Annotated in this window: 116 protein-coding genes, 5 tRNA genes, 1 other RNA gene and 1 pseudogene (2 of these 123 only partly in view); 65 read left to right on the top strand and 58 right to left on the bottom strand. The window is 63.7% G+C overall.

Annotation, left to right across the window (positions count from 1 at the left end; translation table 11 throughout):
- On the top strand, positions 1–763 hold the 3' portion of the coding sequence (gene alr, locus ACOGXA_RS14690; protein ID WP_419924602.1) for an alanine racemase. It extends 347 nt beyond the left edge of the window; only the last 763 of its 1110 coding nucleotides appear in the window; its start codon lies beyond the left edge, outside the window; its stop codon occupies positions 761–763.
- A gap of 9 nt (positions 764–772) precedes the next feature.
- Here alr and ACOGXA_RS14685 read toward each other — a convergent pair whose 3' ends face one another.
- Together ACOGXA_RS14685 and ACOGXA_RS14680 are read right to left on the bottom strand one after the other, a co-directional pair.
- On the bottom strand, positions 773–1636 hold the full coding sequence (locus ACOGXA_RS14685) for an SDR family NAD(P)-dependent oxidoreductase (RefSeq protein WP_419924601.1): 864 nt from the start codon (positions 1634–1636) through the stop codon (positions 773–775).
- A gap of 1 nt (position 1637) precedes the next feature.
- The gene (locus ACOGXA_RS14680; protein WP_419924600.1) at positions 1638–2552 is read right to left on the bottom strand and encodes a P1 family peptidase; all 915 of its coding nucleotides are present in this window, start codon (positions 2550–2552) and stop codon (positions 1638–1640) included.
- Positions 2553–2652: 100 nt separating this feature from the next.
- Here ACOGXA_RS14680 and ACOGXA_RS14675 point away from each other — a divergent pair, with 100 nt between their 5' ends.
- The 10 genes from ACOGXA_RS14675 to guaA all read left to right on the top strand — a co-directional run bounded on the left by ACOGXA_RS14675 (position 2653) and on the right by guaA (position 12529).
- A complete protein-coding gene (locus ACOGXA_RS14675) occupies positions 2653–3225 on the top strand; it encodes a uracil-DNA glycosylase (RefSeq protein ID WP_419924599.1) in 573 nt (190 codons plus the stop codon).
- 43 nt (positions 3226–3268) lie between these two features.
- On the top strand, positions 3269–3772 hold the full coding sequence (tsaE, locus tag ACOGXA_RS14670; protein WP_419924598.1) for a tRNA (adenosine(37)-N6)-threonylcarbamoyltransferase complex ATPase subunit type 1 TsaE: 504 nt from the start codon (positions 3269–3271) through the stop codon (positions 3770–3772).
- Positions 3766–4455 (top strand): tRNA (adenosine(37)-N6)-threonylcarbamoyltransferase complex dimerization subunit type 1 TsaB, encoded by a 690-nt coding sequence (tsaB, locus tag ACOGXA_RS14665; RefSeq protein WP_419926993.1) that lies wholly within the window; start codon positions 3766–3768, stop codon positions 4453–4455. Before tsaE ends, tsaB begins: the two co-directional genes overlap by 7 nt.
- Before the next feature lie 8 nt (positions 4456–4463).
- Positions 4464–4946, top strand: coding sequence for a ribosomal protein S18-alanine N-acetyltransferase (gene rimI, locus ACOGXA_RS14660; RefSeq protein WP_419924597.1), 483 nt, complete (start codon positions 4464–4466; stop codon positions 4944–4946).
- Positions 4943–5992 (top strand): tRNA (adenosine(37)-N6)-threonylcarbamoyltransferase complex transferase subunit TsaD, encoded by a 1050-nt coding sequence (gene tsaD / locus ACOGXA_RS14655; protein WP_419924596.1) that lies wholly within the window; start codon positions 4943–4945, stop codon positions 5990–5992. Before rimI ends, tsaD begins: the two co-directional genes overlap by 4 nt.
- 87 nt (positions 5993–6079) lie before the next feature.
- Complete coding sequence (gene groES / locus ACOGXA_RS14650; RefSeq protein WP_419924595.1) at positions 6080–6370, top strand: co-chaperone GroES; 291 nt, start codon at positions 6080–6082, stop codon at positions 6368–6370.
- Between the two features lie 5 nt (positions 6371–6375).
- A complete protein-coding gene (gene groL, locus ACOGXA_RS14645) occupies positions 6376–8031 on the top strand; it encodes a chaperonin GroEL (RefSeq protein ID WP_419924594.1) in 1656 nt (551 codons plus the stop codon).
- A gap of 112 nt (positions 8032–8143) precedes the next feature.
- Positions 8144–9556: a pyridoxal phosphate-dependent decarboxylase family protein gene (locus ACOGXA_RS14640; protein ID WP_419924593.1), complete on the top strand. Its 1413-nt coding sequence runs from the start codon at positions 8144–8146 to the stop codon at positions 9554–9556.
- 91 nt (positions 9557–9647) lie between these two features.
- Positions 9648–10811, top strand: a complete 1164-nt coding sequence (locus ACOGXA_RS14635) for a GuaB3 family IMP dehydrogenase-related protein (protein WP_419924592.1) — start codon at positions 9648–9650, stop codon at positions 10809–10811.
- Between the two features lie 161 nt (positions 10812–10972).
- Entirely contained in the window at positions 10973–12529 is a 1557-nt protein-coding gene (guaA, locus tag ACOGXA_RS14630; protein ID WP_419926992.1) for a glutamine-hydrolyzing GMP synthase, read from the top strand.
- Positions 12530–12549: 20 nt separating this feature from the next.
- On the opposite strand, the gene ACOGXA_RS14625 is transcribed toward guaA, so the two are convergent.
- Positions 12550–13914, bottom strand: coding sequence for a KamA family radical SAM protein (locus ACOGXA_RS14625; RefSeq protein ID WP_419924591.1), 1365 nt, complete (start codon positions 13912–13914; stop codon positions 12550–12552).
- 106 nt (positions 13915–14020) lie between these two features.
- Between ACOGXA_RS14625 and ACOGXA_RS14620 the strand changes: the two genes are divergently transcribed.
- Positions 14021–15151 carry a hypothetical protein gene (locus ACOGXA_RS14620; RefSeq protein WP_419924590.1) on the top strand — a complete coding sequence of 377 codons (1131 nt, stop codon included), beginning with the start codon at positions 14021–14023 and terminating at the stop codon, positions 15149–15151.
- Here ACOGXA_RS14620 and ACOGXA_RS14615 read toward each other — a convergent pair.
- A complete protein-coding gene (locus ACOGXA_RS14615; protein WP_419924589.1) occupies positions 15148–15903 on the bottom strand; it encodes an SDR family NAD(P)-dependent oxidoreductase in 756 nt (251 codons plus the stop codon). The genes ACOGXA_RS14620 and ACOGXA_RS14615 overlap by 4 nt on opposite strands.
- 54 nt (positions 15904–15957) lie before the next feature.
- Positions 15958–16048: transfer RNA gene (locus ACOGXA_RS14610), tRNA-Ser, on the bottom strand.
- 40 nt (positions 16049–16088) lie between these two features.
- Here ACOGXA_RS14610 and ACOGXA_RS14605 point away from each other — a divergent pair.
- A complete protein-coding gene (locus tag ACOGXA_RS14605) occupies positions 16089–16346 on the top strand; it encodes a type II toxin-antitoxin system VapC family toxin (protein ID WP_419924588.1) in 258 nt (85 codons plus the stop codon).
- Between the two features lie 67 nt (positions 16347–16413).
- Here ACOGXA_RS14605 and ACOGXA_RS14600 read toward each other — a convergent pair whose 3' ends face one another.
- Entirely contained in the window at positions 16414–17724 is a 1311-nt protein-coding gene (locus tag ACOGXA_RS14600; RefSeq protein ID WP_419924587.1) for an ATP-binding protein, read from the bottom strand.
- Positions 17725–17987: 263 nt separating this feature from the next.
- Here ACOGXA_RS14600 and ACOGXA_RS14595 point away from each other — a divergent pair, with 263 nt between their 5' ends.
- The 4 genes from ACOGXA_RS14595 (at position 17988) to ACOGXA_RS14580 (ending at position 22403) form a co-directional block, all read left to right on the top strand.
- Entirely contained in the window at positions 17988–18632 is a 645-nt protein-coding gene (locus ACOGXA_RS14595; RefSeq protein ID WP_419924586.1) for a nitroreductase family protein, read from the top strand.
- Positions 18633–18675: 43 nt separating this feature from the next.
- A tRNA-Ser gene (locus ACOGXA_RS14590) sits at positions 18676–18762 on the top strand.
- A gap of 201 nt (positions 18763–18963) precedes the next feature.
- Positions 18964–20079, top strand: coding sequence for an AAA family ATPase (locus ACOGXA_RS14585; RefSeq protein ID WP_419924585.1), 1116 nt, complete (start codon positions 18964–18966; stop codon positions 20077–20079).
- Positions 20076–22403 carry a S8 family peptidase gene (locus ACOGXA_RS14580; RefSeq protein WP_419924584.1) on the top strand — a complete coding sequence of 776 codons (2328 nt, stop codon included), beginning with the start codon at positions 20076–20078 and terminating at the stop codon, positions 22401–22403. The genes ACOGXA_RS14585 and ACOGXA_RS14580 overlap by 4 nt, the downstream gene beginning before the upstream one ends.
- Before the next feature lie 33 nt (positions 22404–22436).
- Here the strand turns inward: ACOGXA_RS14580 and ACOGXA_RS14575 are convergent, their stop codons facing one another.
- The 3 genes from ACOGXA_RS14575 to ACOGXA_RS14565 form a co-directional block, all read right to left on the bottom strand.
- Positions 22437–22940, bottom strand: a complete 504-nt coding sequence (locus ACOGXA_RS14575) for a transposase (protein ID WP_419924583.1) — start codon at positions 22938–22940, stop codon at positions 22437–22439.
- A gap of 269 nt (positions 22941–23209) precedes the next feature.
- On the bottom strand, positions 23210–24148 hold the full coding sequence (locus ACOGXA_RS14570) for a hypothetical protein (protein ID WP_419924582.1): 939 nt from the start codon (positions 24146–24148) through the stop codon (positions 23210–23212).
- Positions 24145–24444: a hypothetical protein gene (locus ACOGXA_RS14565; RefSeq protein ID WP_419924581.1), complete on the bottom strand. Its 300-nt coding sequence runs from the start codon at positions 24442–24444 to the stop codon at positions 24145–24147. Before ACOGXA_RS14565 ends, ACOGXA_RS14570 begins: the two co-directional genes overlap by 4 nt.
- A 653-nt stretch (positions 24445–25097) precedes the next feature.
- On the opposite strand from ACOGXA_RS14565, the gene ACOGXA_RS14560 reads away from it, so the two are divergent.
- Both ACOGXA_RS14560 and ACOGXA_RS14555 read left to right on the top strand, forming a co-directional pair.
- Complete coding sequence (locus ACOGXA_RS14560) at positions 25098–26831, top strand: ABC transporter ATP-binding protein (RefSeq protein ID WP_419924580.1); 1734 nt, start codon at positions 25098–25100, stop codon at positions 26829–26831.
- A complete protein-coding gene (locus ACOGXA_RS14555; RefSeq protein ID WP_419924579.1) occupies positions 26828–28729 on the top strand; it encodes an ABC transporter ATP-binding protein in 1902 nt (633 codons plus the stop codon). The genes ACOGXA_RS14560 and ACOGXA_RS14555 overlap by 4 nt, the downstream gene beginning before the upstream one ends.
- Before the next feature lie 28 nt (positions 28730–28757).
- Here ACOGXA_RS14555 and ACOGXA_RS14550 read toward each other — a convergent pair.
- Positions 28758–28845, bottom strand: a tRNA-Ser gene (locus tag ACOGXA_RS14550).
- A gap of 96 nt (positions 28846–28941) precedes the next feature.
- Between ACOGXA_RS14550 and ffs the strand changes: the two genes are divergently transcribed.
- From ffs to recR, 3 genes are all read left to right on the top strand, one after another.
- An RNA gene (gene ffs, locus ACOGXA_RS14545) (signal recognition particle sRNA small type) lies at positions 28942–29040 on the top strand.
- A 58-nt stretch (positions 29041–29098) separates the two neighbouring features.
- Complete coding sequence (dnaX, locus tag ACOGXA_RS14540; RefSeq protein ID WP_419924578.1) at positions 29099–31051, top strand: DNA polymerase III subunit gamma/tau; 1953 nt, start codon at positions 29099–29101, stop codon at positions 31049–31051.
- Between the two features lie 11 nt (positions 31052–31062).
- The gene (gene recR / locus ACOGXA_RS14535) at positions 31063–31674 is read left to right on the top strand and encodes a recombination mediator RecR (RefSeq protein ID WP_419924577.1); all 612 of its coding nucleotides are present in this window, start codon (positions 31063–31065) and stop codon (positions 31672–31674) included.
- 148 nt (positions 31675–31822) lie between these two features.
- Here recR and ACOGXA_RS14530 read toward each other — a convergent pair whose 3' ends face one another.
- Complete coding sequence (locus ACOGXA_RS14530) at positions 31823–33001, bottom strand: acetyl-CoA C-acetyltransferase (protein ID WP_419924576.1); 1179 nt, start codon at positions 32999–33001, stop codon at positions 31823–31825.
- Between the two features lie 111 nt (positions 33002–33112).
- Between ACOGXA_RS14530 and ACOGXA_RS14525 the strand changes: the two genes are divergently transcribed.
- Together ACOGXA_RS14525 and ACOGXA_RS14520 are read left to right on the top strand one after the other, a co-directional pair.
- The gene (locus ACOGXA_RS14525) at positions 33113–33988 is read left to right on the top strand and encodes a 5'-3' exonuclease (RefSeq protein ID WP_419924575.1); all 876 of its coding nucleotides are present in this window, start codon (positions 33113–33115) and stop codon (positions 33986–33988) included.
- 15 nt (positions 33989–34003) lie between these two features.
- Positions 34004–35140: a nitronate monooxygenase gene (locus ACOGXA_RS14520; RefSeq protein ID WP_419924574.1), complete on the top strand. Its 1137-nt coding sequence runs from the start codon at positions 34004–34006 to the stop codon at positions 35138–35140.
- Here the strand turns inward: ACOGXA_RS14520 and ACOGXA_RS14515 are convergent.
- Positions 35122–35703, bottom strand: a complete 582-nt coding sequence (locus tag ACOGXA_RS14515; RefSeq protein WP_419924573.1) for a TIGR00730 family Rossman fold protein — start codon at positions 35701–35703, stop codon at positions 35122–35124. The two genes, ACOGXA_RS14520 and ACOGXA_RS14515, sit on opposite strands and share 19 nt — an antisense overlap.
- 106 nt (positions 35704–35809) lie before the next feature.
- Between ACOGXA_RS14515 and ACOGXA_RS14510 the strand changes: the two genes are divergently transcribed.
- From ACOGXA_RS14510 to ACOGXA_RS14500, 3 genes are read left to right on the top strand one after another with little or no spacing between them, the layout of a single operon-like run.
- Complete coding sequence (locus tag ACOGXA_RS14510) at positions 35810–37351, top strand: acyl-CoA carboxylase subunit beta (protein WP_419926991.1); 1542 nt, start codon at positions 35810–35812, stop codon at positions 37349–37351.
- 58 nt (positions 37352–37409) lie between these two features.
- The gene (locus tag ACOGXA_RS14505; RefSeq protein WP_419924572.1) at positions 37410–37604 is read left to right on the top strand and encodes a hypothetical protein; all 195 of its coding nucleotides are present in this window, start codon (positions 37410–37412) and stop codon (positions 37602–37604) included.
- Complete coding sequence (locus ACOGXA_RS14500) at positions 37601–38176, top strand: MOSC domain-containing protein (RefSeq protein WP_419924571.1); 576 nt, start codon at positions 37601–37603, stop codon at positions 38174–38176. The genes ACOGXA_RS14505 and ACOGXA_RS14500 overlap by 4 nt, the downstream gene beginning before the upstream one ends.
- Before the next feature lie 7 nt (positions 38177–38183).
- On the opposite strand, the gene aat is transcribed toward ACOGXA_RS14500, so the two are convergent.
- A complete protein-coding gene (gene aat / locus ACOGXA_RS14495) occupies positions 38184–38852 on the bottom strand; it encodes a leucyl/phenylalanyl-tRNA--protein transferase (RefSeq protein ID WP_419924570.1) in 669 nt (222 codons plus the stop codon).
- A 41-nt stretch (positions 38853–38893) separates the two neighbouring features.
- A complete protein-coding gene (locus ACOGXA_RS14490; RefSeq protein WP_419924569.1) occupies positions 38894–40339 on the bottom strand; it encodes a peptidylprolyl isomerase in 1446 nt (481 codons plus the stop codon).
- 78 nt (positions 40340–40417) lie between these two features.
- Between ACOGXA_RS14490 and ACOGXA_RS14485 the strand changes: the two genes are divergently transcribed.
- Together ACOGXA_RS14485 and ACOGXA_RS14480 are read left to right on the top strand one after the other, a co-directional pair.
- A complete protein-coding gene (locus tag ACOGXA_RS14485) occupies positions 40418–41632 on the top strand; it encodes an aspartate kinase (protein ID WP_419924568.1) in 1215 nt (404 codons plus the stop codon).
- Between the two features lie 41 nt (positions 41633–41673).
- Positions 41674–42702, top strand: a complete 1029-nt coding sequence (locus ACOGXA_RS14480; protein ID WP_419924567.1) for an aspartate-semialdehyde dehydrogenase — start codon at positions 41674–41676, stop codon at positions 42700–42702.
- A 42-nt stretch (positions 42703–42744) separates the two neighbouring features.
- Here ACOGXA_RS14480 and ACOGXA_RS14475 read toward each other — a convergent pair whose 3' ends face one another.
- From ACOGXA_RS14475 to ACOGXA_RS14465, 3 genes are read right to left on the bottom strand one after another with little or no spacing between them, the layout of a single operon-like run.
- The gene (locus ACOGXA_RS14475) at positions 42745–42999 is read right to left on the bottom strand and encodes a MazG nucleotide pyrophosphohydrolase domain-containing protein (RefSeq protein ID WP_419924566.1); all 255 of its coding nucleotides are present in this window, start codon (positions 42997–42999) and stop codon (positions 42745–42747) included.
- Between the two features lie 55 nt (positions 43000–43054).
- Positions 43055–43843, bottom strand: a complete 789-nt coding sequence (locus ACOGXA_RS14470; protein ID WP_419924565.1) for an SDR family NAD(P)-dependent oxidoreductase — start codon at positions 43841–43843, stop codon at positions 43055–43057.
- 11 nt (positions 43844–43854) lie between these two features.
- Positions 43855–44244 carry a nuclear transport factor 2 family protein gene (locus tag ACOGXA_RS14465; RefSeq protein ID WP_419924564.1) on the bottom strand — a complete coding sequence of 130 codons (390 nt, stop codon included), beginning with the start codon at positions 44242–44244 and terminating at the stop codon, positions 43855–43857.
- A 22-nt stretch (positions 44245–44266) separates the two neighbouring features.
- Between ACOGXA_RS14465 and ACOGXA_RS14460 the strand changes: the two genes are divergently transcribed.
- The 5 genes and pseudogenes from ACOGXA_RS14460 to ACOGXA_RS14440 all read left to right on the top strand — a co-directional run bounded on the left by ACOGXA_RS14460 (position 44267) and on the right by ACOGXA_RS14440 (position 50779).
- Positions 44267–45955, top strand: a complete 1689-nt coding sequence (locus tag ACOGXA_RS14460; RefSeq protein WP_419924563.1) for an N-acyl-D-amino-acid deacylase family protein — start codon at positions 44267–44269, stop codon at positions 45953–45955.
- 101 nt (positions 45956–46056) lie between these two features.
- Positions 46057–47621 (top strand): annotated as a pseudogene (locus tag ACOGXA_RS14455) (acyl-CoA mutase large subunit family protein).
- A 4-nt stretch (positions 47622–47625) separates the two neighbouring features.
- Positions 47626–48078, top strand: a complete 453-nt coding sequence (locus tag ACOGXA_RS14450) for a cobalamin B12-binding domain-containing protein (protein WP_419924562.1) — start codon at positions 47626–47628, stop codon at positions 48076–48078.
- Positions 48075–49055, top strand: a complete 981-nt coding sequence (meaB, locus tag ACOGXA_RS14445; RefSeq protein WP_419924561.1) for a methylmalonyl Co-A mutase-associated GTPase MeaB — start codon at positions 48075–48077, stop codon at positions 49053–49055. The genes ACOGXA_RS14450 and meaB overlap by 4 nt, the downstream gene beginning before the upstream one ends.
- 8 nt (positions 49056–49063) lie before the next feature.
- Positions 49064–50779: an acyl-CoA dehydrogenase gene (locus ACOGXA_RS14440; RefSeq protein ID WP_419924560.1), complete on the top strand. Its 1716-nt coding sequence runs from the start codon at positions 49064–49066 to the stop codon at positions 50777–50779.
- Between the two features lie 47 nt (positions 50780–50826).
- Here ACOGXA_RS14440 and ACOGXA_RS14435 read toward each other — a convergent pair whose 3' ends face one another.
- Positions 50827–51219: a hypothetical protein gene (locus ACOGXA_RS14435; RefSeq protein ID WP_419924559.1), complete on the bottom strand. Its 393-nt coding sequence runs from the start codon at positions 51217–51219 to the stop codon at positions 50827–50829.
- 217 nt (positions 51220–51436) lie between these two features.
- On the opposite strand from ACOGXA_RS14435, the gene ACOGXA_RS14430 reads away from it, so the two are divergent.
- Positions 51437–52732: a peptidoglycan DD-metalloendopeptidase family protein gene (locus ACOGXA_RS14430; RefSeq protein WP_419924558.1), complete on the top strand. Its 1296-nt coding sequence runs from the start codon at positions 51437–51439 to the stop codon at positions 52730–52732.
- A 24-nt stretch (positions 52733–52756) separates the two neighbouring features.
- Positions 52757–53923, top strand: coding sequence for a zinc-dependent alcohol dehydrogenase (locus ACOGXA_RS14425; RefSeq protein ID WP_419924557.1), 1167 nt, complete (start codon positions 52757–52759; stop codon positions 53921–53923).
- On the opposite strand, the gene ACOGXA_RS14420 is transcribed toward ACOGXA_RS14425, so the two are convergent.
- Together ACOGXA_RS14420 and ACOGXA_RS14415 are read right to left on the bottom strand one after the other, a co-directional pair.
- Positions 53924–54997: an Ldh family oxidoreductase gene (locus ACOGXA_RS14420; RefSeq protein WP_419924556.1), complete on the bottom strand. Its 1074-nt coding sequence runs from the start codon at positions 54995–54997 to the stop codon at positions 53924–53926.
- Positions 54998–55510, bottom strand: a complete 513-nt coding sequence (locus ACOGXA_RS14415; protein ID WP_419924555.1) for a DoxX family protein — start codon at positions 55508–55510, stop codon at positions 54998–55000.
- A 34-nt stretch (positions 55511–55544) separates the two neighbouring features.
- On the opposite strand from ACOGXA_RS14415, the gene ACOGXA_RS14410 reads away from it, so the two are divergent.
- Positions 55545–55802 (top strand): hypothetical protein, encoded by a 258-nt coding sequence (locus ACOGXA_RS14410; RefSeq protein ID WP_419924554.1) that lies wholly within the window; start codon positions 55545–55547, stop codon positions 55800–55802.
- 73 nt (positions 55803–55875) lie between these two features.
- Here ACOGXA_RS14410 and ACOGXA_RS14405 read toward each other — a convergent pair whose 3' ends face one another.
- Positions 55876–56151: a cell division protein CrgA gene (locus ACOGXA_RS14405; protein WP_419924553.1), complete on the bottom strand. Its 276-nt coding sequence runs from the start codon at positions 56149–56151 to the stop codon at positions 55876–55878.
- Positions 56152–56206: 55 nt separating this feature from the next.
- Between ACOGXA_RS14405 and ACOGXA_RS14400 the strand changes: the two genes are divergently transcribed.
- Positions 56207–56788 (top strand): anthranilate synthase component II, encoded by a 582-nt coding sequence (locus ACOGXA_RS14400; protein ID WP_419924552.1) that lies wholly within the window; start codon positions 56207–56209, stop codon positions 56786–56788.
- A 21-nt stretch (positions 56789–56809) separates the two neighbouring features.
- Here the strand turns inward: ACOGXA_RS14400 and pknB are convergent, their stop codons facing one another.
- Together pknB and ACOGXA_RS14390 are read right to left on the bottom strand one after the other, a co-directional pair.
- The gene (pknB, locus tag ACOGXA_RS14395; RefSeq protein ID WP_419924551.1) at positions 56810–59125 is read right to left on the bottom strand and encodes a Stk1 family PASTA domain-containing Ser/Thr kinase; all 2316 of its coding nucleotides are present in this window, start codon (positions 59123–59125) and stop codon (positions 56810–56812) included.
- Between the two features lie 33 nt (positions 59126–59158).
- The gene (locus tag ACOGXA_RS14390) at positions 59159–59950 is read right to left on the bottom strand and encodes a PP2C family protein-serine/threonine phosphatase (protein WP_419924550.1); all 792 of its coding nucleotides are present in this window, start codon (positions 59948–59950) and stop codon (positions 59159–59161) included.
- A 144-nt stretch (positions 59951–60094) separates the two neighbouring features.
- Here ACOGXA_RS14390 and ACOGXA_RS14385 point away from each other — a divergent pair.
- Positions 60095–60178: transfer RNA gene (locus tag ACOGXA_RS14385), tRNA-Leu, on the top strand.
- 9 nt (positions 60179–60187) lie between these two features.
- Here ACOGXA_RS14385 and ACOGXA_RS14380 read toward each other — a convergent pair.
- The 6 genes from ACOGXA_RS14380 to larB are packed head-to-tail and all read right to left on the bottom strand — an operon-like array spanning position 60188 to position 63754.
- Positions 60188–60469: a hypothetical protein gene (locus ACOGXA_RS14380; protein ID WP_419924549.1), complete on the bottom strand. Its 282-nt coding sequence runs from the start codon at positions 60467–60469 to the stop codon at positions 60188–60190.
- Positions 60470–60517: 48 nt separating this feature from the next.
- A complete protein-coding gene (locus tag ACOGXA_RS14375) occupies positions 60518–60691 on the bottom strand; it encodes a hypothetical protein (protein ID WP_419924548.1) in 174 nt (57 codons plus the stop codon).
- Positions 60688–61065, bottom strand: a complete 378-nt coding sequence (locus tag ACOGXA_RS14370; RefSeq protein ID WP_419924547.1) for a hypothetical protein — start codon at positions 61063–61065, stop codon at positions 60688–60690. The genes ACOGXA_RS14375 and ACOGXA_RS14370 overlap by 4 nt, the downstream gene beginning before the upstream one ends.
- Positions 61062–61808: an MBL fold metallo-hydrolase gene (locus ACOGXA_RS14365; protein WP_419924546.1), complete on the bottom strand. Its 747-nt coding sequence runs from the start codon at positions 61806–61808 to the stop codon at positions 61062–61064. The genes ACOGXA_RS14370 and ACOGXA_RS14365 overlap by 4 nt, the downstream gene beginning before the upstream one ends.
- Positions 61789–62976: a nickel pincer cofactor biosynthesis protein LarC gene (gene larC, locus ACOGXA_RS14360; protein ID WP_419924545.1), complete on the bottom strand. Its 1188-nt coding sequence runs from the start codon at positions 62974–62976 to the stop codon at positions 61789–61791. Before larC ends, ACOGXA_RS14365 begins: the two co-directional genes overlap by 20 nt.
- Positions 62969–63754 (bottom strand): nickel pincer cofactor biosynthesis protein LarB, encoded by a 786-nt coding sequence (gene larB, locus ACOGXA_RS14355; RefSeq protein ID WP_419924544.1) that lies wholly within the window; start codon positions 63752–63754, stop codon positions 62969–62971. The genes larC and larB overlap by 8 nt, the downstream gene beginning before the upstream one ends.
- 20 nt (positions 63755–63774) lie before the next feature.
- Here larB and pheA point away from each other — a divergent pair, with 20 nt between their 5' ends.
- From pheA to ACOGXA_RS14325, 6 genes are all read left to right on the top strand, one after another.
- Positions 63775–64722 carry a prephenate dehydratase gene (pheA, locus tag ACOGXA_RS14350; protein ID WP_419924543.1) on the top strand — a complete coding sequence of 316 codons (948 nt, stop codon included), beginning with the start codon at positions 63775–63777 and terminating at the stop codon, positions 64720–64722.
- Between the two features lie 64 nt (positions 64723–64786).
- Positions 64787–66007, top strand: a complete 1221-nt coding sequence (locus ACOGXA_RS14345) for an LLM class flavin-dependent oxidoreductase (protein ID WP_419924542.1) — start codon at positions 64787–64789, stop codon at positions 66005–66007.
- A gap of 26 nt (positions 66008–66033) precedes the next feature.
- On the top strand, positions 66034–66666 hold the full coding sequence (locus ACOGXA_RS14340) for a TetR/AcrR family transcriptional regulator (RefSeq protein ID WP_419924541.1): 633 nt from the start codon (positions 66034–66036) through the stop codon (positions 66664–66666).
- An 84-nt stretch (positions 66667–66750) separates the two neighbouring features.
- Positions 66751–67464: an SDR family NAD(P)-dependent oxidoreductase gene (locus tag ACOGXA_RS14335; protein WP_419924540.1), complete on the top strand. Its 714-nt coding sequence runs from the start codon at positions 66751–66753 to the stop codon at positions 67462–67464.
- Positions 67461–68693, top strand: coding sequence for a CaiB/BaiF CoA transferase family protein (locus ACOGXA_RS14330; RefSeq protein ID WP_419924539.1), 1233 nt, complete (start codon positions 67461–67463; stop codon positions 68691–68693). Before ACOGXA_RS14335 ends, ACOGXA_RS14330 begins: the two co-directional genes overlap by 4 nt.
- Positions 68690–69472, top strand: a complete 783-nt coding sequence (locus ACOGXA_RS14325) for an inositol monophosphatase family protein (protein ID WP_419924538.1) — start codon at positions 68690–68692, stop codon at positions 69470–69472. The genes ACOGXA_RS14330 and ACOGXA_RS14325 overlap by 4 nt, the downstream gene beginning before the upstream one ends.
- Here the strand turns inward: ACOGXA_RS14325 and ACOGXA_RS14320 are convergent.
- The 10 genes from ACOGXA_RS14320 to dnaA form a co-directional block, all read right to left on the bottom strand.
- Complete coding sequence (locus ACOGXA_RS14320) at positions 69469–70443, bottom strand: hypothetical protein (protein ID WP_419924537.1); 975 nt, start codon at positions 70441–70443, stop codon at positions 69469–69471. The genes ACOGXA_RS14325 and ACOGXA_RS14320 overlap by 4 nt on opposite strands.
- A 257-nt stretch (positions 70444–70700) precedes the next feature.
- Positions 70701–70774, bottom strand: a tRNA-Ile gene (locus ACOGXA_RS14315).
- Between the two features lie 17 nt (positions 70775–70791).
- Complete coding sequence (locus ACOGXA_RS14310) at positions 70792–71325, bottom strand: DUF3566 domain-containing protein (RefSeq protein WP_419924536.1); 534 nt, start codon at positions 71323–71325, stop codon at positions 70792–70794.
- Positions 71301–71669: a hypothetical protein gene (locus ACOGXA_RS14305; protein WP_419924535.1), complete on the bottom strand. Its 369-nt coding sequence runs from the start codon at positions 71667–71669 to the stop codon at positions 71301–71303. Before ACOGXA_RS14305 ends, ACOGXA_RS14310 begins: the two co-directional genes overlap by 25 nt.
- A 48-nt stretch (positions 71670–71717) precedes the next feature.
- A complete protein-coding gene (gene gyrA, locus ACOGXA_RS14300; protein ID WP_419924534.1) occupies positions 71718–74186 on the bottom strand; it encodes a DNA gyrase subunit A in 2469 nt (822 codons plus the stop codon).
- 15 nt (positions 74187–74201) lie between these two features.
- Positions 74202–76187, bottom strand: a complete 1986-nt coding sequence (locus ACOGXA_RS14295; protein WP_419924533.1) for a DNA gyrase/topoisomerase IV subunit B — start codon at positions 76185–76187, stop codon at positions 74202–74204.
- A gap of 178 nt (positions 76188–76365) precedes the next feature.
- Positions 76366–76671 (bottom strand): DciA family protein, encoded by a 306-nt coding sequence (locus ACOGXA_RS14290; protein WP_419924532.1) that lies wholly within the window; start codon positions 76669–76671, stop codon positions 76366–76368.
- Between the two features lie 53 nt (positions 76672–76724).
- The gene (recF, locus tag ACOGXA_RS14285; protein WP_419924531.1) at positions 76725–77810 is read right to left on the bottom strand and encodes a DNA replication/repair protein RecF; all 1086 of its coding nucleotides are present in this window, start codon (positions 77808–77810) and stop codon (positions 76725–76727) included.
- A 2-nt stretch (positions 77811–77812) separates the two neighbouring features.
- Positions 77813–78907 (bottom strand): DNA polymerase III subunit beta, encoded by a 1095-nt coding sequence (gene dnaN, locus ACOGXA_RS14280; protein WP_419924530.1) that lies wholly within the window; start codon positions 78905–78907, stop codon positions 77813–77815.
- 240 nt (positions 78908–79147) lie between these two features.
- Positions 79148–80527, bottom strand: coding sequence for a chromosomal replication initiator protein DnaA (dnaA, locus tag ACOGXA_RS14275; RefSeq protein ID WP_419926990.1), 1380 nt, complete (start codon positions 80525–80527; stop codon positions 79148–79150).
- Between the two features lie 337 nt (positions 80528–80864).
- Here dnaA and rpmH point away from each other — a divergent pair, with 337 nt between their 5' ends.
- From rpmH to ACOGXA_RS14235, 8 genes are all read left to right on the top strand, one after another.
- Positions 80865–81011, top strand: coding sequence for a 50S ribosomal protein L34 (rpmH, locus tag ACOGXA_RS14270; RefSeq protein WP_419924529.1), 147 nt, complete (start codon positions 80865–80867; stop codon positions 81009–81011).
- Complete coding sequence (locus ACOGXA_RS14265; RefSeq protein WP_419926989.1) at positions 81008–81352, top strand: ribonuclease P protein component; 345 nt, start codon at positions 81008–81010, stop codon at positions 81350–81352. The genes rpmH and ACOGXA_RS14265 overlap by 4 nt, the downstream gene beginning before the upstream one ends.
- Positions 81353–81384: 32 nt before the next feature.
- Positions 81385–81657, top strand: a complete 273-nt coding sequence (gene yidD / locus ACOGXA_RS14260; protein WP_419924528.1) for a membrane protein insertion efficiency factor YidD — start codon at positions 81385–81387, stop codon at positions 81655–81657.
- Positions 81650–82858 carry a membrane protein insertase YidC gene (yidC, locus tag ACOGXA_RS14255; RefSeq protein ID WP_419924527.1) on the top strand — a complete coding sequence of 403 codons (1209 nt, stop codon included), beginning with the start codon at positions 81650–81652 and terminating at the stop codon, positions 82856–82858. Before yidD ends, yidC begins: the two co-directional genes overlap by 8 nt.
- A gap of 2 nt (positions 82859–82860) precedes the next feature.
- Entirely contained in the window at positions 82861–83787 is a 927-nt protein-coding gene (jag, locus tag ACOGXA_RS14250; protein ID WP_419924526.1) for an RNA-binding cell elongation regulator Jag/EloR, read from the top strand.
- Positions 83763–84362 (top strand): RsmG family class I SAM-dependent methyltransferase, encoded by a 600-nt coding sequence (locus ACOGXA_RS14245; RefSeq protein WP_419924525.1) that lies wholly within the window; start codon positions 83763–83765, stop codon positions 84360–84362. Before jag ends, ACOGXA_RS14245 begins: the two co-directional genes overlap by 25 nt.
- A 72-nt stretch (positions 84363–84434) precedes the next feature.
- On the top strand, positions 84435–85241 hold the full coding sequence (locus ACOGXA_RS14240) for a ParA family protein (protein ID WP_419924524.1): 807 nt from the start codon (positions 84435–84437) through the stop codon (positions 85239–85241).
- Entirely contained in the window at positions 85216–86097 is an 882-nt protein-coding gene (locus ACOGXA_RS14235; protein WP_419924523.1) for a ParB/RepB/Spo0J family partition protein, read from the top strand. The genes ACOGXA_RS14240 and ACOGXA_RS14235 overlap by 26 nt, the downstream gene beginning before the upstream one ends.
- On the opposite strand, the gene ACOGXA_RS14230 is transcribed toward ACOGXA_RS14235, so the two are convergent.
- The 10 genes from ACOGXA_RS14230 to ACOGXA_RS14185 form a co-directional block, all read right to left on the bottom strand.
- On the bottom strand, positions 86094–87074 hold the full coding sequence (locus ACOGXA_RS14230; RefSeq protein WP_419924522.1) for a peptidoglycan-binding protein: 981 nt from the start codon (positions 87072–87074) through the stop codon (positions 86094–86096). The two genes, ACOGXA_RS14235 and ACOGXA_RS14230, sit on opposite strands and share 4 nt — an antisense overlap.
- A 65-nt stretch (positions 87075–87139) precedes the next feature.
- Entirely contained in the window at positions 87140–87469 is a 330-nt protein-coding gene (gene trxA / locus ACOGXA_RS14225; protein ID WP_419924521.1) for a thioredoxin, read from the bottom strand.
- A 64-nt stretch (positions 87470–87533) separates the two neighbouring features.
- On the bottom strand, positions 87534–88505 hold the full coding sequence (gene trxB / locus ACOGXA_RS14220) for a thioredoxin-disulfide reductase (RefSeq protein ID WP_419924520.1): 972 nt from the start codon (positions 88503–88505) through the stop codon (positions 87534–87536).
- Positions 88502–88831 carry a hypothetical protein gene (locus tag ACOGXA_RS14215; protein WP_419924519.1) on the bottom strand — a complete coding sequence of 110 codons (330 nt, stop codon included), beginning with the start codon at positions 88829–88831 and terminating at the stop codon, positions 88502–88504. The genes trxB and ACOGXA_RS14215 overlap by 4 nt, the downstream gene beginning before the upstream one ends.
- Positions 88832–88962: 131 nt before the next feature.
- Positions 88963–90135, bottom strand: a complete 1173-nt coding sequence (locus ACOGXA_RS14210; protein ID WP_419924518.1) for an anti-sigma factor family protein — start codon at positions 90133–90135, stop codon at positions 88963–88965.
- On the bottom strand, positions 90132–90728 hold the full coding sequence (locus ACOGXA_RS14205; RefSeq protein WP_419924517.1) for an RNA polymerase sigma factor: 597 nt from the start codon (positions 90726–90728) through the stop codon (positions 90132–90134). Before ACOGXA_RS14205 ends, ACOGXA_RS14210 begins: the two co-directional genes overlap by 4 nt.
- Positions 90729–90866: 138 nt before the next feature.
- A complete protein-coding gene (locus ACOGXA_RS14200) occupies positions 90867–93845 on the bottom strand; it encodes a LysM peptidoglycan-binding domain-containing protein (protein ID WP_419924516.1) in 2979 nt (992 codons plus the stop codon).
- The gene (locus ACOGXA_RS14195) at positions 93842–94636 is read right to left on the bottom strand and encodes a hypothetical protein (protein ID WP_419924515.1); all 795 of its coding nucleotides are present in this window, start codon (positions 94634–94636) and stop codon (positions 93842–93844) included. Before ACOGXA_RS14195 ends, ACOGXA_RS14200 begins: the two co-directional genes overlap by 4 nt.
- 289 nt (positions 94637–94925) lie before the next feature.
- Positions 94926–95228 carry a hypothetical protein gene (locus tag ACOGXA_RS14190; RefSeq protein WP_419924514.1) on the bottom strand — a complete coding sequence of 101 codons (303 nt, stop codon included), beginning with the start codon at positions 95226–95228 and terminating at the stop codon, positions 94926–94928.
- Complete coding sequence (locus ACOGXA_RS14185) at positions 95225–95554, bottom strand: hypothetical protein (RefSeq protein ID WP_419924513.1); 330 nt, start codon at positions 95552–95554, stop codon at positions 95225–95227. The genes ACOGXA_RS14190 and ACOGXA_RS14185 overlap by 4 nt, the downstream gene beginning before the upstream one ends.
- 227 nt (positions 95555–95781) lie before the next feature.
- Between ACOGXA_RS14185 and ACOGXA_RS14180 the strand changes: the two genes are divergently transcribed.
- The 8 genes from ACOGXA_RS14180 (at position 95782) to ACOGXA_RS14145 (ending at position 101510) form a co-directional block, all read left to right on the top strand.
- Positions 95782–96891, top strand: a complete 1110-nt coding sequence (locus tag ACOGXA_RS14180) for an IS630 family transposase (protein WP_419924512.1) — start codon at positions 95782–95784, stop codon at positions 96889–96891.
- A 370-nt stretch (positions 96892–97261) separates the two neighbouring features.
- Positions 97262–97585: a hypothetical protein gene (locus ACOGXA_RS14175; RefSeq protein WP_419924511.1), complete on the top strand. Its 324-nt coding sequence runs from the start codon at positions 97262–97264 to the stop codon at positions 97583–97585.
- A 284-nt stretch (positions 97586–97869) separates the two neighbouring features.
- Positions 97870–98169, top strand: coding sequence for a hypothetical protein (locus tag ACOGXA_RS14170; RefSeq protein ID WP_419924510.1), 300 nt, complete (start codon positions 97870–97872; stop codon positions 98167–98169).
- 130 nt (positions 98170–98299) lie between these two features.
- Positions 98300–98626 carry an ATP-binding protein gene (locus ACOGXA_RS14165; RefSeq protein ID WP_419924509.1) on the top strand — a complete coding sequence of 109 codons (327 nt, stop codon included), beginning with the start codon at positions 98300–98302 and terminating at the stop codon, positions 98624–98626.
- Positions 98575–100260, top strand: coding sequence for a toprim domain-containing protein (locus ACOGXA_RS14160; RefSeq protein WP_419924508.1), 1686 nt, complete (start codon positions 98575–98577; stop codon positions 100258–100260). Before ACOGXA_RS14165 ends, ACOGXA_RS14160 begins: the two co-directional genes overlap by 52 nt.
- Before the next feature lie 58 nt (positions 100261–100318).
- Positions 100319–100705: a hypothetical protein gene (locus ACOGXA_RS14155; RefSeq protein WP_419924507.1), complete on the top strand. Its 387-nt coding sequence runs from the start codon at positions 100319–100321 to the stop codon at positions 100703–100705.
- A 19-nt stretch (positions 100706–100724) separates the two neighbouring features.
- Positions 100725–101081 (top strand): hypothetical protein, encoded by a 357-nt coding sequence (locus ACOGXA_RS14150; RefSeq protein ID WP_419924506.1) that lies wholly within the window; start codon positions 100725–100727, stop codon positions 101079–101081.
- 87 nt (positions 101082–101168) lie between these two features.
- Positions 101169–101510, top strand: a complete 342-nt coding sequence (locus ACOGXA_RS14145) for a hypothetical protein (RefSeq protein WP_419924505.1) — start codon at positions 101169–101171, stop codon at positions 101508–101510.
- A gap of 142 nt (positions 101511–101652) precedes the next feature.
- On the opposite strand, the gene ACOGXA_RS14140 is transcribed toward ACOGXA_RS14145, so the two are convergent.
- The 9 genes from ACOGXA_RS14140 to ACOGXA_RS14100 all read right to left on the bottom strand — a co-directional run bounded on the left by ACOGXA_RS14140 (position 101653) and on the right by ACOGXA_RS14100 (position 108944).
- A complete protein-coding gene (locus ACOGXA_RS14140; protein WP_419924504.1) occupies positions 101653–102468 on the bottom strand; it encodes a nucleotidyl transferase AbiEii/AbiGii toxin family protein in 816 nt (271 codons plus the stop codon).
- Positions 102469–102842: 374 nt separating this feature from the next.
- On the bottom strand, positions 102843–103895 hold the full coding sequence (locus ACOGXA_RS14135; RefSeq protein WP_419924503.1) for a transposase: 1053 nt from the start codon (positions 103893–103895) through the stop codon (positions 102843–102845).
- A 55-nt stretch (positions 103896–103950) separates the two neighbouring features.
- On the bottom strand, positions 103951–104514 hold the full coding sequence (hpt, locus tag ACOGXA_RS14130) for a hypoxanthine phosphoribosyltransferase (RefSeq protein ID WP_419924502.1): 564 nt from the start codon (positions 104512–104514) through the stop codon (positions 103951–103953).
- Between the two features lie 19 nt (positions 104515–104533).
- On the bottom strand, positions 104534–105403 hold the full coding sequence (gene tilS, locus ACOGXA_RS14125) for a tRNA lysidine(34) synthetase TilS (RefSeq protein ID WP_419924501.1): 870 nt from the start codon (positions 105401–105403) through the stop codon (positions 104534–104536).
- Positions 105400–106482: a zinc-dependent metalloprotease gene (locus ACOGXA_RS14120; protein WP_419924500.1), complete on the bottom strand. Its 1083-nt coding sequence runs from the start codon at positions 106480–106482 to the stop codon at positions 105400–105402. Before ACOGXA_RS14120 ends, tilS begins: the two co-directional genes overlap by 4 nt.
- 6 nt (positions 106483–106488) lie before the next feature.
- Positions 106489–106677 (bottom strand): hypothetical protein, encoded by a 189-nt coding sequence (locus ACOGXA_RS14115; protein ID WP_419924499.1) that lies wholly within the window; start codon positions 106675–106677, stop codon positions 106489–106491.
- 60 nt (positions 106678–106737) lie between these two features.
- Positions 106738–107022 carry a hypothetical protein gene (locus tag ACOGXA_RS14110; RefSeq protein WP_419924498.1) on the bottom strand — a complete coding sequence of 95 codons (285 nt, stop codon included), beginning with the start codon at positions 107020–107022 and terminating at the stop codon, positions 106738–106740.
- A gap of 17 nt (positions 107023–107039) precedes the next feature.
- On the bottom strand, positions 107040–107639 hold the full coding sequence (locus ACOGXA_RS14105; RefSeq protein ID WP_419924497.1) for a sigma-70 family RNA polymerase sigma factor: 600 nt from the start codon (positions 107637–107639) through the stop codon (positions 107040–107042).
- Positions 107640–107702: 63 nt separating this feature from the next.
- Entirely contained in the window at positions 107703–108944 is a 1242-nt protein-coding gene (locus ACOGXA_RS14100) for an acyl-CoA dehydrogenase family protein (protein WP_419924496.1), read from the bottom strand.
- Between the two features lie 114 nt (positions 108945–109058).
- Here ACOGXA_RS14100 and ACOGXA_RS14095 point away from each other — a divergent pair, with 114 nt between their 5' ends.
- The 4 genes from ACOGXA_RS14095 to ACOGXA_RS14080 all read left to right on the top strand — a co-directional run.
- Positions 109059–109838, top strand: a complete 780-nt coding sequence (locus ACOGXA_RS14095) for a class I SAM-dependent methyltransferase (protein WP_419924495.1) — start codon at positions 109059–109061, stop codon at positions 109836–109838.
- A 15-nt stretch (positions 109839–109853) separates the two neighbouring features.
- On the top strand, positions 109854–111074 hold the full coding sequence (locus ACOGXA_RS14090; protein ID WP_419924494.1) for a cytochrome P450: 1221 nt from the start codon (positions 109854–109856) through the stop codon (positions 111072–111074).
- A gap of 76 nt (positions 111075–111150) precedes the next feature.
- The gene (locus ACOGXA_RS14085) at positions 111151–112239 is read left to right on the top strand and encodes an extracellular solute-binding protein (RefSeq protein ID WP_419924493.1); all 1089 of its coding nucleotides are present in this window, start codon (positions 111151–111153) and stop codon (positions 112237–112239) included.
- Between the two features lie 22 nt (positions 112240–112261).
- Positions 112262–112554, top strand: partial view of a cytochrome P450 gene (locus tag ACOGXA_RS14080; protein WP_419924492.1) — the 5' end (the start) only. 961 nt of this gene lie beyond the right edge of the window; only the first 293 of its 1254 coding nucleotides appear in the window; its start codon is at positions 112262–112264; its stop codon lies off the right edge, out of view.

Genomic DNA, 112554 nt, shown 5'->3' with positions numbered 1-112554 from the left:
CGGGGTGTGCCTGCCTGTCCAGGTCAAAGTCGATACCGGCATGACCCGGGTGGGGGCCCCGCCGGCTGAGGTGTTGATGCTGGCCGATGCCATCGCTGAGCGCGACACCCTGGAGTTGGCCGGGGTGTGGACTCATTGCGCGGTGGCCGACGAGCCCGACAATCCGTTTACCGCCTATCAGATCGAGCAGTTCAACCACCTGCTGTCCCGGTTGCGGGTGGCCGGCCACCACGATTTTCGCCGCCACCTGGCCAACTCGGCCGTGGCCATGGCCCACCCCGCGGGCCGGTTCGACATGGTGCGCTGCGGCATCGCCATCTACGGCATCCCTCCGTCACCGGCATTGGCCGGCTGCCTGTCGCTTCAGCCGGCCATGACTCTGCGCACCGAAGTATCCATGGTAAAGACCATCGCCGCCGGCACCCCGGTGTCCTACGGCCACCATTACACCGCCCCGGCCGAGACCCAGCTGGCCACCATCCCCATCGGCTACGCCGACGGCTGGACGCGGCACCTGGGCGTGAGCGGAGGCGAGGTGCTGATCGGCGGCCGCCGTCGCCCCATCGCCGGGGTGGTGACCATGGACCAGACCATGGTGGACTGCGGCCTCGAACGCCCCGTATCCCCCGGCGACGAGGTGATCCTGCTGGGCCGACAGGGCGACGATGAGATCACCGCCACCGAGATCGCCGAGCGTCTCGGCACCGTTGCCTACGAAGTCGTCTGCAACCTCGGTCGCCGGGTTACCCTTCGCTACCAGTAGGGGGAGGCTCTACCGCGATGGCGGTATTGCCTCCGGCAAACCCACGGTGTATTCGGGATTGGCCTCATTCATGATCGACTCGGTGCGAGCTGCGATCCTCTCCTTGAAATCAGGGTGGGGGAAGATCCAGAACTTGTCGCTGCGCACCGCGTCGAACACCAACTCGGGGATCTCGGTTGGATCGGTGCCCGCGTCGATCGCGTTTATCAGCGCCTTGTGGAACGCGGCGGCCTCGGCGTCGGCCGACATGGGGCCGCAGGTGTCGTCATAGGTATCGGGTCGGTTGCGCTCGGCCCGGAAGATGCCGGTGGCCACCGGGCCGGGACACAGGCACGACACCCCGATCGGCGCGCCGATGATGTCCAGTTCTCGATGGAGCGACTCAGCGATGGCCACTGCGCCGTACTTCGAGGTGGTGTAGGGGCCGAGCAGCCCGCCGGCGGTGAGGCCGCCGACCGAGGCGGTGATCACCACATGGCCGGGCTCGCCCCGCTCCAGCATCCGGGGCACGAAGCTGCGCACTCCGTGGATCACCCCCCACAGGTTCACGTCCAGCACCCACCGCCAGTCGTCCACGGTGTTCTCCCACATGAACCCGCCAGTGAGCACCCCCGCGTTGAGGTGGACCAGGTGGATCCCGCCGAACCGCTCCAGGGCCGCGTCGGCCAGGGCCTCGTTGGCTTCGGGGCTGGTCACATCGGTCAGCATGAGCTGGGCGTTCTCCAATCCCCCCACCGTCTCGGCCAGCCCGGCCTCATCAATGTCGCCCGCCAACACGTGCATGCCCTCCGAAGCGGCCTTGCGGACCATGGCCCGGCCCATGCCGCTGCCCGCCCCGGTGATCACCGCCACCTTGCCGGCTAATTCGTCCATGTCAACCCCCTTGCGGTTGTGTTCGACCACCGCCATCATGGCCCACTGAGCGGATGGCTGTCTCGACGGCGGCCGCGGCCATCAGCCGAACCAGCCCGAAATCGGCCTCGACCTGGCCAGTTGCACCCACAACCAGCGCGTCTCCATCGCCAGGAGTATGCACCGGCAACAGCGCCCGAGCCATTCCGTTGTGGCCGCCGCGGGCCACTAGAAAACAGCCCAGCTTGTCGAGCGCCGCGTTGGTCGCCACCACCCCGATGGTCGTATTGGTGGAAACTTGGGCGCCATCCCCCCCGGCAAACGGATCAGCCGGGCGGTGCTGGTAGGCACCAGACGCCAGGGAGTCGACCACGGAGCCGTCGTTTATGGCCCCCGAGGCATTGACCGCCACCAGGGCGCCCACCAAGACGTCGTCCACTCGAACAAGCGCGCCGCCCAGCCCGCCCGGCTCGCTGCGCTCCGCCCCCTGCCACTTGTTCAGCGTCGCCCCCGTGCCGGCCCCCACCCGCCCCAGCGGTGAATGCCCCTCATGGGCTGCCCGGGCGGCGGCGTAGCCGGCATCGGGGCCGGGCCGCACTGAGCCGTCGCCCTCGGCCAGGTCGTAAAGCGACAAGCCCACCACGATGGGAACCCGCCCGCCCCGAGTCTCGAACCCTCTGTCCTGTTCCTCGCACCACCTCATCACCCCGTCGGCCGCGGCCAGCCCGAACGCCGAGCCCCCCGAGAGCACCACCGCATCCACACAACCCACCGTCTGCTCCGGGGCCAGCAGGGCAAAATCTCGGGTTGCCGGCGCTCCGCCCCGAATCTCCCCTGAGGCTGCTGTCCCTTCGGGAAACACCACCACCGTGCACCCCGTGAGGGCCACCTCGTCGGTCCAGTGCCCTACCAGCACGCCCCCGCCAACTCCGAGCATCACCGGTGACGGTACTCCACCAGCCCCCCGCTGTCCCATGACCGCTGAAGTGTTGAATCGGGGGCGACCCGCCGCCCCCCAAGGGGCGTATTCTTGTTGTGTGTCGTTGACGCTGGCAGAGGTATCCGCTGAGGCTGCTGAGTGTACCAAGTGCGAGTTGGCCCGCGGCCGGACACAAGTGGTGTTCGGCATGGGCGACCCCAGTGCCGACCTCATGTTCGTCGGCGAGGGGCCAGGGGCCGAAGAGGACAGGCAAGGGCTCCCCTTCGTGGGCCGGTCAGGCAAACTGCTCGACCGGCTGATGGCCGAGGAGATCGGGCTCTCCCGCGACCAGTGCTACATCGCCAACGTCGTCAAATGCCGCCCTCCCGACAACCGGGATCCGAAGCCGGAAGAGGTGGCCGCCTGCCGCCCTTGGCTGGAGCGTCAAATCCAGCTCATCGCTCCGACGGTTGTGGTCACCCTCGGCAATTTCTCCTCCAAGCTGCTGCTCGACACCAAAACCGGCATCACCAAGCTGCGGGGCCAAAACTACCCGCTGAATAGCCCGGTCAGCGCCGACACGGTGGTCATTCCCACCTACCACCCCGCAGCGATTTTGCGCGGCGGCGGCCTCCAAGAGGCCCAGATGCGCTCCGACCTGGTTCGAGTGCGCATGGCGATTTCCCGATGAGCCGAGCCCCCATCAGCTGGTCCCCCAACATTGGGATGCGCCGATGATCCGAGCCCACACCAGCTCTCCCGAAGAAACGAAGCGCCTGGCCGCCGCCTTGGCCGAGTTGGCCCGACCGGGCGACCTGGTCCTGCTCGTGGGCGATTTGGGCGCCGGCAAGACAACCTTCGCCCAGGGGTTCGCCGCCGGCTTGGGCATCAACGGGCCGGTGACCAGTCCCACCTTCACCCTGGCCCGCGAATACCGCGGGCGGCTGCTCCTCCACCACTTGGACGTCTTCCGGCTCGACCAGATCTCCGAGGTGCTCGACCTGGGCCTGCCCGAACTGCTCGACAGCGATGGGGTGACCCTCATCGAGTGGGGTGATGCCATCCGCCAAACCCTTCCCAGCGACTATCTCGAAGTGGCGCTGACTTTTGTCGAGGGCGCCAACAGCTCCCCCGATGAGCGGACGGTGACGCTGGCCCTGACGGGATCCCGCTGGCAGGCCCGGTCCAGCGCGCTGGCCACTGCGATCAGACAGTGGACTGGGGAACCCCCGTGTTGATCTTGGGCATAGAATCTGCCACCCAGCAGGTGGGATGCGCCCTAGGCGGACACGAGGGGGTGCTGGCTTCGGCCCACAGTGCCCGAGGCCGCCGCCACGCGGAGAACATCACCCCCCAGATCCAGTTCGTGGCCCGCCAGGCCCGCATCAACCTGCGCGATGTGGGCTGTGTGGCCGTGGACCTCGGCCCCGGCTTGTACACCGGCCTGCGAGTGGGCATCTCCAGCGCCATGGCCATGGCCTACGCCTTGGGCGTCCCGATGATCGGGGTGTCCAGCCTCGACCTGCTGGCTTTCGCGGTGCGCCACGCCAACCGCTTGATCGTGGCGGCCATCGACGCCAGGCGCAACGAGCTATTCCACGCCTTCTACCGCCAAGTGCCCGGCGGAGTCCAGAGGGTGTCAGAGCCCCAGGTGGGAACCCCCGACGATCTGGCCTCCGAACTGCTGGCCGCCGGCGAAGAGGTACTGCTCGTGGGCGACGGCGCCCGCCGCTACAGCGAGGTGTTCGCCGGACTCCAAAAAACCGACATCGCCGAACAGGGCCTGGCCCATCCCTCGGCCGCTTCGCTGGTGCAGCTGGCCCACGCCCGGGCGTTGCGAGAGGAGTTCGTCAAGCCGTGGGATCTGCGACCGATCTATCTTCGGAATCCCGACGCCGATATGAACTGGAAGACCCGATGATCGTTCCCATGACCACCGAACACCTGCCAGAGGTCATGGCCATAGACGCCCAGTGCTACCCGGTTCCCTGGTCCCGGGATGTCTACGAGTCGGAACTGGCCCGCACCGATGACCGGCTCTACCTGATTGCCCGCCGCAATCGAGTCGCCGGCCACGGCGGTGTGGCCTTCGAAAAGGGCGAGGCCCACATCACTACGGTGACGGTGGCCGCCGATTGGCGAGGGCGGGGCATCGGCGCCCGCCTCTTTCTGGCCCTCGCTCTGGCCGCTCGCCGTCGTAGAACCAGCCTGGTCTTGGAGGTGGCCGCCGACAATCCCGCCGCCCAAGCCCTGTACCGGCGCTTCGGGCTCGCCCCGGTGGGCGTCCACCGGGGCTACTACACCGACACGGGCCTCTCCCCCGATGCCATCGTGATGCGAGCCGACGGCATCCACCAAACCGACTACGCCAACCGCCTCATCAACATCGCGGTAGAACTGGATTGCGCATGACCACCCGGCAAACTCCTATTGATTCCCCCGCCATCGTGTTGGGCATCGAGACCTCGTGCGACGAGACCGCGGCGGCCGTGGTGTCGGGCCCCTCCGACATCCTGTCGTCGGTGGTCAGCAGCCAAGTGGATCTGCACGCCCGCTACGGCGGGGTGGTGCCGGAAATCGCCAGCCGAGCCCATGTGGAGTTGCTCACTCCGGTGGTCGCCCAGGCAGTGATCGAAGCCGGTTTGGGCAATCGCGATGTGGAGGCGGTCGCCGCCACCGCCGGGCCCGGGCTCATCGGCGCACTGCTGGTGGGGGTCAGCGCGGCCAAGTCTCTGGCCCTGGTCTGGGATGTGCCGTTCGTGGCGGTGAACCATCTGGAAGCCCACCTGTATTCCTCGTTCCTGGAGGAGCCCGACTTGGAGCTGCCGGTGGTGGTGCTGCTGGTCTCCGGGGGTCACACCTTGTTGGTCCTCATGGAGGCGTTCGGCCGCTACCGCCTCATCGGCCAGACTCTGGACGACGCCGCCGGAGAGGCGTTCGACAAGGTGGCCCGCTTCATGGACCTGGGCTATCCCGGCGGACCGGTCATCGACCGCCTGGCCATAACCGGCAATTCCGAGGCGGTGGCCTTCCCCCGCCCCATGCGCGACAACGGCTACGACTTCTCCTTCAGCGGCCTCAAGACCGCGGTGGTCAACCACGTCCGAACCCACCCTGAACACGATGTGGCCGACATCGCGGCCTCCTTCCAAGAGGCGGTGGTGGATGTGCTGGTCCACAAGGCCCGCAAGGCCGCCGCAGAGTTCGGGGCCAAGGGGCTCTGCTTGGCCGGCGGGGTGGCGGCCAACTCCTCGTTGCGGGAGCGCATGCTCGATGCCTGTGTGGCCGCAGGCATCAGCGGCTTCTTGCCCAGCCGCTCCATGTGTACCGACAACGCGGCCATGGTGGCTGCGGCCGGCTGGCAGCGGCTTCAGCTCGACGGCCCCTCGTCTCTGGAAGCCGGCGCCGATCCCAACCTCCCCCTCCCTTTCATCTTGCCCGGTGAACCGACACCCTGAGTTGGCCTCCAAGCCGTCCACGGCCTACTCTTAGCACTCGCCCATCGAGAGTGCTAACGCTCAAATATCAACCCCTTGGAGGCCAAAATGGCTCTAAAGCCCCTTGATGACCGAATCGTTGTCCGCCCCGGCGAGTCAGAAGAGATGACCGCCAGCGGCCTGGTTATCCCCGACACCGCCAAAGAGAAGCCCCAGCAGGGCGAGGTTCTCGCCGTCGGCCCGGGCAAGCGGTCGGAGAACACCGGTGATCTGATCCCGGTGGACGTCTCCGTCGGCGACACCGTGGTCTACAGCAAATTCGGCGGCACCGAGATAACCGTCGACGGCGAGGATCTGCTGATCCTGTCGGCCCGCGACGTGCTCGCCCTCGTCAAGTAGCCCCGATGACGAAGATACTCAAATTCCGAGAAGAGGCTCGCCGCGGCCTCGAATCCGGCGTCAACCAACTGGCCGACACGGTCAAGGTGACCCTTGGGCCCAAGGGCCGCAATGTGGTCCTCGACAAGAAGTTCGGCGCCCCTACCATCACCAACGACGGCGTGTCCATCGCCCGCGAGGTGGAACTCGAAGACAAGTTCGAGAACATGGGCGCCCAGCTCATCAAAGAGGTGGCCACCAAGACCAACGACATCGCCGGTGACGGCACCACCACGGCCACCGTGCTGGCGCAGGCCATGGTCCGCCACGGTCTGCGCAACGTGGCCGCCGGCGCCAATCCGATGAGCCTCAAGCGGGGCATCGAAAAGGCAGTGGCCGCGGCGGTCGACTCGCTGGCCGACCAGGCCCAGGACATCTCCCAAAAAGAGGAGATCTCCCAGGTGGCCTCCATCTCGGCCGCCGATCAGGCCATCGGCAACGTCATCGCGGAGGCCATCGACAAGGTGGGCAAGGACGGCGTGGTCACCGTGGAGGAGTCCAACACCTTCGGCATGGAACTCGACTTCGTGGAGGGCATGCAGTTCGACAAGGGCTTCTTGTCCCCCTACTTCGTAACCGATGCCGAGCGCCAAGAGGCCGTCCTCGACGAGCCCTACATCCTGTTCAACCAGGGCAAGATCAGCTCGGTGCAGGATTTGCTGCCCGTGCTGGAGAAGGTCATGCAAACCGGCAAGCCGCTCTTGATCATCGCCGAGGATGTGGAGGGCGAAGCCCTGGCCACCCTGGTGGTCAACAAGATCCGGGGCACGTTCAACTCGGTGGGCGTCAAAGCCCCCGGTTTCGGCGAGCGCCGCAAGGCCATGCTCCAAGACATGGCCATCCTCACCGGCGGCCAAGTGGTGGCCGAGGAGGTAGGTCTCAACTTGGACGGCGTCACCCTCGATCTGTTGGGCACCGCCCGCAAGGTGATCGTGACCAAAGACGACACCACCATCGTGGAGGGCGCAGGCGCCAAGGCCGATGTAGAGGGCCGGGTAGCCCAGATCCGCCAGGAGATCGACAACACCGACTCCGACTGGGATCGGGAGAAGCTCCAAGAGCGTTTGGCCAAGCTGGCCGGCGGTGTGGCCGTGGTGCAGGTGGGCGCCGCCACCGAAGTGGAGCTCAAAGAGAAGAAGCACCGGATCGAAGACGCCTTGTCGGCCACTCGAGCCGCCATCGAGGAAGGCGTGGTCGCCGGGGGCGGAACCGCCCTGCTGCGGGCCCGGCCTTCGGTGTCAGATGCGGTCGACGCCTTGAGCGGCGATGAGGCCACCGGCGCCAAGATCGTACTTGAAGCCCTGTCTGTGCCGTGCTCTCTCATCGCTTCAAACGCGGGCTACGAGGGCTCGGTGGTGGTGCGCGACATCGCGGCCACCGATGGCACAATCGGGTTCAACGCCGCCACTGGCACCACCGAGGATTTGGTGGCCGCCGGTGTCATTGATCCCGCCAAAGTGACCCGGGCCGGCTTGCAGAACGCGGCCTCCATCGCCGCCATGCTGCTCACCACCGAGGCCCTGGTGGCCGACAAGCCCGAGCCCCCCGGCCCCCCGATGCCCCCTGGTGGCGACCCCATGGGCGGCATGGGAGGAATGGGGGGAATGGGCGGCATGATGTAGCCGACCGGCGCACATCAACCACCCAAAGAACAGACTCTGGGGGCCACCATCGCTGCGAAGCGGGGTGGCCCCCAGTTCATTCCCCACAGGCCCATCGGCCACAATGACAACCATGGCTGAGCGACCAAAACACATGAGCCCGGAGGAGTTTCGCCAAGCGGGCTACCAGGCGGTGGACTGGGTGGCCGATTACATGGCCCGCCTCGGTGATCTGCCGGTGATGGCTGATATCGAACCGGGCCACGTTCGGGGCAATTTGCCGGCTGAGCCGCCGACCCACGGCGAGGACTTCGCTGATGTGCTGGCCGATCTCGACCGGGTGATCCTGCCCGGCACGACCCACTGGCAGGCACCGGGCATGTACGGCTATTTCCCGGCCAACACCAGCGGTCCATCTGCGCTGGGCGAGTTGATATCGGCCAGCCTGGGAGCTCATGGGGCCATGTGGACCACAGGGCCTTCGGTCACCGAGTTGGAGCAGCACATGTTGGACTGGCTGGTCACTGCCCTTGGCCTGCCCGAGGCGTTTCGGGGCAATGGCGTGATCACCGACGGTGCCTCTTCCAGCACCCTGTGCGCCATCCTCGCTGCTCGGACGAAAGCCGGAGGCAACGACAAGCTCGACCAGATGGTGGCCTATACCTCCGACCAAGCCCACTATTCCATCGCCAAGGGGCTGCGGGTGGCGGGCATTGCCGACAGCCGCATTCGGCCAATCGCCACCACCCCCGACTACGCCATGCGGGCCGACCACCTGGCCTATGAGATTGTCAAAGACCGAAGCGACGGACTGATCCCCTTTTTCGTGGGCGCCACTGTCGGCACCACCTCCACCACCGCCATCGATCCCATACCCGAATTGGCCTGGGTGGCATCCAATTTCGACGCCTGGATCCATGTCGACGCCGCCTTTGCCGGGACCGCCGCGCTGTGCCCGGAAATGCGATTCCTCAACGCCGGTTTGGAAGACGTCGACAGCTACCTGTTCAACCCCCACAAGTGGATGCTCACCAACTTGGACTGCTCGGTGTTCTATGTGGCCGACCGAGCCGACCTCCTGAACGCCATGGCCGTAGAAGCCGAGTATCTGAGCGATGGCACCGCGGCGGCAGCCACCGCCGACTCCGAGCATGAGGCAGTGGACTACCGAGACTGGACAGTGGCGCTCGGTCGACGCTTTCGGGCACTAAAGCTCTGGTTTGTGATCCGCCATTACGGCACCGAAGGGCTCCAGGCCCATGTTCGCCGCCACATCGCCTGGGCATCCGACTTGGCTGACTGGGTCGAGGCTGACGACCGATTCGAACTGGCCGCCCCCCAGGTGCTCAGCCTGGTGTGCTTCCGCCACACCGACGGCGACGAGGCCAGTCGCCGCATCATGGACACCGTGAACAAGTCCGGTCGAGCCTTCATGAGCCACACCACCCTCGACGGCCGCTTCACCCTCAGGGCGGCCATCGGCAGCCCCCAAACCGAGCGCCAACATGTCGAGGAACTCTGGAATCTGATCCAATCGGCCGCCTGATTTCGCCTACCTTCTGGTGAGGGAGTAAATCCCTCTATAACAAGCCAGAAGGCTTTAGAATTCTTGGTTTCCAGGCAAAAGGGGCGTCGCGATGGCCGAGATTGAGATCGGGCTGGGCAAGACCGCACGGAGGGCCTACGGGTTCGACGACATCGCCATCGTCCCCACCCGCCGCACCCGCGACCCCGAGGATGTGAGCATCGCCTGGGAGATCGACGCCTACCGCTTCGATTTGCCGCTCATGGCCTCGGCCATGGACGGTGTGGTCAGCCCCGAAACCGCCATCGCCATCGGACGTCTCGGAGGCGTAGGGGTGCTCAATCTGGAGGGACTCTGGACCCGTTATGACGATCCCGAGCCGATCCTCGACGAGATCGCCGCCCAAACCCCGGAGAAGGCCACCCTGCGGATGCAGGAGCTGTACGCCGAGCCGATCAAGCCCGAGTTGATCGTCGAGCGCATCCGCCAGATCAACGACGCCGGGGTGGTCTCCTGCGCCTCGGTCACCCCCCAGCGCACCGAGCAACTGGCCCCCCACATGCTGGCCGCCGAGCTCGATCTCATGGTCATCCAGGGCACGGTGGTCACCGCCGAGCACAAGTCCAAGAACCACGAGCCGCTGAACCTCAAGCAGTTCGTCCGCCGCCTGGAGATCCCGGTGATCGTGGGCGGCTGCGCCAGCTACGACGCCGCCCTTCACCTCATGCGCACCGGCGCCGCCGGCATCCTGGTGGGCGTGGGGCCGGGTCAGGCCTGCACCACCCGAGGCGTATTGGGCATCGGCGTGCCCCAGGCCACCGCCATCGCCGACGCCCGGGCCGCTCGGATGCGCCATCTCGACGAGACCGGGGTGTATGTCCACATCATCGCCGATGGGGGCATGGCCACCGGGGGCGACATCGCCAAGGCCATCGTGTGCGGGGCCGACGCGGTGATGATCGGCTCCCCGCTGGCCGCCGCCCACGAGGCCCCCGGCCGGGGCCATCACTGGGGCATGGCCACCTTCCATCCCACCCTTCCCCGCGGCGCCAGAGTGCAGACCACCCCCCGGGGAACCCTGGAGGAGGTCCTGGTGGGACCGGCCCGGGAGAACGACGGCCGCCTCAACCTGTTCGGTGGTTTGCGCGCCTCCATGGCCACCTGCGGTTACGGCACGCTCAAGGAGTTCCAGAAGGCCGACATCATGATTGCCCCCTCCCTGCAAACCGAGGGCAAATCCCTCCAGCGCTCCCAGGGCATCGGAATGGGCCGTTGAACCCTTCTGCCATGTCCACAGCCGACGGATTATCGGCGGCCATGAGCACAGCCGACGGATTATCGGCGGCCATGTCCACAGCCGACGGATTATCGGCGGCCATGAGCACAGCCGACGGATTATCGGCGGCCATGAGCACAGCCGACGGATTATCGGCGGCCATGAGCACAGCCGACGGCGCCAGCCGAGACCATCTGGTCTTGGTGGTGGATTTCGGCGCCCAGTACGCCCAGCTCATCGCCCGCCGAGTGCGCGAAGCCCACATCTACAGCGAGATCGTCCCCCACTCCATCAGCGCCGACGAGATCGCCGCCCGCCAGCCCGGCGCGGTGATCTTCTCCGGCGGCCCCAAGTCGGTCCACGTTGAGGGATCGCCCCGCATCGACCCCGGCATCTACGGCCTGGGCATACCCATGCTGGGCATCTGCTACGGCGCCCAACTCATCGCGGCCCAACTCGGCGGCGAGGTGTCCCGCACCGGGGTCGGCGAATATGGCCGCACCCCCATGAGCGTGAGCAGCCCCGGCATCCTGTTCGGCCCCGAGGACGACACCGAGCGCTCGGTGTGGATGAGCCACTTCGACTCCATCTCCACCCCGCCAGACGGCTTTGCGGTCACCGCCTCCACCCCCCAGGCCCCGGTGGCCGCCCTCGAGCACCCCGCCCAGCGCATCTTCGGGGTCCAGTTCCATCCCGAGGTGGCCCACACGCCGGGGGGGCAGGCGGTGCTGGAGCGGTTCTTGTACCGGGGCGCCGGGCTGGTCCCATCATGGACCACCGAGTCGTTCATCGACGAGGCGGTGGCCGCCATCCAGGCCCAGATCGGCAAGGGCCGAGCGGTGTGCGGCCTGTCCGGCGGGGTGGACTCCGCGGTAGCCGCCGCTCTGGTCCACCGGGCGGTGGGCCACCAGCTGACCTGTGTGTTCGTCGACACCGGCCTCATGCGCCAGAACGAGGGCCAGCAGGTGATCGACGCCTTCCGCCGCTCCCAGGGCATCGAGCTCATCGCGGTGGAAGCCGCCGAGCGGTTCTTCGATGCCCTGATGGGGGTGATCGACCCCGAGGAGAAGCGCAAGATCATCGGCGAGCTGTTCATCCGCATCTTCGAGGAGGCCGCCAACCAGGTCGACGGGGCCGCCTATCTGGTGCAGGGCACGCTGTATCCCGACGTGATCGAGTCGGGCTCCGACTCAGCGGCCAAGATCAAGAGCCACCACAACGTGGGCGGCATCCCCGAGGAGATGGACTTCGAGTTGGTGGAGCCGCTGCGCGACCTGTTCAAAGACGAGGTGCGGGACGTGGGCCGCGAACTGGGCCTGCCCGACGAGATCGTCTGGCGCCATCCCTTCCCCGGGCCTGGGCTCGGAGTGCGGGTGATCGGCGAAGTCACCCCGGCCAAGGTGTCGCTTTTGTCCCGAGCCGACGCCATCGTCCGAGCCGAGATCACCTCCGCCGGGATGGAGCGGGAGATCTGGCAGGCGTTCGCCGTGCTGCCCGACATCCGCACCGTGGGGGTGATGGGCGACGAGCGCACCTACGGGCAGGTGGCGGTGATACGGGCAGTGACCAGCGAAGACGCCATGACCGCCGACTGGGCCCGGCTTCCCTATGAGCTGTTGGAGAAGATGTCGAGCCGGATCATCAACGAGGTAGACGGCATCAACCGAGTGGCCTACGACATCACCTCCAAGCCCCCCGGCACCATCGAGTGGGAGTGAGCCCCGCAGCTAGCTAGCAGCTAGGCAGCCCGAGTGGTGATGAGCTGCACCCGCTGAGGCGTGTCGGTCTTCATGTTGTTCAGCTCGTCGGTCCAGAAGAACTTCTCCTCGCCGAACGCCGGGCGTAGCTCGTCCAACCACGACGCCTTCTCGTCATAAGCGGCGAAGAACAGTCGATTCACCCAATCCGGGTCGCGGGCCTGGACGAACTTCAACGCGATCACCTTCTCGCCGCCGATCTCGGTAACCGCGTCCACCAGTACCTTGCCCGGAGTGGCCGACATCGACGGGCCCCGCCAGGTGCGGGCCAGGCCCGACACCTGCTTATAGGCATCGGTGTAGATCTGGTAGGCCTCCACCAGCGGCACCTCGAAATACCGCTTGGCCCCGGTGTCGCGCTCCACGAACATGTAGTAGGGCACTGCTCCCAGGGCTACTTCGGTGGAGATCATGTCGGCCCAGGCCCGGGCGCTGTCGTTCACATGGCGAATCAGCGGGGCCTGGCACCGCACCACCGCACCGGTCTCGATGATGCGCCGCAGAGCCTCGCGGGAAGCGTCGGTGGCCAGCTCCACCGGGTGCGAATAATGGGCCATGATGGCCAAGTGGCGGCCGGAGGCCACGATCTCCTCGAAAAGCCGCAGCAGGTCGTCGGCTTCATCTCCCTCGGTGAACTTGTAGGGCCAATAGGCCGGGGCCTTGGTCCCGAACCGGATGGTGTTGATCTCCAGGTCTTCAGCCATCAGCGGCTCGACATAGCGGCGGATCAGCTCAGTGCGCATGATCATCGGGTCGCCCCCGGTGAACAGCACATCGGACACCGTGGGGTTGAGCTTGAGGTAGGCCACCAGCCGGTCGATCTCCTTGCTGGCGAATTTCAGGTCGTCTAGTTGCACGAACTGCGGCCACCGGAAGCAGTAGGTGCAGTAGGCGTGGCAGGTCTGGCCCTGGGTGGGGAAGAACAGCACCGTCTCCCGGTACTTGTGCTGCACGCCCTGCACCACCTCCTCCTCCAGGTAACCGGCGTTCATCTCCACCTGGCCGGCAGGATGGGGGTTCAGGCCCAGCTGAATCTCCCGAGCAGCCGCCTTCAACTCTGCGGCGGGCACTTCGGCTCTGATCAGGTCGGCTATTTGGGTGAAGTGCCGGGGATCGAGCATCCCCTCCTGGGGGAAGGTGAGCTGGAACATGGGATCGTCGGGGACTTTGTCCCAGTTGATGAGCTGCTCGCACACGTAGTTGTTGGTCTTGAACGGGAGCACCGAGCCCACTACGCGGGTCACCATTTTCTGGTGGTCGCTCAGCCGGTCGAACCCGGGGGTGTCTTCGAGGTTGCGGAGTTGGAAGGTGCGAAAGGTGTGCTGCTCGCCGTTGCCGGTGCTCATGGTGAGTGCCTCCCTATGAGGATGCCGTCGATTTGTCAGAGTTACTGTTGATGGTACCAGCCCCTCCGACATTTGTTGAGGGATGCCGGTCTGCCACCATAGGCGGGTGCTGACCAAATTCGACGATTTCCCCATCCACCAGACCCCCGACCCCATCTCCACCCCGGTTACCGGGGAGAAGGACTTCTACGAGCGCTACTGGTTCAACGGCTACTCCAAAGTCGGCGACATGTATCTCGGGGTGGGCACCGCCCGCTATCCCCACCTCGACATCCAGGACTGCGGCATCAGCATCGTCCACAACGGCGTGCAACACGCCTTCCACGCCTCGGCCCGGGCCAATCCTGAGCCCACTGACCTGAGCGTCGGCCCCTTCAACCTGGAGATCACCGAGCCCATGAGGGCCTGCCGGGTGGTGCTGGCGCCCAACGACACCGACTTCGCCGCCGATCTCACCTTCGAGGCCCGTACCGCGGCCATCGAGGAGCCCCGCCACCACTGGGCCGACGGCACTCGCCGCATCATGGACACCACCCGGTTCACCCAGTTCGGCCGCTGGCACGGCTGGATCGAATACGACGGCCAGCGCATGGAGATCGACCGCACCGAGACCTACGGCACCAAAGACCGCTCCTGGGGCGTCCGACCGGTGGCCGGCGGCGACAACCGGGGCGCGCCCCAAGCACCGCGGGCCATGGGGCTGTTCTTCCTGTGGGCCCCCCTGCACTGGGATGACATGTGCAGCCATTACCAGCTTTTTGAGGACACCCTGGGCCGACCCCGGTTCCACGTGGGCGCCTTCTTGCCCGCCTACGACTCCCTCGCCGAGAACCCCGGCGTGGAGGACCCGGGCGTCGAGCCCATGCACCGCCTTGAGCACCAACTGGAGTTCGAGCCCGGCAGCCGCATGATCAAAAGCGCCACTTTGGCCATGACTTCGCTGGAAGACGACACCCGCCACGAGATCACCTTCGACAAGCAGTTCACCTACCGCATGAAGGGCATCGGCTACAGCCACCCCACCTGGTCGCACGGCGACTGGAAGGGCGAGTTGGCCATGGAGTCAGAGCGCTGGAAGCTGGCCGACGTAGACGAAAACGCTTTCGAGAACCAGCACGTGCAGCACCTCATGAAAGTCCGCATGGGCGACCGCCAAGGCATCGGCGTCCTAGAGCAATCCATCTTCGGCCCCTACCGACCCTACGGCCTCGAAGGGCATATAGCCCCCGCCAGCTAGCGGAGGTAGGCGTCGCCGCCGTCGATATTGACGGTGGTGCCGGTCATGTAGCCGGCAGTGTCGCTGCATAGGAAGGCGACTACTCGGCCGATGTCGATCTCGGCGTCGCCTACTCGTTTGAGGGCGAATCGCTCTTGGAGGGCGGCGAAACCTTCGGGGTTGAAGCCTTTCCAGTCCTCCATGGCGGGCGACATGGCCACCGGCATCAGGGTGATGGCCCGGATGCCGTCGGCCCCCCACTCCATCGCCGCCGCCCGGGTGATCGACTGGATGGCCGACTTCACCCCGGCGTACACCCCCATGCCGCTGGGATCGGTCTTGAGGCTCGACCCCGAGCCCTGGTTGATGATAACCCCGCCGTCCTTCAAGTACGGGTGGCACAGCCGCATGAACCGGATGGAGGCCAGCGCACCGGAGGTCCACGCCGCCATGCACGCCTCATCGCTCACCTCCAGCAAGTGCCCGTGGGGCACCTGCTGGGCGTTGTTCACCAGGATGTCGACGGTGCCGAAGTGTTCCACGGTGCGGTCCACGCACGCCTCGATATCGTCCAGTTCGTTCACGTCGCACACCAGCGCCAAGGCCGACCCGCCCCGCTCGGCGATCTCAGCCGCCACCGCCTGCACCTTCGACTCAGTGCGGGCCGCCACCGTGACCCCGGCGCCCTCAACGGCCAGGGCCAAGGCGATCCCCCGACCCACTCCCTGGCCCCCTCCGGTAACGATGGCCGTCTTCCCGTCAAGCAATCCCATGGCGTCGAACACTATCCCGGCCAACCACCCCAACCGCGGGCAACCAGCAACGAGCGGAGAGGGTGGGATTCGAACCCACGAACCACCTTGCGGCAGTTACTTCCTTAGCAGGGAAGCGCCTTCAACCGGACTCGGCCACCTCTCCAGGCCATCCCACACTAGCGGCTCACCCTCGGCCTGGCCTTGTGGATTGCCGGACCAAACGCCAAGACGAGGACCGAGCAGTGACGGCCCTCAGCGATTTAGCGCTATGGCCCATTGATCGCATCTCCCATCGAGCCCTGGCGCTGTTGGCATGGCAGCACTACAGCAACATCAGGTCCTACGACGCCTTCTACGTCGCCACCACCCGCGCCCTGGGAGTCCCATTGTTGACCGCCGACGGCCGGCTGGCCCGATCACCCGGCCTCGATATCACCGTCCACCACATCCAAATAAACTGAAAGCCGTCATCGAGGAAGGCCTGCGCATAGTGATGGATTCGAACTGATGCCCAAAGGCGCGCGGGTGCTATGGCCTCATTGATGTGAGCGGGACTACGCAAACACCATCGGGCCGCTCGTAGGCGTAGCCAATGGCGGTTATGACTGCGAGCCGTGCGGGCGGGCCAGTCCGGCCTCCCTTCAGCTTGGCCCGCAGTCGCAAGAGCGATTCGGCGCCCTTGTCGATCGCGTCGGGTACCCCGAGCTTGATCTCGGCCGCAGCCCAGCGCCCGTCGGCGTGCTCGATGATGGCGTCGACCTCTAGCTGGTGGCTGTCGCGATAGTGCGACAATGAGCACCGATTCGCCTCAGCATAAACCTGCAAGTCGCGCAGAGCCATCGACTCGAACAGCCTCCCGGCGAAGCTGAGGTCGCTCATCAGAGTGCCGACGGTGGTCCGCAGCGCTGCTGCGGTGAGCGAGGGATCGACGAAATGGATCTTGGCGGCATTGCGGACCTGCGCTCGTGAGGCGATGTGCGGCCGCCATGCAGGAATCTCCTCGACGACGAACAAGCGCCCCAATGCCGCGAGATAGCCCGCAACGGTGCGTCGCTCCAGTGGTGGCTCTCCTGCGGCCGCGGTGTCAGCGGCGAGCACGGTGTGCCGTACCTCGGTAGCCACGTTTCGCGCAATCGATACCAGCAATCTGCGCACCCGAATCGGATCGCGTTCGACGCCGTCGACTCGCGACACATCCGTACGGCTGATCTCGTCGAGGTAGGCGGTCGCAGCGTCCGCCGCGGTCGGCAGATCGGCGTCGAGCTGCTGGGGCCATCCACCGCGGCACGCAAGCGCCAGCACATCGCCCAGCGAGAGACCCCCGTCGGCGGCAGTGCATGCCTCACCGTCGATCAGGCCTTGAAACGACACGTCACCGCTGGATTCCCCGCTCTCGAACAGACTCATCGTGCGCATTGGCACTCGCATGATCCGGCCGGCTCCCGAATGACGGGTGATGTCGTCGGGCGGATCGGCAGAGCCGGTGAGGATGAACTGTCCCCGCTGGCCGCGCGCGTCACAGGCGCGACGCATGGCGTTCCACACTGCGGGAGCGAGCTGCCACTCGTCCAGCAGTCGGGGCGTCGCCCCGTCGAGGATCGACGCCGGGTCCATTCCCGCTGTCAGTGAAGCACTGGCCCGCTCGTCGAGATAGACGGCACTGGCCGCAAATCGTCGCCCGGTCCATGTCTTGCCGCACGCTCGGGGACCTTCGACGACCACGGCGGGCATCGCCCGAAGCGCTGCGCTCATCCGCTCGTCCACCAGCCGTGGACGGTACCCGGCCGGAGCGATGTCGCTCGTGCCACAACCGTCAGGGTCGATATCGACGGAATCCATGGTGCTCTCCGACTTCAGAGCACTCCATCATACTGGCAGAATTATTCATACGCCGATAAAGTGGCAGTTGGTCAGCCGATAAAGTGGCAGTTGGCCAGCCGACGCATGGAGTTCTTTGCTGGAAGATGCCTAGATGCGGGCCCGCCTTCAGCCGACGGCGACAACGATGTCAGAGGGAACCCTTGATCCCCTATTTCGGGATCGATGCCGGTTCCGATAGCTTTTCGTAGGGTAACGACCCGTCAGCCCGAATGCAACGGCCTATGACTCCCTTTGACACCGAAATCACCGATCGGCTGCTGTCCACCACTCGGTCGGTGCGGCGGCGGCTGGACTTTGACCGGGCGGTGGATCCCGAGATCTTGCAGGAGTGCCTGGGCCTGGCCTCATATGCCCCCAACGCGTCCAACGCCCAGGACTGGCGCTGGGTAATCGTGACCGATCCCGAATCTAGGGCGGCCATCGCCGATCACTATCGAGCGGGCATCGTTCCGCCCATGGAGGAGCTCTTGGAGCGGCGGCAGGCCGATGGAGATGCCGCCGGAGTCCGCCATTCCGAGGCAGTGCTCTACCTGGCCGAGCGCTTCCACGAAGTGCCCGCCCTGGTCATCCCCTGCATCCAGGGCCAACTCGACCCCGACCTTGAACTCGCCTGGACGACCAGCCTGTTCGGGTCGATCCTGCCCGCGGTATGGAGCTTCCAGCTTGCCCTTCACAGCCGGGGCCTGGCCTCCACCTTCACCACCGCCCACCTGCTGGCCGCCGACGAGGTGGCCGCCCTGCTCGACATTCCCGACGACTACCTCCAAACCTGCCTCATCCCGGTGGCCTACCTGCTGGGCGACGACCTCAAGCCCCCCGCCCGCAGAGACCTCGACGAGATCATCGCCTGGAACCGTTGGGCCTAATCCACCCCGTCAACCCCACCCCAGGGCTACTAATCTCGCCCTCGGAGGGATGGCAGAGCGGACGATTGCAACGGCCTTGAAAGCCGTAGGGCCTTCCGGGGTCCCGGGGGTTCGAATCCCCCTCCCTCCGCTCCGGGTGTGTCAGGCAGTTGCGCCTTCGACGACGCAAGGTCCAAGGTGCGGCGGACCGCTTGCGTCAGATGACACTCTGGTACGAGAACCACGAAGGCCTCTTTCATGACTGGTAAGAGCTACTCTATTTGCACGATACTTTCCATTTCTAAGCAATCCTGCTGTTGACAAGAGAGGGTACTCTGGTAAGTTCAGAGATATGATCGATAGTATTTACCACTTCTTAGAAACAGCCCTCCTCGATGTAGTGCGTGTTGGTGTCGGTGGAAACGGCGCCGGGGTTCGTCAGCTGGCCAATCGCATTTCCCGCGAACTGCCCGATGAGCTCCCTGACAGCAAAGCATTTCGACAACGCCTGGGCGAGGCGATGATCGGGAGCCCCAATCGGCCTGCCTTTAGATCGGTAGACACGCTCGAGACGATCTCAGGCGAGGATCTTGTCCACTGGGCACATCCCAACACCGAGGCGCTGCCGGAGCTCTTCTTGGATGCCGAGCCCAATGCCGAGGTCCACCAACTGCTGGCGCAATGGACTGGGAGTACCCGTCTAGCGAGCGCCGGACTTTCCGCAGCCAACACCGTTCTTGTGAGCGGCCCTCCCGGAGTCGGGAAGACGCTCCTCGCACACCACATCGCAGCCAAACTTGGACTCCCGCTAGCCACTGTGAATCTCGCCGAAGTGATCTCAAGCCTGCTGGGCGGCACGGGCAAGAACCTGCGGGACGCGATGCAAGCGGCCTTGGAAGTAGACGGGATTCTTCTCATGGATGAGTTCGACGCCGTGGCCAAGCGACGTGATGACTCATCCGACATCGGAGAGCTCAAGCGAATTGTGAACGTGATGCTCCTCGAACTCGATCAGTGGCCGCGCGAGCGGTTGCTCATCGCGGCCACGAACCACGCTCACCTGCTTGACACCGCAGTCGTGCGCCGCTTCGAAATGGTCATCGACCTTGGGTTGCCGACGAACACAGTTCGCGTCGGGCTCGTGAAGACGTTGTTGAATGACACCGGCAGTCCAGACTGGGTAACAACGCTCGTGGCTGAAGCTACCGCCGAGGTGAGCCCCGCCGAAATTGAGCGGCTCATTCGTTCGGCGCGGCGGGAATCGCTGACCGACGACGTTCCGCTTGAGCGAGCATTGGTTGTCCGCGCAATGCGGCTCCGCGGCGAAGCGTTCGATCGAGACCTCGCCATCAACGAACTCAGTGTCCGCTGGAACATGTCGAATCGGGGAATCGCAAAGATCTTCGGTGTCTCCCACCCAACAGTCGGGGCGGCCATCCGACGGTTCAATGGAAGGGACGATCAATGAGTCAACCAAACGACCCTCGGCCGATTCTCGTTGGAGGCGAACGTCTCATACTTGAGGTTGACCAGGTCAACTCCGGAGGCGGAGACAAATACCACCCCATGACTGCGGAAGCCGCGGCGAGCGTGCTCACCCCGATGGTTACCGAGCTCGCCGATCGCTTCAGTCAGCTGCCCCAGGAGGCTCTCGGTACTGCGCGCTATTTCCAAACCACGCTGCTACCGAACTATCTCGCGGCCAGCCACTTCCCCGCCCAACTGCTCGCGGCCGCTGGACTAGTCGCCGTCGGATCGCGTGCTGCTCCCGGCATATACGTGACTGCAACGACGTCCGAACCCACCACGACCAAATCGCTCATCGTCGCAGGGCCCGAAGAAGGCGCGGCGAGACTCAGCGATATTATCGAGAGCGCTGGCACTGGCGGAAAGAGCCAACGCAACGTGTTCGAACAGCTCCGAGAGATCTCCGAAATCCGGATGGCCAACAACACAGAGGTTCTGGGAACGGCCCCACGCGACGCCGACGTGTGGGAGGCCGTGCTCAACCCATTGAAAATAGACCAGTCGGGTGACCTCGTTGCCACCGACGACGAGACGTTCGAGAAATGGATCTCCTGGATTGCGAACCTTGGCGGCCAGGTTGTCGACGACTACCGGCGGACAGAGGCCGGCCTGACTTTCGTCCCTGTGAGGCTCGGCCCCGAGGGCGTCCAGCAGGCGTCGCAGTTCAACCCTCTACGTTCCCTTCGACCCATGCCCGTGCTCCGGCCGCTGCCAACAACTTTCCTTCGCGCCGCACCGCCCACAGTGCTACCGCCCGAAGAGTCAGCGCCAGAGGGCGCACACACGATCGCCGTCTTCGACGGTGGTATGCAGGAGAACTCCCTACTCGATTCGGTCGCGATCACCAATGTGACGAATGAGCCCGAAAGCCACGAGGCAACTAGCCACGGAACAGCCGTAACCGGAAGCGCGATCTATGGGGTCCTCACGCCCGGCGAGAGAGCGTCGCGTCCCGCCTCGGCTGCGCATCACTACCGCGTCTTCCCCGGATCACCCGGCGACGAAGACGTCCACGTCTACTGGGTCCTCGACCAGATCGAAGCCGTTCTCACCAAAACCCACTACCCAATCGTCAATCTCAGCATCGGCGTGGATGTAAGCGTCGAAGACGCCGGCGAGCCGAATCGCTGGACAAGCACGCTGGACCGCATTGCCTACGAACACGATGTGCTCTTCGTGGTTGCCGCCGGCAATAACGGCGCCGAGGATGAACAGACTGGTCTCAATAGGGTGCAATCTCCCGCCGACATGGCCAACGGAATATCCGTTGGCGCATGCGACGAACCGCACTCGAAAGGGTGGGAGCGGACCTGGTACTCCGCAGTCGGCCCCGGCCGTAACGGCAGCCGCATACAACCCAGCGGCGTACAGTTTGGCGGCAGCCTGAAGGCCGATCGGCCGTTCTACGGCCTCCACGCAAATCAGCAACTCCGGGAAACCCAAGGGACCAGCTTCTCCGGACCCATCACCACCAACGCGCTCTCCCGCCTCGGTGCAATCCTTGGGAACGAATGGAAGTCAGCCAATACACTGCGCTCCTTTGCCATTCACTTTGCAGAACGTCGCCCAGGCGAGGACGTCTGCGTCAAAACTGGACACGGGCGCTTCGCCCTCGACTACGCCTCAGGGCTTCAATGCGCAGCGAACGAAGTTCACTTGCTTTACCAGAGCAAGCTTCATCGCCACGAACTCCTCTCGTTTCGACTACCGGTCCCAAGGTCCATCGTTTCGGGGTCGGTCAAGCTCCGACTTACGATGGCGTTCGCCTCGCCAGTCGAGCCGGCGCAGCCACTCGAGTACACACAGGCGACGATCGAGCCGGTGTTCCGTCCCCATACCGACAAGTTCCGATTCTCCAAAGGCAAGAAGAGCAAGACCGTCAATATCGGCACCGAACCCGAAATCGCAACCAAGCTCATAGCCGACGGCTACAACATCAGCGGCCACCCAGTCAGCAAGGCCCTACCCGGGACCTCTGGGAGCGAAATCGAACTCCGAGAGGGTGGGAAGTGGGAAACGATCCGCCGAATCGACCTATCGATGCAGGCAAAGTCTCTACTAGATCCTCGCCTTGACCTCTCCTACGTCGCCCGGAAGTCGGGTCTGCTCCAGTCATCGGCTGCACCCCTCGAGTTCACGCTCGTCGTATCGGTCATCTCCCCCAAAGTTGACACGCTCTACTCGGACGTCGAGGCCGCGTATCCCATATTGAGCCGGCTCGACGTCGCAAACGAACCCCAAATCACGACCGCAATCAACAACTAGCGGGCCTATTAGCGGCACTCGGACGCTCCCTCGTCAAACGGCGGGTGCGAGAGGTTGTTCTCGGGTTTGTTCGTCGCGCCACATTCGGTGGATGACGCGGTTGGCGAGGTGGCGTTTGTGGGCTCGGCGGGCTTCTCGTCCGGTTTTGCATTTTGTGGCTTTGCGCGCGAGGTACGCGGCCGCGTCGGGCCGGCTGCGCTGCTGGGAGACCGACGCGATGTGCAGCACGCTGTTGACGCGCCGGTTGCCTCTGAAGTCGAGCCGGTGCTTAACGGGGTTGGCCGTGCTTTCGCCCGATGAGAGAGCGACGGCACCTGTGCCACACCAGCGGGCGAACTCGGGGCTCGCGGTCGAAGCGGCGGGGTCGCCGACCTCGCACACCAGGGTGGCGGCGGCGATGGGGCCGACGCCTGGCTCCGTCGCACAAGGAGGTGCCGTGGCGGTCGAGCAATTCGGCGGAATCGCTGATCGAGGCGACTTGCAGGAAGGTACTCGAAGCCCTCGAAGAGGAATATGAGCAGAGAGCTGAGGTTCCATAGCTCGTCAAGTCCGCCCAAAAGGCGCTCAAAGGGCACCCGGTGACGATCACCCCCACCGCCAAAGGCAGGGACACCATCGTGCGCGTTCTGGCGAGCCAGTCTCAGGTCGACATGGCGCAGCGGATCTGCGAAACGAGTACGGCACAGATCAGGACAGGAATTCGGCCCACAACGCTACATTGCTCTCAATCGCCCCCTTCGACTGAACTTGCCCACGAATTCTGAGTGCCCCCTGATGGGGGAGTGTTCGATCGGGCCTGAGCTTCTCTATCGCCTTCGGGAACGCTTTTTCCCGCGTTTCTTCGCAGTTTTCCGCGACGGCGGTTTCGCCCTGGGTGTCTCCGGCTCCTCAGGCACCTGGGTTAGTGCCTGCCAGTTAATCAGGTCGGGATGCGCCTGCAGACAGCGTCTGGCCACTGCCTGTAGGTGGTATTCGCGTATGCCTTTCGGATCGTGGGCGGCGATCGCGCACACTGCCGCCAGCGCCTTCGGCGCTAGGACAGCGCTGTACTTCATCTGAGACCGGTCAATGAACTGAACCCAAGAACTGCGGTGCAGCAACTCGTGGCAGCTCTCTGCCGTCAGCCCCGACTCTGGGGGTGCGTTAGCAGCGGCTTCGGCCCCGAGTCGGTACCTCCAGTGCGCTCTCGCGATAGGCGGATCGGTCGCCACGGCCTTGACGTGGCGTATGTGTGGTAGCCCGCCCAAGCCGCGCAGCAGGTTTCTGGTGGCAGTATCCAAGGTCTGCTTTTCTTTGAAGCTGGTTCTGTCAGCAGGTTTCTCTAGCGTCTCCTGTCCGACACGGGCCTTGAATGTGGAGTTCGGCGGGTCAGGGAAAACGCCGCCTCGCAGCCAAGCAGCGTGGCAGATGTACCACCAGGGACTGGATATTGCCTGTATCGGCAATATGCCAGATAGCTGGGAGCCGACATGTTGCTCCCAGATGAGTGGGGTCTTGTTCATCTCGTCTGACGTCACACCATCGAGTGCCGGTGCCTGGGCTAGGGCCTCCTCCTCAATGTTGAGACGGCCGATCAGATAATCGGCCAGCAATGAAGACGATCCGTTCGCCGCCTTCAAGAACTGCTGTTGGCGACCGACCAGTTCGTGGCTGGGCCGGTCCTGGCGCTTCTTGTCGACCATTGACTGCTGCCAGACGCTGAAACTGGTTGACGTCTGCTCAGCCACAGGGCGTTCAACGGTCATGGGACGTCATCCTGTTCGTCGAAGACGACTAGCTGGCTTCCGGCAAGCAGAGTCGCGGCGCGAATCGGGTCATAGTCCTCCTCGCCGGGTGCCGGACACTCGGGGTCGGCGTCTTTGATCATTGCGGCCAGCTGAAGGCCGAGCGGCTCTTTCTCCTCGTCGTCGGAATCTCCTCCGGCAAACGCTGTCTGATTGGCCGCATCGGCTAGGGCAGCTGTCCACGCGGCGAGCATGACCACTTTGACGGCAGGGTGCCCTTCATTGTCCTGGCATGCCGCTAGGTCGTCGCTGTGCATTGAGACTTCATAGTGGGGGGAGCCTCCTCGGGGATAGGGCAGCGCCGAAGCGGGCCGGCCTTTGCGTGCCGAGTCTCCCACGAGCGCTCGTGCGGGTCCGCTGGGTTTTCCGGCGGTCATTCCCGAAGCAAGTCAGTACCGTCCAACCTGAGGGTGCGCCGGGAACTGCCCAAAGACGGATTCAGTCCGACAGCTGCCACCTGTATTGCCTCGCCTGTGCCGCCTAGACCACGGTGTTTGAGCGTCCTGTCAACCCCATTGTGGAATGCAGCGTCTCTCCATGAGACTTCTGAGCGCGTCATAACATCGGCCAATCCCCAACCGCCTTAGCCACAAGGCTCTCAACAGGGAAAACATTAGAAACGTCCAGCCGACCAGCAGCAAGTAATATGTTACGCCTGTGGAACGCCGACACGTTTCCTGTGGGACGACGAGCAACGCTCTGTTATATGTCTTCAAAACCCCTGGTTGAGCTAACAAGATCAAGTGGCGATGATCCCGCGGGCCCGCTCACCCGAGCGGCAATGCACCCATGACAGAGAATTGGCCGAAGCCGCCCTACTGAACACCGCGACCGTCGTACCGCCTAGAGCATACTGGTAAGCCCCCATGACCGACCCCGCCTGATCCCGGCGGCCCGCCGCCAAAACAAGATGAGCCTGCGACGACTTCTAAAGAGCCATCTGGCACCCCATCGCCAGGCGATCGTGTTCGTGCTGGTCCTTCAGGCCGGCCAGACCACCGCCGGCCTGTTGCTGCCGGGGCTGAACGCCACCCTGATCGACGACGGCGTCCTGCTCGGGGATCAATCTGTGATCTGGCGAATGGGCGCCATCATGCTGGTGGTCTCGTTGGTGCAGGTGGTATTGCTCACCGGGGCAGTCTGGTTTGCGTCAAGGGCGGCCATGGCATTCGGCCGCGACATCCGAGGCGACGTGTTCGACCGGATTACCCGTTACTCCACCCGAGAGATCGGTCGTTTCGGCACCCCCTCGCTCATCACCCGCATCACCAACGACACCCACCAGATCCAGACGTTGATGGCCATGGTGGGAACCATGATGATCACCGCCCCGCTCACCATGATCGCCGGCATCGTGCTGGCCATTCGGACCGACGCCGGGCTGTCGGTGCTGCTGTGGGTGGTCATCCCCCTGGAGATCATCATTATGGGCTCGATCATCGCGGCCATGAACCCGGCGTTCCGGAAGATGCAAAAGCGCATCGACCGGGTCAACGCCGTGCTGCGGGAGCAGATCACTGGGATCCGGGTGGTGCGGGCCTTCACCCGCGAGCCGGTGGAGAGCGCCCGGTTTGCCGACGCCAACGACCGGCTTACTGCGACATCAATGCGAGCAGCCCGGCTCATGGCAGCCACCTTCCCCGCGGTCACATTGCTGGTGAACCTGTCGAGCGTGGCCCTGCTGTGGATCGGCGCCGACCGCATTGAAGACGGATCGACCCAGATCGGGTCGCTGGTGGCCTACATCACCTATCTCCTCCAGATACTCCTAGCCGTCACCATGGCCGCCTTCATGGTGTCGATGATTCCCCGCGCCGCGGTGGCTGCCGAGCGCATCGTCGAAGTGCTCGACACCGAATCGTCGGTGGTCCCGCCGGCCGATCCAGTAAGGGAGTTCTTGCGTCCCGGGACGGTGGAGTTCCGCGGGGTTGGCTTCCGATACCCCGGTGCCGAGCATGCTGTGCTCGACAACGTGGCGTTCACCGCCCTTCCGGGAGAGACCACTGCCATCATCGGTTCCACCGGGGCGGGCAAGACCACGCTGTTGACTCTGGCCGCCCGCCTGGCCGACGCCAGCACCGGCGAGGTCTCGGTGGGCGGCGTGGATGTCCGCCGGCTCGACCAGATCCTGCTGTGGCAAGCCATCGGCTACGTGCCCCAGCGGGCCTACCTGTTCAGCGGCACGGTGGCCTCGAACCTCCGGTACGGACGCCCCGACGCCACCGATGGCGAACTGTGGGAGGCCCTGGAGATCGCCCAAGCGGCGGGGTTCGTCCAATCCATGCCCGAGGGACTGGCCAGCCCCATCAATCAGGGGGGCACCAACGTGTCCGGCGGCCAACGGCAACGGCTGTCCATTGCCAGAGCCCTGGTCGCCCAGCCGGCCGTCTTCCTGTTCGACGATTCGTTCTCCGCCCTCGACCTCGCCACTGAGGACCGGCTCCGCCGGGCCCTCTATCCCCACACCCGCAACGCCGCCGTCCTGGTGGTGGCCCAGCGGATCTCCACCATCGAGACCGCCGACCAGATCATCGTTCTGGAAGGCGGAGTGGTGGTGGGCATGGGTCGCCACAACGAACTGCTCAGCACCTGCCCCACCTACGCCGAGATCGTCTCCTCCCAGAGAGGAGGTGAAGCCGCATGAGCCAGGATGAACCGGGCGACATCGTGCCCGGCGATGGCGAGCTAGACGACGAGCAAGCCGACCAAGAAGCCCTCCAGAAGTTCGGGCGGGAGGCCATGCGCTTCTCCTGCCGCATGGGGGCCCCGATGCCCGCGGAGGCCACCCGCAACTTCCGGGGCACCGTCCGCCAACTGGCCGAGATCACCGGACGGGAGACGCCGGTGCTGATCCTGGTGATCGCCCTCGCGGTGATGAGCGTGAGCCTCACGGTTATCGGCCCTTGGCTCCTCGGCGGGGCCACCGACATCATCGTGAGCGGGATCCGCGAGGGCAGCATCGACACCGACCAGCTCCGAGATCGGCTCTTGATCATTGCCGGGGTGTTCGGCGCCGCGTGGGTGTTCGGCTATTCCCAGACATACCTGCTCACCGGCGCGCTCCAGCGATCGATGTTCCGGCTACGGGAGACAATCGAGGCCAAGCTCCACCGCCTTCCTCTGTCCTATGTCGATCGGCACGCCCGGGGCGACCTGCTCAGCCGGGTGACCAACGACATCGACAACCTCACCCAGAGCCTCCAGCAGACCATCAACCAAATCCTCACTTCGCTGCTGACCCTGGTGGGGGTGACGGTGATGATGCTGACAGTGTCGCCTCTGCTGGCGCTGGTGGCCTTTGCGACCGTGCCGCTGTCGGTGATGGCCACCCGCCTGTTCGCCCACCGGGCCCGGCCCCGGTTCCTCCGGCAGTGGCGGACCACCGGCACCCTCAACGCCCAAGCCGAAGACGTGGTGAGCGGACACGCCATAGTCACCGCGTTCGGCCGCCAAGACCAGGAGCGCCGGCGATTCGAGGCGGAGAACGACCAGCTCTACGACGCCAGCCGATCGGCCCAGTTCCTTTCGTCGGCCATGCAGCCGGTGATGATGCTGATGGGCAACCTCCAGTTCGTGGCCGTCGCCGTGGTGGGCGGACTGCGCATCTCCAGCGGGGCCATCACCATCGGCGACATGCAGGCCATGATCCAGTACACCCGGCAGTTCGCCATACCGGTCCAGTCGCTGGCCTCGATGGCCGCCACCTTCCAGTCGGGCATCGCATCGCTGGAGCGGGTGGTGGAGCTGCTCGAAGTCGACGAGCTGAGCCCCGACCCCGACCCGGTGCCCCAACCGCCGCCCACGTCCGGACGGGTGGTTTTCGACGGCGTCCACTTCGCCTACGACCCCGACAAGCCCCTGATCGCCGGGCTCGACCTCACTGCTGAGCCGGGCCAGACGGTGGCCATCGTCGGACCGACCGGGGCGGGCAAGACCACCCTGGTCAACCTGCTGCTGCGGTTCTACGAGCTGGACGGCGGTAGGATCACCCTCGACGGGCGCGACATCACTTCTCTCCCCCGCCACGAGCTGCGGTCGAAGTTCGGCATGGTGCTCCAAGACACCTGGCTGTTCGGCGACACCATCTGGGAGAACCTCCGCTACGGCAACCCCGACGCCACCGACGCCCAGATCCTCCAAGCGGCCCGGGTCACCTACGTCGACCGCTTCGTCCACTCGCTGCCCGACGGATTCGACACCGTCATCAACGACGAGGGCGACAACATCTCCGCCGGCCAAAAACAGCTCCTCACCATCGCCCGGGCCTTCCTCGCCGACCCGGCCATCTTGATCCTCGATGAGGCCACCTCGTCGGTGGACACCCGCACCGAGGTGCTCATCCAAGAGGCCATGAACGCCCTGCGAGCCGACCGCACCAGCTTCGTCATCGCCCACCGCCTCTCCACCATCCGCGGCGCCGACACCATCGTGGTCATGGACGGCGGGCGCATCGCCGAACAAGGCGCCCACGACGAGCTCCTCTCCCGAGGCGGCCCCTACGCCGACCTCCACGCCGCCCAATTCGCCGGCGAAGCCACCTGAACACCTGAAATCAATGCGGATGCGAAAATGGCGGAGGGGGTGGGATTCGAACCCACGGTGACTTGCGCCACACACGCTTTCCAAGCGTGCCGATTCGGCCGCTCTCGCACCCCTCCGGGGGTAAGCAAATTACCGCACACCGACGGGCGGTCCTGCACCGGTTGCCGCTATCCTGATCGAACCCGGGCGATTTGCCTGGTTTGGAATGTGATGGTCGGGTCCTGTGCAACGCCAGCCCGTGAACCGAGTCAGGGCCGGGAGGCAGCAGCTCTCAGCGGATCCTGGGGTGTGCCGCAGACCGCCTGGCCATCACTTTCGAGACCGGGCTTCACCTCCAAACCCGCGGACACACTGAGTAAAGTCGGCGCAATGGCCCATCAAGCACTGTACCGACGCTACCGGCCGGGTTGCTTCGCGGAGTTGCGCGGCCAAGAAGCCGTCGTCCGAGCCCTCCAAAATGCTGTCCAGCAGAACAGGGTCGGCCATGCCTACCTGTTCAGCGGCCCTAGGGGCACCGGCAAGACCAGCACCGCCCGCATCCTGGCCAAGGCCCTCAACTGCACCGATCTGAGCAGCGACGGCGAACCCTGCGACCAGTGCCAATCCTGTCTCGACATCGCCGGCAACACCTCTTATGACCTGATCGAACTGGACGCCGCGTCCAACAACAAGGTGGACGACATCCGAGACCTCATTTCCCGGGTGGCTATGGGCTCGCCGGGCAAGGCCAAGGTGTACGTGCTCGACGAGGTGCACATGCTCACCCCCGGCGCCGAGAACGCGCTGTTGAAGACGCTCGAGGAACCCCCCGATCATGTGGTCTTCGTGCTGTGTACCACCGAACCCCACAAGGTGGTGCCCACCATCCGCAGCCGCACCCAGCATTTGGAGTTCAACCTCATCGACGGCGAGGTGCTCGCCGAGCACGCCCGCTGGGTTATCGGACAGGCCGGGTTGGACGTCGATGATGAGGCCATCGACCACGCCGTCCACCGAGGTGCGGGGTCGGCCCGGGACACCCTGTCGGCTCTCGATCAGATCGCCGCGGCCGGAGGGGTGGCCGACCGGTTGGAGGCGGTCGACGCCATCACCGAGGCCTTGGGAAGCCAGGACTACGGCCCCGCTCTTGTGGCCGTGCATGAGACGCTGCGATCGGGACGGGAGCCGAGGATCGTTGGCGAAGCCCTGCTCGACCGCCTGCGCAACGCCTTTTTGTGCGCGATGGGCGCCGACTTGGGCTACCTCACCGAAGCCCAGCAGGCCGATGCCCGGGCCACCGCCGACCAGATCCCACCGGCCGGGCTCACCCGCGCCCTAGAGGTTCTGGGAACCGCTCTGGTGGACATGCGCCAAGCCCCCGACCCACGGGTGGATTTGGAGGTGGCCCTAGCCCGACTAACCCGCCGCGATCTGGACAACGACATCAGCGCCCTGCTCGAGCGCATCGAGCGCTTGGAGCGCCAAGGCATCCGTACACCGGCCGGTTCCGCTGCTGACTCCCAACCGCTTGGAACCGGAGCGGCCTCATCTGCTGGCTCCCAACCGCTTGGAACCGGGGCGGCCCCATCTGATCCCCGGCAAACCGAGGCTCCAGCCAGCGGCCATGATCGAGCCCGGGCCGCGGTAGCCCGAATCCAAGCCAAAACCGCTGAAGCCGAAGGACGGGTCCCGATTGCACCCGAACCCGCCGACGGCGATCCCGCCCCCAACACCGACACCGATCCGCCCCCGGCCAAAGACCGGGCCCCCCGGCCCACACTAGGGGCCATGCGGGCGGAAAAGGCACCCGCAGCGGCGCCGTCGGACGTCGCCCCCGCCCCGGAGACGGCTTCCGCCCCCGCACCCGATTCTGCCCCCGACGAGAGCGAGGCATCGCTGCCCAGCCGCGAGGAACTGGTAATGGCCTGGGGTGACACCATATTGGCCAAACTCCCGAACAAAGCCCGGGTCCGATTTCAAGCCGGTCGGTTCTTGGCCAACGATGCAAGCGGCGCGGTGTTCGCCCTTCCCAACCAGATCCACCTGACCCGCTGCGAGGAGACCCGCGACGAAGTAGACACCGCCCTTCAGCAGCACTTCGGACGGGACGTGCCCCTGCGGTTGACCATCGACGACGACAGCACTGCCCCGCCTCCCGACCGACAACCGCCACCCACCCCCTCCCCTCCACCCGAAGATGACGGACGTGAGGCCAACGCCCCTGACGAGCCCATGGATGAACAGGTCGCCACCCAAGAGGCCATCTCCAATCTCATGGCTGCATTTCCCGATGCCGAGTTGGTCACCTTCGATCCGCCCACTGCCTCCGGCCGACAGGGATAGCCGGGTTCAGCGTGAGCAGCTTCTACTCTGCTCCGGTCCAGGTGTTGATCGACGAGTTGGGGCGCCTGCCCGGCATCGGTCCCAAATCGGCTCAACGCATCGCCTTCCACCTGCTCAAGGTGTCGGGGCCCGATGCCCTGCGGCTGGCCGACGCCATCAGAGAAGCAAAAGCCCGAATCCAGTTCTGCCAGCGGTGCTTCAACATCAGCGAGCATCCACAATGCCAGCTCTGCGACGATCCTCGGCGAGATCCAGCCACCCTGTGCGTGGTGGAGGACCCCCGTGACATCGTGGCTTTGGAGAAGACCCGGGATTTCCGCGGCCGCTACCACGTGCTCGGTGGCGCCATTAACCCCATCGAGGGCATCGGCCCCGACCAGCTCCGGGTCAAAGAACTATTGGCCCGCCTCGACAGCGAGAATGTCACCGAGGTCATCTGCTGCACGAATCCCAACATTGAGGGAGAGGCCACCGCCATGTACCTGGCCCGGCTCATCGAACCGCTGGGGGTGGCCGTCACCCGCATCGCCAGCGGCCTTCCAGTGGGAGGCGATCTGGAATATGCCGACGAGCTCACCCTCAGCCGGGCGTTGGAGGGACGACAGCGCATCACTGCCGGCTGACCGGAAATCTTGGTCGCAAAAGCAAGACACCGCCTCAGTGAGTCGGGCGGGGGGCAATGGAACCGACGCACATGAGGCGGTGCTTGTTTGTTGCAATTACATTACGAACATGACGAAACAAAGTCAAGTCATTACTGATCTGTAACAATCAAACGTGTACTAGCAGGGCATCCCCTTGGCCCCCGCCTCCGCACAGGGCGGCCGCGCCCAGGCCTCCCCCTCGGCGGCGCAGTTCGTGCAGCAGCGACAACACGATGCGGTTTCCGCTGGCCCCGATGGGGTGGCCCAGGGCGATGGCCCCGCCATTCACGTTCACCACATCGTCGGAAATCCCCAGATCGGCCATCGAAGACAACGCCACCGCGGCAAAGGCCTCGTTGATCTCGAACAGGTCGACGTCGCTCAGGCTCAACTCGGCCGACTTGAGCGCCTGCAAGACGGCCCGCGACGGCTGGGTCAAGAGCGAGGGATCGGGGCCGGCCACCTGTCCGTAGCCCACATAGGCGCCCAGAGGTTCAACGCCGAGCCGCTCGGCCCGCTCCCGACTGGCCACTACCAGCGCGCTGGCGCCGTCGGAGATCTGCGAGGCGTTGCCCGCGGTGATATTGCCCGACTCGGCAAAGGCCGGCCGCAGTCGGCCCAGCGACTCAGCGGTGGCATCCAAGCGCACTCCCTCGTCAGCCGATACCAACACCGGATCGCCGCGGCGCTGCGGCACCTCCACCGGCACCAACTCGTCGTCGAACAAACCGGCCGCGGCGGCGGCCGCGGCCCGCTGGTGGGACTGAGCAGAGAAGGCATCCTGGGGCTCGCGGGCCAGCGCGCTCGATGCCGCGTACTTCTCGGTTCCCGCTCCCATGGCACAGCGGTCGAAGGCGCAGAACAGCCCGTCGTACATCATGGAGTCCACCAGGTCGCCATCGCCCAGGCGATATCCCTCCCGGGCCCTCGTCAACAAATAGGGCGCCTTGGTCATCGACTCCATCCCCCCGGCCACCACGATCTCGGCATCGCCGGCTGAGATCATCTGGTGAGCCAGATAAACGGTGTTGATGCCCGACAAGCACACCTTGTTCACAGTGGTGGCCGGCACCGCCAAGGGGATGCCCGCCCCCACCGCGGCCTGTCGGGCCGTGGCCTGGCCCTCGCCGGCCAATAGCACCTGCCCCATGAACACGTAGTCCACCTGCACGGGATCCACCCCGGCCCGGCTCAGCGCGGCACGAATGGCCACAGAACCCAACTCGGTGCCCCGAAACGACGCCAATCCCCCCGACATCTTGCCCACAGGCGTGCGGGCCCCAGCCAAGATCACCGTCTCGCTCATTGCATCCCCTTTTGTCAACATGTCAACGCCGTCCAACAGGATACGGCCAGAGCGCCGGCCGCTGAACAGTTCACAACCCGCCAGCTTGGCCCAACACGATACGGTCATGGTGTGCGGGTCCACCTCGTTGACGGCACATATGAGCTGTTCCGGTACCACTTCTCGCCGGGCAACCGCGACCCAGAGCAGGGGGCGGCCCGAGGGGTGGTCCACAGCATGCTCCAACTGATCGACGACGGGGCCACCCATGTCGGCGTGGCCACCGACCAGGTAGTCGAATCGTTCCGCAACCAATTTTGGCCCGGCTACAAGACCGGCGAGGGAGTGCCCCCCGAGCTGATGGCCCAGTTCCCCCTGCTGGAGCAGGCACTGGCCTCAGCAGGTTTCTGCGTGTGGCCCATGGTCGAGCACGAGGCCGACGACGCTCTGGGGGCCGCCGCCCGCAAGGCTGCCTCCCATCCAGATGTGGAGCAGGTGCTCATCTGCACCCCGGACAAAGACCTGGCCCAGTGTGTTACCACCGACGGCCGCGTAGTGCAGTACGACCGCCGACGGCAAATGCTCATCGACCACGACGGGGTGGTGGACAAATTCGGAGTGCTGCCCGAATCCATTCCCGACTACCTTGCCCTGGTGGGCGACACCGCCGACGGCTTTCCCGGCCTGCCCGGCTGGGGCGCCCGCTCCACGGCGACGGTCTTGTCCCACTACGTCCACCTGGAAGACATCCCCGACGCCGTCGGCCAGTGGGAGGTGGGCATCCGGGGCTCGGCCCGACTGGCCACCACCCTGGCTGAGAACCGGGAGTTGGCCATGCTCTTCCGGAAGGTGGCTACCATCGCCGATGATGCCCCCACCTTCGACCGCCTCGAAGAGCTGGCCTGGGCCGGCCCCAAGGCTGAATTCCCCGAGCTTATGGGGAGCATGGGGGGCGAACACCTGGTCGAGCGGGCTGAGAAATTGAAGGCCCGGGTCGGACAAGCCTGAAAGGAACAACCGCCCATGCACACCGCCGTCACCGAGATGTTCGACATCGAGTTCCCTATCTTCGCATTCACCCACTGCCGCGATGTGGCCGCTGAGGTGAGCCGGGCCGGCGGACTGGGGGTATTGGGTGTGGTGGCCCACACCGATGATGCTCTGGACACCGATCTGGCTTGGATCCGGGAGCAGGTGGGCGGGCGGCCCTTCGGCGTCGACCTCATCGTTCCCGCCCGATACGAGGGCGCCGATCAGGGCGGCTTGGACACCGACCAAGTGCAGGCCCTCATCCCCGAGGAGCATCAGCGGTTCCTCAACGAAATGCTCGACCGCTACAACGTGCCCCCACTGCCCGACGACGACGGTCCGACTGCGAACTGGGGTACCGCCGCCCCGCTCTCCGGGCGCCGGGCCGATCGCCATCTGGAGATTGCCTTGGCCTACGAACCCGCTTTGGTGGCCAACGCTCTGGGACCCCCTCCCCCGGAGATGATTGCCCACAGCCAAGCCGCCGGCGCCAAAGTGGCCGCTCTGGCCGGGCGGGCCGTCCACGCCGAGCGCCATGTGGCCGCGGGCGTCGATCTCATCATCGCCCAGGGATACGAAGCCGGCGGCCACACCGGCGAGATCGGCTCGATGGTGCTCATACCCGAGGTAGTGGACGCGGTGGCCCCCGTGCCGGTGCTGGGCGCCGGGGGCATCGGCCAAGGCCGGCAAATGGCCGCGGCCATGGCGTTGGGCGCCCAGGGAGTGTGGTGCGGATCGGTGTGGCTTGCCACCGAGGAGGCCGAGACCAGCCCGGCGGTCAAGCAGAAGTTCCTGGCGGCCACCTCATCAGACACCGAGCGATCCCGCACTCTCACCGGCAAGCCGGCCCGGATGCTGCGATCAGCGTGGACCGAGGAGTGGAACCGGGCCGACACCCCCGACCCGCTGCCCATGCCCTTGCAGATCATCCTGACCGGCGAGGCCCGCAGCCGCATCGACCGCGTGTCCCACCACCCCGATAGCGGCGCCCACAAGCTGGCCAACTATTTCGTCGGCCAAATCGTCGGCGCTATGAACCAAGTCACCTCCACCCGCCAAGTGGTCTACAACCTCGTCGAGGAGTTCATTGAGGCAGTCGAGTCCCTCACTGCTCAACTGGACAACGGGTAGAGCAACTCCAAGGCCCCGTCAATCGAGGCAGCCCGCTGGATGATCCCCGCCTTTTCCCGCCTCACAAAGCCAACCTCGACAAGCCGACCATGAAACCCGACCAGCGGCACCCAGAATCCATCATCGTCCAATAGCACCACCGGCTTGTGCTGTGAACCCTCGTGCAACCCAAGCTGCGTCCACGTGGCAGCCTCGAACAGTTCCTCCATCGTCCCCAGCCCGCCCGGCAACGCGCAGAACCCGTCCGACAGCGAGTACATGAGCTGCTTGCGCTCGTGCATGTCGTCTACCAAGTGGAGTTCGGTCAAGCCCTGGTGGGCCACCTCGATCTCGTCCAAGAACTTCGGGATCACCCCGATCACCTCTCCGCCCGCTGCCATCACCGCGTCGGCCATCACCCCCATGAGGCCCACCCGGCCACCGCCGAACACCACCCCGATCCGCTCTGCCGCCAGCCGCCTCCCCAGTTCGGCGGCCAGCGTGGCGTAACCCGGTTCGGTCCCCAGCGATGAACTGCAAAAGACCGCCACGCGCCGCGGCGCCCAGCCAGAATCCGATGGCATGAACACGAGGCTATCCACCGCAGGCTGTCGGGGGATGGCAGGCACACTCAACACGCTGAACCCAGCGAGCCCCATGTAGCCTGGCACGATCATGGCCGAGCATTCGATGAAGGATCGACTCGACGACCTAGAGCGCCGCAAGCACGAGGCTCTCCACGCCGGGCCCCAGAGGGCGGTGGACCGCCAGCACGACAAGGGCAAGATGCTGGCCCGGGAGCGCATCGAGTACCTCCTCGACGACGGCTCCTTCCACGAGCTCGACATGCTGGCCCGACATCGGGCGCTGGACAGCGGCATCGAGGAGCGCCCCTACACCGATGGTGTAATCACCGGATGGGGCACCATCGACGGGCGCAAGGTGTTCCTGTTCGCCCAGGACTTCACGGTGTTCGGCGGGGCGCTGGGAGAGGTGTTCGCCGAGAAGATCCACAAGGTGATGGACCTGGCCCTTTCGGTGGGAGCACCCATGATCGGCTTGAACGACGGCGCCGGGGCCCGCATCCAGGAGGGCGTGGTGTCGCTCGACTCCTACGGCGGCATCTTCCACCGCAACGTCAAGTCGTCGGGCGTCATCCCCCAGATCAGCGTGGTTTTGGGGCCCTGCGCGGGTGGGGCGGTGTACAGCCCCGCCATGACCGACTTCGTGTTCATGGTGGCCGAGAAGTCGCACATGTTCATCACCGGCCCCGATGTGGTGAAGACGGTCACCGGCGAGGAGGTCACCCTCGAGGATCTGGGCGGCGCCCGCTCACACTCCTCCAAATCGGGGGTGGCCACTTTCGTAGGCCAAACCGAAGAGGAGGTGCTAGACGAGGTCCGCTACCTGGTGGGCCACCTGCCGGCCAACAACCTGGAGGAACCCCCTCGCGTCGAGGCAGCCGACGATCCTCAGCGGCTGGCCCCCGAGTTGCGCGACATCCTGCCCGACAGCCCCAATTTGCCCTACGACATGCGCCATGTGATCGGCGCGGTGGTGGACGACGGAGATTTCATGGAGTACCACGCCCATTGGGCCCAGTCCATCGTGTGCGGTTTCGCCCGGCTGGATGGCTGCACCGTTGGCGTGGTGGGCAACCAGCCAATGGTCCTGGCCGGGGTGCTCGACATCGAGTCTTCGTCCAAAGCGGCCCGCTTCGTTCGGACTTGCGACGCCTTCAACATTCCGCTTCTTACCTTCGTAGACGTGCCGGGCTTTCTGCCCGGAGTCGACCAAGAGCACGGCGGCATCATCCGCCACGGGGCCAAACTGCTGTACGCCTACTGCGAGGCCACCGTGCCCCGCATCCAGGTGATCACCCGGAAGGCCTACGGCGGGGCCTACGTGGTGATGGACTCCAAATCGGTGGGATCCGACCTTTCCTTCGCCTGGCCAGGCGCCGAGTTGGCCGTGATGGGCCCGCAGGGGGCGGTGGAGATCATCTACCGCCGCGAGCTCCAGTCGGCCGCCGATCCCGTCGCCCGGAGGGCCGAGCTCGTGGACGACTACACCGAGCGTTACGCCAATCCCTACATCGCCGCAGAGCGAGGCTACATCGACGACGTGATTGATCCCGCCGACACCCGGCGGCTGGTGATCGCCGGGTTCGAGATGCTCCGTTCCAAACGGGAGGAACTGCTGCCCCGAAAGCACGGGGTTATCCCCCTCTGATCCTGTTGACCCGGAAAATCACCCCGGAACAGCCGAAAAGACCAGCTAGAACAACCCCATGACCGCCATGCAGATCACCCCGCAGCCTACCGACGGGGAAGTGGCCGCCATCCTGGCCGCCTACGAGGCTCTCTGGCCCCGTCCCTCGGTCGAACAGCCTCCTGCACCAGTCGCCCCGCGCTGGCGGTTCAGCGGGCGCTGGTGGACTGCACCGGCCGCAACCCGCCGCAAGCAACAAGGGCTGCGGCGATGACCGCAGATCCCGCTCGCCACCGGACGCCCGAGGAGTTGGAGGCCGCCCTCGACCACATCCGCCAAGCCCCCGTCCACCACGGCACCCTCGAGCTGATCGTGCGTCGACCGGCGGTGAACGAGCGTGAAGTGCTGGAATCCGGTCTGCTCACCCTGGAGGAAGGCCTTGAGGGCGACAGTTGGAACCAGCGGGGCTCAAGCAAGACATCCGACGGCGGCCCACTAGTAGACGCCCAGATCAACATCATGAACGCCCGGGCGGCTGCCGCCGTGGCCGGGCCCATCGAACGGTGGGCCCTAGCCGGCGATCAGATCTACATCGATCTCGACATCAGCTTGGAAAACCTTCCGGCTGGCACCCGCCTCGCCATCGGCGAAGCCGTCATCGAGGTCACCGCAGAGCCTCACACCGGCTGCGGAAAATTCTCCGCCCGATTCGGCCTAGACGCCCTCCGCTTCGTCAACTCCCCCACCGGCCGAGCCCTCAACCTCCGCGGCATCAACGCCCGCGTCGTTCGCCCCGGCCCTATCCGCCAAGGCGACTCAGTTACCCGCCGGTCCGCCGGTGGGTAGTAGCTCCCTAGGAAGGCCAAGGCGCCGACGGCTGCTTCACCGCCGATTTCAAACGCGCCAAATACTCACTCCGGGGAATCTCCACCGCCCCCAAACTCCGCAAGTGCTCCGTCGCCCACTGCACATCCAACAGCCGCGTCACCCCCCCATGGGCCAACCTCCCCACCAAGGAAACCAGTGCCACCTTTGATGCGTCCCGATCAACATGGAACATCGACTCCCCCGCGAACAGCCCCCCGATCGACACCCCGTACAGCCCGCCCACCAGCTCACCGTCCTCCGACCACGCCTCCACGCTGTGGGCCCATCCCAGCCGGTGCAGCCGCCCATAGGCATCGCGGATGTCGGGCGAAATCCATCCGTGAGGGCGCTCGATGGTCCTACAGGCGTCGACCACATCGGCAAAAGCCGCATCGACGGTGATCCGATAGCGGCGCAGCGAACGGCGCAGCGACCTGGTTACCCGCAGCTCGCCGAGGGGAATTACTCCCCGAGGGTCGGGCGACCACCAACCCAGCTTGTCGGTGCGGCCCAAGGGCATGGGAAACAAGCCGGCGCGGTAGGCAGCGAGCAGCGTGCCAGGCGCCAAATCGGCCCCCACCGCCACCAACCCGTGCTCATCGGCCGTCTCCGCCGGCGGAAACGCCCACTGGCTGGGCTCAGGTTCCAGCCTCATGCCCATACTCTGCCCCGCCCAAACATCCTGGGTCGGGGCAGCTACCCAGATTCTTCGATGGCGACCGAGTTGACAATCACCTGAGGATCGGGGGCCCCGCCCAGCCGGTTGCCGGGCTGGTCTGCGTGGCTGGCCAAGATGGCCTCGGCTACCGCCAGGCTCTCGCCGTCCATCTGGCCGAACACCACGTAGGTGCCCTGCCTGTTGAGCAGGGCGGTGTTCTCGTTGACCGCGAAGAAGAACTGGGCGCTGGCGCTGTTGGGCGCGGCGGTTCGAGCCATGACGATCTGGCCCGGCTCATAGGCGAACCCCGAGCCCTCGTCGGAGATGGTGTACCCCGGCCCGGGGTCAGACGCCGAATTTGTGTGGGGCGCCCCGCCCTGGATGATGCCGATGCTCGGATCAGTGCGGAACAACAGCGTGTTGTCGTAGTAGTGATAACGGGCCAACACCGCGAAGTTGTTGGCCGTGATCGGGGTGTTGGCCACATCGAGGTCGATCCGCATCTCGCCTGCGGTCGTGTCGAACACCGCGGTGTATTGCTTGGACACGTCCAAGCACATGGGCTGGGGGCCGTCGAAATCCAGGACCGTCGGTCCCGAACCGTCTGCTGGCGGGCATCCGCTCAAATCAATGCTCCCTTCAAGGGTGAGGTCGGAGGATTGTATGTCGATTGAGTTGACGATGACCGATTCCAACGGCCTCCCGCCGAAGGCGGTGTCGGGGTCGTCGACATGGCTGTTGAGGACGGCCCTGATCAAGCCCAGGCTGTTGTCTTCGATCTGGCCCAGCACCGACAGACCGGAGACCGACCGGGGCGGCTGGAATTCCACTTCGGCCAAGAAGATGAACTGGCCGGCCGATTCGCCCTCTGCCGACCACAGAAGCTGGCCGGCCCGGTAGTCATCCGACTCGCCACCGGTGACGGTGAACCCCGGGCCGGGGTCATCGGCAGAGTTGGTGAGGGGTGATCCGCCTTGGATGAAGCCCCCGATGGGATCGGTGTAGAAGATGGCGGTTCCGTCGTAGTAGTCGTAGCCGGCCAACACCGCGAAGGCGTTCACCGCATCCGGCGACAGATTTTGGTCGAGCCCCACTCGAATCACCCCGCTGCTGGTGTCGAACACCGCCGAATAGCGGATCTCGGGGTCGAGGCACTGGTCCGGCGCCGACGCGAACCGAGTCACCCGGAACGCTGGTCCAGCCGGATCGGGGCACGGCGTGGGATCGGTGGTCAGCTCCCCACCCGGACCCGGCGGAGCGGGGAGTTCTGGAAACACCACATCGGCGCCGATGACCGTGGGGTCGTCGCCGTCGTCGCCTCGAACCCAAAGCCAGAGAATCACCACGGCCACCGCGATCGCCCCGGTAATTAGCACGATCCGCATCCCCCGGGAGCGAATCCGGCCGCGAGTTGCCGTTGCACTGGCCCGGCGCCGGGCAACTTGCCGATGCTCTCGTTGCCGCTGTCTCTTGCTCGTGGCCATTGCGGGAAACTTAGCGGTCAAGAAATCTCGGATAACAACCACTTGAGTAGCAATCAAGGGCCGGTAGCGTTTTGGGTCGTGGACTTAGTGGTGCAGAAGTTCGGCGGCACGTCGGTGGCCAACGCCGACCGTATCCGCGAGGTTGCCGACCATGTGCGCCGATGCCGAGACCGCGGCGACCAGGTGGTGCTGGTTATCAGCGCCATGGGCAAAGAGACCGACGAACTGCTGGCGCTGGCCTCAGCGGTGTCCGACACCCAGCCGGGCCGGGAACTGGACATGCTCATCACCGCCGGCGAGCGCAAGGCCTGCGCCCTGGTATGCATGGCCCTCCACGATCTGGGGGTTCCCGCCGACTCGTTCACCGGCAGCCAGGCTGGGTTCATCACCGACACCAACCACGGCAATGCCAAGATCTTGGAGATCACCCCCAGCCGGGTTCAGGACGCGCTGGACGCAAACCGGGTGCCGGTGGTGGCCGGGTCGCAGGGAGTGAGCACCGAAAACGACGTGACGTTCCTGGGCCGGGGCGGCTCTGACACCACTGCGGTGGCGCTCGCCCACTCGCTGGGCGCCGACGCCTGCGAGCTGTACACCGACGTGTCCGGGGTGTTCACCACCGATCCCCGGGTGTGCGCCGACGCCCGAAAGCTCAACAGCATCTCCTTCGACGAGCTGTTGGAGATGACCGCGGTGGGCTGTCCCAAGCCCGCCATGCGGTCCGTCGAGGTGGCCCAGAACTACGGCGTCAAGCTGCACATCCGATCCGCATTCACCTGGGAGCAGGGAACCTGGGTGGTCAAAGAGGAGTTCTCCATGGAGCAACCCATCATCCGATCGGTCACCCCCGATACCTCCGAGGCCAAGATCACCGTCACCGGTGTGGCCGACCGCCCCGGGGTGGCTGCGGCCATGTTCCGCCAGTTGGCCGATGCCGGCGTGAACGTGGACATGATCGTGCAGAACGCCTCAGAGCGCGGCATAACCGATATCTCCTTCACCGTGCCCGACGGCGATGTCGACACCGCCGCCGCCATAACCCGCAGCCTGGCCGCCGAAATCGGCGCCACCGGGGTGGCCGCCGACCGCGACATTGCCCGGATAAGCCTGGTGGGCGCGGGTATGAAGTCGCACCCCGGTGTGGCCGCCACCATGTTCGAAACCCTCTCGGAGAACCAGATCAACATCGAGATGATCTCCACATCGCCCATTCGCATAAGCTGCGTGATCCGACAAGATCATGCCGATGCGGCCACTCAAGCTCTGCACAAAGCCTTCGGCCTGTCCCAATAACCGCATCAGTCTCGCGACACGCCGAAAGTAGGCTTATCGCAGTGAGAGTCGCAGTTGTCGGTGCCACTGGCCAGGTCGGCGGCGTGATGCGCCGCCTGTTGGATGAGCGCAATTTCCCGGTTGACGAGTTGCGGGTGCTGGCCTCGGCCCGCTCCGCCGGCCGCGCAATGTCGTGGCGGGATCAGGACCTGCTGGTGGAAGATGCCGCGGCCGCCGACTACCGCGGGGTGGACATCGCCTTGTTCTCCGCCGGCGGAGGCACTTCCCGGGTGCTAGCCCCCCGGGTGGCCGAAGCCGGCGCCACGGTGATCGACAATTCCTCGGCGTGGCGCATGGATCCCGACGTGCCGCTGGTGGTGCCCGAGGTGAACGCCCATGCCCTGGCCGCCATTCCCAAGGGAATCGTCGCCAACCCCAACTGCACCACCATGGTGGCCATGCCGGTGCTCAAGCCGCTGGCCGCGGCCGCCGGCCTGCGCCGTTTGGTGATCTCGTCGTATCAGGCGGTGTCCGGCGGTGGTTTGCCAGGGGTGTCTGAGCTGGACGAACAAGTGCGCAAGGTGGCCGATGATGCCATCGGCCTCACCCACGACGGCCAGGCCGTCTCGTTTCCGGCACCGTCGGTTTTCGCTGCTCCCATCGCCTTCAACGTGGTTCCCGAGTGCGGCGCCTGGATCGACGACGACTCCGGGGAAACCTCCGAGGAGCGCAAGCTGGTGGATGAGAGCCGCAAGATCCTAGAACTCCCCGATCTGGCAGTGAGCGCCACCTGCGTGCGGGTGCCGGTGTTCACCGGCCATTGCCTGGCCATCAACGCCGAGTTCAACCGCCCCCTCAGCCCTATGCAGGCCACCGAACTGCTGACGACCGCCCCCGGCGTAGCAGTCGAAGAAGTGCCCACCCCGTTGGTCGCCGCCGGAATTGACCCCACCTTGGTCGGCCGCATCCGCGTCGACCCGACCGTTGAGCACGGCCTGTCCCTCTTCGTCGTCGGCGACAACCTCCGCAAGGGCGCCGCCCTCAACGCCATTCAGATTGCTGAAGCCCTTCTGTCTCTTTCCTCTAGCTGAGCACAGCAGATCCGGGCGCAGGATGGTGAACCCCACCCGCAGCTAGCGCGGCGGGTCGTCCCGGTAGCGCAACGCCGCCTCTTCCAAACTCAGCCCAAGCTGATTGGCCAGCGACGCCAGCCAGGCCAGCACATCGCCCAACTCGTGCAGTCGCTCGGCGTCGTCGCCCTTGCGCACCGCTTGGGCCAGCTCGCCCAACTCCTCGCACAGCCATGCCACGGTCGCAGGGATGCCCCGCTCTCGGTCCTGCGGACCGTACAGATCGTCCATGAGCTGCTGGAAGGCCGCTATCTCCATTGCCGCTCAGCCTGCTCGACCAGGGGACCGACCGCGGTGGCCCGGCACACTCGATTCACAGGCGGTAGCCGCCATCCACGCTGATCACCTGCCCGGTGATTCCGCCGCCCGCCTCTGACGCCAGCAGCACCGCCATCGGGGCCAGCTCCTCGGGCGCCAGAATTCGGCGCTGGGCGCTGTCGGCATGGGCATCGGCCTCGGCTTGGGCTGGGCTTATCCCTTTGGCCGCGGCCAGGCGCTCAAAGTCCACCAGCGAGGTGTTGGTCCACCCCGGACAGAGGCAGTTCACCGTGATCCCATGGGGCGCGGTCGCCATTGCCAGCTGCTTGGTCAACCCCACCAAGCCGTGTTTGGCTGCGGTGTACCCCACGCTGGCCGCGGCTCGCTTGGATGCACCCGAGCCGATGTTGATGATGCGGCCATGCCCCTGCTCCCGCATATGGGGCAGCGCCTCCTGACTGGTCCAGAAGGCGGAAATCAGGTTCAGCCGCAAAGTGCCCATGAACGCGCCGGCATCTCCTGAGAACGGATCGTGATTCCCCCCCGACGAGCCCCCAACGTTGTTGACCAGCACGTCGATGCGCCCGAAGTCGGCCAATGCCGCCCGCACCGGGGCCCGCGCATCATCTTCGTCGGACGCATCCGCCACCACCGCCCGCCCCCGCCCACCGGCATCGTCAACCTCGGCAACAACCGCGTCAAGCTGCCCCTGCGTCCGCGATGACACCACCACAGAAGCTCCCTCGTGGCCCATCCCCACCGCAATGGCCCGGCCGATGCCTCGACCGCCGCCGGTAACCACCGCCACCCGGCCCTTGAGAACTCCTCGATCGGCAGCCGGCATTCTGGGCCGTGCTACCCGTAGGAGATGGTGCGGTGAGCCAGCTTCCAGCCGTCCTCAGTGCGCACAAAGCGATCCCGATACGTCCCGAACAACGCGATCGACGGTGCCGTGGCGGTATCCACCCAGAACTGCCAATAGGCGTCTGAGGCAGCCTCATCGCCGTCCACTGCCACCGCTTGTGTGGTGATCACATGCCGGGTATGGCTCCCCGGCCCGACAGTCCCCGCCGCTCGCCGCTCAATAGCCCCGTCCAAGAGGTTCTCCCTCCCCTGAATCGCCGCCCCCGGCATCTCCCACAGGGCATCGCCGGCAAACAGCCCCGCGTACTCCTCCAAGTCCCCATCATCGGCCAACATCGCCAGCCGGGCCACCACATTGCGAATCGCCGCATCATCACTCATGCCCAGAGACTAACTTCGACCCATGCACGATCTCGTCATCCGCGCCGGCACAGTGGTCGACGGCACTGGCCGACCCGGTTATACCGCTGACATCGCCATAGACAACGGCACCATCACCGAGGTCGGAAACAACCCCTCCAGGGGTCGCCAAGAGCTCGACGCCGACGGCCTGCTCGTCACCCCCGGCTTTGTCGACATCCATACCCACTACGACGGCCAAGTCTCCTGGGACCCCGACATGACCCCGTCGGTGTGGCACGGAGTGACCACCGTGGTGATGGGCAACTGCGGGGTGGGCTTCGCCCCCGTGCGCCCCGGCTCAGAGGAATGGCTCATCGGACTGATGGAAGGCGTGGAGGACATCCCCGGCGCGGCTCTGGCCGAGGGCATCGAATGGGAGTGGGAGAGCTTCCCCGAATACCTCGACGCCGTCGAGCGCAAACCCCGCACCATCGACGTGGCCGCCCAAGTCCCCCATGGTGCGCTCCGGGCCTACGTCATGGGCGAGCGGGGCGCCGACCACCACAGTCATCCCACTTCCGCTGAGATCGCCGAGATGGCCCGGCTGGCCGCCGAGGGCGTTGCCGTCGGCGCAGTGGGTTTCACCACCAGCCGCACCGTCAACCACAAGACCAAAGACGGCGAGCACACTCCCAGCCTCACCGCCGGAGCAGACGAGCTGTGGGCCATTGCCGAGGCTGTGGGGCAAACCGGCAAGGGCGTGTTCGAGATGGTGGGCGACTGGGGGGATTTGGATGCCGAGTTCGACCTGGTGGCCGAGATGGCCCGAGTCAGCGGCCGTCCGCTGTCCATGACCATTGCCGTCCCCGACAGCCGTCCCGATCTGGGCCGCCAACTGCTCGAGCGCATCGCTTTGGCCGACGCGGCCGGCATCCCCCTCCGAGCGCAGGTGGCCAGCCGACCGGTGGGCGTATTGGTGGGCCTCCAATCCACCTACCATGCGCTCCTCCCCTGTCCCAGCTACCACCCGATCGCCGCTCTCGACCTTGATGAGCGGGTGGCCCGCCTGCGCCAGCCCGAGGTACGGGAACGCCTGGTGGCCGAGTTGGCCGCTCAGCCGGTCCATACCTTCAATCGACTCGACAAGCTCTTCCCGTTGGGCCAATTCCCCGATTATGAGCCTTCGCCCGATGCCAGCGTGGCCGCCGACGCCGTCCGGCGAGGGGTCGACCCCCACGAAGCCCTCTACGATGCCCTGCTGGCCCGCGATGGCACCGAACTGCTCTATGTGCCGGTGATGAACTACGGCGACGGGGACTTCGAGCTCACCAAAGAGATGCTTGCCCACCCCCTCAGCGTCCCGGGACTAGGCGATGCCGGCGCCCACGTCGGGTTCTTGTGCGACGGCAGCATGCCCAGCTTCCTCCTCTCCCACTGGGGCCGCAATCGGACGCGGGGCGAAACCCTGCCGGTGGAGCAGCTCGTCAAATGGCAGTGCGCCGACACCTCAGCTTTGATCGGCTTCGACGACCGGGGCACTCTGGCGGCCGGACAGCGGGCCGACATCAATCTCATTGATTTCGACCAGCTCAAACTGAGGGCCCCTGAGATGGTGTTCGACCTTCCCGCCGGCGGCCGGAGGCTGATTCAGCGAGCCAACGGCTTTGTGGCCACCCTGGTCGCCGGGCAAACGGTGCTGGCCGATGGAGAGCTGACCGGCGCCCGCCCCGGTCGGTTGGTGCGAAGCTGAACCGCCCCTCGTTGGCCGAATACCCCGACCGGCCCGAAGAGTCCTGTGCCGAACTATTAGTTGCACTTCCAACTATCGGACTTCCTTGATAAGGTTTGCCTATGGTCGAGTCAATGTCGGGAATCCCCCTCGATGCCTTCTACGGCGATGACTTGAAGCCCGGTGAGTTCCCCTACACGAGAGCGCTTCACTCCACCGGTTACCGCAGCAAGTTGTGGACCATGCGCATGTTCGCCGGGTTCGGCACCGCGTCCGATACCAACGCCCGGTTCCACACCCTGCTCCGGGCCGGGGGAACAGGTCTGTCCACTGCCTTCGACATGCCCACTCTCATGGGCCGCGACTCCGATCACGAATGGGCGATAGGCGAAGTCGGACGGGCCGGGGTGGCGGTGGACACCCTGGCCGACATGGAGGATCTGTTCGCGGGCATCGAATTGGACAAGGTGACCACCTCGATGACCATCAATGGGCCGGCCGCCATCTGCATGGCCATGTATGTGGCGGTGGCCGAAAAAAACGGCGTAAGCCGCTCCGGTCTCGCGGCACCATTCAGAACGACATCTTGAAGGAGTACCAAGCCCAGAAGGAGTACATTTTTCCGCCTCGGCCGTCGGTGCGGCTCGTCACCGACCTGATCCGTTTCACCGCCGCGGAGATGCCCCGATGGCACCCGGTTTCCATCTCCGGGTACCACATCCGCGAGGCGGGCTCAACCGCCGCCCAAGAGTTGGCCTTCACGCTGGCCAACGGTTTCGCCTATGTGGAGGCCGCCGTTGCCGCCGGGCTGGACGTTGATGATTTCGCTCCTCGGCTGTCGTTTTTCTTCAACGCCCACAGCGATTTCTTTGAAGAGATCGGCAAGTACCGGGCCGCCCGCCGCATCTGGGCCACATGGATGAGGGACCGATACGGCGCCACCAACCCCAAGTCGCTGATGTGCCGGTTCCACACGCAGACCGCGGGGGTCTCGCTCACCGCGCAACAGCCTGAGAACAACATCGCCCGGGTGGCCATCCAGGCCCTTTCCGCGGTTTTGGGCGGCACCCAGAGCCTGCACACCGATTCCTACGACGAAGCCCTAGCCCTGCCCACCGAGAAGGCCGCCCGCATCGCCCTTCGCACCCAGCAGATCGTGGCCCATGAGACCGGGGTCGCGTCGGTGGTGGACCCGCTGGGCGGCGCCCCCTTCGTGGAATGGATCACCGACGAGATGGAGCGCCAGGCCAACGAGATCTTCGACCACATCGGCCAACTCGGCAACGGGGCCATGTTGGAAGGGGTCTACGCCGGCATCGAAGACGGCTACTTCATGGGGGAGATCGCCGACGCCGCCTACCGCTACGAGCGCGAGGTGAACGCCGGGCGGCGCATCATCGTGGGGGTCAACGACTTCACTGAGGGCCACGACACCGAGGCCAACATCTTGTCCATCGGCCATGAAACCGAGGAGTTGCAACTCAAGCGCCTTGAGCAGGTTCGCAGCGACCGCGATGCCGAGGCCGTCAGAGCTTCTCTCGCTGCGCTGGTCGATGCCGCCGAGCAGCCCGACGTGAACCTCATGCCCCCCATCATCGAAGCGGTGCAAACCTACGCCACTGAGGGCGAGATCGTCGCCGCTTTGGAGACGGTGTTCGGCGCCTACGTTGAGACCGCGGTGGTGTGAGTCGATGAGCGAGCCTCCTGGCGACGCACCGTTTCCTTCCGGCGCCGAATTCGAGGCACCGATCCGGGTGGTTTTGGCCAAATTGGGGTTTGACGGCCACGATCGCGGGTTGAAGGTCGTGGCCCGCACGCTTCGGGACGCCGGAATGGAGGTGATCTATCTGGGCTTGCGCCAGACCACCGACAGCATTGTGGCCGCCTGCGAGCAGGAGGACGCCGACATCATCGGGCTTTCCATGCACAACGCCGGTCATCTCACCCTGGCGCCCCGAATGGTAAAGGCTGTGGACCAAGCCGGCTTGGACGTGCCAGTGGTGATCGGCGGTATCTTTCCTGCGGATGACGTCCCCACCCTCATCGACTCCGGAGTAGCCGCGGTCATCGGGCCCGGCGCATCGGCCGAAGAAGTGGTGTCTGCGGTGAAAACAGCCGGGAACCGTCAAGCCGCCGCCCGGTGAGCCCGAATCGATCCGGCGAGCTAATGAGCTGCGACCCGCTCGACGAGTTGTTCGAAGCAGCCCGAGGCGGCAACCGGCGGACCCTGGGCAAGCTGCTCACCATGGCAGAGAAGGGGGGCGAGCCCGCCGCCATGGTGTCGGAGCAGGCCTATCGCGGCGCAGGCCAGGCCCGAGTGGTGGGAGTCACCGGCGCCCCGGGAACGGGGAAGTCCACTATCACCGGGCAGTTGGTCGCAGCCGCGGGGGCGTCACGCCCTGCCATTCTGGCCATCGACCCCAGCTCTCCTCTCACCGGTGGGGCCATCTTGGGCGACCGGATCCGCATGGACAGCCATGTCAGCAGCAGTGCATTCATCCGATCGATGGCCACCCGCGGTCACGCCGGCGGACTGGCGGTGGCGGTGCCCGACGCCGTTCGAGTGCTCGATGCCGCCGGGTGCGACCCGATCATCGTGGAAACCGTGGGCGTGGGCCAGGTGGAGGTGTCGATCGCCGCGGCGGCCGACACCACCGTGGTGGTGGTGACCCCCGGCTGGGGCGATGCGGTGCAAGCCAACAAGGCCGGGCTATTGGAGGTGGCCGACATCTTCGTGGTGAACAAAGCCGATCGCCCTGACGCCCGCGGCGCCCGGCGAGACTTGGAGTTGATGCTGGACCTGGGCCACCGAGGGGGATGGCGGGCCCCCATCGTGCTGACCACCGCAACCGAGGGGGAGGGCATCGGCGATCTGTGGGCGGAGATCGAGCGCCACACCGCCCATCTGCACGACTCCGGCGAACTGGTTCGACGCCGCTGCCGCCGCCGCCGAGAAGAGGTAGCCGATCGGGTCGAGTTGAGCCTGCGCGATCAAGTAGACCAGATGATCCACAGCGAGTTGGGCCAGGCTGCTCTCAACCGGGTGGATCACCAAGAGCTGTCCCCCGCCGCGGCGGCTGAGTTGCTGCTCGCCGAGTTGAATCCCCCACAACCCCTCTGAAGGCAGAAATGAGTACCTACAACGCTCCTTTGGACGACATCTCATTCGCACTGCGCCACATCGCCGGGTTGGAAGAGCTGGCCGAGCTGCCCGCATGGTCGGACATCGGCCTTGACCACACCGAAGACCTCTTGGCCGAAGCCGGGCGGCTGGCCTCTGAGGTCATCGCTCCCACCAACCGGATTGGAGACCAAACCGGGAGTGTGCTCGACGACAACGGCGACGTAACCACCCCCGAGGGCTTCCAGCAGGCCTACCAGCAGTTGATAAAAGGCGGCTGGACCGGGGTGTCGGCCGACCCCGAGCACGGCGGCACCGGGTTTCCCCTTTTGGTTGACGTGGCCATCCAGGAGATGATCACCTCGGCCAACATGGCCTTCTCGCTGTGCCCCATGCTCAGCCAGAGCGCCATCGGGCCTATCGGCGCCCACGGCAGCGACGAGCAGAAGCGCCGATGGCTGCCCCAGCTCATCGGCGGGGCCTGGACCGGCACCATGCTGTTGACCGAGCCCCAGGCTGGATCCGACGTGGGCGCGCTCACCACCCGGGCCGAGCCCCAAGCCGACGGCACCTATCGGTTGTGGGGCCAGAAGATCTTCATTACCTGGGGCGAGCATGACATGGCCGAGAACATCGTCCACTGCGTGCTGGCCCGCACCCCTGGCGCACCGGCGGGCACCCGGGGCATCTCCTTGTTCATCGTGCCCAAGTTCCTGCTGGAGCCGAACGGCGAAGTGGGCCGGCGCAATACCATCCGATGCATAGGCTTGGAACACAAGATCGGCATCCACGCCAGCCCCACCTGCGTAATGGAACTAGACGGCGCAATCGGCGAATTGGTGGGCGACGAGCACCAGGGAATGGGCCAGATGTTCACCATGATGAACAAGGCCCGCCTTCTGGTCGGATTGGAAGGCTTGGCCCTGGCCGAGCGGGCCTACCAGCAGGCAGCGGCCTTTGCCGCCGAACGGCGCCAGGGCCGGCGCCCCGACACCGAATCTGGCGCTCAGACCCCCATCAACCAACACCCCGACGTTCGTCGGATGCTGTTGGACATGCGGGCTCGTACCGAGGCCATGCGGGGGTTGCTGTACCTCAACGCCGCCGCCGCCGACCAGGGTTTGCGGCATCCCGATCCCGAGCACCGACAGCGAGCTCAGCAACGGGCCGAATTGCTCACCCCGGTATCCAAAGCCTGGTGTAGCGACCAGGGTGTCGAGGTGGCGTCTGTGGGCATCCAGGTCCACGGGGGCATGGGGTTCGTCGAGGAGACCGGAGCGGCCCAGCACTGGCGCGACAGTCGCATCGCCCCCATCTACGAGGGCACCAACGGCATTCAGGCCATTGACCTGATCGGGCGGAAGCTTCCCATGGACAACGGCGCCCCGCTGGCTGCCCTGCTGGAAGAGATGGCCGGTTTGGACAAGAACTTGGACCAAGCCGCCGCGGCTGTGGCCGAAGCCGCCCGCTGGTTGGGCGACCACCCTGGTGACGACGCATTGGCCGGCGCCACTCCATTTCTCCAGATGCTCGGCCTCACCGTCGGTGGCTGGGTCATGGCTCGCGTGGAGGCTGCGGCTGGTGGGCTCAAATCAGCCGAGCCGGAGCAGGCTGACTTCTGGAGGGCCAAGCAAGTCTCCAGCCGGTTCTATCTCGACCAAATCCTTCCCACTGCCCCGGCATTGCTTCCCGCAGTCACTTCTGGGGCATCTGCGCTGGGCTAGTGGTCTGCCCACCGGCAAACTCGGCAAGCTCACACGCAGGCAACTAGCTATCCGCCCAAGCGCTCCCGAGCCGAGGAACTGCGGGACAGCAGATGGGCCGGCACCGTGGCCCCGTTCACCACAATGTCTCCACCGGCATCGCCTCCGCTGTCCGGGGCAGGATTATCCCCAGAATCGCTGCTCAAGCCCCCGTCCAGCTCACCTGGCTGGGTCACGATCTCGGCGGCGGCCCGTTCGACCAAGAAATCTTCCCAGTCGGCCTCTCTCACCAGCTTCTCGCGGTGGATCGACCCCCGCTCGACCCCGTTGTCGAATCGCACCCAATAGCGCACCCAGCGCATGCCAGTGTGGAGCATCACCTCGCCTGAGGTGCCCTCAGCCACCCCGGCCAAGTCCTCGGCCAAAACCACCCGTTCTCGTCGGTCCAAAAGCCCAAGCACTACCTAAGGGTATCCACCCTGACAGATTCCAGAGAAACCGCCGCGCCAGCCATCAATTCATCGGCCACTTGAGCCACATAAGCCACACCAGTTACATGAATGGTCACTTGTAATTATATTGCGATTTGGTTACAATTGTAACCAACGCCGTACACATGGCCGTTGCCGACAACTTCTTATGCACAAGTTCTTCAGGATTATCTGCCTTATAGCGGTCATGCTGCCGTTGGCGCTGAGCACGCCTGGCGCGGCCCAAGACTCGTTCTTCGAAGAGCGCGAGCGCCAGATCGAGGAGAAGAAGCGGGAAATCGAAGCTCGGCAGCGAGAGCAAGAATCGCTGAAGCGTCAGGCTCTGTTCGCCATCGAAGAGCTGAATGTGACAGTGGCCCAGATCGAAGAGGTGGATGCCGCCCTGACGGAGGTCAACGATTGGATCGCCGCGGCTGAGACTCGGCTAAGAGCGGTGGAGCTCTCCCTGACGTCGGCCAAAGAACGAGTATCCGCCGCCCAAGAGCGAGAGGTTGAGCTAGAAGCAGAAATCGCGGCCATCCAGGAGCGGCTGCGCACCCAAGTGGTCGACATATATCTCGACTTGGTGTACGAGCAGAACTTCCTCCTCCAAGATGGCGACCCCAATCGGAACGCCCGCCGCCAGTACTACATCGAGGAACTCGGCGCCGATGCCCAGGTGCTCATCGATCGACTGCGCCAAACCCAGGACGATCAGCAAATGGCGGTGCAGCAGGCAGAGCAGGCCCAGACCGAGATCGAGCAGGCCCAGACCGAGATCGAAGAAGCTCTGTCCGACCTAGCCGAACTCAGAAAGGCGCAGGAAAAGCTGCAAGACGAGTGGAACCGAAAACGACAGGAGTTGGAGGAGCGGATCGAGAACGAGGCTCAGGCCAGCCTCGATATAGAGAACGAGATCGCTGGTCTGAGTCAGGACATCTCAGGCATTGAAGACGACATCGAGCGGGAGAGAGAGCGAAGGCGTCTGGCCGAGTTGGAGCGCCAGAGACAAGCCGAACTCGCCCGTCTGGCCGAGTTGGAGCGCCAGAGACAAGCCGATTTGGAACTCCTCGCCGCCCAAGAGCGCCTGGGCCGATTCGACGACATCAATATCCCCCCTCCCCCCGCGTTCTTAAACCCGGTGCCGGGGCCACCTGGATCAGGGTACGGAAACCGAGTTCACCCCATCTTCGGCACCGTGCGCTTCCATTCTGGGGTCGACTTCAGCGGCAACACCGGTGATCCCATCTGGGCAGCCGCCTCCGGTACGGTGACCCAAGCTCAATCGCGAGGTGGGTATGGGAACACGGTGGTCATCGACCACGGCGGCGGATGGTCCACGCTGTATGCCCATCTCTCGCGCTTCAACGTCTCCGTCGGCGACGAAGTGGCCACCGGCGAGACCATTGGAGCGATCGGCAGCACCGGCTGGTCCACCGGCCCCCACCTTCACTTCGAAGTTCGCTACCGGGGCTCGCCCCGCAACCCGGCAAATTACCTCTGACCGCGTGGGTGGACAGGCGCATTGATGCAGGCATTGGTCTTCGAGCGCAAGCTCGCTCGATATGCGGCCGCCGCGGTGGCTTCTCGGGTGATACCCGGCATGGGCGGAGGAGTAGGCCCCCTGCAACTGCGGGAGGTTGATTCGCCCGAGTTGCCCGGGCCCGAATGGCGCACGATCAGCCCTCGGTTGACTGGCATCTGCGGGTCTGATCTGGCCACTGTGGAGGGCCGGTCTTCCCGATATTTCGAGCCGCTGGTGTCGTTTCCATTCATCCCCGGCCACGAAGTGGTGGGCATCGACGACAACGGTCACCGCCTGGCCCTCGAGCCGGTACTGGGGCCGGCGGCCCGAAACGAGCCTCTGCCCTTTCCCGGTGCGGCGCCCGGCGACGGCACTGACTACGGCTACTTGCTCAGCGGCGCCATTGAGGACGGGATCCAAATCGGATTCTGCTCTAGCACTGGCGGCGGATGGGGAGAGGCGCTGGTAGCCCACCAGAGCCAGCTCCATTCCGTGCCGCAGCACTTCAGCGATGAAGCCGCGGTAATGCTGGAGCCCGCCGCCGGCGGGGTCCACGCCGCGTTGAAAGGCCACGTTGAGTCGGGCGCCTCGGTAGCCGTGCTCGGGGCGGGAACCATGGGACTGTGCTCGGTGGCTGCGCTGCGGGCGCTGACACCAGTGGAAACGGTCATCGTCACCGCCAAGTATCCGCATCAGCGGGACCTGGCCGCCGATCTGGGCGCCGACATCGTGGTAGACCCCAGCGAGGTGCGCCGGGCAGTGCGGCGGTTTTGCGGTTGCCGGATGCTGGGGGACTTCCTCTCCAGCGGAGTGGACATAACCATCGACGCAGTGGGCAGCCCAGCTTCGGTGGCTGATGCCATCGCCATAACCCGGCCCCGCGGCCGGGTGGTCCTGTTGGGCATGCCCGAAGCAGCTCGAGTCGACCTCACTGGGCTGTGGCATAGGGAGACCGAGCTTGTCGGCGCCTACACCTACGGAACCGAAACCCTCTATGACGGGCGGCCCGCCACTAGCTTCGAGCTGGCATTCAACTTGGTGGAATCAGCCAATCTCGAGCGGCTGGTATCAGCCCGCTACCCCTTGGACCGCTATCGAGAAGCCATCGCCCACGCCGCGGAAGCAGGCCCCCGAGGAGCAATCAAAGTCGCCTTCGAGCAGCACGGATGATCACACCGAACCCAGCGGGGGAAGACCGAAGTCGGCCCCGATCGCGCTGATCTCGTGGACTAGGGCCGTCGGCAGGGGTATCCCCGATGCCAGCCGCTCGGCCCGGTTCTCGTGCTCGATCTCGCCGGGCACATAAATCCGATCAACCCCTTCAGCTCGCTCGGTAGTGCGCACATCTGCGATGAGCTGGTCCATCTGATCCCGAAATCGGTCCAACCCGCAGAACCGCTCCAAGTCGAGGGTCAAGAACATCCATCCTTTGGCCAGTCGGCGGCTGCCCACCAGTTCGCACTCGGTTTGCTCGGTGTGCCCGAAGCTGCTCCCGGCCACAATCCCCGAGAGCACCTCCACCATCATCGCAATCCCGAATCCCTTGTACCCCCCGAACCAGCACAGATTCTGCGCCGAAGCAGCCCCGGTGTCAGTGGTTGGCCGACCCTGCTCGTCGTTGGCCCATCCTTCGGGGATACTCGGATCACCCCGCTTTTTGGCCAGCAAGATCTTGTTCCCGGCCACCGCGGTGGTGGCGATGTCATACACCACCGGAAGCTCTCTGCCCGCAGGCGCCGCCCAGGAGAACGGATTGGTCGAGAAGATTCCCGACCGGCCGCCGTAAGGAGGAACGATGGCCGGGCCGTTCTGCACCGCCATGGCAAAGCATCCGGCTTCCGCTGCGGGCAGGGTGTAGTAGGCCAAGGCCCCCAGATGAGTTCCCTCTCGCACGGTTACCGCCGCCACACCGTGGGCTTTGGCCCGATCCACCGCCAACTCCATGGCCGCCACACCGGAGACCTGCCCGAAACCGATACCGCCATCCAACATCACAGTGGCGCCATCGTCACGCACCACTCTCACCTCGGTGGTCGGTCGCAAGTGCCCCGATCTCAGTCGAGCCACGTACAACTCCACCAGGTGGGCCCCGTGAGAGTCCACGCCGCGGAGGTCGGCCTCTACCAGGTTGTCGGCCACAATCTCAGCTTGGTCGGAGGGCGTCCCCAGCGCTTCGAGGATGGCAACCTCGTAGCGCCGCAGCTTCTCATGGTCCAGCCGCACCACGCTCGCGTCGCCCACCATTCAGCCGGCCTCTTCGGCTTTCGGAGGGCGATAGAACAAGGCGAGTTGCATCAAACCGGCCAGCGCTCCGCCGCCGGCGCCGATGGCCAAGCCCACATAGCCATCCCAGTCGTCATCGATGCCCAGCGCGTTGTCGATCGACCACTCCATGGGTCCCAAAACGGCCACTGATGCTGCGACCACGGCCAGCACGAAGGTGTACTCCCAGCCTTCTCGCACGATCATGAAGCCGTTGTGCCGGTGGACCGTCCACCCGGCCACCACCATGACCCCGACGATGCCCGCGGCGGCCAGAGGAGTGAACAGCCCCAAAGCCAAGAGCAAGCCGGCCCCAATCTCGGTTAGCGCGGCCATCCAGGCATGCAGTCTGCCCGGTTTCATTCCCATGCTGTCAAACCAGCCCGCGGTACCGGGAATGCGTCCGCCCTGAAAGATCTTGCCGTATCCGTGAGCGGCAAACGTAAGCCCAATGCCCACCCGCAAGATCAGCATTGCCAGATTCATCTCATCCATGGGTCCACAGTACCGGCCCATCTAGGCTGAACAAGTGCCCCTATGGCTCAGCGTGCTCATAGCCATCCTTGCCGGGATGATCCTCATCCGCGTCGGCATCGGGCTGTTGCTGATGATCCGCCAGCCGCTTCCGCCGCCGCCGCCGCCGGGCGAGCTGCGCAGGGTAAAGCTCACCTACCGATGCTCGGTTTGCTATGCCGAGGTCCGCATGACCAACGCGCCCGAAGAAGACCCTGAGCCTCCGCGCCACTGCGGCGATGACATGGACTTTGTCGCTCCCATCGACGAGTGAGACTCGTTATCCACAATCTGTGGATAACCTGGGAACAAACTACAAAGCCGTAACTAAGCTACGACGACCTCGGCTAATGCCATTGCGTGGCCACCAGCATGCCGGCCAGCAGCAGGCCGAGGCCTCCCAGCAGATACCAGTTGCTGGTATCGCCCGGCAGCAGGGCAACGTAGTTCAGCACAATCATGATCGCCCCCAGCACCAGCAGGGCGATCATCAGCACTGGCACCCAAGTCGGGCTGATCTTCTCGGCAGAGACCGGCACCCGGGGCACCGCCTCGTTCTCGGGTCGGGTACCCCTCGGGGTAACCCGCCCACCCTGTACTCTGCGCTTGGTCGGTTTGGCCATGGCCAAAGGATATGCGCTTCTAACCTCGAGCAACCCCCCGATAACGTTTGCCTCGGTGACTCCCCGCATATTGGTTATCGACAACTACGACTCCTTCGTCTACAACCTGGTCCAATATCTAGGCGAACTGGGCGCCGAACCCATCGTCTATCGCCACGACGCAATCACCCTCGAACAAGCCCTCGCGGTCGATCCCGACGGTGTCCTCATCAGCCCCGGACCGGGGCAGCCTTGCGACGCCGGGCTGAGCAACGCCCTCATCTCGCAGTTCAGCGGCGTGCGGCCCCTGCTCGGCGTGTGTCTGGGATTGCAGTGCCTCGGGGAGGTTTTCGGCGGCCGGGTGGTTCGAGCACCTCAAGTCATGCACGGCAAAACCTCGACCATCCACCACACCGGTGAAGGGGTCTTCGCCGGACTCCCCAACCCCATCGAAGCCACCCGGTACCACTCGCTCATCGTGGAGCGGTCTTCGGTCCCCGATATCTTGACTGTTACTGCGGAGACCGATGACGGGCTGGTGATGGGGCTTCGCCACCGCGATCACCCGGTGGAAGGAGTGCAGTTTCACCCCGAGTCAATCTTGACTTCAACCGGCCATGACATGTTGGCGAACTTCCTGGCCCAGGTCTCCCCATAGCAACCACTCTGGCAATCCTGACTAGGGGACGGTGCATCCGTCGTCTTCACCCGGCGTGTCGCCATCGAGGCCTTCCTCCCAATTGGCGGCATTCGCCGCTACCGCGGGCATCGGATACGGATTCTCCAAGTTCCACTCCACCACCAGGCCGGGAACATCAGAGTAGGCCGAGACCAACTCTCGGCATTCCGCGGCAAACCTGCTCGACAGGGCGTTCCATCTCGGGATGCTGCCCAGGGCATCGGGCTGGCGACCCGCGTCGACAGCTCTCGCGGTTATCGCGGCGGCTGCGATCCTGGCCTCAATCCTGCGGGGGTTGAACTCGTCGATGGTGCTTGTGGGCGTGGGCCCCGGTCCCGGCGAAGTCGGCTGCCCCAGACAAACGGTTACCTCCGTCCCCAGGGGGTGCTCCTCCTCGGCCAGCGGCATCTGGCCCATGACCCGGCCCACCAGCTCCTCGGCGTCGTTGGGGAAATCACACTCGGCGATGGGTTCAGCCAACACCAGCTCCAAGTCGGCAAGCTGCTCAGCAGCCGTCTCCGGAGTCAGTCCAGCCAAGCTGGGAACCACCACATTCTCCGAGCCCAACGAGACCAGGATCATGATCGGAGAATCCGGCAATAGCAGAGCGGGCGGTGAGGGATCGGTGCCGATCACCAAACCCTTGTCCACTTCGGCAGAGGGTTGCTCTGAGACATCCTCGCTCACCTGCAAGCCGGCCTGCACCAATACTTGCGTAGCCCGCAGCAAGGTCATTCCCGTCACATCAGGTACTTCGACGGGCTGAGTGCCCTCGGCCACATAGAGCACCACAGAACTGCCGGGGGCGACCTCGCTCCCGGCCAGAGGCTCTTGGCGCAGCACCTGGCCCGCTGGCGCAGTGGATCCGGGCTCCACCCGCAACTCGGAGGCAAACCCCCGATCCTGCAACAAGCGGGCCGCGTCGTCGGCGCCTTGGCCCACGACTCCAGGAACGGTCACCGGAACCGCTCCCGAGCTCACTGTGATCTCTATCTCCTCCCCTTGCTCCACCTCAGCCCGCGCCTCGGGAGATTGGGAGATCACCTCATTGCTGTCCACGGCCTCACTGGCCTCGAACACCTGGCTGACCACAAAGCCCGCCGATCGAAGCTCGCGTATCGCGGCCTGACTGGACAACCCCACCACATCGGGCACAGAAATCACCGGGACAGATGTGCCGGTGACCGCAGGCGGGGCGGCCTCATCACCGTCACCGAGCACATTTGTCAGCACAAAGAACACCAGCACCGCCACCGCGACAAAGATGACCGTGGCCGCCGCATAGAGCCCAGCGCGCGACGACGGTTCCAAAACGGTCACAGGGGCCGGAGGCAACGCCGGCGGAGTCTGCGCCGGCCCGCTAGACGCTGGTGGAGGAGCAGCCTGCTGGGGCGGGTCAGGCTCTGGTGGCATCTTGTCCGGCGGGGGCGGTGTCGGTGGTTGGACATCTGCCGGCTGCCGGCCGGCCGACAGTTGATGGCGCCCCTCGCGATAGCGCTGCAAATCCCGCTTGAGGTCCTTGGCCGTGGGATATCGCTCCGCTGGACTCTTGGCCAGCAATTTCATGGCAATGGCTTCCAGCGACTCCGGCAGCACGACTCCCAGCGAAGAGGGAGACGGCACAGCCTGCTGCACATGCTTGTACGCGACCGTCAAAGAGGTGTCGCCGGAGAATGGAGGACGGCCGCAGAGCATCTCGTAAAGCACGATTCCCAGCGAGTACAGGTCGCTGCGATGATCCAGCGGTTTCCCTTGAGCCTGCTCCGGCGAGAAATAGGTTGCTGTGCCCATCACCGCACCAGTTTGGGTGAGATTCGACTCCGCTCCGCCGAACGCCACAATGGCGATGCCGAAGTCGGTGACCTTCACCTGGCCGTCGGGGGAGAGCAGCACATTGCCGGGCTTCACATCCCGGTGGATTACCCCGTTGGAGTGGGCGAATCCCAGCGCCTCAGCCACGTACATGGCAATTCCTGCCGCCCGCTCCGGCGCCAGGGGGCCTCCCGAGCGCAACAGCTCAGCCAGGCTGTGCCCCTCGATGTACTCCATGACGATGTAATACGTACCCTCGGCTGACCCCCAGTCGTACACCGCCACAATGTTGGGATGACTGAGGTTGGCCGCCGCAGTCGCCTCCCTCTTGAACCGCTCCACAAAGCTCGGATCGGTGGCAAACTCTGCAAACAGGCGTTTGATGGCCACCGGGCGGGACAACAAGGTGTCCTGTCCCAGAAAAACATCGGTCATACCGCCACGGGCAATTTGACTCCGCAGTTGGTAGCGACTGCCCAAGAGCTCCGGACCGTTGTCTGACATGGCAAAAACAGCGTAGTTCTTTGCTTGTCCGATTTATTGGAGGATTACATCCACGACATCGACCACCACCACCGTGATGTTGTCGCTTCCGCCCCGCCGCAAAGCCAGGTCCACCAGCGCATCCGCCGCATCTCCTGGCGCCTCGTGCCGGAGCAGTGCGGCGTGTATGTCCCGATCGGCCACTTCATGGGTCAAGCCGTCGGAGCACAGCAGGTAGCGGTGCCCGCTCACCGGGTCTAGCAGCCAATCATCGACCACCACCCTTGATTCCATGCCCAGAGCCCTGCTGAGCTGATTGCGGCTTTCATGGACTTCCGCCTGTTCGGAAGTGATCATCCCCGCCTTCAGCATCTCCTGCACCACAGTGTGATCCTCCGTCAATTGGTGTAGTCCGCTCTCGTCGCAGCGGTAGACCCGGGAATCTCCGACGTTCACCACGGCCAGGGTTTCGGCGTCGCCGTGCTCAACCACAGCCAGCGCACACAGGGTGGTCCCCATTCCAGCCAGCTCGAATGTCGACCTTGACTTGGCAAAGATCTCCCGGTTCGCCAAATCCACTGCATCCAACAACTCCTCCACCGTGGGAACCGGCAGCAACAGGTGGCGGCGGAAGGTGCGACGGCGGTGAGCGGTGCGCTCCTCAACCGCAGCTCTCACCGCAGACGCCAGCGTCTCCACGGCAAGGGCCGACGCCACCTCTCCTCCCCGATGACCGCCCAACCCATCTGCGACCGCAAAGAGGTCGTTGGCAGCCAGCATCGAATCCTCGTTATTTTCTCGACGTCGGCCTCGGTCGGTAGCTTGCCCCGCTTCTAGCCGGATCATCAGAGTTCCATAGCCCTGGTGCTCCTACTCTGCTGTGGACTATATACAGAGTCGCAATAGCTGTCGCTTCCGATACGGCGAATGATGAACAACTCGGTTACTGATCGTTGCGCCAGTCTTGTACGCTGACCACCCCGACAACCAGCGCGAGTGGCGGAATTGGCAGACGCGCAGGATTCAGGTTCCTGTGTCCGCAAGGACGTGGGGGTTCAAGTCCCCCCTCGCGCACTCTTCGACTCAGCCCACCGTCCCCTGAGGGGTGGGGGTGGGTACCTCGGTCACCGGTATGGGTGGGGGCGGTCCCCAGGCAATGGCGGCTTTGGAGAAGCCTGCGGCCATGGCCACGGTCAGAGCAAGCTCGGCCAACTCAGCCGGCGTGAACTCCTCAACCAGCGCCGCCTGTTCCGCCACGCTGAGCCCTGAGGGATCGGAGATCACCGCATCGGCCATCCGCAGAGCCAGCTTGAAGCGCTCCGGCAAGTCGCTGTCGGCGTAGCCATCTTCGATCTGCTCTACCAATCCCTCGGTGAGACCCTGCTGCTTCGCACCTGCGAAGCGGAGGTTCTTTCAAATATTGCAGTCGTTGACCCGGGCGTTGCGAAGCCGGCCCACCTCCTTGGTGGCTTGATCAAGCCGCCCTTCGCTCCACAGCGTGCCGTAGAACCGGTTGAACATCGCAAACAACTCGGGCTGGTGGTCGAACAGCGATGTGCCCCCTTCGGGGATGGCGATTCTGGTCATTTGATGACTCCTTTCAGCACGGCCCGGCTGCGAGCCAAGGCCTCAAACGTGGCGATTGCGGTGGTGAGCGCGGTCAATTCGGGGGGTGACAGATGAGTGTTCAACTCCGCGCACAGCTCGTCGGTCACGCCGTGGGCATCCAGCACGTACTGCTCGGTGAACGCCAGCACCACCTTTTCCCGGTCGTCTGCGGGAGTCCGAGCAAGAGCTTCACCACCAATCATCTGCTCGACCCGAGCGGCGCACAGCTCCAGCAAGCTGGCATCCACCCCTGTGACATCGAGAGCCTGGACCAATTCATCTAACGGCTCGGAGACATGAGGGTCCAAAGCCGCCAGAGGATCGCTGTCCGGGGGTGCCACCATCCTGCTCACCCGCCGAACATGGCCAGCCACTGCTCGGCTGAACGGGGCATGAACACATAGTTGGTGCTCCGGGTCTCGCCCATCGAAGCCGACGGCTGGGGCGAGTACAAGTGGCCGGGATACAGCGTTGCCGTGTCGGGAACCCGGGCCAGGCGCTGGGTGAGGCTCTCATACATCGCGGCCGGATCGCTCCCCGGCAGATCGGTCCGGCCGCAACCCTCCAAAAACAGCGTGTCGCCCGCCACCAATCGCCCGTTGGTCAAAAAGCACTGGCTGCCCGGAGTGTGGCCCGGAGTATGAATCATCTCGATGTCCACCGCCCCCACCGACAGCACATCGCCACTGGAGTGCAAGCACAGATCGTCATCTTCCAACCCGGTGGTCATGGCGACATAGCGAGCCTCATCCGCCTGCACATGCACCGGAACCGACACCAGCTCCAACAGCTCGGCAACGCCCGTGATGGAGAACTGCATCATTGACCCGCCCACATGATCCGGGTGGTAATGCGTGGCCAACACCCCCGTGAGCCGCATCCCGTCAGCCTCGGCCAGCGCCACAATCCCCTCCGGGTCATACGCCGGATCCACCACCACGGCCTCCCCCGTCTCCCGATCCCCGATCAGGTAAACGAAGTTCACCATCTGGCGGGCCATCATGTCCCCACCCGCGAAGTCCCGCCCCGACAAGAGCTGGCGAAAATAAAGCCGGTCCTCCTCCACGGGGCTGATACTACGCAACCGGCTCGTCATCGCCCTGTCGCCGCCAGGCTTCCTCCGCCAACGAGACAACCTCACGGGCCGGCAGCCCCAGCAGCTTCGAAGCCCGCACCGCCTCGTCGTGCTCAACCTTGACCCGCCCCGCACCCACCTTGACGCGAATCCGCCGGCCGTCCACATCCACTTCATGATCGAACCGCGACCGCGGCCACCGTTCGATCATCTGCCCCCGAACCCCCAACGACCCGGTCTCGTCGGCCAGGGCTGCCGCCACTTGGTCGCCCACCGCGGGATCAGCCAGCGCGCTCACCGTGTACGCCGGCCTCCCCTTCTTCATGACGATCGGCGTGATCCACGCATCATGAGCCCCCGCCTCCAACAGCGCAGCCACCGTGTGAGCCAGCGTCTCCCCGGTGGCGTCGTCCACGTTTACTTCGAACAGCATCACCGGCTGGCCCTCAGGGCGGGTGGCCGACATTGTGCCCACCACCACCTGGGTGAGGTTGGGACGGTCTTCCATCTGATTGTCGCCGGCGCCGAAACCGGCTGCCGAGATGGTCATCGGCGGCATCGACCCCCACCCCTCGGCCAGCGCCGAGAGAATCGCCGCGCCGGTGGGTGTGGTCAGCTCCAATCCCACATCCAGCCCGAACACAGGACACCCCACCAGAAGCTCCACCACCGCCGGGGGGGGATTGGGCAAGCGCCCGTGGGCACTGCGAATCATTCCCCGCCCGCACGCCACCGCGCTGGAGTGGACCTCTTCCACCCCCAACACCTCCAGCGCGGCACAAGTGCCCACCACATCAATGATGGCGTCCAGTCCGCCTACCTCATGGAAGTGCACCTGCTCGGGGGGGCGGCGGTGCAGTTTGCCCTCGGCCCGCGCCAGGGCATCAAAGATCGCCAGCGCCCTATCGGCCACTCTGTCGGGCAGTCTGGCCTCGCCGATGAGCGCGTTGATGTGGCTGGCGGTGCGCACCACCGACGTCTCACCGGCGATCACCCTCACATCAGTGGCCGCGATGCCTCCCCTCTGGGTGGGATGGGCTTGAAGGTCCCACCCTCCCAGGGGCAGCAGTTCGCACATGTCCCGAACTTCGGCCAAATCGGCTCCGGCGTCGATCAGTGCGCCCAGCGCCATGTCGCCGGCGATCCCGCTGAAGCAGTGGAACCAGGCGATTCGCGCGGGATCAGACATCGCTTGCCCCACTCAACTCCGCCTCCGAAGCCACCCGCTTCGCCAACTTGACCATCCGCACCACCGCGCAGGCCGCGCCAAACCCGTTGTCCACCCCCACCACCGTCACCCCGGCCGCACACGAGGACAACATGGCCAACAGCGCGGTAACACCCTCCAGCGAAGATCCGTAGCCCGCACTAGTGGGCACCGCCACTACCGGGGCCGCGGTCAGCCCGCCCACCACCGAGGCCAACGCCCCCTCCATACCAGCCACCACCACCACGGCATCGGCCGACGCCAGCACTTCAGCCTCCGCGAGAATCCGGTGAATCCCAGCCACCCCCACATCGTTCAGCCTCTGCGGGGCCAGACCATGGGCGGCCAACACCACCCCGCATTCGTCGGCCACCGGCAGATCGGCGGTGCCCGCCGCAGCCAACACCACCCGCTCGGGCCTCGGCGGTGCCGCCCGCCAGACCACAGTGGTGTCGTAGCGCTCCCCCTCGGGGAAGAGGTCCACCGCGGTCGCCGCCTGCTCCGCTGACGCCCGGGTCAGCAGCACCGGCCCGCCCGGCTGGTCCAATAACTCCCCCACTATGGCCGCGCACTGGCTGGGCGATTTGCCCGGCCCATACACAACCTCGGCCATGCCCTGCCGGAGGCTGCGATGATGATCCACCCGGGCAAACCCCAGATCAGCGAACGGCAAGCGGCGCAATCGCCGGACTGCATCGTCTGGGGTCACTGTGCCATCGCGCACGTTGGCCATCAATTGGCGAACAAAGGCCTCATCCACTCCCACTATCCTGCCCCTTTGTGACTGCCTCTGTCCGATCCGCGAGCCAAGTGGCCTACCTGGGACCGCCGGGCACTTTTACCGAAGAAGCGCTCCTCACCCAGCCCGACCTGGCGGAAGCCGACCACCTCTTGTGCCGGTCGATCCCCGAAGTTCTGTGCGCCGTCGCTGACGGCCGGACTGCACTGGGCTTCACCGCCATCGAAAACTCCATCGAGGGGACGGTCAACGTGGCTCTCGACGCCCTGATCTTCGAGCACGACCTGCTCATCCAGCGAGAAGTGGTCATCGATGTTCGCCTGCACCTGCTGGGCTTCTCCGATACCTCAATGGACAAGATTCGCCGTGTCATCAGCTTCCCCGTCGCCACCGCCCAGTGTCGGCGCTATTTGGCCGAAAACCTGCCCCATGCCGAGGAGATCGCGGCCAATTCCACCGCCGCCGCGGCCCGTGATCTCGCTGTCTCCAAGGACAAGACCGCCGCCGCCATCGGCACCGCCTTGTCTCAGGAGATCTACAGCCTGGACATGATCGCTGCCGACATCGAGGACCACCCGGAGAATCAGACCCGCTTCGTGGCAGTGGGCCGTTCTGGGGTGCCCGCCCCCACGGGCTGCGACAAGACCTCCATCGTGGTATTCCAGCGAGCCGACCGGTCAGGCTCGCTCATGGGGATTCTCGCCGAGTTCGCGGCCCGCTCCATCAACCTCACCAAACTGGAGTCGCGCCCCACCAAAAAGGCGCTGGGCGACTACTGCTTCCTCATCGACCTCGAGGGCCATGTCGCCGACGCGTTGGTGGCCGATTGCCTGACCAGCATTGTGGCCAAGCACGGCGAGGTGAAGTTCCTCGGCTCGTATCCCACCAGCATCAGGGGAGGCGAAGAGCAGAGCACCACGGCCACCACCGCATGGACTGAGGCTCGGAGTTGGATCCAAGATCTTCGGCGCCAGGTGGGGAACTCCTAATTTGACAGTTTCTAATAGCTTCCATTAGAAACCACTGCAACATCCAACAGACGCGGAGGAGACCATGGAGTTCGGCGTTTTCGTCAACGGCTACATCCCCGGGCCGGCAGCCCACGACACCGAGGCGGAGCACACCGCATTGATGCGCGAGGCCCACTATGTCATCACCGCCGACAAGTACAACTGGAAATACGCCTGGTTCGGCGAGCACCACTGCCTCACGGAGTACAGCCACATGTCGGCCCCCGCCCCAGTCATGGGCTATGTGGCCGCAAAAACCGAGCGCATCCACCTGTCCACCGGCATCACCAGCCTGCCCACCGCCAAGGAGCACCCGGTGCGCATCGCCGAGCGGGCCGCCATGCTCGACCACATCACAGAGAATCGCTTCGAGTTCGGCACCGGCCGCGGCGCGGGGAGCCATGAGGTGGCCACCTTCGGCGGTCTCACCCCGCCCGAGACCAAGTCGATGTGGGACGAGGTCGTCCGCGAGATCCCCCGCATGTGGGAGCAGCGCGACTATTGCTTCGAGGGCGAGCACTTCTCGGTGCCCAAGCCCCACAACGTGCTGCCCAAGCCCCACGGCCACGGCCATCCCCCCATCTGGGTGGCGTGCGGCAACCCCCCCACGTTCGCCAAGGCCGGGTCGATGGGCATCGGCGCCATCGCCTTCAACTTCGAGCCCATCTTCAACCTCAAGGACCGTATTGAGGCTTACAAGGAGGCCATCCAGAGCCCAGTTGAGCAGATCGGCCAGTTCAAGAACGACAACGTGATGATGACCAACGCCGTTATCTGCTTGGAAGACCGGGATCGGGCCCGGGAGATCGCCAAGTCCAAGGGCCGGGGCTATCTCGTCACCATGGTGAACCTTTACCACGACACCATGCCCAAGTCTCCCGACGCCATCACTTGGCCGTCCACTCCCCGGCAGATCGAGTGGACCGACGAGATGCTCGATGGGGCCATTGCCGGCGGCTACATGCTGTGCGGCAATCCTGAAGAAGTGTGCGAGCAGGTGGCCCGCTACCAGACGGTCGGCTGCGACCAGGTGGCGTTCGGCCTGCCCGGCGAGGGCATGGAGCACGAAGAGATCGACGAGATGCTCGAGGTGTTCGGCACCAAGGTGATCCCCGAATACGACCCCGACCCGATCCACTCCACCGACCGCTACCGGGCCACAGCCCAGCGCCGCTATCCCGACTTCGAGTTCCCGCTGCCCGACGGCATCGACGTGGAGCTCATCCCCGAATCCGCCATATTGCCCCTGGGCCACGGCAAGTAGCCCGACCGAGCCAAGGAGCAGCGGCAGTGCCGCGCGACGCCACCGAAACTCGAAACCGGCTACTCGCCGAGGCCGAGCGCCTGTTCGCCGACCAGGGCATCTGGCGGGTGCGGGTACAAGACATCGTGGCTGCCGCCGGGCAAAAGAACAGCTCGGCGCTCACCTACCACTTCAGCTCTCGCCGGGGGGTGCTCGACGCCATCCTGCGGGAGCACGGCGAGCCCATCGACCGAGACAGAGGCGACGTTTGGGCTGCTTTGGACGATGATCAGACCCCCGCTCTCATCGAGGCTCTGATCCAACCCCTCACCTGGCGCCTGTCCACCCCCAGCGGAAGGTGCTACCTGCGCATTGTGGCCCAGCTCAGCGCCGAGTTCAGCCGCTGGGATTTCGATCCCACCCACGTTCCGGCCAACCTCAACGCCATCCTGCGGCTGTTGCGAGACCAGGCCGCCGTCAGCGACAAAGATCAACGCGACGAGCGGGTGCTCGGCATGATCCAGCTCATGACCGCCTCCCTGGCCGAGAGGGCCCGGCGGATCGAGGCCGACGAGCCCTTGGCCACCGACCACGACATGTACGCGGCAAACTTGGTGGACATGTTGACCGGAATCATCGAGGCACCCTCTCGGGCGGTGGTGGCCGGCTTGCCCCTGTGACCGACAGGCCGAGCGCCCGCCCGTCCAAGTCCCGCCCTGCTCTTTGATGTATCGACGACCCGCTCAATAGGCCATGCTTTGGGCATGAATCGATTTGAGAACAAGATCGCCGTTGTCACCGGGGCGGCTTCCGGCATCGGGGCCGCCACCGCGGCCCGGTTTCGCTCCGAGGGTGGAACGGTGGTGGGCATCGACCGCGACCCGGTGAGCGACGTGGACCTGGCCATCCAGCTAGACCTGCTCAACCTGGAGGCCATCAGCCCCTCCGTCGCTCAGGTGATCGATGCCTGCGGCCGCATCGACATCCTGTGCAACATCGCCGGACTCGGCCACTTCGCCAAAGACGAAGACGAGACCCCCGAAGCATGGAACCGGATTATCGGGGTGAACCTCACCGGCACCTTCTTCATGTCCCAGGCTTGCTTGCCCCACCTGCTCGAGTCCCAGGGCAACATTGTGAACACCGCGTCCACCGCCGGCACCAACGCCCAGCCCTGGAGCTCCGCCTACTCGGCCTCCAAGGGCGGGGTGATCGCCCTCACCCAAACCATGGCCATCACCAATGGGCGCTCGGGGATTCGGGTGAACTGCATCGCACCCGGCGGCGTCGAAACCCCGATCGCCAACCAATTCACCCCCCCGGAGAACGTGGACCTCGCAATCATGAGCCGCATCCTGCCCTTCGACCGCCCCGCCGACCCTTCTGAGCTAGCGTCGGCCTTTGCCTTTTTGGCCAGCGACGACGCCAGTTACTGCAACGGAATCGTTCTCAGGGTCGATGGAGGGATGCAGGCATGAGCCACGCGTCTCCTCCCCTTGCCGGTGTTCGGGTCATCGAGAGCTCGCTGCTCGGCCCCGGATTCTTGACCACGTTCCTCTCCGACATGGGCGCCGATGTCATCAAGGTGGAGCCCCCGCAAGGCGACTACATCCGCCAGATGACATGGCCCATCGTCAACGGGGTGTCGCTGCTGCATCTGCACACCCACCGGGGCAAACGCAGCATCGTGCTCGATCTGCGCCAGCCCGAGGGCGTTGAGCTCTACCTGGATTTGGCCCGCAACGCCGACGCGGTGGTCGAGGCCATGAGGCCCGGCGCGCTGGAGCGGCGGGGCTTGGGCTATGAGCAGCTCAAGGAAGTGAACCCCAAGATCGTGTTCGCCACCATCAGCGGATACGGCATGACCGGCCCCTACAAGGACATGCCCAGCCACGGCATCGCCTACGACACCTGGGCCGGGCTCATCCCTCCCGCCTACGACGATGACGGATTCTGCCGCATCCCGGAAATGCCCAACATCGGCATCAACATCGCCCCCCTCATCGGTGCGCTTGCGGTCTGCGCCGGCATCATCCGGGCTCGAGACACCGGCGAGGGCTGCCGGTTGGAGCTGGCCCAGTCCGACGCGGCCGCCTACATGGACTGGTACCGCATCGAGACCTGGAAAGCCTACGAGCGCCCCGAAGACGAGGTGACCGGCAACCCGTCGGATGACTACGAGCGTCGGGCGCCGGGCCTGGCCGGCATGTGGGAGGGCGTCCGCTACCAGATGTACGAGTCGTCCGACGGTCACGTGCTGTTCATGGCCTCAGAACAGGCCTTCTGGCGCAACTTCTGCGAAGCCCTAAATCGAATGGACCTGTTCGACCGCTGGCCAGGGTCGAAGTACGCCGACCATGCCCGGGGAAATCTGGAATTGCAACGGGAGCTGCGGGACATTTTCCGCACCAAGACCAGTGCAGAATGGCTGGAGTTCGGCGACCGGGTAAACACCCCCATCGCCCCGGTGAACAACGCCAAGAACGTGGTCGACGACCCGCAGTTCCAAGATCGGCTGCCACTGTTCTCCGTCGATGAGGTGGGCTGCGAGCAGCTTCCCCTGCCGGTCAAGTTCTTCGACGAGGAACTCCCCGTCCCCGCCCACGCCCCCACCGTCGGCCAGCAGACCGATGAGGTCCTGAGCGAGGTACTGGGATTGAGCAGCGACCGACTAGCTGCCCTGCGGGATCAGGGCATCCTCGGATGACCGACCCCAGATCGGCTGAATCGGTAGCCGCCGAACTGCTGAATGAGGCCGTTGAGCTGACTCGCGAAGCCGGGCGGCTCACGCTGGGCTGGTTCAACGACCACGATCTGTCGGTTCGCCGCAAGGGCGACGGCTCGCCGGTAACCGATGCCGACCAGGTGGCCGAGGCGTTTCTTCGGGAGGCCTTGGCCAAGAGGTTCCCCGATGACGCCGTGATCGGCGAGGAGTACCCCGCAGAACAGGGCACATCGGGGCGGACCTGGATCATCGACCCCATCGACGGTACTCGTAGTTTCGTCCGCGGGGTGCCTCTTTACACCACGCTGCTGGCCATGATCGACCAGCACGGCCCGGCCATCGGCGTCTCCGCCGTACCCGGCCTTGATGAAACGGTCTGGGCGGGCCGCGGCCTGGGCTGCTACCACGACGGCCGTCCCTGTCAGGTGAGCCCTCAAACCGAGCTGGCCCGGTCCTATCTGTGCGCATCGGGCTTCGAATGGTGGCCCGAAGGCGCTTTCGACCGGGTGAGCCGCACCGGCGCCCGAATGCGCACCTGGGGAGACGGCTACGGCTACGTCCTGGTGGCCACCGGCCGAACCGAGGCCATGATCGACCCCGGCCTAAACCTCTGGGACATAGCCCCCATGCTGGTCATAATCCCCGAGTCCGGCGGCCAAATCACCCAGTGGAACGGCGCTACCACCGCCGAGGCCGGCGACTGGCTCGCCACCAACGGGGCCATCCACGATCAACTCCTCAACCGACTCCGCTCCAGCTAAGCCCCAGCGAATTCCTCACAAACAACCTCCTGCCCCTCAAGCACCTCCAAGAACTCCCCCGCATCCACAATCTCCGACAATCCCACCACTCCAGTCCCAGAGACTTTCCCCGCCCCAATCAACTCCAGAACGCTCGTCACAACGGCTGCCGCCGCAAACCCCGGCGCCGCCGAAGCCCCCAGTATCCGCCCGCACCAAGCCCCATCCCTCTGCCCTCTCACTTCTACCCTGACCGCGCCCAGCTTCCCCTCCGGATGCGGCGGCCGCAGCATCGGCAACCAAGAGCTGAGGCGATCCCTCCGAGTGGCCGCCATACGGGCCGTAATCCGATCTGCCCGGCTGAACCTGCGAACCAGCAGCATCGGATCGGGCAACGCGGCCCGATAGCAGTCGGCCGCATCCACCGGGCTAGGGAACCAGCACAGCTCGCGGCCCGAACCACCGGGCCGCTGCTTCCACCCCGCCCGCCATTCCAACGCCAAAGAGCTCAATGCCCTGTGGTGTTGGCGGGCACAAGCGGGCCCACCGGTGCCGAACTTGGCGACGTGTACTTCCGTCACTTCGTCGATTTCCTCCGCCGCCCGAACGGCCAGAACGTCGCTCAAACCAGGCGCCATGCCCACCCCGGCCACCACCAGCGATCTCTGCTGTTGAACCGCCCCGTTCATGCCCAGCAGCCGTCGCACATCAGACACCGAGTCAGACGAGGCCAGCACCACCCGGCCGCTGCCGAGAAATCGACGAGCCAGGCGGGCTTGGCTGCCGGATGCGGTGGCTAGCACCACTACATCTGCCGGATCGTCCAAGCTGCCCACAGTCACGGAAGGTCCGTGCTTTTTCGACAAATGCCAAGCACGATCTGGGTTCCGATCGGTGACCGCCACCCGGCCAGCCGAAAGAGACGGCGAGCCGGCCAGGCGCATCACCACTCCGGCGCCGACCACGCCCGCGCCGACCACCAAGATGTCCATGCTGCTCAGGAGAAGCGTTTCAAGATCTGTTGCTGCCGCTGATCTGGCGCCACCCGCCCGACTGAGGCGGTACGCCCCCGGTTCCCCGAGCACGCAAAATGGCCGCAATAGCAGCCGCCCCGGCCAAAGCAACCAGTGCTCTTCGCAGAACCTTCACAAATCTCATCCTAACGAACCCTGACAACGCCGTGGGCGCCCATTAGCAAGAGGGTCGGGCCACAGAAGGAGCAGGTCACGAAATAGCGAAGATGCCGCTGTGGGGCTAGCTGGATTCGAACCAGCGACCTCACCCTTATCAGGGGTGCGCTCTAACCGACTGAGCTATAGCCCCGCAACCGGACGGCAAGCCTACTTACGGGCAGCCCAGATAGGCCAACGAAATCGAGCAGGGCGAGTCCGGGGACGTTGGCGGGCCGTCTCCTCCTCGATAACCGTAACCCTCATTCCCCCCGTCAGGTCGCTGATGAGATTGAACAGCACACACAGCAAGACATTGAAGAACGTGCCCGCCACCACCAACACCAGTCCTCCCACGGCAAAGCCCCGGAATATCTGGCTGGCGTTGAACTTGAACTCTTGCAGCGCGAAAAGTTCCTCGATGAACGACTCGGTGTCATCCACCGTGCCCGAACCCACCGCGATGCTCCACAGCATCACCCCGGCCAGCATGACGATCACCCACAAGCACCCATAGAACAGCAATGAGATCTTCAATACCGACCAAGGTTCGATGTGCCGGACCACTCGGCGCACCTTGCGGGCCTGCAACCGCACCGCACGCCGGTATTCCCTCGGCGTCACCCTCACGGGAGGTCGCGCCGCTGCCGGACTCGGCAACGGCGAAGCTGACGGGTCGCTCACCCGCCCGGGGTCGATGGACACGACTCGAAGTGTACGGGATCGACGGCGGCAAGAGACTGGCACCGCCACCACCCGAGGGGAAGCAGTTCGGCCCTCGCCGTTGCCATCACCCCATCGCGGCGAACCACCACCTCAGTCTGAAAACCCTCCCTCCTCGACGAAACCAAGTCTGCCCGGTTGGCGGTTGCGACCCTCGCAGCCGCATGCGGTTCGGCGACCGCGGCCATCGCCACCACATCAGCCACTGCGGTCGCCCGTGCCTGTCGAACGGCATCGGCACCCAACTGGCCCAGCAACATGGCTGCCATTCCAATCAACGCCAACACACCCACGCCCAATACCGAGATCGATCCCCGCTCGCGCACAACACTGCTCCCATGTCATGTAGAGGGGAAGATTCAACTCAGAAAAGGCTACTCTTCGTCTTCCACGGTGGACAACACCGGTGCCACCGCGGCTACCAGCTGATCCTCGGCCAGGCTCATCACTCGTACCCCTGAAGCCTGTCGCCCCTTTACCGATATGGAAGAAACCGGTATTCGAATGGTGACTCCGTTGGACGCAACCACGAACACCTCGTCTTCAGAGGTGACTACTCGGGCAGCCACCACCGTTCCCCGGCCGTCCATCATCCGCATTGCCCTCATCCCCAATCCGCCACGATGCTTGGCCCGAAACTCGTTGAGCGGCATCCGCTTGCCAAACCCCTGGTCGGTAACCAACAGCATCTCGTCGCCGGGCTGCACTGCACTGGCCGCCACCACCACGTCATCACCTCGGAGCCTCATTCCCCTTACGCCGGCAGCATTCCGCCCCATAGACCGGACTTCGGTTTCGGAGAAACGCATGAGCTGTCCTGCGGCGCTCACCAAACAGACATCGTCGGAGCCCCCGGTTGCCAAAACCCTCACCAGTTCGTCACCCTCCTTCAGGTTGATGGCAATGAGGCCTCGGGTGCGCGTCTTGTCGTACTCCAAGAAACGAGTCCGCTTCACTACTCCCCGCTGGGTCACGAACAGCAGATAGCGCATTGTCTCGTAGTCTCGGGTGTCGATCACTGCCGAGATGGTTTCTTCGGGTGCCAGGTGGAGCAAGTTCACGACGGCCATGCCGCGAGCAGTGCGGCTCGTTCGAGGCACTTCGTGGACCTTGAGGCGGTATACCCGCCCCATGCTGGTGAAGAACATCAGATAGGCGTGGGCGCTGGTGTGGATGAGCGTGGCTATGTAGTCCCCGTCCTTCAAGTTGGCGCCGATAACCCCCTTGCCTCCCCTACCCTGGGTCTTGAACTCGTCGGGCACCACCGTCTTCACGTAGCCGGCTGCGCTGAGGCTGAAGATCAATTCCTCGTCGTCGATCAGATCCTCGATATTGAAATCGCCTTCGCCGGCCATGATCTGGGTGCGGCGCTCATTGGCGTAGCTCTTCTTCACCTCGAGCAACTCTTCCCGAATCACCGCTCGCAGCTTGGCGGGGTCGGCCAGAATGGCCTCCAACTCGACGATCAGAGCCCGCTTCTCGGCCAGTTCGTCGTTCAGTTCCTGGGTTCCGAGTTGGGTAAGCCGTCCCAGGGCCATATCGAGAATGTGATTGGCCTGAATCTCGCTGAACTCGAACTGCTCGCCCATGAGCGTGGTTCGGGCCGCAGCCCGGTTCGCCGAAGCCCGAATGGCGGCGATGATCTCATCGATCATTTCCACCGCCCGCACCAGTCCTTCGAGGATGTGCTCTCGGCGTCGGGCCTCGTCCAAACGGAACTCAGTGCGGCGACGCACAACTTCCTGCTGATGGCCGGCATAGGCCGCCAGGCAGTCGCGCAGCGTCATGGTTCGGGGCACACCGTCGGCCAGCGCCACCATGTTCGCCGGGAAACTGGTTTGCAGCGGCGAGTATTTGTACAAGTTGTTGAGCACTACCAGGGCAGGGGCATCCCTCTTCAATTCGAACACCAACTTCGTCTGCCCCTTGGCCGACTCATTGTGGATCTGGCGGATCCCGTCGATAACCCGTCGGTTCACCAGATCAGCCACCTTCTCCTCGATCACCTCCGCACTGGTTTGGTACGGAATCTCGGTGACCACGATGCTGGTCTTGGCGCCGCTCTCTACAATTTCGGCCAATGCCCGAACCTTTATGGTCCCCTGGCCGGTGGTATAGGCGTCCCGGATGCCCTGGAAGCCCATGATGCGGCCCCTGGTGGGGAAATCAGGGCCCTTCACGAACTCCATCAACTCCTCGGTGGTGGCCTCAGGATTCTCCAGGAGGTGGTTCACCGCGTCGATTACCTCACCTAGGTTGTGAGGCGGGATGTTGGTGGCCATTCCCACCGCGATCCCCTGACTGCCGTTCACCAGCAGGTTGGGAAACCGCGACGGGAGCACTACCGGCTCGTGTTCAGTGGAGTCGAAGTTGTCGGCGAAGTCGACGGTCTGCTCGTCGATGCCGTCCAGCAGCCGCATGGCCAGCTCGTGGAGTCGGCACTCGGTGTAGCGCATCGCCGCCGGCGGATCATTGGGAGAACCGAAGTTCCCGTGGGGGTCGATCAGGGGGTGGCGCAGCGAGAAGCCCTGCCCGAGCCGCACTAAGGCGTCGTAGATGGCCTGGTCGCCGTGGGGGTGATACTTGCCCATCACATCGCCCACCACTCGGGCGCACTTCACATACGGGCGATTGGGCCGGTGCCCCTGGTCGTACATGCCCCAGAGAATGCGACGGTGTACCGGCTTCAGTCCGTCTCGCACATCGGGAAGCGCCCGAGCGGTGATGACCGACATGGCGTAGTCCAAGAAAGACTGCTCCATCTCGGTCTGGATATCGATGTCCTGGACCGTGCCACTCGACGGCTGTTCAGGCTCGTGAGAGGTATCAATCTCGTCGGGCACGGGATTCCTTGGCGGTCATATGTCCAAAAAACGGACGTCTTTGGCGTTGGTCTGGATGAACCGTTTACGCGATTGAACGTCTTCCCCCATTAGCTTGGAGAACACATCGTCGGCCGCGGCGGCCTGTTCCACCGAGACTCGCAGCAACGTGCGCTGCGTGGGGTCCATGGTGGTAGACCACAACTCCTCCGCGTCCATCTCGCCAAGGCCCTTGAGCCGCTGGAAGTCCGCGCTGTGCTTGGGATTCTCCGCCAGGAAGGCCTCTTTGGCGTGGTCGTCTTTCAGGTAGATCTTCGACCGTCCGACTTCTGTTGAGTAGAGCGGGGGCTGGGCGATGTACACGCGTCCCCTCACCACCAGTTTGCGCATCTGCCGGTAGAAGAAGGTAAGCAACAGGGTGCGGATGTGGCTGCCATCCACATCGGCATCGGCCAAAAGGATCACCTTTCCGTAGCGAACTCGGCTCTCGTCTTCTCGCTCGCGTTCATCCGTGTCCTTGGTGCCGTTGCTCTCCGCGATATCGAACTCGTCGCCGAACCCCGCTCCTATTGCCGCCACCAGGGCTTGGATCTCCGTATTGCGGAGCATTCGGTCAGCCTGGACCCGCTCTACATTCAAGATCTTTCCCCGGATGGGCAGTATGGCCATGTTCTTGGGGTCGCGGGCGTCCTTGGCCGAGCCGCCTGCCGAGTTGCCCTCCACAATGAACAGCTCGCATTCATCTCGATTGGTGGAGGTGCAGTCGACCAGCTTGCCGGGCAATCCCGCTCCGTCCAATGCCGATTTTCGCCTAGTGGCATCGCGAGCCTGTCGAGCCGCTAGACGGGCCTTTTGGGCCTGGAGGCACTTGACCACGATCTTGCGGGCATCGGTCGGGTTCTCCTCCAACCATTCAGCCAGCTTCTCGTTGGTGGCCCGCTCCACCAGCGAGCGAATCGAGGCGTTGCCCAGCTTGGATTTGGTCTGGCCCTCGAATTGCGGCTCCCGCAGCCTCACGCTCACAATGGCCGTCAAACCCTCCCGGATATCTTCGCCGGCCAGGTTGTCGTCTTTTTCCTTCAAATGACCCTTGGCTCGGCAATAGTCGTTGACCACTCTGGTGAGTCCCTTGCGGAAACCCTCCTCATGCATGCCTCCCTCAACGGTGTTGATGCCGTTGGCAAAGGAGTGCAGGCCGTCGGTGTTGTAGCCCGTGTTCCACTGGAAAGCCACCTCGACCTCGTCCCCGCCGTCTTGCTGAGAGAAGAAGCCGACCTCGTCGAACAACGCGTCTTTCGAGCTGTTCACCTCGCGGACAAAGTCGCTGATGCCGTCTTGGTAGCAGTACACCGTCCACTCGGTGCCTCCAGTGCCGTCAGAGCGCAAGTCTCGGAACTTGATCTCCAGATTGCGGTTCAAGAACGCCATCATCTGGAGTCGCTCCACCAGAGCCTGGGCTCGGAACCGCACATCGTCGAAGATGCTCTCATCGGGCCAGAAGCGAACTGTTGTGCCGGTACGGCCGTCGGGGCTGTCGCCGACCACACGAAGCTCCTCAGCGATCTCCCCGCCGTTGGCGAATGTCATCGAGTGTCGCCAGCCGTCCCGGTCGATTTCCACTTCCAGCCGAGTCGACAGGGCGTTCACCACCGACACCCCCACCCCGTGCAGGCCTCCCGATACCTTGTAACCGTTGCCGCCGAACTTGCCGCCCGCATGCAATAGCGTGAGCACGACGGCCACCGCGCTCATATCGGGGTGCTGGGGATGGGCATCAACCGGAATGCCACGTCCATCGTCTCGCACCTCGCAGCCGCCGTCGGCCAGAAGGGTCACCTCGATGGTCGAGCAGTAGCCGGCCATCGCCTCGTCAACGGCGTTGTCCACCACTTCGTAGACCAAGTGGTGCAACCCAGTCACCGAGGTGGAACCGATATACATGCCCGGACGCGTCCTCACCGCGTCGAGGCCTTCCAAGATAGTTATGTCTTCAGCTCTATAAGACTCAGACGTGTCTGTCACGACCTGGCTTTTCTGCCCTGCTAAACGGGCCTCGTTGGTAGATTGGACAGGTGTCTTTGCCAGGTTGCTCGCTTCGCGACCAGACCAGCCGAATGCCCTGTCCCGTATGGTGCAATTCTACCAGTTGACGCTCTCCATTTGACTCACCGGAGACCTGCCCGCCGGCTTCTCCACGGGATCATCGCGGTCGGACCCTGACGGTCAGAGAACTGACGGCTTCTTGCTCGGCGACCGCATTGATCCGATCTATGAGGTCCGAGCTGAAGAACTTCATTTCCGTAGCCCACGCGGGGTCGTCAACTGCCACAACCAACTCCCCGTCGACGAGGCGCACCGGCGACGCGTGGGCCGCCATCACCGTGCCCACCAGTTCTTCCCACGCCTCGAACACCGCCGCCAATACCTGGGCTCGGGGCGCTCTCAACCGGTAGGCCACCTGGTCGAGAGCCTCTCCTATCCGCTTGGGGCCGGAAGGCTCGTGCAATGGTTCCCACCCCACCCTGTCAACCTGCTCTCACGTCAACGCACCGCCCCAGGTCACACTTCGCGGTACACCCGGCCAGCAGTTACCCGGAAGCGGGCGTCATAAGAGATGTCAGCGGGCAAATCACCAGCAGAGGTGAGAAGGGTCTGCTCGGAATGCAATGCCCGCAGCACACCCCGCGATCTGCCGGGGTCCAATTCTGAGAACACATCGTCAAGCAACAGCACCGGAGATTGGCCGACCGCCTCGGCCAATTCGCGATGCACAGCTAGACGCAGTGCCAACGCCAGGGAACGCTGTTCGCCCTGCGAGGCATGGGTACGGACCGGTCTTCCATCAAGCATCAACGAGAGGTCGTCTCGATGAGGACCCACCGTGCTAACTCCTCGGCGCAGATCTTCGCTCCGGGCCCGTTTGAGCGCCTCGCCCAACCCTTCCCCCTGCCAGGCACACTCATAGCTCATTTCCAGAGGCAACATCTCCCCCGCAATCTCTCCATAGGCGGCCGCTGCCCTCGGACCAAGCCGCATCGCCAGCATCCTGCGGGCGTCGACAAGCTCTTCGGCTGCTTCGGCAAGCTTGTCGTCCCAAACCTCCAACGTCGTTCCCACATCGGCACTCAGCCGACCCCCCGCCCCTCGGAGAAGAGCGTTTCGTTGACGCAAAATGTTCTCAACCTCCGACCTAACCGCGTCCAGCCGGGGTTCCATCTGCCCCAACGCATCGTCCAAGTATCGTCGTCGATCGTTCGGGCTGCCTTTGACCAAGGTCAGATCCTCGGGCATGAACACCGACACCGGTATGCGTCCTAGCAATTCCCGCCGTCGCACCCGTTGCCTGTTCATCTGAAAGTGGGAACGACCATGGTGCCGTATAGCGGCCTCTATCAACAGTTTCCGCTCGCCGGCTAGAGCTTCCCCTCTAACAACCGCCTCAGAGACGGTAGAATCAGTTCTGACCAACGCTGACACCGTACTCACCCTAAATGATCCCATAGTAGCCAGGTAAAAAATAGCCTCGAGAAGATTGGTTTTCCCTTCGCCATTGGCACCAACAAACAAGCTGGTTCCCGTAGGCAAGTCCAAGTCAAGCTGGCAATAACTCCGGAAATCAGATAGCCATAGCTTAGTGAAGCGCACCTTCAGTTGATTCGTACTGGCATCAACAGGTATAAGAAATCCTCAGATTCTGGTATACGTAGAACTGCTGGCTTGAGAGCATCCACCGTATTCAATACAACTTCTTCGCCAGTCGCAGCTTCCGCTCCATCCAGCAAATACTCAGGATTGAATGCCACTGTAAGGTCTTCGCCTTCATACACCGCGTCCATCTGTTCTCGGGCTGCTCCAACATCTTGTGTTGTGGCCGACAAGTCTAACCCAGCAGATGACATGTCCAAACGTATTGGAGTTGAATCTTGAGCCATCAGCCGCACTCGTCGTACCGCACTGATAAGACTCTCACGGTTCATTGTCAGTCGATTTGGCTGATGCGTTGGAATTAGGCCTTGATAGCTAGGAAACTCTCCCTCTATGAGCCGAGTGGCCACCGTTATAGAACCGATACCAAACGACGCTTCACGATCGCTGAATCTCAAGGTGATGTTATCCGAATCTTCAAGCAATCGAAGAACTTCTTGAATAGATCGTGATGGAACCAACACGCTTGGCTCCGAACCCAGCAATTCCAATTCAGGAAGGTCACATAGAGCCAGGCGGTAAGAATCTGTCGTCACCATGCGAAGCCCTCCCTGTTCTGCTGATAAGAGGACACCAGTCAACACCGGTCGAGACTCATCAGTCGAAGCGGCTTTGACAACCTGACGCAATGCCGCTGTTAGGTTCCCCGCCTCCAACACAACCGGCTCATCTTCAAGAGCAGTCATCTTCGGAAAATCTTCAGCACTCATGGTTTGCAGTGAAAATGAAGAACGAGCCGACTCAACGTCAATTCCCCCATCATTCACTTCCACGTTGACCGCACCAGCATCAAGTGACCGTACAACATCACTAATCAACCGAGCGGTTACAACGGTCTCCCCGTCCATCGCTCCCGCAACCTTCAGATGCACGGTAATGGTCAGTTCCCGATCGGTTGCCGTCAGGGTTAAGTCGTCACCAGACAGCGCCATATGCACGCCGGATAGCACAAGTTGATACCCTCCCCTGGTGCCAGCGGCCCGGCCAGTGGTTGTCAATGCTTCAAGGAGGGCATCCCGCTCGCATCGAAATTTCACAGGTTTGCTCGCTTTCTATGTCTATTTATATATTTATGCTGCTAGCAGCAGTAGGTCGGTGGAAATGTGGAAAAAGTACGTTTCCCCAGGTCAATCGGCCTTTGCCTTACGAGTGGCTTTCCCCAGACAGGGGAACGTTGTAGGGGCGACAGAGAGACTCTGTGGATTGTGTTAGCGCAGTCCCCAGGGATCATAGGATTTTCCCCAACTTGACGCCGCATAAATCCCCAGCACTGTGGCCTAGGCATTTTTGATTCTTTGGATCAAGCCGGTAACCTGGTTGAATGTCTCCGGTTGTTCTGCCATTTGCGTGGTAATTTTCTGGATGGCGTGGATGGCGGTTGTATGATCTCTCCCACCAAAGACGCGAGCTATGTCGGGGTAGCTTAGATCAGTCAATTCTCGAAAGACATACATGGATACTTGACGAGCCTTGACGAGCGGTCGTTGACGCCGAGGGCCGACAATATCTTCAATGGCAAAGCCAAAGAGTTCTGAGGTAGCTTGCAAGATGATATCAGAGGTCACAAGCTGGGGTTCCCGACGTGCAGTTATATCTCGCAAAATAAACTGCGCAAGGTCGAGACTGAGGGGTTTGTCATTAAAACTAGCGTAGGCAGTTACCCTGGTGAGTGCTCCCTCCAATTCTCGAATATTGTCTTTGATATTACTAGCAATAAATGTCAGAACATCGTCGTCAATAGTGAAATTGGACTGCTCTGCTTTTTTCCTCAGAATAGCTAGCCTAGTTTCCAAGTCGGGTGGCTGGATATCAGTTAGGAGACCCATTTTGAATCGGCTGGTCATCCGATCTTCGAGTGTTGCTATTGCATCAGGAGGTCGATCACTCGTAAGGACTATTTGCTTGTTTACTTCATGAAGTGAGTTGAAAGTATGGAAGAACTCTTCCTGCAAACCTTCTTTGCCTTCCAGGAACTGAATATCGTCCACGAGAAGTACATCAACTTCGCGATAGTTACGTTTAAAATAACTACGAGTATTTGTTCGAATAGCATCAACGAATTGATTGAGGAAGGTTTCTGTGGAGACATAGAGAACCTTTTCAATGGGATGACGCGAGTCATTGGCATAGTGATCTTTAACGTAGTGCCCAATGGCTTGAAGAAGATGAGTTTTGCCTAGGCCAGCATGTCCGTGAATGAATAATGGATTGTACGATTTGCCTGGAGTCTCAGCGACGGACAAAGCAGCAGCAAGGGCAAATCTATTAGACGGTCCGGTTACAAACTTATCAAATACATAATTCGGATGGAGTGTATTGTTTGTTTTGTTCTCAACGAGAGGACTAGCGACCTCGGGAATAGAACTCGGAGGTGACAACGTTATATCGGGACTCGCTTGACTATTTGGACCTTGGTCGGTGCTAATCTTTAGCGTTATGTGGGTTGCGTTAGAATTAGCTAATGCTTTGCGCAATACTTCAAAGTACTCACCTTCTAGCCGATCTTTGATTATAGTATTCGGAACGGTGAGTTCGAGTACATCTTCGACAAGGGATGTTGGCTTTGCTGGATTGAAAGTTGATTGCCACACCGCGTCGGGGACTTGAGTGCGAATACTGTTGGCGCAGGAAGTCCAGAGAAGTGTTGCTGACACCATTTGATGGCAACTCCAAAAGATTGAAAAGTAATATCCACAAATGTGTACAAATTGTGGATAACTTACGACTTGCTTTGTTGTTCCCAACCAAGTTGGCACCTTCTCGACTGGAGCACAGGACTGTAGCACCCAGGCTGAGCATGTGCACGGGCGTTAGGCAAAGTTTCGGCAGGTCAGGGGCTTGCGTTGGTAATGTTGTGATTGTCGTTCAGGTGGCTGATGTTGACATCGGGGGCTCATTGGTTGTCGTCATGCTCAGAGAGGCCGTAGCGTAGGGCGAACGCCGGGAGACGGGAGGCGCTGGTAGGGCGGTCTCGATGACGATGTCACCCCGGCCTTGGAGGAACTAGTGAAGCGCACGTATCAGCCGAATGTGCAGCGCCGGGCCCGGCGTCACGGCTTTCGGCATCGAATGATGACGAAGAGCGGGCGGGCGATTATCAGTGCTCGTCGCCGCCGCGGCCGCAAAAGGCTGTCGGCCTGATTGACCGGCTCAGGGGACGCGATGCGTTCGCTCGGTTGGGTGCCGAAGGTGTTCGTGCCAGCCAGGGACAGCTCTGGGTCCGATTCGTGCCCGAGCCTTCCCTCGGCGCGGCCCAAGTGGCTTATGCGTTGCCTCGGCGGATGGGAACCGCGGTAATGCGAAACACGACCCGCCGTCGCTTGCGAGAGATTGTGAGAGACCTGGATCGAAATGCTCCCGATGGTCTGCCAAATGGCCTATACCTAATTGGCACTCAGCGCGGTGCCAAGAGCTATGCCTACGTTGACCTGCGGGATTCGTTGGCGGTGTGTCTGGCCAAATTGGACCGGGTTGTCTTGTGAGACCGGGCGATCACGAGGAGAGGAACTGGAGCATGGGCTTGGGTGCTCGTGCGGTGAAAGGCCTGATTACGGTGTACCAGCGCGCCACCGACCATCGCCCGAGCCCTTGCCGGTATGTGCCGAGCTGCTCTTACTATGCAGTCGAGGCGGTGGAGGTGCATGGCGCGGCCAAGGGTGCATGGCTGGGCTTGCGTCGCCTGATCAGATGTCGCCCCGGGGCGCCGACCGGCTGGGACCCGGTGCCCGATGCCAGCGGCCGCCTCTCCCCTGACCCCACCGCAACCGAGGTGGCGGCTGATGTTTGACGCCTTGTTCGACGGCCTAGCTTGGTTGCTAGCGGTCTATTACACGCTGGGAAGCAGTTACGGCATCGCCATCATGCTGTTCACCCTCACGGTGATGCTGGTTCTAACGCCGCTCACGTTCTATACCACCCGCTCCATGCTTCGGATGACGGCCCTTCAGCCTGAGGTCAAGAAGCTTCAGTCGCAGTACCAGGGCGACCGCCAGCGGATGAACGAAGAGATGATGCGGCTATATCAGGCCAACAATGTGAATCCTCTGGGCAGTTGTCTGCCCATGTTGGCCCAGCTCCCAGTGTTCTTCGTGCTTTTCCGTCTGATTCGCGGGCTCACACGGCGGGTCAGCGATCTGGGCAACCATGTAGGTTGGCGTCTGCCGTTCGGGGACACTGCGGCGGTACCCAACCCCGATTTTCCCGACCGGACATTCAACCCGGAGTATTTGGCGTCAGGTTCCGAACTGCGGGTCGCCCTCGAAGGCTCCACGGAAATGAATTTCCTGGGCACGGACCTGTCGGCCAGCCTCACCGACGCTTTTCGGGACTCCTTTTCCACCGCCCTGCCGTTCCTGCTGTTGATCGTGTTGATCGGTGTGAGCAGCTATATCCAGCAGCGCCAGATCGCGGGTCGCCGTGATCCTGATGCTCCCGTGAACCCTCAACAGCAGATGATCATGAAGCTGATGCCCTGGTTCTTGCCGATCATATCGGTCGGCTTTCCCGCTGGTCTGAATCTGTACTTTGTGAGCTCCAACATCGTGCGTGTAGGGCAGCAAGCGGTGATCACTCGCCGCATCTACAACCCCCACAAGGAGCGTCAGGCTCAAATCGACAGCAGGAAAGACGAGGAAGAAGAAATTCCGGCACCCGCTAAGCCTGACCCGTCGCCGCTGATCAGGCCGAACACTCCGGTACAGGACCACGGTAGCCGGCGGCCCACATCCAGAACGCCACCGAAACGGCGGACAGATAGCCGCCGCACGCAGGTGAGCGCCTCTGAGCCGAAGAGGCCGACTCGGTCGGCTTCCACGTCTGAAGCCCAGGAGGCGCGAGTGGGAGACTCGAAGCCGTTGAGGGCCAAGGAGAGAAGCAGCAAGTCATCAAAACCAACGCCGGAGCAACGCCAGACGAGCCGGACCACTCAAAAGGGCCATCAGTCACACCCCACTGATCGTCGGCGCCAGCGCAAGAAGAGGAGAAGGTAGCCATGGAGTGGCTCGAAGTCACCGGCAAAACCATTGCCCAAGCTGAGGAAGCAGCTCTGGACCGGTTGGGAGTAGACCGCAGCGAGGCAGAGTTCTCCGTTGTGGATGAGCCCAAGACCGCTCTGCTGGGTCTTCGACGAACAGAGGCTCGAATCAGAGCTCGAGTACGGCCGGTGTTGCCCCGTGAGAAGCGGAACCGCCGGCCTTCCACCAGCAAGGGTCGGAATCGGAATCGCAAGCCTGAACGGGGTAACGTGAAAGAAGGCAGAAATCGGGGTGGCCGAGGCGGCCAAGGCCAGGATCGAAGTTCAGGAGCTTCAAGTGGGGCGCGGTCTTCGAGCGAGCAGCCGAAACAGAAATCTCAGAACGCCAGTAAGACCAGCAGGGGAGCTGGCAAGAATCGTCCATCAAATGCCCCTGCGGGGGATCGAGCAAGGAAGAGCAAAACCATGGAAGACCCAATGAGCTTGCAAGAGCAGAGCACCCTAGTCGTTGAGTTTCTGGACGGGCTGTTGGATGCCTTCGATTTGGATGCTGAGGTGTACGCCGAGAGCGTCGCCGACGACACGATGGAGATGAGGGTGGAGAACGCCGAAGGGGTGGGCCTGCTCATCGGACCCAAGGGCAACACATTGCGGGCCGTAGAGGATTTGTCCCGGATGCTGGTGCAGCGCAAGTCGGATGGGAATTGCGAGGGTCGCATCCGAGTTGACATCGGCGGATACCGCGAGCGCCGCCGGGCAGCTCTTGAATCGTTCTGTGAGAAGATCGCTTTGGACGTCCGGGATACCGGCGTTGATCGCCCGCTCGAGCCGATGAATGCCGCTGATCGCAAGGTGGTTCATGATGTCGTGGCCGAGATTGATGGTGTCAACACTGTCTCAGAAGGCCAAGAGCCCCGTCGATGGGTCGTGATCGTCCCAAGTTGATTTCTGCTGACGTCCGCTCGAGGTTGGCCGAGATATTCGGCCATGCCCAGAAGCGAGGTTGGATCGGACGTCAGGCAATAGATGCTCACATCGACCACTCGTTGGCTTTTGCCGCGGCCGTTGTCGGTACCCCCACTGTAGCGGTGGACTTGGGGAGTGGAGGTGGTTTGCCAGCTCTCGTTCTGGCCGCAGCCTGGCCGCGGTCTCGGTGGACCCTGGTGGAGTCCTCCCTGCGTCGGGCGGCTTTCTTGGAACAGCATTGCGCCGGCATCGGATGGTCAGACCGGATTGTCGTGCGCCACGACACCGCCCTGAACTTGGGAATACAAGTTGAGCACCGCGGCAAGGCCGACCTTGTGACATCCCGCAGCTTCGGATCATCGTCGTTGGTGGTGGAGGTCGCTGCCCCGCTGCTTCGCCTCGGTGGCCAACTTGTGGTCAGTGCCGCTCCCGATGCCGCTCCTTGGCCGCCTGAATTCCTCGCTGCATTGGGCTTGGGTCCTGATCGCCTCATCCGCACGGCACCAAGATTCCACTGTGCCAAACAGGTAGCTCCCTGCCCTCTGCCGGTTTGAACGCGGATGTTTCATGTGAAACATCCGCCGATATCCTTGACCGCTGGTTGAGGGTGAGGGAGAATCGTAGCGGTGTCGGTCTCTAGAGCGGAACAATCTAGCCCTTGTCGCGTTGTTGCGATTGCCAATCAGAAGGGCGGTGTCGGCAAGACCACAACCACGGTGAACCTTTCTGCCGCTCTTGCCGAATTGGGCCAACGGGTGCTCGTTGTCGACTTGGATCCTCAAGCCAATGCCACTACCGGGTTGGGGATAGATCCCTTTGCTGGTGGCGTTTCTACCTACGACGTTCTTCTTCAGAGCGGGAGCATGTCGGACAGCGTTGTCGCTACCCAGGTGGAGAACCTCTGGCTGGCGCCATCCACGCTTGACCTTGCCGGAGCAGAAATCGAGTTGGTGCCGGCCTTCAGCCGGGAGCGAAGACTCGATTCTGCCCTTGCGTCTGTGGTCCAGGACTTTGATTTCATTTTTGTGGACTGCCCGCCTTCGCTTGGCTTGCTCACCGTCAACGCTCTGGCCGCAGCCCGAGAAGTCATGGTGCCTATCCAATGCGAGTACTACGCCCTCGAAGGTTTGGGACAGCTGATGCGAAACATTGACCTGGTGCGCAGCAGTCTCAACAGTGAGCTGGATATCTCTCTCATTGTGCTGGTGATGTACGACGGTCGCACCAAGCTCTCTGCCCAAGTCGCCTCTGAGATCCGCAGCTATTTTGGCGACAAGGTCTGCCGCCAGATGATCCCCCGGACGGTTCGTTTGGCGGAAGCTCCATCGCACGGCGCTCCGGTCACAGTCACTTATCCCAGCTCGCGGGGCGCGTTGGCCTACCGCGAGTTAGCAAAGGAGGTCGTCGGTGGCGCGCTCGCCAGGGCTGGGTAGAGGACTCAGCGCTCTGATTTCGAATCCGACAGCACAAGCGGAAGAGGTGCATGCTTCGGCCTACCTGGATCTTCCCCTTGACGCTATAGCGGTAAACCCGTATCAGCCTCGCGAGAAGTTCGATCATGCGTCCTTGGATGCGCTCACAGAGTCCATCCGCGAGGTTGGTGTTCTCCAACCGGTGCTGGTCAGACCTCGCTCAGACGGTACCTACGAGCTGATCGCTGGCGAGCGCCGCTGTCGGGCGGCAAAGCAGGCCGGGCTTGAGCGGATTCCCGCGGTTGTCCGCACTGCGAAGGATGCTGATGCGCTAGAGCAGGCACTGTTGGAGAACTTGCACCGAGAGGACTTGAATGCAATCGAAGAAGCTGCTGCGTGTCAGCAGCTCATCGATGAATTCGGGTTTACTCAGGAAGCCGTGGCGAAGCGGTTGGGTCGAAGCCGGTCGGCGGTGGCCAACGCTGTGCGCCTTCTGCAACTTCCCGACGAAGTCAAGGCAATGGTCGTAGACGGTTCATTGTCGGCTGGCCATGCTCGGGCGCTGCTGGGGGTTGTCAGTGAGAAGCGGCTGATCAAGCTGGCCAATGAAGCGGTATCTGGGGGGCTGACCGTGCGAATGGTTGAAGATGCGGCCCGAGCCAGCTCTTCAAACGGCAAGAAGGCCAAACAGAGCAAGGATCGCCCGACCAGCGCTGACCGGGGAGCTGCGGTGCTCGAACTAGAGGGCTTGTTGAGTGATCACCTCGACACCAAGGTGGGGGTAACCCTTGGCAAGGGGCAGGGAAAACTGGTAATCCAGTTTGCCGACCTGGATGATTTGGAGCGCATCTATCGGGTGATGCTCCAAGCGGGCTAAGCCGGAGTTGTGGCCCATAGGGCGAGACAGCCTTCGATGGTTCGAGCGAGGGGGGAGAGGCGCGCTTGCACGAGACCGGCTGGTCCGATGAGGCATTGGACTGCGGTCATGCGAGTGTGGCGCAGCACCGGCAACCGCATGCCCTTCACGTCGACGTTGTCGGTGCCCAGCGCGGCGGGGAGCCGCTGACTCAAGATGCTGGCTAGCCGCTGGCCCCCAGGAGAGACGAATCCCTCGGTGGCGAAGTAGGCCACTCGGCACTCCTCGAATTCCGAGGGAATCAAGCCCAGGTAGGCGTCAACGTCTAAGCGGTTGGCTTCGGCGACCCGATCGGATTCTGGTACATCGCAGACCTCGGTGACGGCAGCCCCCGACCGTCGCAGACCGGTAGCCAGTTCTCCGGCCACCGCGGCCATGGTGGTGATTGATGCAATCATGATGTGTCGCTCGGTCAGCCTTCGAGGGGTTCGCTGGAGCTTTGCTCGCTCTCGGACTGCGGCCACTGTGGCTGGAGTGACTCTGGCCGCCATCCGCTTGAGGGCTGCGGTGGTAGCTGCCCCGCAAACTGCATCAGCAACCAGGCCGGTGTTCATCTGGAATTCCCCTATTGCTCCCGCCGTGTCGGGTCCGAAGATGCCGTCTACTTTTCCGGCATCAAACCCCAGGGCCCCTAGTCGGAGTTGCAACTCTGCCACATCATCGCCCCGTAGCATGGGCTGGCTGAGGTACAGATTTCGATCGCCCAGCGACCATGCTGCCTCTTGCAATGCGGCCCAGGTATGAGGGCCACAGATCCCGTCGACGCTGAGGCCTCGGCTGGCCTGGAAATCAGCGACCGCGGCCGCCGTGGAGGCCCCGAAGTGGCCATTGGCCGCCAGGGCCAGGGCAAATCCTGCGGTGGCCAGTTTCTGTTGCAGGCCGACCACGTCATCGGTCTCGTCTCCCCGCTTCAGCGTGGGCAGATGGTCATCGGCCAAATCTGGCGCTCCTCGCGGCTGTGGCGGTCAGCCCTTCGCAGGTGATGGGCCGCTGGCCGGTTGGGTCAAAAGGCTATTTCGCCGATTTCCTGGAGCAGTTGCTGTTTGCCCTTTGCGCCCACAATCCGCTTGGCCGGCTCACCGTCTTTGAACACAATCAGTGTGGGGATGCTCATGACCTGATAGCGCAGGGCCACGTCTTGGGCATCGTCCACATTGAGTTTGGCCACGCTGAATACGCCGGCCTTCTCCACGGCGATCTCATCAAGGATGGGGGCGATCATCTTGCACGGGCCACACCACTCAGCCCAGAAATCGACGACGACCGGCAACTCGGCGCTGCCGATTATCTCATCAAAGGTCTCATTGGTGAGGGTGGTGATGCTCTCAGCCATCGCTGGGGATCCCTTCGGTCTGATGCAGTCAGGGGAGCGGTCAGCTTATCAGGGGTTTTCCGCTTTAGCCGTGTCCAGCAGACTCCAACCACCGTTCGGCATCGATGGCCGCCATGCAGCCTGATCCCGCGGCGGTAACCGCTTGGCGATAAATGTCGTCCTGGACGTCGCCGCAGGCGAACACCCCCTCCACTTCGGTACGGCTGGTGTCAGGCTCGGTTACGAGGTACCCATTCTCCTTGCGCTTGAGCTGTCCCTCGAACAGGTCGGTGTTCGGCCGGTGGCCAATGGCGACGAACAGCCCGGTCACATCCAAGGCAGAGGTCTCGCCGGTGATTGTGCTCTGGACATTGATGCCGGACAGCCTCTCTTCGCCTTGTATGTCGGTCACAATGTGGTTCCACAAGAATTCGATTCGGTCGTTGGCCAATGCCCGGTCTTGCATGATTTTCGACGCCCGCAGTTCGTCTCGACGGTGTATTACCGTAACTTTTGATGCAAAACGAGTCAAAAAGATGGCTTCTTCCATAGCTGAGTCACCCCCGCCCACCACCGCGATGTGCTGATCTCGGAAAAAAAACCCGTCACAAGTTGCGCAGGTTGACAGGCCGTGGCCGATAAGCCGATCCTCTGCTTCCAATCCCAGCATGAGCGATTGGGCCCCGGTGGACACGATCACCGCCCACGCCTGGTAGTTGGGTTCAGGCGCATTCGGATCGCCGACCCACACTCCATGCGGTGGGCCGGATAGGTCTACACGGCTGACCTTCTCAGTGACCATCTCTGCGCCAAACCGCCGGGCTTGCTCTCTGAACTTGATCATCAGCTCAGGGCCCATGATCCCGTCGGGAAAGCCGGGGTAGTTCTCCACATCGGTGGTGAGCATTAGCTGCCCGCCAGGCTGATCGCTGGTGGACGACGGCTCACCCTCGATGACCAAAGGAGTGAGGTTGGCTCGGGCCGTATAGACGGCCGCGGTAAGCCCAGCCGGCCCTGAGCCGATGATGATCACGTCGCGGATGGCTGTCTCGGTCATGAGGGGCGCCTCAACCAGGCAAAGGCACCCAGTGAAAGGAACAACAGTCCGAGAATGCCGTGGGCTGCCCAAGCTCGCCCGGTGGCTACCTCCAGACCGCGTACCGAGGCGATGATGCCCAGTACGAGCACAGTGAGCAGGGGGAACACCCCGAAAACGATGTAGGCCAAGAGACGGCTGAGGTTGACCACCGGTCCGGTCGTCACGTCGCGGACTTTGTCCACGGCGTTGAGAACGGTGTCGGCGGCCTGCTCGGGCCAGTCCTCGGACAGTCCCAGCATTGAAGCGGTTGTTGCCTCTTCCTTCGGCTCAGCGGGATCAGCCATGGAGGTTCAGCCTACCGCCGAGTCGGTCGAGATCAGATGTTGGGGGAGGGGCAAGGAGGGTTACAGCCGGTTGGGGAATGAGAGGACTCTGCGTAGGTTGGAACCCCACGCAACTCCAGGGGCAAGGAGGGTTACAGCCGGTTGGGGAATGAGAGTGAGCTGAACAGCTCGCATTCGGGGGCTGGGCTTGTCTGGATGATTTGCAGTTCGTCTTTGCCGAGGTATACCGACACCTGGACTTCTACACCCTGCAAAAGAGCGTCGAATCCGATGAGGAGTTCGAGTTCTTCGTCGAGGAGCGGGGGACAGCCCACAAGGTTCATAGGGGCAGCTTCGTCGGCTCCACCGACGCTCTGAGCGTCGATCAGCTCTAGGGCCAGCACTAGAACATGGCTGACAAGGTCGGCCTCTGTGTCGTACTGCCAGAGGGTTTCCACCGAAGTTGGGAAGTCTTCTGTGTCGTCGGCCATTGTCGACCCCACGTCATATGGCGCCTCAATCGGGGCCTCCATGGGGCTCTCTTCGGCTAGGTCATCTTCGGCGGGGCTCTCTTCGGCCATTACTGGGTTCTCGGCCGCGGAGACATCCTCATCAGGGTCCTCCATTGGGTTCATGAGTTCCGCGGGCGCTTCTTCTTCCGCACTCGCGCCACTTGAGGATGAGTCGGCCAATTCCTCCGCGAAATCAGCAATCTCATCAGCGCTCTCAGGTTGGGATGCCGGGGCGGTCTCTGCGGGTGCTGACTCGGGAGCGGTCCCATTCGATTCGTCGTCTGCCGGGGCGGTCTCTGCGGGTGCTGACTCGGGAGCGGTCCCATTCGATTCGTCGTCTGCCGGGGCGGCTTCCGCGGGTGCTGACTCGGGAGCGGTCTCATTCGATTCGTCGGCCATCACCGGCACTGCCGCCGAGTCGACTGCGAACTGTTCGGCGGCATCGTCGTCGGTGGCTTGGTCGAACAGGGTCACACTCACCATGGCGATGGCTGCCACCACTGCGGCCGCGGCCAGAACTACCCTTGCCCGGGCGGGAATCGACCGCCGCCGCCCTCGGGCCGCCTCCAGCGACACCACCGCAGCGCGGTGTTCTAGTGCCCGGGCGATCATCTGGTTCTGCATCTCGTCGGAAGGCGGGTCGACCGGGGTGGCCAATAGTTCGGGGACGGCTCGGAGTTCCTCCACCAGAGCCTGCAAACGGGGATCACCTTCCACCAGGGCGGCCTCTTCCGCCGTGACCTGCCCGTCCAAATAGGCGGAGGCCAACTCGTCCATGTCCCGTGGGGTCATTTCGCCGCGCTCGTCGCTCATGATCTCTCCCCAGTGTGACGTTGGCCGGGGTCGCCTGGGTTCCCGCTCAGCAGTTCGGCTAGCCGCCGGCGTCCCCGAGAGATACGGGACCGGACTGTCCCGGGAGCGATGTCCAACTCTTGGGCTATCTCCTCATAGCTCAGTCCTGCCTGATCGCACAGCACCACTGGCACCCGGAACACTCCGGGAAGCTGGGCCAAAGCGGCCTCGATGTCCAGCCGGTCGCTCACCGAATCGGCCACCGGCTTGTCAACGGCCGCTAGGGGCTGTTCCTCCACCGAGGCGGGAACCGGTCGCCGCTGCCGCCGCCGCAGCTCGTCTAGGCAGGCGTTGACCACCACCCGGTGCATCCAAGTGGTGAACTTCGATCGTCCGTCGAATCGGTCGATGCGCCGCACCAAAGTGATGAGCGCTTCCTGGGTGGCATCGAGGGCGTCGGCCTCGTTGCCGGCCAACCGCCGGCAGGTGGCGTAAATCTGGTTGTAGTGCCGTTTCAGAAGAACGTCGAACGCGGCCTGGTCGCCCTCTTGGGCTTGTTTCACCAACTCCGTGTCATCAGCTACGCCTCTGATGCACTGAGGGTACTTACCCATTGCCCGCTACTGGTTGAACCGGGATCCCTGAGGGCGGATGAGTCCAATCGCCCGGGACGGACACCATACCCAAGGCAAAACCCGGTGCCGCACCGTGAATGGCATGTCGTCAGCCCTGCTCGGCGTGCTCCCTGACGGCTAGTTGAACAGGGAACGCGAGGACATCAACTGGTCGTAGAGTTCCAGCAAATCGGGGCTGATCAAGTCGTCAACCTCGTGTTGGGCGCTCTCCCGCTTCAACAGTTCCACTAGCTCAGCCATTATCTGACGCACCTCGGTGGGGTTCTCCGCCGCGGCCATCAGCCGCCAGCGGTAGCACTGCTCGCAGACCCCCACCAACCGGAGGCTGGTCATCACCGCTCTTCGAGCCCCTTCGGAATCGCCGACCTCCAGGCTGAGCTTGGCCGACTCGTGGGCCGCGGTGTCCACCATGCATTCGATCTGGGTTCGCAACCCGAAGTCGGCCCATCGGTACATATTGCCGGTGCCACCGGTGAATGGGGTGCCCCGAACCAACTCCAGGGCAGCTTGAAGCCGCTGTCGTCCTCGGTTGCCGGCGTCGACGCGGGCGGCTGAAACGAGAGCTTCGAATCGGGCGACATCGGTTCCCACCTCAGGCAGCAAACGGTATGTGCCCTTCGGGGTTACTCTGGGCAAGTACGGTCTGCCCTCCTCGTTGACTCCCAGCGCTTTGCGAGCTCGGCTTATGGTGTTGGCCAGAGTCGACTCAGAGGGTGGATCATCCGGTGGCCAAAGATGGGCTCTCAGCTGATCCCGGTCGGCCCCTTCGGGGTGGAACGCCAGGTAGGCCACCAAGTCCAGCGCTCGTCGCGAGGCGAAGGGCTGCGCGGCACCCAGCACCTCCACAGACCCCAATACCCTGACTTCCACCTCGGTCAGCTCCTGCTCGAAGCCGGGAGTGATTTCGAGGTCGGTTGGAATCGGTGCCAGCGGCACTTCCAACTCCACCCCATGAGTTTGTACGGCATCAGCCGCCAGTTCGGACACCGCGGCGACCGCTGCGCCGGACATACCGTGTGGCTCTAACCGAATGCCGAGTGGCTCCACGAACAAGCCATGTTCATCGAATCGTCCCAACCAAGTCGCACCATTTAGACCGTGGGCAACGACGCAGATCGACGATCCGCACACCTCCAGGAGCCGGTACGCTTCTTCCTTGGTCAATTGGCCGGGAACCAGTACTACAGTGGGATGCCAATGGTCGCCTCTATTCCCGATCCTGGTGTCAGCCGCAGAGGGGCAACTGCCCAGCAACGCTCTGTTCTGCCGTTGCTGGAGCGCAATGCGTTCGATTGCCGCGGTCACATCAGATACATACTCAACCCGCTCGAAAACCCTTAGATCTTGCCCAAAACCCACGCACAACACGGTTAGATCATCGGCTAAATGGCTATTGGCCAATTGGATGGCCATAGCCGCGCACAAGTTTTCGACAGCTTCGGGATTGCCTTGAAGGTCCAGGGCGGTCATGTGTTCAAGATTCAACAGAAATTCGCCTCCAGCCTTTTTCCCCACGGCGACCAGAGTGGGAAGAGGTGCTGGAACACCTTCCGTTTCTTTCATAAGGTGTTCCAATACTTCGTTTTTAGGCAGCTTCCAGATCATGTTGTCTTCACTGGCATTGAAGCCAGAAGGCGCCTCAGTCGGCGTGGCAAGCAGAACTGACACGGTGTCTACATCCAAGATCGCTCCGATCACCTCGGGTGGAGAGTGACCAGCCATTCGCGAAGACATCACTCGCAATGACGCGTCCAAAAAGAGGGCGCTTTCCGTATCAGATGTGGCCTCTAATTGCTGTTCTAACTGAACGGCATCCCAGGTGGGAGACCCGGGCATACGCCAGTTTGGCAAATGACGACGATGCATTCGCCGAAGTCGGGCCAATGTCCAGCCTAGGCTGCTGGCGAACAGGCCGAGCCCACCTATCGTGAACATTGTCCGAGTGGTGGGTGTGGACTGTCCATCTGCACTGGGAAGGGCGACACTCGCCACTACCGCGGGTTTTGTTGTGGCGTAGGCCACAACAGGCATCGCTTGATCCATCGATGCTTCCGATGCTTCAGTGAATTGTTCGAGAAGTTGCGGAGTGAATAGAGGGAAGTCGACTTCGGGGTTGTCCACAGGTAGTTGAAGTTCCCATCCGGCCATGATCACGTTGGGATTTTGGATAAGTTCCTGGTTGGCATTGTAAATGTCAATCCACTTTTCTGGGTCATTGAGATGATAGGCGGCTAGCTGCCGTAGGGTATCTCCGGTCTTCACCGTGATCTTGGTGTTGTCGGACTCAGTTGAATAGTTGTCGGCTTGAGAGTTACTGGCAGAGGGCACCACATGCTTCAAATCATTTAGTTCTGGAGAGCGCGCATCAGCAGGCATGACGAGTTCCCATCCAGGTTGCAGTCGAGTTGGATCAGCAAGCGATCCTCCAACAGCCTGTGCTTGACTGTGATTTAGAACATATGCTTCAGTCCATTTGTCCGGGTCGCCCAAGTATTGCTCCGCCAATGAGCGCAGACTATCTCTCTGGTTCACTGTGTGGATCAGAGGCTCTTCTTCGGTAGGTCCAACGTTTGGAGCAGCGTCACTTCCATTTCCTCCGTTATCTGAGGCAGAAAGGGAATCCAAGCTATTGGGGGTCAGGCTCTGTGGTGGTTCGATGTCCATCTCGATGGCTGTAGGAGTGAGCAAATCCTGGTTATCGGCTACCGCTATTGCTGGGTGTTGGATTGAGAATGCAATCAACAAGGCTGTGCCGATCATCCGAGCCGATGAACTCTGTACAAATTGAGGAATGAGCACAACTCGAGGAGCAACTCGGCCATGAAAATGAGCCCACAGTTCTACGATCACCCCGGTCAGTACTTGCAGCCAGACAATCCAAATGAGAAGAGAAATGGATTTGAAGACCAGAGATGAGGGAATTGTTCCGGTTCTAATGGCGGTAGTTGCTTCTGAGCTCAAGGGAACCCCTCGGGGCAGGGGCCATCCCACCCAGAGGACCAGCAGTGTCGGAATTGCTATTAGCAAACCGGCCAACAACGCTGCTGATGTCAAACCGCGGATGAGTTCTGTCCGATGCTCTTCGTTCGGGTTCATAGGCAATTTCCTGTGTTGGCACCCCACAACGCATGGGCAGGGGCGTTGGAGTCCGCATGTTTGGCTGCCGGGATCTGCAAGCGGTTATGGATCCGAAGAACAAGTTCGGCCAGGGTTCTCCACAGGAGCAAACGGCGATGGCGCCGGTCGGAGGGCAGGCCGCCCCCCAATGCTTGATTCACCCTCGGATCGTGGGCCATCACACCCAACAGATCGAGTTGGGACGCCTTGGCCATCTCTGTTGGCGGATATGGCCGGTCGCCCACGCAAACCAATGCGGTTGGAATGTCTTGGGCGACCATGCGGCGGGCCTGATGGACCAACGGGACAAGATGATCGAACCGAGGCTGAGCGACGAGCACCAGAAGATCGCAGCGTTTGATCATCTCAGCAGCAGGGGAATGAGACCGCACTCGGCCTACGTCGACTACGGCGTCGATCTCGTCGGAGCGGTGCAAGCCGTCGGCCAGTCGGCTGGCTATCGGACTGAGTACCCGGGTGGTGGTCTCGCCGCATCCAGGAGCAACGAGGGTGGGCAATTGACCGGCCAGCAGTTGGCTGTTGGCCTGTAGCCGACTGATCGTCATCTCCTGTCGACCTGTGCCGGCAAGCTCCAGCAGGGAAGGAGTTTGGGCTAGCCCAAAACGTGCCGCCAACACCCCGCCGTCTCCGTCGCCCTCCACCAGAACGGCTCGTCGCCCTGTGGTTTCCTCCCACGAGAGCCCGAGTCCAGCCGACAAGCTGGTGACGCCGGGACTGGCTTTCGCGCTGCCCACTGCGATGATGCTCATCGAAGCGGTCCCGTCGCCATCGGCTCACGACGCAGTTGGCTGTTTGCTGTTCGGGAGTCGTCGGTCAGCGATATCGGCCATCGACGGTCTTCACTTGACGTCCGCATGGGCTGTTTCCGGAAAGTCGGGGAGGGAGCCGTCGAATCGCTCCGATGGCCTCAATCTGCCACAGCTCACCCATGGAAGCAAGGTGTATTTCGGAGATATTTTTATGCGGCGACCACCCCAGGTGGTGGAAGTAGTCGCTGCTGAAGCCGTCGACGGCGACACGGATGTCGACCTCGTCCCCCTAGCGGACGGACAGGTCGCGGAGTGTGTCCACTGTCCGAACCACGCCCGACACGCGCCGCCCAGCAGGATCTGTGCCCACCAGGCTTCTGGATGCGTCGATCAGCAGCAGCACGTTCATGCTGAACACGCCGCCGAGCTGGGGCATGCACCGATCTGACAGCCCGTCCGAACCGCCGGGCTGGGCGCTGTCATCCGCCTGGACTTGAGCTGACGCGGGGGAGACCACAGCGGCGGAGAGGATGAGCGAGGCGGCTAACAGCGCCGATAGCGCTGCCCAGATGCCCGCCGCTGCCCGCTTCACGCCGCTGCCAGCGTTTCCGCTGCCAGCCATGCGGCGGCTACCGCCGACGCTAGCGCCGCCCAGCAGAACACGATTCCTGGGGTGCCGTAGCGCCGCCGGCCCCGAAAAGCGGCCGAGGTGGACGACACGGCGAACAGCGAACAGCACACGGCGAACCCCGCTATACCGCTCATAGGGTTATTGATGGCCCATCCGCCCAGCAGCGCTGCCGCGAGGGCGGCGAATCCGACAGGGGGGAGCATTCCCCGCTTATGCCTCTGGGGAGGGGGCGCAACGCTGTCCGACGCGGGGGTCGCGCCGACTGCGAGCGGGTCGCTTTGTCCCATACATCAAAGAAGCTAACGACACGCTGTACCCTCCCTACAGGGCATGCGAGCAGACAGCCTTGGCCGCGTTTGCGAGAAAGCCTGAGGCAGCCCGCCCGGCTTTCTCGCATTCCCACCGTTAGACCATCCCGAAAAGCAGGAACGCGGCTCTCATAGGGCACGGTACGCTTTCTACATGGCTAGTGGTGTGTCGTTGGTTGTGTTGCGGGGTGGTGTAGTGTGGGGGGATGGTTTCGGCTGCGGTTGCGTTGGGGGTCTCGGATGCGGATCGGGAGGTGTTGGAGCGCTGGGCGCGCTCGGGGTGTGTGTCGCATCGGGTGGCCCGCCAGGCGCGGGTGTTGCTGGCGGCTTGCGATGGTTTGGCCAATGAGGAGATCGCGCGGCGTTGCGGGGTGGCTCCGAACACGGTGCGGGCGTGGCGGCGCGGGTTCGAGGCCGGGGGGCTGGGGTGGCTGGGCACTGTTGCGGGCGGCCGGGGGCCTGCCCGGTCGCTGGGCGCGGCCCGGGAGTCGGAGATCGTGTCCGACACGCTGTTCGAGGAGCCCCCGGACGGGTCGGCGTGCTGGTCGACGCGCTCTATGGGCGAGCGCCACGGCGTCGGCAAGGACATCGTGGCGCGCGTGTGGCGCGAGAACGGTCTGCGCCCGTGGCGCTCAGACGTGTTCAAGCTGTCGCGAGACCCCTGCTTCGAGGCCAAGCTCGTCGACGTCGTCGGCCTGTATCTGGACCCGCCCGAGGCCGCCGCGGTGTTCGCGTTCGACGAGAAGACCCAGGTCCAGGCCATAGACCGCACCCAGCCGTCTTTGCCGATGGTACCCGGCCGGGCCCGCACCCTCACCCACGACTACAAAAGACGCGGCACCCTCGACCTGTTCGCCGCCCTCAACGTCTCAACCGGCGAGGTGCTCCACCAGACCCGAAAGCGCCACACCGGCAAAGACGTGCTCGCGTTCTTCAAATGGATCGACCTGCACACACCGCGCCACCTCGACATCCACATCGTGTTGGACAACCTCTCAGCCCACAAGTCCAAACCCGTCAAAGACTGGCTCGCCCACCCCAAACGAGCCCGCTGGCACCTGCACTTCACCCCCACATCCGCGTCATGGCTCAACCTCGTCGAAACATGGTTCTCCATACTCACCCGCAAAGCCCTCAAACACCGGACCCACACCTCGGTCAAAGACCTCGAGGACACCATCGACACCTGGACATCACACTGGAACCAGAACCCCAAACCCCTGCGCTGGACCAAAACCGCCGAACCCATCATCGCCAAAACCCGCCGAGCACAAACAGCCCTCAACCGCGCAAACAAACCCGCGACACACCACTAGCTCAGCGCTGGCAGTCACCAAACCAAGTGCTTCCAGTGTCGCCCGCGAATGGATTGAGGCGCTCCCCGCCGGCACATGGTTCCGCTCGGCGGCGGTTCCAGGCAAGCGGCATGTGGTCCGCAACGTCCTCTCCAGGCTGATGGCGGCAGACATGCCGATCATCGGAAGGTTCACCCCTGGCATTTATTGGCGGCAGCCGTGCCGGCGCGACCACGGCTATGGGGTGATGCCCTCCTTGGACGATTCGATTCTTGCCCCACCAGGCTCGGGATATGCGAGTTGGTGTGCCCTCAGGCATGTCGGTTGGTGTCGCCAGGTGCCGTACAGGACGGCTATCGCCGTCCCATACCGGAATCTCACTCCGCCCGCCATGCCATTCGGCCCCCCGATCACGTTCGCTGAGAGGCACAACGAGCGGCGACGCGACATGAACTGGAATGAGGCGACGCTGCTTGAGGCGGCATTGTCGTCAGGCGCCGCCGACTACCGGGACTGGGACCAGGCCATGCAGTATCTCGGCGAGGCGAATGGCTGGATGAAGCAGGGCATGCCGATCCGCAGAGAGGTGTTCCTCTGGGTGTCGGCGGCGGAGAACCCTCCGAGCGAGTGGCCGGCGGGCCAGGGATACAACTCGTTCAGGTCGGTGATCGACAGGTTGGCGGCAAACCTCCCGGAAATCGTAGACGCCCCATGAGATCCAAAGAGCGCTGCTTGATGCCCATGGCCCTAGCGGTGTGCCTCACCCATGCCCGGCTGAGCCGCCCCCTCCGCTAGAGTGCGGCCCGCTGACTGCCAGGAGCTGCCCTCCGCTTCCCACTGCTACTCCGATCAGGCACGATGTCCGCTTGTGGACCGCGCCTACTGGGCAGAAGGTGTCGCCCGCTGCACGATAATTACATGAATGGAATATGCCACCTCCGCAGCAGCCGTCCGGTACAGGGTGGCCCGACAGCGCATTGCGGCTTTTCGCATAGCAGTGTGGAGGCCGTGTTTGGGTCGACGGCCGCTGCGACGGTGGCCTTGGAGTTGGCGTGGCTTATGGACGGTTTCCGCACCCCTGCGAATTTCATGGTGCGGCTGCTGATCCTAGGGGTGGCGTTCAGGGTGATCTCCCGACTTGGTTGCAAGATGGCGAGAACGCTCCACGAGTCCGCTGACAGGGGTGAGGCTATCCTCCGCACGGCGAGCGCCGACCCGATGCCGGATCCCGAGTTCTGGTCTCGGCCGGCGCAAGAGTCGAGGGTGGACGGGACCGAGTGGGCGAACCACTTGAGGTGAGCCCGCCGCCGCTCAGCGGGCGACGCGGCATCGGATGCCCCATATCCTTGCCCTATGCCAGACCAGTACGGCGCTTCCGACATCCAAGTCCTCGAAGGGCTCGACGCTATTCGGAAGCGGCCCGGGATGTATGTGGGCAGCACTGGCGACGAGGGGCTGGCACACCTGCTGTGGGAGGTTCATAGACAACGCTGTTGACGAGTCCGCTGCGGGGCACGGCGACCGCATCGCCATCACCGTCCGCGACGACGGCTCCTACGAGGTGTCCGACAGCGGACGGGGCATCCCCGTAGGCCCGCACCCGACGAGGGAGGGCAGGTCTGCGTTGGAAGTGGTGTTCACCGAGCTGCACACGGGGCCAAGTTCGGAGGCGACCAGTACAAGGCATCAGGCGGGCTGCACGGCGTGGGCATCACCGCTGTCAACGCTCTCTCAGAGCGGGTCGATGCGACGGTAGAGCGCGACGGCAAAAGGCACCAACTCTCGTTCGAGTCGGGCGAGCCGGGCCATTTCGACGGTGACGGGAACTTCAAACCGTCCCACAAGGTCAAGACCTCGGGAAGGCTGCCCAAAAAGCAGACGGGCACCACGGTGAGGTTCTGGCCCGACAGCGATCTGATGCCCACCGCGGTGAACGGCGTGCCGTGCGACCTGATAGCGGAGCGGATGCGGCAAGTCTGCTACCTGGTGCCGAATCTGGTGGTCACCGTCGCCGACGAACGCACTGGCGAGACGGTCGTGTGCGGACCTGCTGAGGGCGGGCTCAAAGACTGCGTGGCGGACATGCTGAGCGGCGAGCAGTCCGTCGCCCCGATCATCTCGTTCCAGGGGTCGGGGTCGTTCACAGAGAAGGTGCCCGTCCAGCGGGGCGGCGGCACCGAGATCGAGGAGGTGGCGCGGGAGTGTTTCGTTGAAGCCGCCCTTTGCTGGACAGACGACGATGACACCAGGATCGTGTCCTGGGTTAACACCGTCCCCACTCCCGACGGAGGCACCCACAACGCAGGGTTCGAGAAGGGCATCACATCTGCTGTGGCTGCGGCTGTGAGGGCTGCGGAACTCAAGAAGCTCAAGAAGGCAGAGACAGTGCCCCGTCGCGACGACTGCCTGTCTGGCATGGTCGCCGCGGTCCGGGTGCTGGTCCCCGAGCCGCAGTTCAGGGGGCAGACCAAGCGTCAGCTGGGCACCCCCGAGGCAGAGGATGTGACTGCTGAAGCTGCCAAGGCCGGGTTTCAGGGCTGGGTCGAGGGAAAGGGCACCGCCAAGGCCCATGTCAAAGCAGTCGTGAACAGGGTCGCAGACGCTGTGCTGGCGCGGGAGGCGGCCGCGAAAGCGGCGCAGGCACGCCGCCGCCAGCGGAAACTGGCCAACTCGGCTCTGCCGTCGAAACTGTCCGACTGCAGGTCGCGGCCAGGCGGGAAGGCATCCCCCGAGCTTCTGCTGGTGGAGGGCGACAGCGCTGCGGGTCCGGCGAAGAGGGCCCGCGATTCGGGGTGGCAGGCGGTACTGCCTTTGAGGGGCAAGATCGTGAACGCGGGCAAGTCGACGGCACACCAGGTTCTGCACAACGCCGAGGCGCAGGCTGTGATAGCCGCCGTCGGCGCGGGTGCGGGCAAGGACTTCTCGCTCGACGACAGCCGATACGACCGCATCGTGCTGCTGGCCGACGCCGACGTTGACGGCAGCCATATCCAATGCCTGCTGATAACCCTGCTGTGGCACTACATGAGGCCCATGCTCGAAGAGGGCAGGGTGTTCGCAGCCGACCCCCCGACCCACGCGATCCAGGCTGGCAAAAACGACCCCGAGTTCGTCTACGGAGACACGGCTCTGGTGGAGCGGTGTACCGACCTCGACAAGGCGGGGCGGCAGTACAGGGTCACCAGGTTCAAGGGGCTGGGCGAGATGGACGACGACGAGCTCTACGAGTGCGCCGTGAACCCTTCCACCAGGGTGCTGCGCCCCATCACTGTGGGCGACGCGTCACGCTCCGAGAACGCGATCAGGGTGATGATGGGCGGCGACGTGCAAGCCCGCCGCGACTACATCGTCGAGCACTTCAGCGCCTATGGCCACGCCCTTGATGTGTAGGTGCGAGATGCAGAAGGCGACGAGACACAGAAGGCAGCGTGGTAGAGCGACGCTCTTGATGGTGGTCCTGTTGCTGGCAGGCTGTTCGGCAGGGGTTGAGAACGTCCTCAAATCGAGCGACACGGAAATGGTGATCTCGGGCAGCGGCGCCACCAAGCTCAGACGCGGCTTCGCCGCTGGCAACTACGCAGTGTGCATCAGCGGGAGTCAGTCAAGCGGCGGAATCCACACCAAATCCGTCAAGCCCCTTAGCTTGAAAGTCGAGACCGACGCAGAATTGGTCGCTATAGATGGGCAGGTCGAGACCGACTGGGCTTCGCCCAACCATCCAATCAGCGTGCCTCCAGGCGAACCCCTCGCCGCTTTCGATATTTCAGCGGACCACGCGATCAAGTGGATTTTGAGGATGGAGCCAGCCGAGAGCGCGCTCGGTTGCGGCTACTAAGCAGGGGCGGGAGAAACCGGTGTTAGCACTCATCCCATCCTGGCTGGCTATCGGATTGTTGGTGGTGCTGGCCGTCGGCGGGCTCGCCGCGGTCGCTGGGTTGCTGTTCGCCAGCTTCGCTATGTTCAGCAAGGCCGATGGCATTCCGAGGGCTGTGGCGAGAGGTGAGCGCCAGGGCGACCGGTGGGCGGTTACGGTGCTGGTCTCCGGCGCGCTAGCGGCCCTCGTCTGCGCGTGTGTAGCGCCTGTCGGCATATGGGTGGCCGCCCGTACCGCCGTATGGGACAAAAGCGTCCTTGGCCAGGCGCAGGCCCGCTCCGGTCACTGGGAGCAGCGGGTGGAGCCCGCTAGCGACTGGGCTGGGCAGCCTGCATAAGTCGAGCGGGTCGAGAAGGCGCGGGGCGATGGGTCCAGGTCCACTGTGGAGCCGAGGATCGCTGTGCGATGCACCGCAGGCTCAGGCATGTCGGTGGTCATCGCCCCAGGCGATGCCAGATTCGGCGGAGCCGTCACGCTCGCGGTGATCGCCGACGACACCGCCGGCAACGGCCAGGCGCTCCCAGCGTCGTCTGTGTCGACCCACCGGCTCAACCTCGCAGCCGATGGTACGCTGGCTCTCGCCGATCTGCGTTCCGCTTTTGAGTTGCTGGCCTCAGCGGGAACGGACACGGATATGTGGCTTGCTCCCGCTAGCACGACCCGCGGCGGACAGGTGTACCGCTTCGACACCGACTGGGCCGCTGAGCGGCTCGCCGGCTACCGCGACTGTGACGCAGCGCTCGCCGCCGCATTCCGCGGTCGCTGAGGTCGGCAGTGTTTTCGGCAGTGGAGTCATCGAGCGAGGACCAGAATCACCTCAGCAGTGGAGGTTGCATGACTACCGCCGACTGTCATTTCCACCATAAGGCTGACGCGGGAAGGTTGGTGGTCCTGGTCCGGGAAACGGATCAGGTGTGATCATCGAGGCTCGCGGCCAATTCCAGCGCTTCGCCGAACGACGGCAAATTCCCCCACACGAAATTGGCGAGACTCGGGTATGCCTTTTCGAGATGGCCCTGTGCCTCGGAGCCTTTTCTGAACAGGATGCTGTCCGCGTAGCCCTTGTCTGGCCTGGGCACGGAGTCGTCGCCCCTCCCGAACGAGCGGGCAGCAGCGTCCGCGAGTTCGGGCAAACGCTGTCTGGCATCCTCGGCGTGCTCGGAGCCGGCGATCATGGCGAGGTCGTACAGGTCGCGGATCCTCGCAGCGAGACCTCGGAAATGGCCGTTGACGGCTCGGCGGTGCAGGGCGTCGAGCTTGTTCGCCGCCGTGTAGGCGGGCTTAGTGCATAGCAGATCGAAGCCGCCCAGCTCCGGGTACCGCGCCCTTTGCTGCTCGGTGGCGAAACGGCCCATGAGCGAGACGACGGGGCGGCTCTCCTGCAAGTTGCCGGCGACCGCCTCCGAGGCGATCTCAACTTTCAAAAACGCCTTTTCTCGACCTACAGGCAGCCACATCTTCCTGTAGCCCTTCTGCCGGTCATCGTCCTGCCTGACGGCCAATTCAGTTTGGCCGAGTGGTTCCTTCACCCAGTTCGAGATTTGCGACCTGGCTTTCCGCAAGGTTTCCTTCATCGCGCCACCTGTAAGGTCAGCCGCGAGGACGTCGATGTCTTCGGAGTAGCGCTCAGTGATGTGCCATGCTGAGACCAAGGACGTGCCCCCAGTGAACAAGCAGGTAGCGCTCGGTTCTCGCTGGCCTTTGAATTCCCTGAATACCTGCATCCCGTGGGGAGAACCAGACTCGGAGAGATTGTGGAGGCATGCAGTAAGCCAGTAGTCCTGAACGATTGAACCAGGCACAAGACCGAGCGAAGCCGCGGCAGTGCTGAGCAACTTATCGAACTCGCCTGGGCTGCCGGCCAACCCGCGAGTCCCCCGTGAAACTCCTACGGGTGCCTGGTCGAGGGTTATGGGTGCCCCGTCGAGGGTTATGGGTGCCCCGTCGAGGGTTATGGAGTGGCCAAGCGGGGCTGTTGCGTCCGCAATGCCGCTGGTGCTCGTATGCCTGCCACCCCTGTGTTGGATATTGCAGCTTTGAGCAGGGTTCTGACACGGCTTCCCGTCAACCGTGTTTGTGGAACCGCATATCTGGGACATCAAACGTCCGCCATCTCGGCGACCGCCGACGAGATTTCTTGAACCATGTGCAGTGTTTCCACTGTTGCGCCATCATCAGTCTCAGCAGCCCATTCGAGCTTGTCGGCGCGTATGGGCGCTTGCCATCGAAGGCGTCCCATGGAGATGCCGTTGCGGAACCTTTCAAGGCACTCATGCCAAGGCTCCTCTGTCGTCCAGCACACGCTGACAGCTTCCAATATCGTGACCTCGGTCCAGTTCAGATCCGATCGCCGCTGATTTTTTCTGGGTATGTAGACCACAGTCGGATGAGGCGGCTTCGGAGGGGTGCCCAGTGTGCTGATCAGGGCTTTGCAGGGAACTTGGGTGCTCCACCGAAGTGTGTTGAGGGCATCCCAGTCGGCGAGGCCTGCCCCTGGACCAGCCAACAAAAGGGCACCAATGGTGTAGTCGGGAGCCATGAACGCTAGTTCATGGCCTTCAGGCCAGCCGCGCCAGTACATCTCGTGGCCTACTCTCACCACGCCGCTGGATTCGTTGCGGTGGAGGCGGGAGAGGACGGGGTGGACGATCTCGCGCCGGCCTGGCACGTTCTTGCTCCAGAACCATGTGCCCGGCTCAAGGTCGGTAATCCAGTCTCGTGCCTCGGCGCTCTCATAGGTCTCGTCGGCTTCCACGATGCCCTGCAACATCTCGGCCCCGCCGTTCTGGTCGGCCATCGCAGACCGGATGCGCTGCTGCATGTAGTGGGCGGTCTGCTGGGTCAGGTCCAAGTCTCGGGCGAGCTGGGGCGAGGAGATCGACTTCTTGGCGTTCACCTCCAGACAGATCGCCAGCATCCACTTCTGCAACGGCACCCTGGTCTTCGCCATGATCGTGCCGGACAGCACGTTGAAGCTCGACTTGCAGCCGTGGCAATTCCACCGGCCCACCCGATACGTCTCGGCCTTGCGGGCCACATCAACACACCCGCACAGCGGGCACGCCGGGCGTTCGCCCCACCGCACCCGCTCCAGATACTCGTAGCACGCCTCATCATCGGGAAACCTGCGGAACACCGCCATCAAGTCCATGCCTGAGACAGTAATGGACCCCACCTACAAAGTCAAGCCCATAACTTGTAGACCCCTATTTTTGTGTATTGCTGTTCGGCTGGTACTGGCAGATGTGAGGGAGTTGGCGGTAGCGCTCACCGACGTCAAGGCCGTAGCCCACCACGAAGTCGGGCGGGATCTCGAAGCCCACGTATCGCAAGTCGAGGTCTTCGTGCTGGCGGCCCTTGCGCACCAGCAGAGCGCACACCTCCAGGCTGTCAGGATTGCGGGCGGCGAGGTTCTTGCGCAGGTAGTTGAGGGTCAGGCCGCTGTCGATGATGTCTTCCACCAGGATCACGTCGCGCCCTGCTAGATCGAGGTCGAGGTCTTTGACGATCCGCACCACACCGCTGGTGCGGGTGGAGCTGCCGTAGGACGACACCGCCATGAAGTCGAACTCCACTGGCAGTTCGATGGCCCGGGCCAGATCAGCCATGAACATGAAGGCGCCTTTCAGCACGCCCACCAGCAGGGGGGCCCGGCCCTGGTAGTCGTTGGTGATGCGGGAACCGAGATCGGCTATACAGGCCTCGAGGTCGTTGCTGGGGATCAGGATAGGGCCAGGATCGCCCTTTGCAGTGGTCGCCTCGCTGGACACGAGGTCAACCTAGTGCTGCCTACTTGCTCAGGCCGAGCCGTTGGGAGGATCGAGCAACCCGCCAGCCTCCGCCAATTTCAGTGGATCGAGCCTCATTTCGCACTACTGCCATCACCCGTTCGATGGTTGCTGCTTCTGGGGGGTGCTCTGCACCGGTCTCGTGCTGGATCCACCTTCGCAGCGCTAGCTGGGCCATGGGCTCAGGGATCTTGGCCACCGCTTTGGCATCAGTGGGGTCGATGCCGGCGGCCAACTCGTCGAGCAGGTCGCGGATTCCTGCAATCAGGCCCGCGCTGCGGGCGATGATCGGGACGACGTCGCGCTCGGCGATATCGCACAGCAGGGGCAGCAGTTCGTGGCGCATCCGGTTGCGGCGGTGGGCAGGGTCGAGGTTCGACGGATCCTGCACCGGTTTCAGTCCGACGGCATTGCACAGGGCCTGGGTTTCGTATCGCCGCAGGGCCAGCAGCGGGCGCCGGGCCGGGCCGATTCCCGCTAGCCCGTCTAGCCCTGCTCCTCGGATGAGGTTCAACAGCACGGTTTCGGCTTGGTCGTCGGCTGTGTGGCCGGTGAGCACTCCATGCGGAAGCACCTCGTAGCGGGCGGTGCGGGCTCGGGCCTCCAGGTTGGGGCCGGGCTCGCAGTGGGCGGTGCGGGCTTCGAAGGCTGCACCCCAGCGGGCGGCGGCTTGGGCCACATCATCGGCTTCGGCGGCTGAGCCGGGGCGCAGCCCGTGGTCCACATGCCAAGCGGTCACCCGACAGCCCGATTCGGAGGCCAGCACTAGCAGGGCCAGGGAGTCGGGGCCGCCCGACACCGCACAGTCCACCGTGGTTCCCGCAGGGGGGAAAGTGCAGCGCGATTGGAGGTCGGAAGTTTCGGTGCTCACGCAGACAGTGCGTGGGCACCGTTGACCCGGTCGATCCATTGCTGGGGGTTGCGAACTTCGGTCATGGTGGGCAGCCGATCGGGCGATTCCCATACCCGGTTCAACAGATCAGGGCCGCCGCGGGCCTCCACCGTCTCGATGAAAGCCTCTCCGGCGGCGTATTGGTTCAGCTTGGCCTCGATGCCGATGATGCGTTGCAACAGCTTGGATATCCCCCTGGCCGAGTTGCGGCGATGGCGCAGCACCCGGGCGAATCGACTGGCGTCGGGAATGTGGCTGGCCCCGGCCCGGTCCATAGTGATGTCGCCGTGGCCCTCCAGCAGGCTCATCATGCCCCCGATTCGATCCAGCGCCGCCTTCTGCTCTGGGGTGGCCAAAAGGGCAGGAAGACCCCCGTCGGCCAACGGGTCGTCGCCCCGACGTCTAGCTTCGATTACCTGTCTGGCCACGAACCTGAAGTGCTCCACATCGGGCTCGGCCGCATCCAGAGCCTCTTCCACCAGGCTCAAGAAGTGGGGCCGCAACCACTCGATGCCGGTGAACTGGGCCCGATGGGTGGTCTCGTGGAGGGCCAGCCAAAGCCGGAACTGGTGAGGGTCGAAGCCGTGCTTGTGCTCGAGGGCCATCACGTTGGGACCCACGTAATACACCATGTCTTGGTCTTCGGGGCGGTCGTCCTCGATGATCAGCAGGTCGTACTGGCCCAGCACTCGGGTGGACATCCAGCCCAGAACCGCCCCCATCTCGGCGCCGCTCACTCTCTGTGTCACTGGGGCCAACCACGAAAACGACGTCCGCTCGGCCATTTTTCCGATAACCGGGCGCAACAGCCTCTGGAATGAGGCCACGTTGGCCTTCACCCATTCGGCGCGGGTGACCACCTTCGCCCGGGCCGCGCCCGACATAGACATCAGCCCCGTTTCGGCTGCGACTAGCTCCTCGGCTTGGGCGGTGAGCTCGGTCAGGTCAGGGGCGAGCTTGTGGAAGTGGTAGGAATCGAGGAACGGCTCGTGGCCGCCGACCCTTGTGGCTACTCGCTCTGCCAGCCGCCAGTCGACTGGATCGGCTGCGAAATCCACCGATGACTACCGTTGCCGCTGTTCGGAGTCGTCAGCACTCTGAGATCTGGTTTCCCGCTGGTGCCGACTGTTGTAGCGGGGGGCGACCACCTTGGTGAAGTAGCCGACAATGGTGGCGATCACCAAGGGGATCGTGCCGATAACCAGCAGCAGGGCGATCCACCAATGCCACACCACGGCAGCGATCAAATCCATGCGCTCACCCTAGTGGTCTGCCTGCTGAGACTCCATGCCGGGGGCTCCGCCCGGACCGGCTCAAAGATCTTGGACATCGAGGTCGTCGAGCACGACGCGCTGGAGAGTCTCGGTAATGCGGATTTGAAGGGAGGTTGGCGCCGACTCCCGACATGCCTGGCTCATGGCCATCTTGAAGCGGACTTCGACGTCCAAGATCTGTATGCAGGAGAGGCAGTCGCCCAGATCGACCCTCACTCGGCTGATGTTCTCCAGTGTGGGCTGGCCGTCCAGGGCTCGGGCTATGAGATCGCGTGAGAAATCGCACTGGTTGGGAATGCCCAAACAATGCCGATTGCTGCTCATCACCGTGCCTCCGAAAATCAGATGCCAGCCGAAGCCGGCGCTCGATCAGGATCGGGTGGATCCACCCAGCCCCTGGTCTTTCCGAACTCTAGCAACCGCTTTTGCAGCGTTTTTCTTCCCCGATGCAGCCTGCTCATGACGGTGCCTATGGGTATGGCCAATATCTCCGCGATCTCCTTGTAGGCAAAGCCCTCCACATCAGCCAGCAGCACGGTGATCCGGTACTCTTCAGGCAGCGATTCCAGGGCGTCCACGATCTCCGACTCGGCAATCGTCTCCATCAGCACGTCCTCGGCGCTGGCCCCTAGCGCGGCCTTTGTGTCTCCCCCCAGCCGTTGGTGTAAATAGAGGTCTTCCACGCCGGCTAGGTCCACCGACTTCGGCTTGCGCTGCTTGCTCCGGTAGGAGTTGATGAACGCGTTGGTGAGAATGCGGAACAGCCAGGCCCGCAAGTTGGTGCCCTGCTGGAAGTTGCCGAAGCCTCTGTAGGCTCGCAGGTAGGTCTCCTGCACCAGGTCTTCGGCGTCGGCTGCGTTCCGGGTCATCCGCCGGGCCGCCGAGTAGAGCTGGTCCATGTACTCCATGGCCTGTTCGGCGAATGTGGCTTGATCAGCCATCTGGGGTCAGCTTACTCCTGACGTGGAAAGAATAGGTCGCGGTCTCAACAACGGTTCTGGCAGTCATTTTGAGCCCGGCCCGCCCACCTGATCCCGCCACGGGACGTGCTTGTCCACCCGGGGTTCAGGTGGCAGCCGCAGCACTCGCTCGGCCATGTTGTTGCGGTGTACCTCGTCGGTTCCCCCGCCGATAGACCCCCAGAACCGGTTCAGCGCCTCATTGGCCCACACCGCCGTGTCGGCGTGATCGCCGGCCACCCCGTACCCCCCGAGCATCCCCACTCCGAGGTTGCCCCGGTGCTGGCGGCTCTCCGACCAGTAGACCTTCAGCGCCGAGCCGTCGAAGCTGGGCTGGCGACCTCCGCGCACATCTTCTTGCAACCGCCGGCCCATCCAATCCAACAGCTTCTCCTTGGTGTAGGCCTGGGCCAACTCTTGGCGGACCATCGGGTCTTGGGCCGCGCCCCACCGCTGGGCCAAGGCGATCAGGTTGGACGCGCTGTCGGCCCGGTCCATGCCGCCGCCGATCATGGTCGACTCGTTGGCCAGCACCAGCCGGGCCACCGCCCAACCGCTGTTCACCTCGCCGACCACGTTCTCGGCCGGGATCCGCACGTCGCTCAAGAAGACCTCGTTGAAGTGGGCCGATCCGTTGATGGTGCGAATCGGCCGGGGCTCAACGCCGGGGGTGGCCATGTCGACCAAGAAGAATGTGATCCCCTTGTGCTTGGGGGCGTCGGGATCGGTGCGGGCCAGCAGGATCCCCCAGTCCGACAGGTGGGCTGAGGAGTTCCACACCTTCTGCCCGTTCACCACGAACTCGTCGCCGTCGCGGTCGGCTCGTGCGGCCAGGTTGGCCAGATCCGACCCGGCACCGGGCTCGCTGAATAGCTGGCACCACACCACGTCGCCCCGGAGCATGGGCTTGAGGTGGCGGGCCTTCTGCTCCTCGGTCCCGAAGGCGCCGATGGCCGGGCCGGCCAAGGCGATCCCCGCGGCGAGGAATCCGCTGGTCACGTCGAAATTGGCGGCCTCCTGCTGGAAGATCTGCCGTTGCCACCGCTCGCCGCCCCGGCCGCCCCGGTCCACAGGCCAGTCGATGGCCGCCCATCCGCCGTCGTGCAGCTCCCGCTGCCACGCCCGGCACCGGTCCATGTGGGCTCTCTCCGCAGCCTCGTCGGGGTGGGTGGTCCGAGTCGACCAGCCGTCGCCGTCCTCCCGCAAAGGTGCTCGGGCTTCCAGCCAGGCCCGCACCTCGGCTCGGAACGCGGCCTTCTCCAAGGTGTCTTCTAAGTGCTCGGCCACGTTGCGACGATACGGTATTACCTCGACAGAATCAGAGGGGAAGCACAAATGGCCTCCATGAGAAGTAGTGGCCCACGATGACAGTGCGCCGGCGAGCACAGAGGGGGAGCACCTATGGCCGATGATCGATATGGGGTTCGCGACGAGGAGGTGGAGATCGAGCGCAACCGCCTCGTGATGTTGGCCGAGGCCCGCGACCCCCGCACTCGCCGCATTCTGGACAGCACCGGGTTGAGCCCCGGATGGCGATGCTGGGAGGTGGGCGCGGGCGCCGGCACGGTGTCGGCCTGGCTGGGTCGCAGGGTCGGCCCCGACGGCTCAGTGTGGTCCACCGACGTCGATCTCCAGTTCCACCGTGAGGTGCTGCCCAATGTGACGGTGGAGCAGCACGACGTGACCCGCGACCCCGCGCCCGCCTCGGCGTTCGACCTCGTTCACGCCCGGGCCGTGCTCCAACACCTTCCCGAGCGCGACCTGGTGATCGAGAAACTGTGGGATGCCCTGGTTCCCGGTGGCTGGCTGGTAGCCGAGGACGGCGCATTCGCCTCGTTTGCCGAGCAGTCGCTACCAGAGCCCTACGCCACCGTCCATCGCTATGTGTCCTCGGGAACCACGACCGAGTGGCGCGACGCCGACTACGGGGTGCGATTGGTCGGGCGCTTCCGTGATCTGGGAGCAGCCGACATCGACATCATCGGCGACGTGTGGGCCATGCGACCGGGCGAGCCGGGAGGGGAGTGGTGGTTCATGGCCTTGGAGCGGGCCATTCCCCGGCTGGTGGAAGCCGGCTTGGTGACCCGCGAAGACGGTGACACCGCCCTGGCTCAGGTTCGAGCGCCCGGATTTGTCATGATGAGCACTGTCTCAATAGCCGTGATTGGCCGAAAGCCCTGATCCTGGGAGATGTAAATGGAACCGTTGAATCTTTGGAGCCCGGCCACCTTTAGTGAAGGTGTCCCCTACGGCTATTTCCGCCATCTGCGCGACGACGCGCCGGTGTCATGGCACGAGCACCCCGTATGGGGGGGCTATTGGAGTGTTACTCGCCATGCCGACGTGCAACGGGTGTCGCGCGATTCTGAGTGCTTCAGCAGCCAGCCGAACCCCTTCATGGCCGAGGACCAGCCTCCGGCGGCCAACGACGAGTTCACTTCGGGAATGCTCATAAGCCTCGATCCGCCCGACCACACCAAAATGCGCAAGATCATCAACCGGGGTTTCACCCCCCGACGGGTACGGGATCTGGAGGCCAACATCCAGGCCACTGTGGATCGGCTCATCGACCAGGTTTCCGCTCGGACGAGCTGCGAGATGGCCGGAGACATCGCGGTGGAGCTGCCCTTGCAGGTGATCGCCGATCTGGTGGGTGTGCCCACCGAAGATCGCCACAAGATTTTCCACTGGACCGAGATGACTTTCGGGTTCGACGAGCGGTTCAGCCCCGAGGAGCAGCAGGAGGCCAGCATGAATATGTTTGCCTACGCCGATCAAATGTGCGAGATCCGCAAGAAGGAGCCCCACGACGACCTCATCAGCGTGCTGATGGAGGGGGAGGTTGACGGGGAATCTCTGGATCAGATCCAAATCGATGCTTTTTTCATGCTGCTCCAAAACGCTGGATCGGAGACCACTCGCAACCTGATAACCACCGGAACCATGGAGTTGCTGCGCCATCCCGACCAGATGCGGCTGCTGCGGGACGACCCGTCCCTCATTCCCAACGCCATCGAGGAATTGCTGCGCTACACCACCCCGGTGATGCAGTTCGTGCGCCGGCCCCGACACGACACCATGGTGGGGTCGCAACGGATCAAGGCGGGCGAGCCGGTTGTGCTGTGGTACTGCTCGGCCAATCGCGACGAGCGGGCGTTCGATAACCCCGACACCCTGGACGTCACCCGTGACGCCAGCCAGCATGTGGCCTTCGGCGCGGGCGGCCCTCACTTCTGCCTGGGGGCATCGCTGGCCCGCTTGGAGGCCAAGATGATGTTTGAGGCCATCATCGGCCGCTTCGAGGGCTTGGAACTGGGGGTGGACGATCCCAGCACTCTTCCCCGGCTGCACTCCAATCTCATCGATGGCTATGCCGAGATGCCCTTGCGCTGGAAGTCGGTGAAACCCGCGGCCTAGGGGTGTCTCGCTCTCTGCACACAAAATGTTAGGCTAACTTGACATCCTATGGCGGCCACCCTAGGGTTCCGCACCCATGACAAGGATCTCGTGTTTCAGACTGGCTGGCGCAGCTTTGGTCGTTGCCCTCATCTCCGCCGCTTGTGGCGGCAACGGCGGCACCAAGTTGGACGGCGTCGCCGCCAGCATCTACGACGACACTTGCGCCGACGACAACGGATCGTCGGTCACCGTCTACTCCGGCCGCAGTGAGAACCTGATCAAGCCGGTGCTGGACGCATTCGCCTGCGAATCCGGCACCTCCGTGCGGGTTCGCTGGGCCTCATCCACTGATCTGGCCCTGCTGATCGACACGGAGGGCGATCGCACCGACGCCGACGTGTTCATCTCCCGGTCGCCGGGCCCGGTAGGTTTCCTTGAGTCCAAGGGCCTCCTAACGCCAATGGACTCCAGCGTGCTCGCTCTGGTAGCCGACGAGCATCGAGGGGGCAACGGCAACTGGATCGGATTCTCAGGCCGCAAGCGAGTGTTGGTTCACAACCTCGACAGCGTGTCGCCCTCTGAGCTGCCCACCTCTGTGTTGGAACTCACCGAGCCGGAGTGGAGGGGCAGGGTGGCCATACCCGCCACCAATGGCTCGTTCCTCGATTGGTTCACCGTTTTCCGCGACCAATACGGCGACGCGGTAGCCGCCGGGTGGCTAGACGACATGGTGGACAACGGCGCCCGCTATTACCCCAACAATGTGGCCATCGTGGAAGCCGTTGCCAGGGGCGAAATCGATGTGGGCCTCGTGAACCACTACTACAACTACCGGATGGCAGCAGATGCCGAGGCAGCCGGTTCTGAGCATCGGGCGTCCAACTACGACCTGTCTGCCGAAGACATCGGCTCGTTGCTCATCATCACCGCTGCCGCCATGACCTCCAGTGTGAGAGATCGAGAAGCGGCTGAGGGCCTTGTCGCCTACCTGCTCTCACCGTCGGTCCAGCGCTACTTCACCCGCAACACCTACGAGTACCCCCTGGCCGGGGGGGTCGAACCCAACCCCGTACTCCCGCCCCTGGCTTCTCTCTCCATCGGCTCAGTCGATTTCGACGCCCTGGGCGGCGGCTTCCAAGGTTCCGAAGACATCATCCAAAAGAGCGGTATTACCAACAGATAAGACGGTCCACTAACGTTTCACCGTGGACGTAGACCCCCTAGATCTCATCTCCCCCCAGCGCTACGGCGCCAATGGACAGCCTCACCGGCAGTTGGCCTGGTTGCGCCAGAACTCTCCCGTGCACCGGTGCGAGCCCGAGGGCTTCCAGGACTTCTGGGCCATCACCCGCCACGCCGACATCATCGAGGTGTCGATGCAGCCCGAGTTGTTCAGCAACGAAGCCGACGGAATCGTGGTGCTGAGCGACCAGCAGGTGGCCGACCAGAAAAAGGGGAAGAGCGCCATCAGCGACATGCGGACGATTATCAGCATGGA

Source organism: Candidatus Poriferisocius sp. (assembly GCF_965208475.1).
Lineage (GTDB): Bacteria > Actinomycetota > Acidimicrobiia > Acidimicrobiales > Bin134 > Poriferisocius.
This window is presented reverse-complemented; position numbering and strand designations above follow the sequence as displayed.

Coding starts and splice junctions, on each gene's coding strand:
- ACOGXA_RS14685 (WP_419924601.1), bottom strand. CDS start 1,636: ATGGACGAATTAGCCGGCAAGGTGGCGGTGATCACCGGGGCGGGCAGC.
- ACOGXA_RS14680 (WP_419924600.1), bottom strand. CDS start 2,552: ATGCTCGGAGTTGGCGGGGGCGTGCTGGTAGGGCACTGGACCGACGAG.
- tsaE (WP_419924598.1), top strand. CDS start 3,269: ATGATCCGAGCCCACACCAGCTCTCCCGAAGAAACGAAGCGCCTGGCC.
- rimI (WP_419924597.1), top strand. CDS start 4,464: ATGACCACCGAACACCTGCCAGAGGTCATGGCCATAGACGCCCAGTGC.
- tsaD (WP_419924596.1), top strand. CDS start 4,943: ATGACCACCCGGCAAACTCCTATTGATTCCCCCGCCATCGTGTTGGGC.
- groES (WP_419924595.1), top strand. CDS start 6,080: ATGGCTCTAAAGCCCCTTGATGACCGAATCGTTGTCCGCCCCGGCGAG.
- groL (WP_419924594.1), top strand. CDS start 6,376: ATGACGAAGATACTCAAATTCCGAGAAGAGGCTCGCCGCGGCCTCGAA.
- ACOGXA_RS14640 (WP_419924593.1), top strand. CDS start 8,144: ATGGCTGAGCGACCAAAACACATGAGCCCGGAGGAGTTTCGCCAAGCG.
- ACOGXA_RS14635 (WP_419924592.1), top strand. CDS start 9,648: ATGGCCGAGATTGAGATCGGGCTGGGCAAGACCGCACGGAGGGCCTAC.
- guaA (WP_419926992.1), top strand. CDS start 10,973: ATGAGCACAGCCGACGGCGCCAGCCGAGACCATCTGGTCTTGGTGGTG.
- ACOGXA_RS14625 (WP_419924591.1), bottom strand. CDS start 13,914: ATGAGCACCGGCAACGGCGAGCAGCACACCTTTCGCACCTTCCAACTC.
- ACOGXA_RS14615 (WP_419924589.1), bottom strand. CDS start 15,903: ATGGGATTGCTTGACGGGAAGACGGCCATCGTTACCGGAGGGGGCCAG.
- ACOGXA_RS14600 (WP_419924587.1), bottom strand. CDS start 17,724: ATGGATTCCGTCGATATCGACCCTGACGGTTGTGGCACGAGCGACATC.
- ACOGXA_RS14595 (WP_419924586.1), top strand. CDS start 17,988: ATGACTCCCTTTGACACCGAAATCACCGATCGGCTGCTGTCCACCACT.
- ACOGXA_RS14585 (WP_419924585.1), top strand. CDS start 18,964: ATGATCGATAGTATTTACCACTTCTTAGAAACAGCCCTCCTCGATGTA.
- ACOGXA_RS14580 (WP_419924584.1), top strand. CDS start 20,076: ATGAGTCAACCAAACGACCCTCGGCCGATTCTCGTTGGAGGCGAACGT.
- ACOGXA_RS14575 (WP_419924583.1), bottom strand. CDS start 22,940: ATGGAACCTCAGCTCTCTGCTCATATTCCTCTTCGAGGGCTTCGAGTA.
- ACOGXA_RS14570 (WP_419924582.1), bottom strand. CDS start 24,148: ATGACCGTTGAACGCCCTGTGGCTGAGCAGACGTCAACCAGTTTCAGC.
- ACOGXA_RS14565 (WP_419924581.1), bottom strand. CDS start 24,444: ATGCACAGCGACGACCTAGCGGCATGCCAGGACAATGAAGGGCACCCT.
- ACOGXA_RS14560 (WP_419924580.1), top strand. CDS start 25,098: ATGAGCCTGCGACGACTTCTAAAGAGCCATCTGGCACCCCATCGCCAG.
- ACOGXA_RS14555 (WP_419924579.1), top strand. CDS start 26,828: ATGAGCCAGGATGAACCGGGCGACATCGTGCCCGGCGATGGCGAGCTA.
- dnaX (WP_419924578.1), top strand. CDS start 29,099: ATGGCCCATCAAGCACTGTACCGACGCTACCGGCCGGGTTGCTTCGCG.
- ACOGXA_RS14530 (WP_419924576.1), bottom strand. CDS start 33,001: ATGAGCGAGACGGTGATCTTGGCTGGGGCCCGCACGCCTGTGGGCAAG.
- ACOGXA_RS14520 (WP_419924574.1), top strand. CDS start 34,004: ATGCACACCGCCGTCACCGAGATGTTCGACATCGAGTTCCCTATCTTC.
- ACOGXA_RS14515 (WP_419924573.1), bottom strand. CDS start 35,703: ATGCCATCGGATTCTGGCTGGGCGCCGCGGCGCGTGGCGGTCTTTTGC.
- ACOGXA_RS14510 (WP_419926991.1), top strand. CDS start 35,810: ATGAAGGATCGACTCGACGACCTAGAGCGCCGCAAGCACGAGGCTCTC.
- ACOGXA_RS14505 (WP_419924572.1), top strand. CDS start 37,410: ATGACCGCCATGCAGATCACCCCGCAGCCTACCGACGGGGAAGTGGCC.
- ACOGXA_RS14500 (WP_419924571.1), top strand. CDS start 37,601: ATGACCGCAGATCCCGCTCGCCACCGGACGCCCGAGGAGTTGGAGGCC.
- aat (WP_419924570.1), bottom strand. CDS start 38,852: ATGAGGCTGGAACCTGAGCCCAGCCAGTGGGCGTTTCCGCCGGCGGAG.
- ACOGXA_RS14490 (WP_419924569.1), bottom strand. CDS start 40,339: ATGGCCACGAGCAAGAGACAGCGGCAACGAGAGCATCGGCAAGTTGCC.
- ACOGXA_RS14475 (WP_419924566.1), bottom strand. CDS start 42,999: ATGGAGATAGCGGCCTTCCAGCAGCTCATGGACGATCTGTACGGTCCG.
- ACOGXA_RS14470 (WP_419924565.1), bottom strand. CDS start 43,843: ATGCCGGCTGCCGATCGAGGAGTTCTCAAGGGCCGGGTGGCGGTGGTT.
- ACOGXA_RS14465 (WP_419924564.1), bottom strand. CDS start 44,244: ATGAGTGATGATGCGGCGATTCGCAATGTGGTGGCCCGGCTGGCGATG.
- ACOGXA_RS14460 (WP_419924563.1), top strand. CDS start 44,267: ATGCACGATCTCGTCATCCGCGCCGGCACAGTGGTCGACGGCACTGGC.
- ACOGXA_RS14450 (WP_419924562.1), top strand. CDS start 47,626: ATGAGCGAGCCTCCTGGCGACGCACCGTTTCCTTCCGGCGCCGAATTC.
- ACOGXA_RS14440 (WP_419924560.1), top strand. CDS start 49,064: ATGAGTACCTACAACGCTCCTTTGGACGACATCTCATTCGCACTGCGC.
- ACOGXA_RS14430 (WP_419924558.1), top strand. CDS start 51,437: ATGCTGCCGTTGGCGCTGAGCACGCCTGGCGCGGCCCAAGACTCGTTC.
- ACOGXA_RS14425 (WP_419924557.1), top strand. CDS start 52,757: ATGCAGGCATTGGTCTTCGAGCGCAAGCTCGCTCGATATGCGGCCGCC.
- ACOGXA_RS14420 (WP_419924556.1), bottom strand. CDS start 54,997: ATGGTGGGCGACGCGAGCGTGGTGCGGCTGGACCATGAGAAGCTGCGG.
- ACOGXA_RS14415 (WP_419924555.1), bottom strand. CDS start 55,510: ATGGATGAGATGAATCTGGCAATGCTGATCTTGCGGGTGGGCATTGGG.
- ACOGXA_RS14405 (WP_419924553.1), bottom strand. CDS start 56,151: ATGGCCAAACCGACCAAGCGCAGAGTACAGGGTGGGCGGGTTACCCCG.
- pknB (WP_419924551.1), bottom strand. CDS start 59,125: ATGTCAGACAACGGTCCGGAGCTCTTGGGCAGTCGCTACCAACTGCGG.
- ACOGXA_RS14390 (WP_419924550.1), bottom strand. CDS start 59,950: ATGATCCGGCTAGAAGCGGGGCAAGCTACCGACCGAGGCCGACGTCGA.
- ACOGXA_RS14375 (WP_419924548.1), bottom strand. CDS start 60,691: ATGACCAGAATCGCCATCCCCGAAGGGGGCACATCGCTGTTCGACCAC.
- ACOGXA_RS14365 (WP_419924546.1), bottom strand. CDS start 61,808: ATGACGAGCCGGTTGCGTAGTATCAGCCCCGTGGAGGAGGACCGGCTT.
- larC (WP_419924545.1), bottom strand. CDS start 62,976: ATGTCTGATCCCGCGCGAATCGCCTGGTTCCACTGCTTCAGCGGGATC.
- ACOGXA_RS14345 (WP_419924542.1), top strand. CDS start 64,787: ATGGAGTTCGGCGTTTTCGTCAACGGCTACATCCCCGGGCCGGCAGCC.
- ACOGXA_RS14335 (WP_419924540.1), top strand. CDS start 66,751: ATGAATCGATTTGAGAACAAGATCGCCGTTGTCACCGGGGCGGCTTCC.
- ACOGXA_RS14330 (WP_419924539.1), top strand. CDS start 67,461: ATGAGCCACGCGTCTCCTCCCCTTGCCGGTGTTCGGGTCATCGAGAGC.
- ACOGXA_RS14325 (WP_419924538.1), top strand. CDS start 68,690: ATGACCGACCCCAGATCGGCTGAATCGGTAGCCGCCGAACTGCTGAAT.
- ACOGXA_RS14320 (WP_419924537.1), bottom strand. CDS start 70,443: ATGGACATCTTGGTGGTCGGCGCGGGCGTGGTCGGCGCCGGAGTGGTG.
- dnaA (WP_419926990.1), bottom strand. CDS start 80,527: ATGGTGTCAGCAACACTTCTCTGGACTTCCTGCGCCAACAGTATTCGC.
- yidD (WP_419924528.1), top strand. CDS start 81,385: ATGGGCTTGGGTGCTCGTGCGGTGAAAGGCCTGATTACGGTGTACCAG.
- yidC (WP_419924527.1), top strand. CDS start 81,650: ATGTTTGACGCCTTGTTCGACGGCCTAGCTTGGTTGCTAGCGGTCTAT.
- jag (WP_419924526.1), top strand. CDS start 82,861: ATGGAGTGGCTCGAAGTCACCGGCAAAACCATTGCCCAAGCTGAGGAA.
- ACOGXA_RS14245 (WP_419924525.1), top strand. CDS start 83,763: ATGGGTCGTGATCGTCCCAAGTTGATTTCTGCTGACGTCCGCTCGAGG.
- trxA (WP_419924521.1), bottom strand. CDS start 87,469: ATGGCTGAGAGCATCACCACCCTCACCAATGAGACCTTTGATGAGATA.
- trxB (WP_419924520.1), bottom strand. CDS start 88,505: ATGACCGAGACAGCCATCCGCGACGTGATCATCATCGGCTCAGGGCCG.
- ACOGXA_RS14215 (WP_419924519.1), bottom strand. CDS start 88,831: ATGGCTGATCCCGCTGAGCCGAAGGAAGAGGCAACAACCGCTTCAATG.
- ACOGXA_RS14210 (WP_419924518.1), bottom strand. CDS start 90,135: ATGAGCGACGAGCGCGGCGAAATGACCCCACGGGACATGGACGAGTTG.
- ACOGXA_RS14205 (WP_419924517.1), bottom strand. CDS start 90,728: ATGGGTAAGTACCCTCAGTGCATCAGAGGCGTAGCTGATGACACGGAG.
- ACOGXA_RS14200 (WP_419924516.1), bottom strand. CDS start 93,845: ATGAACCCGAACGAAGAGCATCGGACAGAACTCATCCGCGGTTTGACA.
- ACOGXA_RS14195 (WP_419924515.1), bottom strand. CDS start 94,636: ATGAGCATCATCGCAGTGGGCAGCGCGAAAGCCAGTCCCGGCGTCACC.
- ACOGXA_RS14185 (WP_419924513.1), bottom strand. CDS start 95,554: ATGGGACAAAGCGACCCGCTCGCAGTCGGCGCGACCCCCGCGTCGGAC.
- ACOGXA_RS14180 (WP_419924512.1), top strand. CDS start 95,782: ATGGTTTCGGCTGCGGTTGCGTTGGGGGTCTCGGATGCGGATCGGGAG.
- ACOGXA_RS14175 (WP_419924511.1), top strand. CDS start 97,262: ATGCCATTCGGCCCCCCGATCACGTTCGCTGAGAGGCACAACGAGCGG.
- ACOGXA_RS14165 (WP_419924509.1), top strand. CDS start 98,300: ATGTGGGCAGCACTGGCGACGAGGGGCTGGCACACCTGCTGTGGGAGG.
- ACOGXA_RS14155 (WP_419924507.1), top strand. CDS start 100,319: ATGGTGGTCCTGTTGCTGGCAGGCTGTTCGGCAGGGGTTGAGAACGTC.
- ACOGXA_RS14145 (WP_419924505.1), top strand. CDS start 101,169: ATGTCGGTGGTCATCGCCCCAGGCGATGCCAGATTCGGCGGAGCCGTC.
- ACOGXA_RS14140 (WP_419924504.1), bottom strand. CDS start 102,468: ATGCAGGTATTCAGGGAATTCAAAGGCCAGCGAGAACCGAGCGCTACC.
- ACOGXA_RS14135 (WP_419924503.1), bottom strand. CDS start 103,895: ATGGACTTGATGGCGGTGTTCCGCAGGTTTCCCGATGATGAGGCGTGC.
- ACOGXA_RS14115 (WP_419924499.1), bottom strand. CDS start 106,677: ATGGATTTGATCGCTGCCGTGGTGTGGCATTGGTGGATCGCCCTGCTG.
- ACOGXA_RS14110 (WP_419924498.1), bottom strand. CDS start 107,022: ATGAGCAGCAATCGGCATTGTTTGGGCATTCCCAACCAGTGCGATTTC.
- ACOGXA_RS14105 (WP_419924497.1), bottom strand. CDS start 107,639: ATGGCTGATCAAGCCACATTCGCCGAACAGGCCATGGAGTACATGGAC.
- ACOGXA_RS14095 (WP_419924495.1), top strand. CDS start 109,059: ATGGCCGATGATCGATATGGGGTTCGCGACGAGGAGGTGGAGATCGAG.
- ACOGXA_RS14090 (WP_419924494.1), top strand. CDS start 109,854: ATGGAACCGTTGAATCTTTGGAGCCCGGCCACCTTTAGTGAAGGTGTC.
- ACOGXA_RS14085 (WP_419924493.1), top strand. CDS start 111,151: ATGACAAGGATCTCGTGTTTCAGACTGGCTGGCGCAGCTTTGGTCGTT.